Origin of the sequence: Streptococcus sp. 27098_8_12 (assembly GCF_041432115.1) — a bacterium.
Taxonomy (GTDB): domain Bacteria; phylum Bacillota; class Bacilli; order Lactobacillales; family Streptococcaceae; genus Streptococcus; species Streptococcus parasanguinis_V.
On the sequence record NZ_JAPVZA010000006.1, the window covers coordinates 1 to 107541 of the forward strand.

At 42.1% G+C, this 107541-nt stretch carries 97 protein-coding genes, 1 tRNA gene and 1 other RNA gene; 84 read left to right on the forward strand and 15 right to left on the reverse strand.

Annotated features, from left to right (window positions below):
- Positions 1 to 165 precede the first annotated feature (165 nt).
- Together O3629_RS03335 and queA are read right to left on the reverse strand one after the other, a co-directional pair.
- The gene (locus O3629_RS03335) at positions 166 to 636 is read right to left on the reverse strand and encodes an arginine repressor (RefSeq protein WP_003006364.1); all 471 of its coding nucleotides are present in this window, start codon (positions 634 to 636) and stop codon (positions 166 to 168) included.
- 11 nt (positions 637 to 647) lie between these two features.
- Entirely contained in the window at positions 648 to 1676 is a 1029-nt protein-coding gene (gene queA / locus O3629_RS03340) for a tRNA preQ1(34) S-adenosylmethionine ribosyltransferase-isomerase QueA (RefSeq protein ID WP_003006367.1), read from the reverse strand.
- A gap of 307 nt (positions 1677 to 1983) precedes the next feature.
- Between queA and O3629_RS03345 the strand changes: the two genes are divergently transcribed.
- The 10 genes from O3629_RS03345 to alaS all read left to right on the forward strand — a co-directional run bounded on the left by O3629_RS03345 (position 1984) and on the right by alaS (position 14236).
- A complete protein-coding gene (locus O3629_RS03345; RefSeq protein WP_049474301.1) occupies positions 1984 to 2691 on the forward strand; it encodes a glucosamine-6-phosphate deaminase in 708 nt (235 codons plus the stop codon).
- 188 nt (positions 2692 to 2879) lie between these two features.
- Positions 2880 to 4226, forward strand: coding sequence for a DUF1958 domain-containing protein (locus O3629_RS03350; protein WP_371608717.1), 1347 nt, complete (start codon positions 2880 to 2882; stop codon positions 4224 to 4226).
- Positions 4227 to 4296: 70 nt separating this feature from the next.
- A complete protein-coding gene (locus O3629_RS03355) occupies positions 4297 to 5469 on the forward strand; it encodes an MFS transporter (RefSeq protein WP_371608718.1) in 1173 nt (390 codons plus the stop codon).
- A 167-nt stretch (positions 5470 to 5636) separates the two neighbouring features.
- The gene (locus tag O3629_RS03360; RefSeq protein WP_371608719.1) at positions 5637 to 6218 is read left to right on the forward strand and encodes a hypothetical protein; all 582 of its coding nucleotides are present in this window, start codon (positions 5637 to 5639) and stop codon (positions 6216 to 6218) included.
- Positions 6219 to 6291: 73 nt separating this feature from the next.
- Positions 6292 to 7242 (forward strand): competence protein CoiA family protein, encoded by a 951-nt coding sequence (locus O3629_RS03365; RefSeq protein ID WP_070660164.1) that lies wholly within the window; start codon positions 6292 to 6294, stop codon positions 7240 to 7242.
- A 72-nt stretch (positions 7243 to 7314) separates the two neighbouring features.
- The gene (pepF, locus tag O3629_RS03370) at positions 7315 to 9117 is read left to right on the forward strand and encodes an oligoendopeptidase F (protein WP_195189701.1); all 1803 of its coding nucleotides are present in this window, start codon (positions 7315 to 7317) and stop codon (positions 9115 to 9117) included.
- 1 nt (position 9118) lies between these two features.
- A complete protein-coding gene (locus O3629_RS03375) occupies positions 9119 to 9838 on the forward strand; it encodes an O-methyltransferase (protein ID WP_003006390.1) in 720 nt (239 codons plus the stop codon).
- Positions 9839 to 9910: 72 nt separating this feature from the next.
- Complete coding sequence (prsA, locus tag O3629_RS03380) at positions 9911 to 10855, forward strand: peptidylprolyl isomerase PrsA (RefSeq protein ID WP_371608720.1); 945 nt, start codon at positions 9911 to 9913, stop codon at positions 10853 to 10855.
- 253 nt (positions 10856 to 11108) lie between these two features.
- The gene (locus tag O3629_RS03385; RefSeq protein WP_049489091.1) at positions 11109 to 11594 is read left to right on the forward strand and encodes an LURP-one-related/scramblase family protein; all 486 of its coding nucleotides are present in this window, start codon (positions 11109 to 11111) and stop codon (positions 11592 to 11594) included.
- 23 nt (positions 11595 to 11617) lie between these two features.
- On the forward strand, positions 11618 to 14236 hold the full coding sequence (alaS, locus tag O3629_RS03390) for an alanine--tRNA ligase (RefSeq protein ID WP_061604708.1): 2619 nt from the start codon (positions 11618 to 11620) through the stop codon (positions 14234 to 14236).
- A gap of 345 nt (positions 14237 to 14581) precedes the next feature.
- Here alaS and nrdF read toward each other — a convergent pair whose 3' ends face one another.
- From nrdF to nrdH, 3 genes are all read right to left on the reverse strand, one after another.
- Positions 14582 to 15541, reverse strand: a complete 960-nt coding sequence (gene nrdF / locus O3629_RS03395) for a class 1b ribonucleoside-diphosphate reductase subunit beta (protein WP_003011591.1) — start codon at positions 15539 to 15541, stop codon at positions 14582 to 14584.
- Between the two features lie 113 nt (positions 15542 to 15654).
- Positions 15655 to 17814: a class 1b ribonucleoside-diphosphate reductase subunit alpha gene (gene nrdE / locus O3629_RS03400; protein ID WP_371608721.1), complete on the reverse strand. Its 2160-nt coding sequence runs from the start codon at positions 17812 to 17814 to the stop codon at positions 15655 to 15657.
- A 114-nt stretch (positions 17815 to 17928) separates the two neighbouring features.
- Positions 17929 to 18147, reverse strand: a complete 219-nt coding sequence (nrdH, locus tag O3629_RS03405) for a glutaredoxin-like protein NrdH (RefSeq protein ID WP_003017768.1) — start codon at positions 18145 to 18147, stop codon at positions 17929 to 17931.
- Between the two features lie 474 nt (positions 18148 to 18621).
- Between nrdH and O3629_RS03410 the strand changes: the two genes are divergently transcribed.
- From O3629_RS03410 to O3629_RS03525, 24 genes are all read left to right on the forward strand, one after another.
- Positions 18622 to 18885, forward strand: a complete 264-nt coding sequence (locus tag O3629_RS03410; protein WP_003017802.1) for a phosphocarrier protein HPr — start codon at positions 18622 to 18624, stop codon at positions 18883 to 18885.
- Between the two features lie 3 nt (positions 18886 to 18888).
- Positions 18889 to 20622 (forward strand): phosphoenolpyruvate--protein phosphotransferase, encoded by a 1734-nt coding sequence (gene ptsP, locus O3629_RS03415; protein ID WP_049504017.1) that lies wholly within the window; start codon positions 18889 to 18891, stop codon positions 20620 to 20622.
- A gap of 345 nt (positions 20623 to 20967) precedes the next feature.
- Positions 20968 to 22875: a 1,4-alpha-glucan branching protein GlgB gene (glgB, locus tag O3629_RS03420; RefSeq protein WP_013903314.1), complete on the forward strand. Its 1908-nt coding sequence runs from the start codon at positions 20968 to 20970 to the stop codon at positions 22873 to 22875.
- A gap of 50 nt (positions 22876 to 22925) precedes the next feature.
- On the forward strand, positions 22926 to 24068 hold the full coding sequence (locus tag O3629_RS03425; protein WP_014713084.1) for a glucose-1-phosphate adenylyltransferase: 1143 nt from the start codon (positions 22926 to 22928) through the stop codon (positions 24066 to 24068).
- Entirely contained in the window at positions 24058 to 25194 is a 1137-nt protein-coding gene (glgD, locus tag O3629_RS03430) for a glucose-1-phosphate adenylyltransferase subunit GlgD (RefSeq protein WP_061604707.1), read from the forward strand. The genes O3629_RS03425 and glgD overlap by 11 nt, the downstream gene beginning before the upstream one ends.
- On the forward strand, positions 25194 to 26621 hold the full coding sequence (gene glgA / locus O3629_RS03435; RefSeq protein ID WP_013903317.1) for a glycogen synthase GlgA: 1428 nt from the start codon (positions 25194 to 25196) through the stop codon (positions 26619 to 26621). Before glgD ends, glgA begins: the two co-directional genes overlap by 1 nt.
- 233 nt (positions 26622 to 26854) lie before the next feature.
- The gene (locus O3629_RS03440) at positions 26855 to 32728 is read left to right on the forward strand and encodes a ZmpA/ZmpB/ZmpC family metallo-endopeptidase (protein ID WP_371608722.1); all 5874 of its coding nucleotides are present in this window, start codon (positions 26855 to 26857) and stop codon (positions 32726 to 32728) included.
- 229 nt (positions 32729 to 32957) lie between these two features.
- A complete protein-coding gene (locus O3629_RS03445) occupies positions 32958 to 33158 on the forward strand; it encodes a F0F1 ATP synthase subunit C (RefSeq protein WP_003006433.1) in 201 nt (66 codons plus the stop codon).
- 33 nt (positions 33159 to 33191) lie between these two features.
- A complete protein-coding gene (atpB, locus tag O3629_RS03450) occupies positions 33192 to 33905 on the forward strand; it encodes a F0F1 ATP synthase subunit A (RefSeq protein ID WP_023917700.1) in 714 nt (237 codons plus the stop codon).
- Positions 33906 to 33924: 19 nt separating this feature from the next.
- Positions 33925 to 34419: a F0F1 ATP synthase subunit B gene (gene atpF, locus O3629_RS03455; protein ID WP_004219970.1), complete on the forward strand. Its 495-nt coding sequence runs from the start codon at positions 33925 to 33927 to the stop codon at positions 34417 to 34419.
- Positions 34419 to 34955: a F0F1 ATP synthase subunit delta gene (locus tag O3629_RS03460; RefSeq protein WP_013903319.1), complete on the forward strand. Its 537-nt coding sequence runs from the start codon at positions 34419 to 34421 to the stop codon at positions 34953 to 34955. Before atpF ends, O3629_RS03460 begins: the two co-directional genes overlap by 1 nt.
- Positions 34956 to 34970: 15 nt before the next feature.
- The gene (gene atpA / locus O3629_RS03465; protein WP_371608723.1) at positions 34971 to 36476 is read left to right on the forward strand and encodes a F0F1 ATP synthase subunit alpha; all 1506 of its coding nucleotides are present in this window, start codon (positions 34971 to 34973) and stop codon (positions 36474 to 36476) included.
- Between the two features lie 15 nt (positions 36477 to 36491).
- Positions 36492 to 37373 (forward strand): F0F1 ATP synthase subunit gamma, encoded by an 882-nt coding sequence (locus O3629_RS03470; RefSeq protein WP_009732556.1) that lies wholly within the window; start codon positions 36492 to 36494, stop codon positions 37371 to 37373.
- An 85-nt stretch (positions 37374 to 37458) separates the two neighbouring features.
- Positions 37459 to 38865 (forward strand): F0F1 ATP synthase subunit beta, encoded by a 1407-nt coding sequence (atpD, locus tag O3629_RS03475; RefSeq protein ID WP_013903321.1) that lies wholly within the window; start codon positions 37459 to 37461, stop codon positions 38863 to 38865.
- A 13-nt stretch (positions 38866 to 38878) separates the two neighbouring features.
- A complete protein-coding gene (locus tag O3629_RS03480) occupies positions 38879 to 39298 on the forward strand; it encodes a F0F1 ATP synthase subunit epsilon (protein ID WP_003002471.1) in 420 nt (139 codons plus the stop codon).
- 97 nt (positions 39299 to 39395) lie between these two features.
- Positions 39396 to 39626: a DUF1146 family protein gene (locus tag O3629_RS03485; protein ID WP_009732557.1), complete on the forward strand. Its 231-nt coding sequence runs from the start codon at positions 39396 to 39398 to the stop codon at positions 39624 to 39626.
- Between the two features lie 66 nt (positions 39627 to 39692).
- Positions 39693 to 40976, forward strand: coding sequence for a UDP-N-acetylglucosamine 1-carboxyvinyltransferase (murA, locus tag O3629_RS03490; protein ID WP_049474821.1), 1284 nt, complete (start codon positions 39693 to 39695; stop codon positions 40974 to 40976).
- On the forward strand, positions 40966 to 41154 hold the full coding sequence (locus O3629_RS03495; RefSeq protein ID WP_003006464.1) for a DNA-directed RNA polymerase subunit beta: 189 nt from the start codon (positions 40966 to 40968) through the stop codon (positions 41152 to 41154). The genes murA and O3629_RS03495 overlap by 11 nt, the downstream gene beginning before the upstream one ends.
- Before the next feature lie 83 nt (positions 41155 to 41237).
- Positions 41238 to 42077, forward strand: coding sequence for a DNA/RNA non-specific endonuclease (locus tag O3629_RS03500; protein ID WP_371608724.1), 840 nt, complete (start codon positions 41238 to 41240; stop codon positions 42075 to 42077).
- 81 nt (positions 42078 to 42158) lie between these two features.
- On the forward strand, positions 42159 to 42881 hold the full coding sequence (locus tag O3629_RS03505) for a M57 family metalloprotease (RefSeq protein ID WP_118397059.1): 723 nt from the start codon (positions 42159 to 42161) through the stop codon (positions 42879 to 42881).
- 103 nt (positions 42882 to 42984) lie between these two features.
- A complete protein-coding gene (locus O3629_RS03510) occupies positions 42985 to 44892 on the forward strand; it encodes an ABC-F family ATP-binding cassette domain-containing protein (RefSeq protein WP_014713094.1) in 1908 nt (635 codons plus the stop codon).
- Positions 44893 to 45765, forward strand: coding sequence for an XRE/MutR family transcriptional regulator (locus O3629_RS03515; protein ID WP_003017819.1), 873 nt, complete (start codon positions 44893 to 44895; stop codon positions 45763 to 45765). It begins immediately after the preceding gene.
- Positions 45766 to 45790: 25 nt separating this feature from the next.
- Positions 45791 to 46969, forward strand: a complete 1179-nt coding sequence (locus O3629_RS03520) for an MFS transporter (protein WP_003017677.1) — start codon at positions 45791 to 45793, stop codon at positions 46967 to 46969.
- Between the two features lie 108 nt (positions 46970 to 47077).
- Positions 47078 to 48265 carry an MFS transporter gene (locus O3629_RS03525; protein ID WP_003017733.1) on the forward strand — a complete coding sequence of 396 codons (1188 nt, stop codon included), beginning with the start codon at positions 47078 to 47080 and terminating at the stop codon, positions 48263 to 48265.
- Positions 48266 to 48288: 23 nt separating this feature from the next.
- Here O3629_RS03525 and O3629_RS03530 read toward each other — a convergent pair whose 3' ends face one another.
- From O3629_RS03530 to murT, 3 genes are read right to left on the reverse strand one after another with little or no spacing between them, the layout of a single operon-like run.
- Positions 48289 to 48573 (reverse strand): LapA family protein, encoded by a 285-nt coding sequence (locus O3629_RS03530; protein WP_003017726.1) that lies wholly within the window; start codon positions 48571 to 48573, stop codon positions 48289 to 48291.
- Positions 48574 to 48583: 10 nt separating this feature from the next.
- Entirely contained in the window at positions 48584 to 49372 is a 789-nt protein-coding gene (gene gatD, locus O3629_RS03535) for a lipid II isoglutaminyl synthase subunit GatD (protein ID WP_003017742.1), read from the reverse strand.
- Positions 49372 to 50715, reverse strand: a complete 1344-nt coding sequence (murT, locus tag O3629_RS03540; RefSeq protein WP_371608725.1) for a lipid II isoglutaminyl synthase subunit MurT — start codon at positions 50713 to 50715, stop codon at positions 49372 to 49374. The genes gatD and murT overlap by 1 nt, the downstream gene beginning before the upstream one ends.
- A 103-nt stretch (positions 50716 to 50818) precedes the next feature.
- Here murT and cdaA point away from each other — a divergent pair, with 103 nt between their 5' ends.
- The 11 genes from cdaA to whiA all read left to right on the forward strand — a co-directional run bounded on the left by cdaA (position 50819) and on the right by whiA (position 60263).
- Complete coding sequence (cdaA, locus tag O3629_RS03545) at positions 50819 to 51667, forward strand: diadenylate cyclase CdaA (protein ID WP_371608726.1); 849 nt, start codon at positions 50819 to 50821, stop codon at positions 51665 to 51667.
- Positions 51664 to 52413 (forward strand): YbbR-like domain-containing protein, encoded by a 750-nt coding sequence (locus O3629_RS03550; protein WP_371608727.1) that lies wholly within the window; start codon positions 51664 to 51666, stop codon positions 52411 to 52413. Before cdaA ends, O3629_RS03550 begins: the two co-directional genes overlap by 4 nt.
- 21 nt (positions 52414 to 52434) lie before the next feature.
- Entirely contained in the window at positions 52435 to 53784 is a 1350-nt protein-coding gene (gene glmM, locus O3629_RS03555; RefSeq protein ID WP_023917722.1) for a phosphoglucosamine mutase, read from the forward strand.
- A 47-nt stretch (positions 53785 to 53831) separates the two neighbouring features.
- On the forward strand, positions 53832 to 55193 hold the full coding sequence (locus O3629_RS03560; RefSeq protein ID WP_371608728.1) for an Ig-like domain-containing protein: 1362 nt from the start codon (positions 53832 to 53834) through the stop codon (positions 55191 to 55193).
- Between the two features lie 117 nt (positions 55194 to 55310).
- Positions 55311 to 55442, forward strand: a complete 132-nt coding sequence (locus O3629_RS03565) for a DUF4044 domain-containing protein (protein ID WP_003011566.1) — start codon at positions 55311 to 55313, stop codon at positions 55440 to 55442.
- A gap of 33 nt (positions 55443 to 55475) precedes the next feature.
- Positions 55476 to 56789 (forward strand): GTPase ObgE, encoded by a 1314-nt coding sequence (gene obgE / locus O3629_RS03570; protein WP_049474810.1) that lies wholly within the window; start codon positions 55476 to 55478, stop codon positions 56787 to 56789.
- 51 nt (positions 56790 to 56840) lie between these two features.
- Positions 56841 to 57005, forward strand: a complete 165-nt coding sequence (locus O3629_RS03575; protein WP_003006512.1) for a hypothetical protein — start codon at positions 56841 to 56843, stop codon at positions 57003 to 57005.
- Between the two features lie 18 nt (positions 57006 to 57023).
- On the forward strand, positions 57024 to 57407 hold the full coding sequence (locus O3629_RS03580) for a RidA family protein (protein ID WP_003006514.1): 384 nt from the start codon (positions 57024 to 57026) through the stop codon (positions 57405 to 57407).
- Between the two features lie 77 nt (positions 57408 to 57484).
- The gene (rapZ, locus tag O3629_RS03585; RefSeq protein WP_049483889.1) at positions 57485 to 58375 is read left to right on the forward strand and encodes an RNase adapter RapZ; all 891 of its coding nucleotides are present in this window, start codon (positions 57485 to 57487) and stop codon (positions 58373 to 58375) included.
- Positions 58372 to 59349: a YvcK family protein gene (locus O3629_RS03590; RefSeq protein ID WP_003017791.1), complete on the forward strand. Its 978-nt coding sequence runs from the start codon at positions 58372 to 58374 to the stop codon at positions 59347 to 59349. The genes rapZ and O3629_RS03590 overlap by 4 nt, the downstream gene beginning before the upstream one ends.
- Positions 59346 to 60263, forward strand: coding sequence for a DNA-binding protein WhiA (whiA, locus tag O3629_RS03595; protein ID WP_003006525.1), 918 nt, complete (start codon positions 59346 to 59348; stop codon positions 60261 to 60263). The genes O3629_RS03590 and whiA overlap by 4 nt, the downstream gene beginning before the upstream one ends.
- A 453-nt stretch (positions 60264 to 60716) precedes the next feature.
- On the opposite strand, the gene O3629_RS03600 is transcribed toward whiA, so the two are convergent.
- Positions 60717 to 61685 (reverse strand): NAD(P)/FAD-dependent oxidoreductase, encoded by a 969-nt coding sequence (locus O3629_RS03600; protein ID WP_024055510.1) that lies wholly within the window; start codon positions 61683 to 61685, stop codon positions 60717 to 60719.
- A gap of 178 nt (positions 61686 to 61863) precedes the next feature.
- Between O3629_RS03600 and rpsU the strand changes: the two genes are divergently transcribed.
- A complete protein-coding gene (gene rpsU, locus O3629_RS03605) occupies positions 61864 to 62040 on the forward strand; it encodes a 30S ribosomal protein S21 (protein ID WP_000048054.1) in 177 nt (58 codons plus the stop codon).
- A 101-nt stretch (positions 62041 to 62141) separates the two neighbouring features.
- On the opposite strand, the gene mscL is transcribed toward rpsU, so the two are convergent.
- A complete protein-coding gene (gene mscL, locus O3629_RS03610) occupies positions 62142 to 62522 on the reverse strand; it encodes a large conductance mechanosensitive channel protein MscL (RefSeq protein WP_201089782.1) in 381 nt (126 codons plus the stop codon).
- Positions 62523 to 62737: 215 nt separating this feature from the next.
- Here mscL and dnaG point away from each other — a divergent pair, with 215 nt between their 5' ends.
- From dnaG to O3629_RS03680, 14 genes are all read left to right on the forward strand, one after another.
- Entirely contained in the window at positions 62738 to 64516 is a 1779-nt protein-coding gene (gene dnaG, locus O3629_RS03615) for a DNA primase (protein WP_201089780.1), read from the forward strand.
- A gap of 2 nt (positions 64517 to 64518) precedes the next feature.
- A complete protein-coding gene (gene rpoD, locus O3629_RS03620; protein ID WP_003003251.1) occupies positions 64519 to 65628 on the forward strand; it encodes an RNA polymerase sigma factor RpoD in 1110 nt (369 codons plus the stop codon).
- A 174-nt stretch (positions 65629 to 65802) separates the two neighbouring features.
- Positions 65803 to 66132, forward strand: a complete 330-nt coding sequence (locus O3629_RS03625; RefSeq protein ID WP_004220168.1) for a metal-sulfur cluster assembly factor — start codon at positions 65803 to 65805, stop codon at positions 66130 to 66132.
- Positions 66133 to 66303: 171 nt separating this feature from the next.
- Positions 66304 to 67011: an ABC transporter ATP-binding protein gene (locus O3629_RS03630; protein ID WP_024054676.1), complete on the forward strand. Its 708-nt coding sequence runs from the start codon at positions 66304 to 66306 to the stop codon at positions 67009 to 67011.
- A gap of 9 nt (positions 67012 to 67020) precedes the next feature.
- A complete protein-coding gene (locus O3629_RS03635; RefSeq protein ID WP_024054675.1) occupies positions 67021 to 67815 on the forward strand; it encodes a hypothetical protein in 795 nt (264 codons plus the stop codon).
- Between the two features lie 103 nt (positions 67816 to 67918).
- Positions 67919 to 68267, forward strand: a transfer-messenger RNA (tmRNA) gene (gene ssrA / locus O3629_RS03640).
- A 10-nt stretch (positions 68268 to 68277) separates the two neighbouring features.
- Positions 68278 to 68365, forward strand: a tRNA-Ser gene (locus tag O3629_RS03645).
- A gap of 83 nt (positions 68366 to 68448) precedes the next feature.
- The gene (locus O3629_RS03650; RefSeq protein ID WP_371608729.1) at positions 68449 to 71550 is read left to right on the forward strand and encodes a DNA polymerase III subunit alpha; all 3102 of its coding nucleotides are present in this window, start codon (positions 68449 to 68451) and stop codon (positions 71548 to 71550) included.
- 84 nt (positions 71551 to 71634) lie between these two features.
- The gene (gene pfkA / locus O3629_RS03655) at positions 71635 to 72648 is read left to right on the forward strand and encodes a 6-phosphofructokinase (protein ID WP_021152956.1); all 1014 of its coding nucleotides are present in this window, start codon (positions 71635 to 71637) and stop codon (positions 72646 to 72648) included.
- A gap of 69 nt (positions 72649 to 72717) precedes the next feature.
- A complete protein-coding gene (gene pyk / locus O3629_RS03660; RefSeq protein ID WP_013903352.1) occupies positions 72718 to 74223 on the forward strand; it encodes a pyruvate kinase in 1506 nt (501 codons plus the stop codon).
- 165 nt (positions 74224 to 74388) lie between these two features.
- Entirely contained in the window at positions 74389 to 74949 is a 561-nt protein-coding gene (gene lepB, locus O3629_RS03665) for a signal peptidase I (protein WP_214255159.1), read from the forward strand.
- Positions 74950 to 75047: 98 nt separating this feature from the next.
- Positions 75048 to 75689: an amino acid ABC transporter permease gene (locus tag O3629_RS03670; RefSeq protein ID WP_023917742.1), complete on the forward strand. Its 642-nt coding sequence runs from the start codon at positions 75048 to 75050 to the stop codon at positions 75687 to 75689.
- Positions 75690 to 75701: 12 nt separating this feature from the next.
- Positions 75702 to 76331, forward strand: coding sequence for an amino acid ABC transporter ATP-binding protein (locus O3629_RS03675; RefSeq protein ID WP_371608730.1), 630 nt, complete (start codon positions 75702 to 75704; stop codon positions 76329 to 76331).
- 17 nt (positions 76332 to 76348) lie between these two features.
- Positions 76349 to 77176, forward strand: a complete 828-nt coding sequence (locus O3629_RS03680; RefSeq protein WP_371608731.1) for a transporter substrate-binding domain-containing protein — start codon at positions 76349 to 76351, stop codon at positions 77174 to 77176.
- Between the two features lie 27 nt (positions 77177 to 77203).
- Here O3629_RS03680 and O3629_RS03685 read toward each other — a convergent pair whose 3' ends face one another.
- Entirely contained in the window at positions 77204 to 78394 is a 1191-nt protein-coding gene (locus O3629_RS03685) for a cation diffusion facilitator family transporter (protein WP_371608732.1), read from the reverse strand.
- 151 nt (positions 78395 to 78545) lie between these two features.
- Here O3629_RS03685 and pcrA point away from each other — a divergent pair, with 151 nt between their 5' ends.
- The 4 genes from pcrA to O3629_RS03705 all read left to right on the forward strand — a co-directional run bounded on the left by pcrA (position 78546) and on the right by O3629_RS03705 (position 83728).
- Positions 78546 to 80831, forward strand: coding sequence for a DNA helicase PcrA (gene pcrA, locus O3629_RS03690; protein WP_371608733.1), 2286 nt, complete (start codon positions 78546 to 78548; stop codon positions 80829 to 80831).
- A gap of 337 nt (positions 80832 to 81168) precedes the next feature.
- Positions 81169 to 82443 carry a DUF2130 domain-containing protein gene (locus O3629_RS03695; RefSeq protein ID WP_049514989.1) on the forward strand — a complete coding sequence of 425 codons (1275 nt, stop codon included), beginning with the start codon at positions 81169 to 81171 and terminating at the stop codon, positions 82441 to 82443.
- Between the two features lie 9 nt (positions 82444 to 82452).
- Positions 82453 to 82896, forward strand: a complete 444-nt coding sequence (locus O3629_RS03700) for a GNAT family N-acetyltransferase (RefSeq protein ID WP_049514988.1) — start codon at positions 82453 to 82455, stop codon at positions 82894 to 82896.
- A 31-nt stretch (positions 82897 to 82927) separates the two neighbouring features.
- On the forward strand, positions 82928 to 83728 hold the full coding sequence (locus O3629_RS03705) for an alpha/beta fold hydrolase (protein WP_049514987.1): 801 nt from the start codon (positions 82928 to 82930) through the stop codon (positions 83726 to 83728).
- A 33-nt stretch (positions 83729 to 83761) separates the two neighbouring features.
- On the opposite strand, the gene O3629_RS03710 is transcribed toward O3629_RS03705, so the two are convergent.
- On the reverse strand, positions 83762 to 85078 hold the full coding sequence (locus O3629_RS03710) for an FAD-containing oxidoreductase (RefSeq protein WP_371608734.1): 1317 nt from the start codon (positions 85076 to 85078) through the stop codon (positions 83762 to 83764).
- A gap of 181 nt (positions 85079 to 85259) precedes the next feature.
- Here O3629_RS03710 and truB point away from each other — a divergent pair, with 181 nt between their 5' ends.
- The 13 genes from truB (at position 85260) to O3629_RS03775 (ending at position 97728) form a co-directional block, all read left to right on the forward strand.
- The gene (gene truB, locus O3629_RS03715) at positions 85260 to 86156 is read left to right on the forward strand and encodes a tRNA pseudouridine(55) synthase TruB (protein ID WP_371608735.1); all 897 of its coding nucleotides are present in this window, start codon (positions 85260 to 85262) and stop codon (positions 86154 to 86156) included.
- Positions 86157 to 86160: 4 nt separating this feature from the next.
- Positions 86161 to 87081, forward strand: coding sequence for a bifunctional riboflavin kinase/FAD synthetase (locus O3629_RS03720; RefSeq protein WP_371608736.1), 921 nt, complete (start codon positions 86161 to 86163; stop codon positions 87079 to 87081).
- Between the two features lie 172 nt (positions 87082 to 87253).
- Positions 87254 to 87655: a Spx/MgsR family RNA polymerase-binding regulatory protein gene (locus tag O3629_RS03725; protein ID WP_009732658.1), complete on the forward strand. Its 402-nt coding sequence runs from the start codon at positions 87254 to 87256 to the stop codon at positions 87653 to 87655.
- 12 nt (positions 87656 to 87667) lie between these two features.
- On the forward strand, positions 87668 to 87946 hold the full coding sequence (locus tag O3629_RS03730; RefSeq protein ID WP_031577056.1) for a UPF0223 family protein: 279 nt from the start codon (positions 87668 to 87670) through the stop codon (positions 87944 to 87946).
- A complete protein-coding gene (locus O3629_RS03735; protein ID WP_371605346.1) occupies positions 87936 to 88706 on the forward strand; it encodes an inositol monophosphatase family protein in 771 nt (256 codons plus the stop codon). Before O3629_RS03730 ends, O3629_RS03735 begins: the two co-directional genes overlap by 11 nt.
- The gene (locus O3629_RS03740) at positions 88707 to 90011 is read left to right on the forward strand and encodes an RsmF rRNA methyltransferase first C-terminal domain-containing protein (protein ID WP_371608737.1); all 1305 of its coding nucleotides are present in this window, start codon (positions 88707 to 88709) and stop codon (positions 90009 to 90011) included.
- A gap of 106 nt (positions 90012 to 90117) precedes the next feature.
- Positions 90118 to 90984, forward strand: a complete 867-nt coding sequence (locus tag O3629_RS03745) for a phosphate ABC transporter substrate-binding protein PstS family protein (protein WP_003017442.1) — start codon at positions 90118 to 90120, stop codon at positions 90982 to 90984.
- Between the two features lie 16 nt (positions 90985 to 91000).
- Entirely contained in the window at positions 91001 to 91912 is a 912-nt protein-coding gene (gene pstC / locus O3629_RS03750) for a phosphate ABC transporter permease subunit PstC (RefSeq protein WP_014713132.1), read from the forward strand.
- Positions 91902 to 92786, forward strand: coding sequence for a phosphate ABC transporter permease PstA (gene pstA / locus O3629_RS03755; RefSeq protein ID WP_003006597.1), 885 nt, complete (start codon positions 91902 to 91904; stop codon positions 92784 to 92786). The genes pstC and pstA overlap by 11 nt, the downstream gene beginning before the upstream one ends.
- Positions 92787 to 92796: 10 nt before the next feature.
- Positions 92797 to 93600: a phosphate ABC transporter ATP-binding protein PstB gene (gene pstB, locus O3629_RS03760; protein ID WP_070845448.1), complete on the forward strand. Its 804-nt coding sequence runs from the start codon at positions 92797 to 92799 to the stop codon at positions 93598 to 93600.
- Positions 93601 to 93629: 29 nt separating this feature from the next.
- Positions 93630 to 94388: a phosphate ABC transporter ATP-binding protein PstB gene (gene pstB / locus O3629_RS03765; RefSeq protein WP_070595193.1), complete on the forward strand. Its 759-nt coding sequence runs from the start codon at positions 93630 to 93632 to the stop codon at positions 94386 to 94388.
- Between the two features lie 12 nt (positions 94389 to 94400).
- Positions 94401 to 95054, forward strand: coding sequence for a phosphate signaling complex protein PhoU (phoU, locus tag O3629_RS03770; protein WP_003006603.1), 654 nt, complete (start codon positions 94401 to 94403; stop codon positions 95052 to 95054).
- A gap of 130 nt (positions 95055 to 95184) precedes the next feature.
- A complete protein-coding gene (locus O3629_RS03775; protein ID WP_371608738.1) occupies positions 95185 to 97728 on the forward strand; it encodes a M1 family metallopeptidase in 2544 nt (847 codons plus the stop codon).
- 532 nt (positions 97729 to 98260) lie between these two features.
- On the opposite strand, the gene O3629_RS03780 is transcribed toward O3629_RS03775, so the two are convergent.
- A complete protein-coding gene (locus O3629_RS03780) occupies positions 98261 to 99538 on the reverse strand; it encodes a sensor histidine kinase (RefSeq protein ID WP_254741061.1) in 1278 nt (425 codons plus the stop codon).
- The gene (locus tag O3629_RS03785) at positions 99538 to 100248 is read right to left on the reverse strand and encodes a LytTR family DNA-binding domain-containing protein (protein ID WP_254741058.1); all 711 of its coding nucleotides are present in this window, start codon (positions 100246 to 100248) and stop codon (positions 99538 to 99540) included. The genes O3629_RS03780 and O3629_RS03785 overlap by 1 nt, the downstream gene beginning before the upstream one ends.
- Before the next feature lie 106 nt (positions 100249 to 100354).
- Here O3629_RS03785 and O3629_RS03790 point away from each other — a divergent pair, with 106 nt between their 5' ends.
- Together O3629_RS03790 and O3629_RS03795 are read left to right on the forward strand one after the other, a co-directional pair.
- Positions 100355 to 101311, forward strand: a complete 957-nt coding sequence (locus O3629_RS03790) for an ABC transporter ATP-binding protein (RefSeq protein ID WP_254741305.1) — start codon at positions 100355 to 100357, stop codon at positions 101309 to 101311.
- A gap of 1 nt (position 101312) precedes the next feature.
- Entirely contained in the window at positions 101313 to 102035 is a 723-nt protein-coding gene (locus tag O3629_RS03795; protein ID WP_254741055.1) for an ABC transporter permease, read from the forward strand.
- A 141-nt stretch (positions 102036 to 102176) separates the two neighbouring features.
- Here O3629_RS03795 and O3629_RS03800 read toward each other — a convergent pair whose 3' ends face one another.
- Complete coding sequence (locus O3629_RS03800) at positions 102177 to 102710, reverse strand: biotin transporter BioY (protein ID WP_371608739.1); 534 nt, start codon at positions 102708 to 102710, stop codon at positions 102177 to 102179.
- Positions 102711 to 102916: 206 nt separating this feature from the next.
- Here O3629_RS03800 and O3629_RS03805 point away from each other — a divergent pair, with 206 nt between their 5' ends.
- From O3629_RS03805 to O3629_RS03825, 5 genes are all read left to right on the forward strand, one after another.
- Positions 102917 to 103456 carry a hypothetical protein gene (locus tag O3629_RS03805; RefSeq protein ID WP_371608740.1) on the forward strand — a complete coding sequence of 180 codons (540 nt, stop codon included), beginning with the start codon at positions 102917 to 102919 and terminating at the stop codon, positions 103454 to 103456.
- Positions 103457 to 103591: 135 nt separating this feature from the next.
- Positions 103592 to 104272: a response regulator transcription factor gene (locus O3629_RS03810; protein ID WP_037607818.1), complete on the forward strand. Its 681-nt coding sequence runs from the start codon at positions 103592 to 103594 to the stop codon at positions 104270 to 104272.
- Positions 104256 to 105629 carry a sensor histidine kinase gene (locus tag O3629_RS03815; RefSeq protein ID WP_371608741.1) on the forward strand — a complete coding sequence of 458 codons (1374 nt, stop codon included), beginning with the start codon at positions 104256 to 104258 and terminating at the stop codon, positions 105627 to 105629. The genes O3629_RS03810 and O3629_RS03815 overlap by 17 nt, the downstream gene beginning before the upstream one ends.
- Positions 105630 to 105644: 15 nt before the next feature.
- Complete coding sequence (locus O3629_RS03820) at positions 105645 to 106025, forward strand: VOC family protein (protein ID WP_049488213.1); 381 nt, start codon at positions 105645 to 105647, stop codon at positions 106023 to 106025.
- Between the two features lie 109 nt (positions 106026 to 106134).
- Positions 106135 to 107517: a polysaccharide deacetylase family protein gene (locus O3629_RS03825; protein ID WP_371467499.1), complete on the forward strand. Its 1383-nt coding sequence runs from the start codon at positions 106135 to 106137 to the stop codon at positions 107515 to 107517.
- Positions 107518 to 107541 lie beyond the last annotated feature (24 nt).

The window sequence follows — 107541 nt, forward strand, 5'->3', positions numbered from 1 at the left end:
AAGTCCTAGCCTCTCAATTATTTTTGGATTGTCGAGCAAGACGCAGTGGTTGAGTGGGCTCTACTACGCTGATTTCATCAGCTTTTACAGCCCTACTCAACTGTGCGGAGGTGGGACGACGAAATCGAATTCTAACGAATTACCGATTTCTGTCCCACTCTCTTTTTATTTACTAAAGAAGAAGGGTGGGGTGAATTCTTTTAATTTTTCAAAGCAATCCAAAGCTCCTTGGTTGTCTTCGCAGATGACTAAACAGACATCGTCTCCACAGATGGTAGCTACAATTTCTTGGAGTTCCAGTGCATCTAAGATTGCTCCAAAGGATTGGGCCAGACCTGGAAGAGTTTTTACAACGACCTGGTTTTGAACCGGCCGCAACATGACTAAGGCATCTTCCATATACATCCGCAGGCGTTTTTCCCAACGGGAAGGAGCGATGGTGTTCATGGCATAGTAGGAACTATCCCCCTCGTTAATTTTTACCAGATTCAAGGATTTGACATCCCGTGAAAGGGTGGACTGGGTAACGAGAACACCATTGGCTTCTAAGGCTTCCTGGAGTTCTTGTTGGGTATGAATCCTACGCTCAGAAATGATCGAGCGGATCAAGCGATGGCGGCTTTCAATTTTATTCATGAGAGACTCCTTTACTTGATGAACATAGCATCCCCGAAACTGAAGAACCGGTAGCGTTCTTGAATCGCATGGTGGTAGGCTTCGAGGGTTAATTCACGGCCAGCAAAGGCAGAAACCAACATGACTAGAGTTGATTTTGGAAGGTGGAAGTTGGTTGAAAAGGCATCGACGACTTTCCATTCATAACCTGGTTTGATAAAGATATTGGTCCAGCCGGAATCGGCTTGGATGTCTCCATCAAATTTATTGCCAATCGTTTCAAGGGTTCGAATAGAAGTCGTTCCGACGGCCACGATGCGTTTTCCTGCAGCTTTTACCTGACGAAGGGTCGCAGCAGCTTCTTCAGAAAGTTGGTAGAATTCAGAGTGCATCTCATGGTCTTCAAGATTGTCCACGGATACTGGACGGAAGGTTCCTAGGCCTACATGAAGGGTCAAATAGACCAGGTGAACCCCTTTTGCTTCAATCTTTTGGAGCAATTCTTGGGTGAAATGAAGACCTGCCGTTGGAGCTGCAGCAGAACCATTTTCTTTGGCGTAAACAGTTTGGTAGCGCTCGCGGTCAGCAAGCTTTTCGTGAATATAGGGAGGAAGTGGCATTTCACCAAGGCTTTCCAAAACTTCTAAAAAGATCCCTTGGTAGTGGAAGCGAACGATGCGGCCTCCGTGCTCTAATTCTTCCTCAACGGTTGCGGTCAAACGACCATCTCCAAAGCTGACTGTAGCCCCTACCTTTAAGCGTTTTGCGGGTTTTGCCAAGACTTCCCAACAGTCATCTTGAGTATTTTTAAGGAGAAGGAATTCGACGTGACCACCTGTTTCTGGTTTGACTCCATGAAGACGGGCAGGTAGAACGCGCGTATTGTTCATGACAAGAGCATCTCCTGGCTCTAATTCATCCAAAATTGCATCAAAATGACGGTCTTGGAATTGCCCTGTTTTTCGATCAAGGATCAAGAGTTTAGAGGCATCGCGCTTTTCAAGAGGGGTTTGGGCAATCAGTTCTTCAGGCAAATCAAAGTCAAAGTCGTTGGTATTCATTTGCGCTCCTTTTATAATAAATTTGTGAGTAGATAGATGGTAGTCCCGACAGCTAAGAGCATCAGGCAGATTCCCATCAAAAAGATCAGGACCTTGAGAATCTTTCTTTGATGAATCAAGAAAGATAAGAGAAAGACAAGGAGTCCGATCAAAAAAATGATGAATAATAGTGATACAATCATACCTTTCATTATATCATGAATCGACTTGAAAATGAAAAAAATGCCAGAAAAAGATAACGGTTTCACTTGACAAAAATTGGTCTATACCATATAATAAAAGCATAGAGAAATAGGAGGTCTATCCAATGAACATTATTGAAGTAAAGGACCAAATTGAGGGTGGAAAAGTTGCCTTTGATATATTAAAAGAAACCTTAAAGGAAGGTGCGCAAACCTTAGGTCTTGCGACTGGAAGCAGTCCCCTTGAGTTTTATAAACAAATTCGTGAAAGTGATTTGGATTTGTCTAATCTAATCAGTGTGAACTTAGATGAATACGTAGGGTTGACGGGAGATGATCCTCAATCTTATCGGTATTTTATGGAGAAAAACCTCTTTGATGCCAAACCATTCAAAGAAAGTTATCTCCCATCAGGTGTAGAAGAATCTGCCGATCAGGAAGTGATCCGTTATAACAAAATACTCGAAGACCATCCAGTGGACCTACAAATCTTGGGAATCGGACGCAATGGGCATATCGGTTTTAATGAGCCAGGGACATCCTTTGATAGTCAGACCCACTTAGTTCAGTTGGATGACTCTACCATTGAGGCTAATTCTCGTTTCTTTGATAAGATCGAAGATGTACCAACCCAAGCCATTTCGATGGGAATTGCTAATATCTTAGCAGCGAAATCGATTGTCTTGTTTGCCTATGGGGAATCAAAAGCCCAAGCAATCAAAGGTACAGTAGAGGGTGAAAGGACAGAAAAAGTGCCAGCTAGTGCCCTTCAAGGACATCCAAATGTGACCATTATTGCGGATAAGGAAGCCTTGAGCTTGTTAAGTCGATAAAAAACAGGACCTATCGCCGATTTATTCGGGCCAGATAGGTTTTTTTCTGCTTCAAAATATGGTACAATACAAGTAATTATCTGCTGGGATTAGCTCTTTTCATCTACTGGGAGACAAGAGGAAAGGGCATGAGGGCTAGAAGCTTATTTTAGCCTCCAGCTGATTAGTCTGTTATAAAGGAAAAGTTTATGATAAAAAAATATTTGATCCATATTTGCCTCCTTCTGAGTCTCTTATGCCAGCCAATTCTAGCGAGTGCGGATGAATTGGTGGATATGGCGCAAAAGATGTATCCAAATGACAATGTCCAAGCCATTAACCGTCCACATTCTTCGCTTATTATTGACGGAAATACGGGCAATGTTCTTTGGAAAGACAATATCGATGAAGTCAGAGATCCTGCCAGCATGAGTAAGCTCATGACGCTCTATCTCTTGTTTGAAGATATGGCAAATGGCAAGATCAGTAAGGATACAGTGATCAAGGCGACCGCTTCAGACCAAGCGATCGGAAAGATCTATGAGATCTCCAACAATAATATTGTTGCTGGGGTAGACTACACAATTCCTGAGTTGATTACCATGACAGTGGTTCCATCCTCAAATGTATCGACCCTCATGTTGGCCAATCTTATGTCCAACAATGATCCAGATGCCTTTATCGAGCGCATGAATGCCAAGGCTAAGAAATTAGGGATGACCAACACGGTCTGGAATAACCCGAGTGGGGCGGCCATCTCCACCTTGCAAGGCTACTATCAGGTAAACAATTATCCAAATGATGCGGCCAACCAGACAACTGCGCGTGATTTAGGAATTCTGGTTTATCATTTTATTAATCAATACCCAGATATTTTAAACTATACCAATCAAGCACAAGTCACGGTCAAAAAAGGGACTCCATATGAGGAAACCTTTGATACCTACAATTATTCATTGCCAGGAGCCAAGTATGCCTTGAAAGGTGTGGATGGTTTGAAAACTGGTTCAAGCCCTCGTGGAGCTTTCAACTATATCGCGACCATCAAACGGGGCAATCAGCGCTTAATTGCTGTGATTATGGGGGTTGGAGATTGGGCAGACCAAGATGGGGAATATTACCGCCATCCGTTTGGCAATGCCTTGATCGAAAAAGCCTATAAAGATTTTGGCTATAAAAAATTGTTAGATGCAGGTGTCCAGAAGATTGACGGCAAGACCTATACACTTGAAAAACCCTTCTATGCAACGGTTAAAAAAGGGGCTAAAGAACCGACCCTTGCGGTAAAAGATGGCTATCTGACAGTAGATAATGATCTCTACACGTTGTCTGAAGGTATCCGAGATGATATGAAGGTGGAAGAAGGAGCCAAGCCAGAGCTTGTCAAAGAAACAGCAAGTGGGAAAAAGACAACGGCTAAGCACAGTAAATGGCTTTCGCTGGATCACTTCCTGATTTTGATTCCGATTCTCATTCTTGTCATCATTCTCTCGATTGAAAAACAAAGTCGTGAGAGACGCAAAAAAGAGGCTCAAAAGCGCTATAATAAAGAATAAAATAAAACCTAACTGATTGTCAGTTGGGTTTTGTCATTGTCTCATTCCGATATTTTTAGAAAGGATTCATATGAAAAAATTCCGAAATTCTTATGCAGCGTATATGCTGCTCTATAGTTTTTATTTTATGTCCACATCTCTCTTTACGACCCTTATTTCCGTCTATTTGATGGGAAAGCACTATAGTGCAACTCAAGTGTCGACCTTGGTATCGGTTGCCTTTTTCTTATCCATGGTAGCCCAACCCTTTTTTGGGTATATCAATGAGCGATTTGGAATCGTAAAAATGACGACTCTCAGTCTGAGTGTGATCATTGGTGGTGTCCTAGGTTTTCTTTTGGCCCCCAATCTCTTTTGGCTGACCGTTTTTTATGGGATTGTTCTAGTCTGTTTGAATGGGACAGCTCCCATGATGGAAGTATTTGCAACGCAAAGTCCATACGCTTTTGGGAAGATTCGCGTTTGGGGAACCATTGGCTACTCGGTCGGTGTTCAAATAGCCGGCTGGGTCTATCATCAGTTTAGCCCCCAAGCTGTCTATTATACGGTTTTGATCACCATTGTATTGAGTCTCTTCTGCCTAAGTGCGGTTCGAATGAAGAAAAAAGAGACAGTCGTAGAAAAGGAAAAACACCCTGTCTCTATTCGTCCTCTTCTTCACAATGGACCTTATCTCTTCTTTATCATTTTGATTGGCTTGGCTTCAGGTGTTGGAAATATTGGTCATACCTATATTCCTGAGCTACTCATGGATAGTGGTCTACCAGTCCATATTGCCTCTACGGTTGTAGCTATCTCCGTCGTAGTGGAAGCCCCCTTGATCTTTTTCTCTGATCGATTCATGGACCACTGGCCTTTACGGGTTTTGATCGCTCTTCCAATCGGAATTATTTTTGCTCAATATGCCGTCTATGCTCTTCCAAGTCCTGTCTTCTTAAAAGTGATAATGACTCTCTTAGCCAAGCATACAACAGGGATGGTTTTGATTATGGTCTCCTTACGGTTTATTGCCCAACAGGTGAATGGTAAAGACTTGGTTCTTGCCATGGCCATTGTCCAAGGAGCTCGTTATTTAGGAACCATTCTTTTACAACCTCTCGCAGCCCTCTGTATTGAAAGAGGTGGTTACCAAGTCATGAGTTTCTTTTTAGCAGGGGTTGTAGGGATCGTCTTTTTGCTGAGCTTTGCCTTAAAAATGCCCCAAGGGAAAGCTCACGGACTTTTTGGTGGCAAAGTAGACTAACGAAATTGTTACAATTGTATGACGAATCATCGAGGAGTTGGACAGAAACACTGATTTCACAGTGTTTTGTCCAACATTTTTGCTATTATTAAGAACTAGTGATTAATTTGACAGTCAAAGTATTCGATGGTAGAATGAGGTAAAATAAATATAAAGGAGACCATTTTATGAAAAAAATGATCTTATCGACAGCTGCTCTTTTGACGATTGTTTCCCTAGCTGCTTGTTCAAACAAACAAGACACAAAGAAGGAAACTTCAAATAGTCAATCAACTACTAAAGTGACGAGCAAATCTGACAACACTTCAAAAAGTAAGGATACTTCAACAGATTCAGAAGAGACTTCATCTTCTAAACTCTTAACAGATGCTGAAATCAGTAAAGCAAAAACTGTTGGGGACTTCAAAAAGTTGTTTGCAAAATTAATGGATCAATCTGTTTCACTTACCGAAGAAGCAGGTAAGTCTGTGACAGGTTCTGCAAAAGAGCAATACGATGCAACTGTTAGCGCCTTGAAGCAAGAATTGGAAAACCAAAAAGATATCTTTAATGAAGGCTTGGAAAGCATCGGTTCAGATAGCACAGTCGTTCCTAAAGAAGACCGTGAAGCTTTGATCGAAAGCTTGAAAGATGCTCGAGAAGAGTTGGAAAGTACTCGTAAAGAAATGAAAGATATGCAGAAAGAATTGAGTAAATCTCCTGTTGCAGATGACGACAGTGATGATTCAGATTCAGATTCTGAAGAATAAAAGGAAGAAAAGGTTGGAATTTCCAGCCTTTTTCTTATTTTTTTTCGAATGATATAGATGAGGAGGTGGGCCTATGTTTATTGCCATGGATAACAATCAAAAGCGGTGGAACTGTATGGAAGAGATCCCAGCTGTGACAGAAGGTCCCTTCTATTGCTTGGCTTGTCATAGTCCAGTGCGTCTAAAAAATGGCTCGGTTCTACGGGCTCATTTTGCTCATATAAAATTACAGCATTGTCCCTATCATCACGAAGCTGAGAGTTTTGAACATCTGGAATTAAAAGCTTGTCTTTATGATTGGGCCTCTAAGGAATCTCATACAGAGGTAGAAAGTTATTTAGCAGACTTTCAACAAATTGCCGATCTTTTGGTAGTAGACAAGAACTTAGCTTTGGAAGTGCAGTGCAGCTCCTTATCTTTAGAACGCTTGAAGGAGAGGAGCGATGCTTATCGATCCAACGGTTACCATGTCTATTGGTTACTTGGTAAAAAGTTGTGGCTCAAGGAAAGACTAACAAAGCTGCAGGCTGGCTTTCTTTATTTTAGTCAGAATCGAGGGTTCCATCTTTGGGAATTGGATCTGACAAAGAAAGAGCTACGTCTACAATACCTCATCCATGAGGATTTACGAGGGCGATTGCATTATCAAACAGAAATTTTCCCTTTTGGCCAAAGGTCTTTACTGGAAGTCTTACGGACCCCTTATCTTTCGCAACCCATGCAGCAAATGGCAGTCGAGCTCGATCGTACATTTTTAACGTATATACAGCAGCAACTCTTTTATCGTCATCCAAAGTGGCTGAAGCTTCAGGAAGAACTCTATATGCAGGGACACCATCTGATGGAACTGGGGCTGGATTTCTTTTATCCTCTTTGTCGTCCGATCCTTTCACAGAACTTGCTCCAAATTAAAGAGGATGTAGAAGGTTACTACCAGCAATTTATGACCTATTATCAGTCGCAAGGGATCCAACCCGTTCAGATCCTTTATCCCCCACGTTTTTATGCTCAACAGAAAAGCTAACTTTCTAAGATAGAAATCCTCCCGAAATGTTCATTTTTATGCTAAAATAGTACCATTGGAGGATTAATCGAAATGGTAAAACAACGTAATGAAATTGATGAAAAATACCAATGGGATTTGTCGACAATTTTTGCGACAGATCAAGCTTGGGAAGAAGAAGCAGCAAGCTTAGCTGCAGATATTAAAGCAGCAAGCCACTATGCTGGTCATTTGTTGGATTCAGCGCAAACACTGTTGGATACAACCAATGCATATTTGGAATTGAGCCGTCGTTTAGAAAAGGTCTACGTCTATGCTCATATGAAAAATGACCAAGACACACGAGTGGCTAAATACCAAGAGTACCAATCAAAAGGGATGTCTCTTTATAGCTTGTTAGGTGAAACCTTTGCCTTCTATGAGCCTGAATTCATGGCCATTACGGATGAGCAATACAAGGCCTTTGTGAGTGAAGTTCCAGCCTTGGAACAATATGGTCATTATTTTGATCGTTTGCTAGAGAAAAAAGAACATGTCTTGTCTCAAAAAGAAGAGGAATTACTTGCAGGAGCTGGTGAGATCTTTGCGGCAGGTGGTGAAACTTTTGAAATCTTGGACAATGCAGATATTGTTTTCCCAACTGTACATGATGACAAGGGCGAAGAAGTTCAATTAACCCATGGAAACTATATTTCTTTGGTAGAATCAAAAGATCGTGCCGTTCGTAAAGAAGCTTACGAAGGCCTCTACAAGGTTTATGAACAGTACCAACATACCTATGCTAAAACCTTGCAAACCAATGTGAAAGTTCACAACTTCAATGCCAAAGTTCGCAAATTCTCATCTGCCCGTGAAGCGGCCCTTTCTGAAAACTTTGTACCAGAAAGTGTTTATGATAGCTTGGTAGCAGCTGTGAACAAACATTTGCCACTCTTGCAACGCTATGTACAATTGCGTTCAAAAATTCTTGGAATTTCAGACTTGAAGATGTACGATATGTATACGCCATTATCCGATACAGACTACAAGTTTACCTATGAAGAATCATTGGCCAAAGCAGAAGAAGTCTTGGCTGTTTTGGGTGAGGACTACCTTTCTCGTGTAAAACGAGCCTTCAGCGAACGGTGGATTGATGTGCATGTCAACCAAGGAAAACGCTCAGGTGCTTATTCAGGTGGTTCTTATGATACCAATGCCTTCATGTTGTTGAACTGGCAAGATACATTGGATAATCTCTTCACCCTGGTGCATGAAACTGGTCACAGTATGCATTCTAGCTATACCCGTGAAACCCAGCCTTATGTCTATGGGGACTATTCCATCTTCCTTGCTGAAATCGCCTCTACAACCAATGAGAATATCCTGACCGAACGTCTGTTAGGAGAAGTAGAAGACGATGCAACTCGCTTTGCTATTTTGAATCACTTCTTGGATGGCTTCCGTGGAACCGTCTTCCGTCAAACGCAGTTTGCTGAATTTGAGCATGCCATCCATAAAGCAGACCAAGAAGGTACCGTTTTGACTAGTGAGTTCTTAAACAACCTCTATGCAGAGCTCAATGAAAAATACTATGGTCTTTCAAAAGAAGACAACCCTGAGATCCAATATGAATGGGCTCGGATTCCTCACTTCTACTATAACTACTATGTCTTCCAATATTCAACAGGTTTTGCAGCAGCTTCAGCCTTAGCTGAAAAGATTGTTCATGGAACACAAGAAGATCGTGATAAATATATCGACTACTTGAAAGCTGGAAATTCTGATTATCCACTCAATGTCATCCGCAAAGCAGGTGTGGATATGGAAAAAGAAGACTACTTGGACGCAGCCTTTGCGGTCTTTGAACGTCGGTTGAATGAATTTGAAGCCCTAGTAGAAAAATTAGGACTCGCATAAGATGGTAGAGTCTTATAGTAAAAATGCCAACCACAATATGCGCCGGCCAGTGGTTAAAGACGAGATCGTTGACTTTATGCGCACGCGTCAAAAACCGGTAGCAGGTGCCTTGGAGGAGTTAGAAGCATTCGCCCGCAAGGAAAATATTCCGATTATTCCGCATGAAACGGTAGCTTACTTTAGACTACTCCTGCAAGCCCTACAACCAAAGAAAATTCTGGAAATTGGGACAGCAATTGGATTTTCAGCGCTCTTAATGGCCGAAAATGCTCCCGATGCACAAATTACCACTATTGATCGGAATGAAGAGATGATTGGCTTTGCCAAGGAAAATCTGGCTAAATACGATCAGAGAAAACAAATCACCTTGCTTGAAGGAGATGCAGTAGATGTCTTGCAGGATTTAACAGAGACCTATGACTTTGTCTTTATGGACTCTGCTAAGTCTAAGTACATCGTCTTTTTGCCACGAATTCTCGAACTCTTAGAGGTTGGGGGAGTCGTGGTATTGGATGATATTTTCCAAGGAGGAGATGTTGCTAAGGACATCATGGAAGTGCGTCGTGGGCAACGAACCATTTACCGGGGGCTTCAGAACCTCTTTCATGCGACTCTCAATCATCCAGATTTGACCGCTAGTTTGGTGCCACTTGGAGATGGTATTTTGATGATTCGGAAAAATGCAGAGACGGTAACCTTGCCAGATCCTAGCTCTTTTTAGGTAAATTTAAGGTATTCTCTCTAATTTGTGGTAAAATAGAAGAAGTTTAAAAAGGAACGGAGAATAATTTTCATGAAGAAAAAACTTGTAGCAGGTGCTGTGACCTTGCTATCAGTCGTAACACTAGCAGCGTGTGCCAATGGCACAAACAAAGATATCGTGACCATGAAAGGGGACACGATTACAGTTTCTGATTTCTATAATGAAATCAAAAACAACCAAGGTGCTCAACAAGTTCTTTTCCAAATGACCATCAATAAAGTCTTTGAAAAAGAATATGGATCAAAAGTTTCTGATAAAGAAGTCGATAAAGAATTGGCTAAACAAAAGAAACAATTAGGCAAGCAATTCGATGCTTACTTGGCGCAACAAGGCTTGACGGAAGAAACAGCGAAGAAACAAATCCGTAGCAATATGTTGTTGGAATATGCAGTCAACCAAGCTGCTAAGAAAGATATCAAAGAGTCTGACTACAAGGCGGCTTTTGAATCTTACACACCAGAAGTAACAGCACAAATTATCAAGTTGGATTCAGAAGATAAAGCAAAAGAAGTGTTGGAAGCAGCTAAAGCAGAAGGTGCAGACTTTGCCCAAATCGCCAAAGACAATTCAACAGATACTGCTACAAAAGACAAAGGTGGTGAAGTCAAGTTCGATTCAGGAACAGCAGATATCCCATCTCAAGTCAAAGAAGCTGCCTTTAAGTTGGATGAAAATGGGATTTCAGATGTGATCACAGTTTCAGCCGGTCAAAACTATTCTGCGAGCTACTATATTGTCAAATTGAATAAGAAGACAGAAAAAGGTTCTGACTGGAAGAAATACGAAAAACGTTTGAAAGAGATCATTGTTGACGGTCGTAAGCAAGATACCAATTTCATCCGTAGCGTTATTGCAAAAGCGATGACCAATGCCAATATCAAGGTCAAAGATGATGCTTTCAAATCAACATTTAACCAATATTTGCAAAATATCGGTGTTGAAACAAGTGATAGTAGCTCATCATCTAAAAAATAGTTGACGGTTCCTTTTGGAACTTGTATAATGAAATAGTTGAGAATGAATCATTGTTACTCGGAATCAGAGAAGTGGCGGGGGTGCGAGCCATGGAAGAGAAATGATTTTGCTACTCAGCTGAGACAATTGCATATGAAAATAAGAATGACAAGTTCATTGAATGAAGGTGGTACCGCGGTTTTTCGCCCTTCGTTTAGTGGCTTGTCTTTTGTTTATGGGCAGTTGTCTGGAGCTTTTTAAAGGAGATCAAAAGATGCGGACCTATCAAGTGAAACAAAAATTTCGATTGGGTGGCGAGCGGTTCGATATCAAAGATGAGTTGGGTAATGTTGAATACCAGGTTGAAGGATCCTTTCTTAAGATTCCCAAGACTTTTACCATCTATGATAAGAATGGACAAGAAGTGAGCCACATTACTAAAAAACCAATCAGCCTTCTTCCTAAGTTTGTGGTTGAGTTGAAGGATGGGGACCGCTTTTTTATCCATAAAAAGCTGACGCTCTTCAGGGATAAATACGATATCGAAGATTTGGGACTGCGGGTACAAGGAAATATCTGGGACCTAGAATTCAAATTATTCGATGATCGGGATCAAATCGTCGCTGAGATTAGCAAGGAACTCTTTCATCTAACCTCTACCTACCAAGTATCGGTGTATGAGGATGAATACGCTGATTTAGTCATCTCACTTTGTGTCGCTATCGATTATGTCGAAATGTTAGAAGCTGGCGCAAATTAAGCTTAAAAAATTAGGAGACAAATATGAAACAATTATCTAGTGCACAAGTCCGTCAAATGTGGCTTGATTTCTGGGCAAGCAAAGGCCACTCTGTAGAACCATCTGTTAGCTTGGTTCCTGTAAACGACCCAACGCTTTTATGGATCAACTCAGGGGTTGCCACTCTTAAGAAATACTTCGATGGAACCATCAAACCTGAAAATCCACGGATTACCAATGCTCAAAAAGCTATCCGTACCAACGATATCGAAAACGTAGGGAAGACTGCTCGTCACCATACCATGTTTGAAATGTTGGGGAACTTCTCTATCGGAGATTACTTCCGTGATGAAGCCATTACGTGGGCTTATGAGCTTTTGACAAGTCCGGAATGGTTTGACTTCCCCAAAGACAAACTTTACATGACCTATTACCCTGACGACAAGGATTCATACAACCGTTGGATTGCTGTTGGTGTGGATCCAAGTCACTTGATTCCAATCGAAGACAACTTCTGGGAAATCGGTGCGGGACCTTCTGGACCAGATACAGAAATCTTCTTTGACCGTGGAGAAGCCTTTGACCCTGAAAATATCGGTCTTCGTCTGCTTGCAGAAGATATCGAAAACGACCGTTACATCGAAATTTGGAACATTGTCTTGTCACAATTTAACGCTGACCCTGCTGTTCCTCGTAGCGAATACAAGGAATTGCCACACAAGAACATTGATACGGGCGCAGGTTTGGAACGTTTGGTAGCTGTCATTCAAGGAGCGAAGACCAACTTTGAAACAGACCTCTTCATGCCAATCATCCGTGAAGTAGAAAAGATGTCTGGTAAAACCTATGATCCAGATGGCGATAACATGAGCTTCAAGGTGATTGCTGACCACATTCGTTCGCTTTCATTTGCGATTGGAGATGGAGCTCTTCCTGGTAATGAAGGACGCGGCTACGTTCTTCGTCGTCTCCTCCGTCGTGCTTCCATGCATGGTCAAAAATTGGGGATTGAAGGAACCTTCTTGTATAAATTGGTTCCAACTGTTGGGAAGATCATGGAAAGCTACTACCCAGAAGTACTTGAAAAACAAGACTTTATCGAAAAAATCATCAAGAGTGAAGAAGAGTCATTTGCTCGTACTTTGAATTCTGGTCAACACTTTGCCCAAACCATCGTTGAAGACTTGAAATCCAAAGGTCAAACAGTGATTGCTGGTCAAGATGTCTTTAAACTTTATGATACATACGGATTCCCAGTAGAATTGACAGAAGAAATCGCTGAAGAAGCTGGAATGACAGTCGATCGTGACGGTTTTGAAGTAGCTATGAAGGAACAACAAGAACGGGCGCGTGCATCTGCTGTCAAAGGTGGATCCATGGGGATGCAAAATGAAACCCTTCAAAACATTACAGTTGAAAGTAGCTTCAACTACAATGCCAGCCAATTGCCTTCTAAGTTGGTGGCTATCGTAGCGGACAATGCAGAAGTAGAAGCTGTATCTGAAGGGACTGCATCACTGATCTTTGCAGAAACTCCATTCTACGCTGAAATGGGTGGACAAGTTGCGGACCATGGTCAAATCTTGGATGCTGCAGGAAATGTCGTTGCTACAGTAAAAGATGTTCAAAAAGCACCAAATGGACAACCACTTCATACTGTTGAAGTTCTTGCCCCTCTTGCCTTGAACCAAGAATACACCTTGGCTATTGATACCAATCGTCGTCATCGTGTCATGAAGAACCACACAGCCACTCACTTGCTCCATGCGGCTCTTCACAATATCCTTGGTAACCACGCAACCCAAGCAGGATCTCTCAACGAGGTAGAATTCCTTCGCTTTGACTTCACTCACTTCCAAGCCGTAACTCCTGAAGAATTGCGCGCTATTGAACAACAAGTCAATGAAAAGATTTGGGAAGCGATCGCAGTCGAAACGATTGAAACAGATATTGATACTGCTAAAGAAATGGGAGCCATGGCCCTCTTTGGTGAAAAATACGGTAAAGAAGTCCGTGTTGTCACTATCGGTGATTACTCTGTTGAGCTTTGTGGTGGTACTCACGTAGGCAACACTTCTGAAATTGGTCTCTTCAAGATTGTCAAAGAAGAAGGGATCGGATCAGGAACTCGTCGTATCTTGGCAGTGACTGGTAAGGAAGCCTTCGAAGCTTACCGTGAACAAGAAGATGCTCTGAAAGCAGTCGCAGCAACCTTGAAAGCACCTCAACTTAAGAAAGTCCCTCACAAGGTGGAAGGCCTTCAAGAACAACTCCGTCAATTGCAAAAAGAAAATGCAGAATTGAAGGAAAAAGCAGCAGCAGCGGCAGCAGGTGATGTCTTCAAGAATGTTCAAGAAGCAAACGGACACCGTTACATTGCCAGCCAAGTTTCTGTATCAGATGCAGGTGCCCTTCGTACATTTGCCGATAACTGGAAACAAAAAGACTACTCTGATGTGCTTGTTCTTGTTGCAGCCATCGGTGACAAGGTGAACGTCCTTGTAGCCAGCAAGACAAAAGAAGTGCATGCAGGTAATGTGATCAAAGAATTGGCTCCAATCGTCGATGGACGTGGTGGTGGTAAACCAGACATGGCCATGGCAGGAGGAAGCAACCAAGCGAAAATCCAAGAATTGTTGGATGCCGTAGCAGGTAAATTGTAAGAAAGAATAGAAATACCTTAGGGTAAGTATCAGATTGAATTTAAAAGACTACTGATAAAATTTCCTTAGGTGAGTACGGACGTCAGCGAACTTCTACGAAGTTCCATGACTAATTCTTGAGACTAAGGTCTCAAGAATTCCGAGTGCCTGAGACTATTAAGTCTCAGGCACTTTTCTCACGGCGGAAATTTCCAGTATCTATTTGAATGTTTCTGAAAATTAGATGTCAATTATATTTTTTCAGGAATACTTTAATTCTTATTTTTACGGTCTTTACAAGTCCTAAGCGATCATTCTCAAAAAATATCTACAAAAAAACCTTTCCGTCTGGAAAGGTTTTTCTTCTTATAGTCCGTAATTGTAATCGTCATCCTGCATGGCTTCTACTTCACCGAGAAGATAACCATTTCCGACTTGAGAGAAGAAGTCGTGGTTGGATGTACCGGTTGAGATTCCGTTCATGACGATTGGGTTGACATCATCTGCTGAGTCTGGGAAAAGTGGATCTTGTCCCAAGTTCATGAGGGCTTTATTAGCATTGTAGCGAAGGAAGGTCTTGACTTCCTCTGTCCAGCCCACACCGTCATAGAGGCTCTCTGTGTAGCCTTCTTCGTTTTCATAGAGGGTGTAGAGCAGATCATACATCCACTCTTTGAGTTTCTCTTGTTCTTCTTCTGGTAATTCATTAAAACCAAGTTGGAACTTGTAGCCGATATAGGTTCCGTGAACAGATTCGTCCCGAATGATCAACTTGATGATTTCAGCTACGTTGGCCAATTTGTTGTTTCCCAGATAGTAGAGAGGTGTGAAGAAACCAGAGTAGAAGAGGAAGGTTTCAAGGAAGACGCTGGCAACTTTCTTTTCAAGGGGAGTCCCATTGAGGTAGATTTCGTTGATGATTTCTGCCTTCTTTTGAAGGAAAGGATTGGTGTTTGTCCATTCGAAAATCTCTTCGATTTCTGACTTGGTATTCAAAGTAGAAAAGATAGAAGAGTAAGACTTAGCATGGACTGATTCCATGAATTGGATGTTGTTAAAGACAGCTTCTTCATGGGGAGTACGAATATCCGCACGAAGGGCTTGAACACCTGTTTCAGATTGCATGGTATCTAGAAGAGTTAATCCCCCAAAGACTTTACCAACTAGGTCTTTTTCTTTATTAGATAACTTTCTCCAGTCATCCAAGTCGTTTGACAAAGGGATACGTGTATCCAACCAGAATTGCTCTGTCAGTTTTTCCCAGGTCGATTTATCGATGACATCTTCGATCGCATTCCAGTTAATGGCTTTGTAGTATGTTTCCATTTGCATCACTTTCTTTTTCTATTCATTCAATCGTTACTATTCTACCATAAATTGATAGAATACCGCACAAAAAGTCGGCGAACCGACTTTTGATAGCTATCTAGGATAGCGGATTAGATGACACAGCTTTCACATTGGTTGGCGCCAACTTCTCCACCATCATCTGTAAAGGTACGAACGTAGTAGATAGACTTGATACCCTTGTTAAAGGCGTAGTTCCGAAGGATAGACAAGTCACGAGTGGTTTGTTTGTTTTCTGTTTTCCATTCGTAGAGCCCTTTTGGAATGTCGCTACGCATAAAGAGGGTCAGTGAAAGACCTTGATCTACATGCTCAGTTGCAGCAGCATAGACATCGATGACTTTTCGCATATCCATGTCGTAGGCAGAAGTGTAGTAAGGGATGGTTGCAGTTGATAAACCAGCTGCAGGGTAGTAGATCTTCCCGATTTTCTTTTCTTGGCGTTCTTCAATCCGTTGTGTAATTGGGTGGATAGAAGCAGAGACGTCATTGATGTAGCTGATAGATCCATTTGGTGCGACAGCCAAGCGGTTTTGGTGGTAAAGACCATCTGCTTGAACTTTAGCACGCAGTTCTGCCCAATCCTCTGCACTTGGGATGAAGATATCTTTAAAGAGTTCTTTGACGCGATCAGATTTTGGTACAAATTCTCCAGTCGTGTACTTATCAAAGTAAGTACCGTTGGCATAGTCAGATTTTTCAAAATTGTGGAAGGTAACGCCACGTTCACGCGCGATGTTGTTTGATTCTACGAGAGTCCAGTAGTTCATGAGCATGAAGTAGATACTTGTGAACTCAACAGACTCAGGTGATCCGTATTCAATCAATTGTTGCGCAAGGTAGCTGTGAAGTCCCATAGCTCCAAGTCCGAACGAATGCGCCAGTTTATTCCCGTGGTCAATTGTTGGAACGGCCACGATATGAGAACTATCGGTAACGAAGGTCAAGGCACGGACCATGGCACGAATCGAACGTCCAAAATCAGGTGAAGTCATCATGTTAACCACGTTGGTTGAACCAAGGTTACATGAGACGTCTGTCCCCATTTTAATGAATTCTTGAGCATCGTTGATCAAGCTTGGCTCTTGAACCTGGAGGATCTCTGAACACAAGTTACTCATGATGATTTTGCCATCAACAGGGTTTGCCCGGTTAGCAGTATCGATGTTAACTACATATGGGTAACCAGATTCTTGTTGCAATTTAGAAATTTCAGTTTCCAAATCACGTGCCTTAATTTTTGTCTTGCGGATATTTGGATTAGCAACCAACTCATCGTATTTTTCAGTGATGTCGATGTAGTTAAATGGTACTCCGTATTCACGCTCTACAGAGTAAGGGCTGAAGAGGTACATTTCTTCATTCTTACGCGCTAACTCATAGAACTTGTCTGGTACGACTACCCCAAGTGAGAGAGTCTTAACCCGAACTTTTTCATCAGCATTTTCTTTCTTAGTAGACAGGAAGGCGATGATGTCTGGGTGGAAGACGTTGAGGTAAACAACCCCAGCCCCTTGCCGTTGACCCAATTGGTTAGAGTAAGAGAAGCTATCTTCAAAGAGTTTCATAACAGGAACGACCCCAGAAGCGGCTCCTTCATACCCTTTGATCGGTGCTCCGGCTTCACGAAGGTTGCTGAGAGAAATCCCAACCCCACCACCGATACGTGAAAGTTGAAGGGCAGAGTTGATGGAACGTCCGATCGCATTCATATCATCGGTTACCTGGATCAAGAAACATGAAACCAATTCTCCACGGCGGGCACGACCAGCGTTTAAGAAAGAAGGAGTAGCTGGTTGGTAGCGTTGGTGGATAATTTCGTTTGCGATGTCTCGCGCGATAGCTTCATTTCCATCTGCAAAATAGAGAGCATTGAAGAAGACACGGTCTTCCATGCTTTCAAGATAGTATTCTCCATCATTTGTTTTCAGAGCATATTGGTTATAGAATTTATAGGCCGCCATGAAGGACTTGAATTGGAAGTTTTGGTCTTTGATAAATTGGGCCAATTCCTCTAAAAATTCAGGACGGTATTTCTCGATAAATGCTCTCTCAATGTAATTGTGCTCGAGAAGGTACTGAATCTTGTCTGTAATCGAGTCAAAGGTTTTAGTATTTGGTACAACATTTTCTTTAAAGAAAGCATCCAAAGCTTCTTTATCCTTATGAAGCATGATTTGGCCGTTTACTGGACGGTTGATTTCATTATTAAGACGAAAATACGTCACATCTTCAAGAGATTTTAATCCCATAATAATCCTTTTCTAGTTCAAAAAAATGAAGAGGAGAAGTCCTCTCTTTACAAGTAAAAAGTCTAGTGTTAGGTTGCTAACGCTAGACCTTATTCAAGAAAAATACTGTGTTTATTAAGAAAGTTTTTTCAACTTAGCTGGTTGAAAACCAGAAAATACTTCATCTGGTGTTTGAATAACTGGAGCAGCGTTGAAACCGAGACTCTTAACATGCTCTACAAATTGTGGCTGTTCGTCTAAGTTAATTTCGCGGTATTCTACGTGATTGCTATCAAGGAATCGCTTCGTCATTTTGCACTGAACACAATTATTTTTTGAATAAATGGTTACCATTTCTTTTCCGTTCTCCTATCGAAATATAAATCTGTAATCAGTATAAACAAATTCCAGTTACTTGTCAACAAAATTTAACTAAATATTGTGCAAAGATATGGAATGGTGTTTTTAGACCACAATATATTGTGGTTTGTAAAGGATGCGTATTTCCAAAAAAGAGGATAGGAATAGGTTTCTAAGCATCTTTAACTAGGAATAATATTCTTATAAATCAATATCCTGTGGTTTGAAAAATAAAATCATTGAAAATAGAGGGAAAATTTGACCATTTAAATAGTAGAAAATTGAAAGGTTGTTTCATATATTCCTAGAAATAGCGTTAAAATGTATTAAAATTGCGATTTTTCGCAGTCTTTTTCTGTAAGTCAGTGATAAAAATCTTGAAAAATATTTCAAAAGATGATATAATACCAAATTGTAAGGGTTATCAAAAGGTAGCTCAAAACTATTTTTTAAAAGGAGAGTCCAATTATGGCTTCTAAAGATTTCCACATTGTGGCAGAAACAGGTATCCACGCACGTCCAGCAACTTTGTTGGTTCAAACTGCAAGTAAATTTGCATCAGACATCACTCTTGAATACAAAGGTAAATCAGTTAACTTGAAATCAATCATGGGTGTTATGAGCCTTGGTGTTGGTCAAGGTGCTGACGTTGTGATCTCTGCCGAAGGTGCTGACGCTGATGATGCTATCGTAGCTATCTCAGAAACAATGACTAAAGAAGGATTGGCTTAAAATATGACAAAAATGCTAAAAGGAATTGCAGCATCTGACGGTGTTGCCGTTGCTAAGGCATATTTGCTCATTCAACCAGACTTATCATTTGAGACTGTTTCAGTCGAAGATACAAGTGCAGAAGAAGCTCGTTTGGATGCAGCTCTTGAAGCTTCACAAAACGAGCTTTCTCTTATTCGGGAGAATGCAGTAGCAAGCCTTGGTGAAGAAGCAGCGCAAGTTTTTGATGCGCATATGATGGTTCTCGCTGACCCTGAAATGGTTGGTCAGATCAAAGAAACGATTCGTACGAAAAAAATCAATGCAGAAGCAGGTTTAAAAGAAGTCACTGACATGTTCATTGCGATCTTTGAAGGTATGGAAGACAACCCATACATGCAAGAACGTGCAGCAGATATTCGTGACGTTACCAAACGTGTCCTTGCCAACTTGCTTGGTAAGAAATTGCCAAACCCTGCTTCTATCAATGAAGAAGCGATCGTTGTAGCGCATGACTTGACTCCATCTGATACAGCACAGTTGAACAAAAAGTATGTAAAAGCTTTTGTTACGAATATCGGTGGACGTACAAGTCACTCAGCTATCATGGCTCGTACACTTGAAATCGCAGCTGTTCTTGGTACAAATAACATCACAGAACTTGTCAAAGATGGCGATGTTTTAGCTGTTTCAGGGATCACTGGTGAAGTGGTGATCAACCCTACTGAAGAACAAATTGCAGAGTTCAAAGCAGCTGGTGAAGCTTATGCCAAACAAAAAGCTGAATGGGCTCTCCTTAAAGATGCGAAAACAGTGACTGCTGATGGAAAACATTTCGAATTGGCTGCTAACATTGGTACACCTAAAGACGTTGAAGGTGTAAACGATAATGGTGCAGAAGCTGTTGGACTCTATCGTACAGAATTCTTATACATGGATTCTCAAGACTTCCCAACTGAAGATGATCAATACGAAGCATACAAAGCTGTTCTTGAAGGTATGAACGGTAAACCTGTTGTCGTTCGTACAATGGATATCGGTGGGGATAAAGAACTCCCTTACTTCGATCTTCCTAAAGAAATGAACCCATTCTTAGGTTTCCGTGCTTTGCGTATCTCTATTTCTGAGACGGGTAACCAAATGTTCCGTACACAATTACGTGCTTTGCTTCGTGCATCTGTTCACGGTAAATTGCGGATCATGTTCCCAATGGTTGCTTTGTTGACTGAGTTCCGTACGGCTAAAGGAATTCTCGAAGAAGAAAAAGCTAAATTGGTTGCTGAAGGGGTTGCTGTTGCAGATGATATCCAAGTAGGTATCATGATTGAAATCCCTGCTGCAGCTATGCTTGCTGACCAATTTGCTAAAGAAGTTGATTTCTTCTCAATTGGTACAAACGACCTGATCCAATACACAATGGCTGCTGACCGTATGAACGAACAAGTTTCATACCTTTACCAACCATATAACCCATCTATCCTTCGTTTGATCAACAATGTGATCAAAGCGGCTCACGCTGAAGGTAAATGGGCTGGTATGTGTGGTGAAATGGCTGGTGACCAAACTGCTGTTCCACTTCTTGTCGGAATGGGCTTGGATGAGTTCTCTATGTCAGCTACATCTGTCCTTCGTACACGTAGCTTGATGAAGAAATTGGACACTGCTAAAATGCAAGAATACGCTAACCGTGCTCTGACTGAATGTTCAACAATGGAAGAAGTTCTTGAACTTTCAAAAGAATATGTGAATGTAGACTAAGAGTCGAACAAGACTAAGACAATTCTGTCTTAGTCTTTTCTTATATGATTTTTTCTAATGAAACAAGAGAAATGTTTGTTTTTATTCGTAATCAACTAGCTAGTAATAAAAATATTAGAAGGGTTGTTCGGTTTTTTGTTTGAAATCCCTAAGATATATAGTATAATCATAAGTAAGATTAGGAGGAAAACGAAGAGAACAAAGAAAAAGTTCGGGATAGAAAATGACAAAAATTTTCCTGATAATTTTACATGATTTTACAGGAATAAGCTTGAAAATTAAGTGATTTTATAGTAAAATAAAAACATGTAGAAAACGCTTTCAAAAATATAAAGAGGTGAGTTTATGGATAGAAGCACAGACTTATGGACGTTTGGAAGAGGGGATAATTTCCGTCTTCAAGAGTACTTAGGAGCTCACAAAGAGTTCGAAGGAGATCAAGAAGGTTACACCTTCCGTGTATGGGCTCCAAATGCACAGGCTGTTGATCTGATTGGTGATTTCACTGATTGGGAAGCCCGTAGAATTCCAATGGTTCGTAATGAAGGAGGCGTCTGGGAAGTCTTCTGTCCCGATGCAAAAGAGGGAGATATATACAAGTACTTGGTGACGCGACAAAATGGTCATCAGGTACAAAAAATTGATCCTCTAGCGTTATGGATGGAAAAGAGACCCAATACAGGATCTATTATTAAGACCATCCCAGAGAAAAACTGGAAAGATGGTCTTTGGAGGGCACGCCGTAAAAAGCTTGGTTTTAAGGAACGACCTGTTAATATCTATGAGGTGCACGCAGGATCGTGGAAACGAAATGAAGATCACAGTTCCTATACCTTTAAACAACTAAAAGAAGAACTGATTCCTTATCTGGTTGAGATGAACTACACTCACGTGGAATTTATGCCAGTTATGGCCCACCCATTGGGACTGAGCTGGGGATATCAGCTCATGGGTTATTTTGCACTCGAACAGACTTATGGTAGTCCAGAAGAGTTTCAAGACTTCGTGGAAGAATGTCATCTCAATAATATCGGTGTTATCGTGGATTGGGTACCTGGTCATTTCATTATCAATGATGATGCCTTGGCTTATTATGATGGAACACCAACTTTTGAGTATCAGGATGAACATCGGGCCCATAACTATGGTTGGGGAGCTTTGAACTTCGATTTAGGAAAAAATCAAGTACAATCATTCTTGATTTCTAGTTTGAAGTTTTGGATTGACACCTATCATTTAGATGGAATTCGGGTTGATGCCGTGAGCAATATGCTCTATCTTGATTACGATAGCGGTCCATGGACACCAAATATTGATGGGGGAAACCTCAACTATGAAGGGGTTCATTTCCTCAGACGTTTGAATGCGATTATCAAGAACGAACACCCAGATGTTATGATGATTGCAGAAGAAAGTTCTGCTGGTCAAAAGGTCACAGGCCCTGAAGAAGAAGGTGGTCTTGGTTTTGACTATAAATGGAATATGGGTTGGATGAATGATATTCTCCGATTCTATGAGGAAGACCCGGTCTACAGGAAATTTGACTTTAATCTGGTAACCTTTAGTTATATGTATGCATTTTCTGAAAATTTCCTTCTTCCGTTTTCACATGATGAAGTAGTGCATGGCAAGAAGAGTTTGATGCACAAGATGTGGGGAGATCGGTACAATCAATTTGCTGGACTCCGTAACCTTTTGACCTATCAGATTTGCCATCCAGGTAAGAAATTACTCTTTATGGGTTCGGAATTTGGTCAATTTTTGGAATGGAAGTCAGAAGAGCAATTGGAATGGGGCAATCTAGAGGATGAAATGAATGCGAAGATGCGTCGTTTCACTTCTCAGCTCAATCATTTCTACAAAGAACACAAGGAATTGTGGGAGATTGATGATAGCTTTGATGGCTTAGAGATTATTGATGCAGATAACCGGGATCAGAGCGTCTTGTCTATGGTCCGGAAAAATCGTAAGGGCGATCTTTTGGTGTGCGTTTTCAATATGGCACCAGTAGAACGCAAGGACTTTACGATTGGTGTGCCTGTATCAGCGGTCTATGAAGAAATTTGGAATACAGAATTAGAAGAATGGGGAGGTGTCTGGAAAGAGCACAATCCGACAGTTCAGTCTCAAGAGGGACTGTGGAAGGATTATGAACAAACCTTGACCTTTACTTTGCCGGCTTTAGGAGCTAGTATTTGGAAGGTAAAACGCAAGGTGCGTAAGACAAAATCTAAAACATCAGATAAGAAATGACGATCGGTTGACTCTATGGGAGTCCAGGCTTTAAAAAGAGGAAGTAGTCAATGAAGAATGAAATGCTCGCTTTAATTCTTGCCGGTGGGCAAGGAACACGTCTTGGAAAATTAACCAAAAACATCGCAAAACCTGCGGTTCAATTTGGTGGGCGCTATCGGATTATCGATTTTGCGCTATCAAACTGTGCCAACTCAGGAATTCACAATGTTGGTGTGATTACACAGTACCAGCCACTTGCCCTTAACAGCCATATTGGGAATGGTTCCAGCTGGGGCTTGGATGGAATCAATACGGGTGTGTCTATTCTCCAACCTTATTCAGCTAGTGAAGGAAATCGTTGGTTTGAAGGAACTAGCCATGCCATCCTCCAAAACATCGACTATATCGACAGCATCAATCCGGAATATGTCTTGATATTATCTGGGGACCACATCTATAAGATGGATTACGATGATATGCTTCAAGCGCACAAGGATAATAATGCAAGCTTAACTGTTGCCGTCCTAGATGTACCTTTGAAGGAAGCAAGCCGTTTTGGAATCATGAATACAGATGCCAATAATCGGATTGTCGAATTTGAAGAAAAACCAGCTGAACCAAAATCCACCAAGGCTTCCATGGGGATTTACATCTTTGACTGGGCTCGTCTGCGCAATATGTTGGTTGCTGCTGAAAAGAGTGATATCGATATGTCAGACTTCGGTAAAAATGTCATTCCAACTTATCTAGAATCAGGCGAAAGTGTTTATGCTTATGAATTCAATGGTTATTGGAAAGACGTTGGTACGATTGAGTCTCTTTGGGAAGCCAATATGGAATATATCGATCCAAATAATGCCTTGGATAGTCGCGATCGTCACTGGAAAATCTATTCACGCAACCTCATTTCTCCACCGAACTTCTTTGGGGAACATGGCCACGTCGAAGATTCTCTTGTCGTCGACGGTTGTTCGGTAGACGGTACAGTCAAACACTCCATCTTATCAACAGAAGCTCAAGTTCGTGAAGGAGCAGTTGTCGAAGATGCTGTCGTGATGAGCAATGCCATTATCGGTAAAGGAGCTGTCGTGAAACGCGCGATTATCGGGGAAGGTGCAGTCATTGCAGAAGGTGTCGTGATTGATGGAACAGAGGAAGTACAAGTTGTCGGTTACAATGAAAAAGTGGGGGTAGCAACAGATGAAGATTGATAAATATTCAGCCATTTTAGGAAATACAGTTGGGTATCATGATATGTCCACTTTGACTAGCCATCGTCCGGTAGCATCCCTACCGTTTGATGGGAAATACCGCTTAATCGACTTCCCATTGTCTAGTCTTGCAAATGCTGGTATTCGTAGTGTTTTTGGGATTTTCCAACAAGAAAATATTAGTTCGGTCTTTGACCATATTCGTTCAGGTCGTGAGTGGGGCTTGTCTACTTTATTGAGCCACTATTACCTCGGAATCTATAATACTCCAGTTGAAAATACAACGGTAGGGCCAGAATACTACCAACAATTATTGACCTACTTGAAACGGTCTGGTTCTAACCAAACAGTTGCTTTGAACTGTGATGTATTAATGAATATTGACCTCAATCAGATTTTCCACCTTCATAATACCATTGATCGTCCGATTACAGTGGTTTATAAAAAGTTGCATCTTCAAAATATCTCTGAAGTGAATGCTGTCTTGGAAATTGATGAAACAGACCATGTTACAGAGCAAAAACTTTTTGATGGCAAGGATCCTGATGAAGTATACAACATGTCAACAGATGTCTTTATTGTGGATACTCCTTGGTTGATTGAAAAAATAGAAGAAGAAGCTAAGAAAGAATACCCACAAAAATTGCGCTATATCTTGCGTGATTTGGCGGTGGAATACAATGCTTTTGCTTTTGAATATACAGGCTACCTAGCAAATATTCACTCAGTTGAATCCTATTATCAAGCAAACTTGGATATGTTGGAAAACCAAAAATTCATGAAGCTCTTTTCACCAAATCAAAAGGTGTATACAAAAGTGAAGAATGAAGAGCCGACTTATTATTCCAAGACTTCAAATATCAAATTGTCCCAATTTGCTTCTGGTAGTATTGTAGAAGGAACCGTTGAACGCTCTGTTGTTTCACGCCGGGTACACCTTCATCAAGGTTCAGAAGTCCGTAGTAGTCTTCTTTTCCCTGGTGTTGTAATTCATGAAAATGCAATCGTCGAACATGCCATCCTGGATAAGGGGGCCGAAGTGGCTGCTGGTGTGACGATTCGTGGGACAGAAGAAGCACCTGTCGTGGTTAAAAAAGGAACGATTGTTACAGAGGATATTGTCTAATGAAACTATTATTTGTTGCAGCTGAAGGAGCACCGTTTTCTAAAACAGGGGGGTTGGGAGACGTCATTGGCGCTCTTCCTAAATCCTTAGCTAAAAGTGGTCATGATGTGCGCGTGATCCTCCCATACTATGATATGGTAGAGGCCAAGTTTGGAGATCAAATCGAAGATGTCTTGCATTTTGAGACCAAAGTTGGCTGGAGAAGTCAATATGTTGGTGTGAAACGCATTGTGCGCGATGGAGTCACCTTTTACTTTATTGATAACCAACACTATTTCTTTAGAGGCCATGTGTATGGTGACTTTGATGATGGCGAACGCTTTGCCTTCTTCCAGCTTGCGGCCTTAGAAACGATGGAACGGGTTGACTTCATTCCAGATGTTCTTCATGCACATGATTACCATACAGCGATGATTCCTTTCTTGCTTAAGGAGAAATACCGTTGGATTCAAGCTTATCATGGGATTAAGACAGTATTGACCATCCATAATTTGGAATTCCAAGGTCAGTTTGACCCAGGAATGTTATGGGATCTATTCGGAGTGGGATTTGAACGCTATGCAGACGGAACGCTTCGGTGGAATGATTGCCTGAATTGGATGAAAGCCGGCATTCTATATGCTGACCGTGTGACAACCGTATCTCCTAGTTATGCACATGAGATTATGACTTCTGAATATGGTTGTGGCTTGGATCAGATCCTTCGGATGGAGTCTGGCAAGGTGACCGGTATTGTTAACGGGATTGATGCGGATCTATATAATCCTGAAACTGATCCGCTTCTGACGTATCACTTCAGTCTCTCAGATCTTTCAGGTAAAGCAGCTAGTAAACGAGCTCTTCAAGAACGTGTCGGTCTACCCGTTCGCGATGATGTACCTTTGTTTGGGATCGTCTCTCGTTTGACACGCCAAAAAGGTTTTGATGTTGTGGTAGAAGAGTTGCATCAACTCTTGCAAAAGGATATTCAGATTGTCTTGCTCGGTACAGGGGATCCTGGATTTGAAAATGCCTTTGCTTGGTTCGGTCAAGCCTACTCAGATAAACTTTCAGCTAATATCACATTTGATGTCCAATTGGCCCAAGAAATCTATGCAGCGTCAGATGTCTTCTTGATGCCAAGCCGCTTTGAACCGTGTGGTCTTTCTCAAATGATGGCCATGCGTTATGGAACCCTTCCTTTGGTGCATGAAGTCGGCGGACTTCGAGATACGGTTCAACCGTATAATGTTGTTGATGGAAGTGGAACAGGCTTTAGCTTCAATAATTTGTCTGGCTATTGGTTTAACTGGGCAGTTGATGAAGCTTTGGCTGTCTACTACAAAGACAAACAGGCTTGGTATGGTCTCCAAGAACAAGCTATGACACGTGACTTCTCATGGGATACGGCTAGTCAACGATACAATGATTTGTACCAATCCTTATAAATAGAACTATGATACAAACGCCTTTCGAGGCGTTTTTTTGTGTTGCTTTCTTCCTATAAAGAAAATGGTTTATTTTTTTGAGTTTTAGTGCTTGCTAAAATGGAAGAAAAAAGATAATATAGGTGAAGGTAAAAAATCTCGGGAAGTTCCTTGTTTTCGGAAACTATTTTCCTTCTCCATATAAAATAAGGCTTTGACCTGAGGTTTGAATATTACTATATAGGAATTTTAGGATGAAAAAAGCAAAACAATTTTTTGAAAAGAAGACCAAATATTCGATTCGGAAATTATCCGTTGGGGTTGGTCCAGTGGCCATTGGAGCCTTTTTATTTGGAGGAAGTCTGTTAGGAGCTCGTCCTGTCAAAGCTGATCAGGTGACCCTACCTGCAAACGTTCACTTAGGATATGTGACAGAAGAAGAGCTAACTGCTGAAGAAAAAAAACAGGTAATTCATGCAATTCCTGAAGAATACCAAAATGAAGATACCTTCTATTTAGTCTATAAGAAGAAGGAGGCAACTCAGCCAGTTCTTCCCCAAACAGGAAGTCAGGAAATCGCTCTCTTTGGCTTAAGTCTAGCCACAGCTTCATTTGCGGTCCTCTTACTTTCTAAAAAGCACCGGAAGAAGGTCATGGGCGTCCTTTTGATTGGAGCCATGGGACAAAGTCTTTTACTTCCAGTTGAAGTTGCAGCCCTACAAAATCAAGTCTTGCGCGCCTATAATCAGGATCTTGCGATCACATCGAGCAAAGATCTTGAAAATGGCGTGATTCATATTGACGGCTATGATTATGTTGGCTATCTGCGCTACCCGTCAGTCCAAAAGACGAGCTTACAAGAGCCAAAGACTATGCAGGAAACGAAAACTTCTGTAGAAGGAACGATCAAAACAAGTACAGGGATTCTACCAGTGGAACCACAAGCGCGTGTGACCCCAGAAGTCGCTCCAGCCTTTCCTCAAGTTGAAAAACCAAGCCTTGAGGTCTCTACTGAGCCTGTGCCATTTGAAACGGTCCACCAAGCTGATCCTACATTAGCTAAAGGGCAAACCAAGGTACTTACTGCTGGCCAAAATGGGGAGCGGACCCTATTGACAGAAGTGAGTGTGGTAGATGGACAAGAAGTTCGCAGAGTCGTTGAAAGCAAGGTCACTAAAGAACCAGTTTCACAAATTCTTGCTGTTGGGACAAAAGAAGATGCCCAACCAACCCCTCAACCCAATCCTTCTCCAGTTGTAACGGCCAAAGGTACACAAGAAGAAGGTCATGTCGGTGAAGCTCCTGTTCAACCAGAGAATCCAGTCTATACAGGCGTAGTGGAAGCTAAGGGAACACAAGAAGAAGGCCATGTTGGCGAAGCTCCTGTTCAACCTGAGAACCCAGCCTATACAGGTGTGGTGGAAGCGAAAGGAACACAGGAAGAAGGCCATTTCGGCGAAGCTCCTGTTCAACCTGAGAACCCAGCCTATACAGGTGTGGTGGAAGCCAAAGGGACACAAGAAGAAGGCCATGTCGGCGAAGCTCCTATTCAACCAGAGAACCCAACCTATCAAGTAACGGAAGGGACAGTAACAGAGACAGAAACGGTAATCCTTCCATATGAAACAGAGTATGTAACGGATGCCAATCGTTACACCGATGAAGAAAGCCTTCTTCAGAAAGGTGAGGCCGGTAGCCAGGAAATTCGCCGTGTTTATAAGACGGTCAATGGTGAGAAAAATGGTGAGCCCCTCAGCACGACAACTGAAACGGTAAAAGCTCCTGTGACAGAAAGAATCAGTCGTGGGACCAAGGCGATTGAAGGCCAAACAGAGGAAGTTGCTTTTGAGGAGATTCCATTTAAGACGGTAACCGAACAAGATGCCACCTTGCTAAAAGGAACCGAAAGGGTTTCTCAAGCCGGTAAGAATGGGAAGAAGAAAATCACCAAGGTCTACAAGACCATTAAGGGAGTTAAGACAACGGATGCTCCTACGATTTCTGAGGAAGTGGTAGAACAAGCGCAAGATCAAATCATTAAAAAAGGGACAAAGGAATTAGATAAGCCAACCTTGACCTTGACCAATCTTGATCAGGAAGTGTTGAAGCGCAGTGCTAAAGCTACTTATCATTTGGATAAACCAGCGGGTGTGACCATCAAGTCTATCCAGGCGGTATTGAAAAAGGGCGATCAAGTGGTTAAAACCCTGACCCTTTCAGAGACTGATTTAGCAGCTGCCTTAGCAGACTTAGACTACTACAAGGATTATACGCTCGCAACGACCATGGTGTATGATCGTGGAAATGGGGATGAAGAAGAAGTTCTCACGGAAGAACCGTTGAGAATTGATCTTAAAAAAGTTGAAATCAAAAACATCAAGGAAACCAGTCTGATTAGCGTGGATGACCAAGGACTTGAGACGGATAGCAGTCTCTTGACTGAAACACCGTCTGATGTGAAGCCATACTACTTAAAGGTTACCACCCATGATAATAAGGTCACAAAACTAGCCGTTGATAAAATTGAAGAAGTGACGGTAGATGGCACGACCCTCTACAAAGTAACAGCCAAAGCTCCTGATCTCATCCAACGGACTGCGGACAACCAATTTAGTGAGGAATATGTCCACTATATTGCGAAACCCAAAGCACATGAAGGTGATGTCTACTACAATTTCAACGAACTTGTAAAAGCCATGCAAGCCAATCCGACTGGTACCTTTAAACTGGGTAGCAATATGAATGTGGCTAATGTCCAGCCAGCAGGGAAATCCTATGTGACCAATGCCTTCAAGGGAATTTTGGAAAGTACGGATGGAAATACATTTGCCATCCATAACATTACAAGACCATTATTTGGGAACATCGAAGGTGGCTCGGTTAAGAATCTCTTGCTTGAAAATGTCAATATTGACCTACCTGGGACAGATCGAGTAGCCCCAATTGCAGGTGTCATCAAAAACAATGCAACTGTCGAGAACGTTAAAGTAACAGGAAGTGTTGTCGGGAACAATGACGTAGCAGGAATTGTCAATAAAATTGATGGCAGTGGGAAAGTCAGTAATGTTGCCTTTATCGGGAAACTGCACGCTGCAGGTAATAGAGGAGGCTATCTAGCGGGTGTCCTTGGTGAGAACTGGAAAGGTGTCGTTGAAAAAGCTTACGTTGACGCTGAAATCACTGGTAACAAAGCCAAAGCGGCAGGTCTCGTTTATTCCTCTCAAAATGGTGCTAATAACTACACGGTCGGTAAAGAAGGGGTCCTCAGAAATTCAGTTGCTAAAGGTTCAATTGTACTCAAAGAAGCGGTTCAATCTGGTGGATTACTCGGGACCAACTGGGCCTTGGGGACTATTGAAGACAACATCACCATGATGAAAGTCAAAACTGGTGAGATGGTCTTCGGACACTCGGATATCGATGCAGATGATTACTTCACCTATTCAAGAACTAAGCGCAATTACAGTGTGGAAGGTGTGAGTGAAGGGAAAAAATCCTTTAACAATTCCCGTAAAATCCCAAGTATATCGCTGGCAGAAGCTGAGCAGAAAATCGAAGCAATGGGAATCACTGCTCATACATTCACCAGCAGCAAACCGATTGAAGTTACGCTCAATCACCTTGTTAGCAAAGACGATCAATACAAGGCCATCACTGGTTACGATGCGAGTCGTGAGCTAGCTTACCGCAATATTGCTAAATTGCAACCATTCTACAACAAAGAATGGATTGTCGACCAAGGGAATAAACTGGCTGCAACTAGTCCTTTCTTGACCAAGGAAGTCTTGTCTGTGACCGCTATGAAGGGCAATGATTTTGTCACGGAACTAGCGGATGCGGATCACATCCTGATCCATTATGCCGATAAGACCAAAGATGTCTTTAGCATGACACCGAAAGATTCTAAAGTCAAACAAGTCAAAGAGTACAGTGTGGCGGAGCTCGGTGAAGTAGTCTACACGCCAAATATGGTGGACAAGGACCGTAGCGATCTCATCAGTGCCATCGTAGAGAAATTAAGTCCTGTAGAATTGCAATCAGATCCAATCTACACTCACTTAGGTCGAACAGGACCTAACAAAGTCAATGCCATTAAGAACCTTTACCTCGAAGAAAGTTTCCAAGAAGTCAAGGATAATCTGACTCACTTTGTCAAACAACTGGTTGAAAACCAAGACCATCAATTAAACACAGATGAGGCTGCTAAACGTGCCCTTATCAAGAAAGTTGATGACAACGAGGCGGCCGTTCTTTTAGGGCTTTCTTACCTCAATCGCTATTACGGAGTGAAGTTCGATGATGTCAATCTTAAGCAGCTCATGTTGTTCAAGCCAGACTTCTATGGGAAGAATGTTGATGTCTTAGACCGTTTGATTGAAATTGGTTCAAAAGAAGACTACATCAAAGGAACTCGTACCCATGATGCCTTCCGAGAAGTCGTTGCGAAGTCTACTCTTTCTAGCAACCTAAATGACTTCCTGAAGTACAATATGGACCTCTTTACAACTGATACAGACTTGAATGATTGGTTCATCAAAGCAACCAAAGACAATGTCTATATTGTGGAGCCTGAGACGACCAATCCAGCTTTCGCATCTGCTAAGCATAGAGCCTATGAGGGCTTAAACAATGATATTCACGGTAAAATGATCTTGCCACTCTTGAACTTAAAAGATGCTCATATGTTCTTGATTTCAACCTACAATACCATGGCCTATAGTTCCTTCGAGAAATATGGCAAGAACACGGAAGCAGAACGCAATGCCTTCAAGGCGGAAATTGATAAAGTAGCAAAAGCCCAACAGGACTACTTGGATTTCTGGTCGCGATTAGCAGCTGATAATGTTCGCAACCAGCTCCTAAAGAGCAATAATATGGTGCCGACCCCTGTCCTTGATAATCAAAACTATAAAGGCATTAGTACAGACCGTTACGGCCATACCAACAGTGGAAAAGATGTCGCTCCAATTCGTGAATTATATGGACCAACTGATCGTTACCATGCGACAGATTGGCGCATGGGAGCAACCGCTCGTGTCTATGGAAATCCTTATAAAGATGATTCGGTCTTCTTTATGGTGACGGATATGATCAGTGACTTTGGGATTTCTGCTTTTACCCATGAAACGACGCACGTCAATGACCGTATGGTATACTTGGGTGGCTGGAGACACCGTGAAGGAACGGATCTAGAAGCCTATGCTCAAGGCATGCTCCAAACGCCATCCGTATCCAATCCAAATGGGGAATACAAAGCTCTAGGTCTCAACATGGCCTATGAACGTCCAAACGACGGCAACCAATGGTACAACACTAATCCAAATTACCTTCAATCACGCGATGAAATTGATCGTTACATGAAGGGGTATAACGATACGCTCATGCTTCTGGATTACCTAGAAGGAGAAGCCGTGCTCAATAAAGGCAGTCAAGCATTAAACAATGCTTGGTTCAAGAAGGTTGACAAGCAATACCGAGGGGCTAACACCAAGAATCAATTTGATAAGGTGCGTCCTTTGAGTGATGAGGAAAAAGCGATTGCTTTACATACAGTCGATGACCTCATCACCAACAACTTCATGACTAATCGTGGTCCTGGAAATGGGGTCTATAATCCATCTGACTTTGGCTCAGCCTATGTGACTGTACCTATGATGACAGGGATCTATGGTGGGAACACCAGTGAAGGGGCTCCTGGAGCCATGTCCTTCAAACACAATACCTTCAGACTCTGGGGATACTATGGCTACGAAAAAGGCTTCTTAGGTTATGCTTCAAACAAGTATAAACAAGAATCCAAACAAGCAGGTCATGCGACTCTAGGAGATGATTACATCATTCAAAAGATTTCTGATGGAACATTCAGTACCCTTGAAGACTGGAAGAAAGCTTACTTCAATGAAGTGGTGACAAGTGCCAAAAATGGAATTCAATCTATTGAAATTGATGGTACAACATACAAGAGCTATGAAGACTTGAAACGTGCATTTGCTGAAGCAGTTGATAAAGATAAGGCTACTCTAAGTAACGGCTCTGTCAAATTTGACAATACTGTTGCTTTGAAAGAAAAACTCTTTAAGAAACTACTTCAACAAACAGATAGTTTTAAAACTTCTATCTTTAAATAATCAATTGACTCTCATCTGCTGATCAGGTGGGAGTTTTTTTGAAGAAAGAAATGAGTAGAGGTGGACAAAGTGTCTAAAAATTTAAATGAAAAAATAGTAGATCTGAAAATTTATCATATTAAAAAATAACGTAATTTAACAAAAACGCTTTCTTTTCTAGGAAATATTTGACTATTATATCTTTTAGGAGTAAACTAAGGAGGTAAAATTAATAAAAGGAGAATTCATCATGAATTTAACATTTTTAGGTCTTTGTTTAGCCTGTTTTGGTGTATCACTGGCAGAAGGTTTGATGATGAGCAGCTTATTGAAATCTGCGTCTCGTCAACCAGAAATTATCGGTCAATTGCGTAGTCTCTTGATTCTTGGTGTTGCCTTTGTCGAAGGTACTTTCTTCGTAACCTTGGTTATGGCCTTTATTATCAAATAGACGCTTCTATTTTAGAAAAGGAGGTGTCAAACCTTGGAAGAAAGTATCAATCCAACGATTACTCTTGGACCTGTATCTTTTAATTTGACCCTACTTGCTATGACCCTGATTTCTGTTTTCGCCGTTTTTGGCTTCATTTATTGGGCCAGTCGAAAAATGTCGATCCGACCAAAAGGCAAACAAAATGTGCTGGAATACGCATATGACTTTGTCGTAGGCTTTACAAAAGGAAATATTGGGGAACATTACATAAAGGACTATTCCTTGTTCTTGTTTGTTCTTTTCCTCTTTCTTTTAGTAGCCAATAACATTGGATTGATGGCTAAAATCGAAACGACCAATGGTTACAATTTGTGGACATCACCAACCGCTAACCTGGGTTATGACTTTGCCTTTTCATTTTTGATCACCTTAATCGCCCATGTAGAAGGAATTCGCAGACGTGGTGTGAAGGAATATTTAAAGGCTTTTGTGACACCCGGATTTATGACCCCCATGAATATTTTGGAAGAATTCACGAATTTTGCCTCCTTGGCCCTTCGGATCTTCGGAAATATCTTTGCGGGTGAGGTACTAGCAAGCTTGCTTGTGACTTTGTCGCATCAAGCTGTTTATTGGTATCCATTTGCCTTTATTGGAAGCATGGCGTGGACAGCGTTTTCGATTTTCATTTCATGTATCCAAGCCTATGTGTTTACCATGTTGTCATCAATCTATATTGGTAAGAAAATTAATGGTGAAGAGTAAGTAGAGGAGGAGTAGAAGAATGCATGTATCAATGAGTGAAATTATTGGTAACTTTATTCTCATTGCTGGTTCCTTCCTATTATTAATCTTTTTAATAAAGAAATTTGCATGGAACAATATCAATGGAATTTTAGAAGCGCGTGCCAAAAAGATTACAGATGATATTGATGGAGCAGAATCAGCTCGTCAAAAAGCTGAGGAACTAGCAAGTAAACGTGAAGAAGAGTTGGCAGGTAGCCGCAAAGAAGCTGCGTCTATTGTCGAAAATGCAAAGGAAACTGCAGAAAAGAACAAATCTCAGATCCTTTCAGAAGCCACTCAAGAAGCAGTACGTTTGAAAGAAAAAGCGCAACAAGAAATTGCGCATAACAAAGAAGAAGCATTGAACAGTATCAAAGGCGATGTGGCAGATCTCACTGTCAATCTTGCCAGCAAATTGTTGAGTCAACAGCTGGATGCTGAAGGTCAACGCCAACTGATCGATCGCTATCTTGATGAATTAGGAGAAGCCTAATGGACAAAAAGCAACTGATGGTGATTGAGAAATATACCCAGCCTTTTGTTCAATTGGTCTTTGAAAAAGGAGAACAAGATCTTGTCTTTGAAAAATTGACCCAAATCAAGGGCATTTTTGAGGAGACTGGACTTGCTAACTTCTTAGCTCATATCGGTGTAGAGGATGAAGAGAAAGCAAAAAGTCTAAGACTTTTTCAACCCTCTGATTCACAATTACTCGACCATTTGATTGAAGTGGTTATTCTCAATCATCGTGAAGCCTTATTTTATGACATTGTAACGATTTGTTTGGATCAGATTCAACTGTTGAGCAACGCATTTGTCGTCACTGTTACGACAGTTGCTGGTTTGGATCCTGTTCAAGAGCAAAAGCTAGTACCCATTATCGAAAGAAAATTTGGGATTCAAGTTCGCTCGATCCAACAAAAGATCGATCCAGATTTAATTGGTGGCTTTGTCGTGACAGCCAATCATAAAACGTTGGATACCAGTCTCAAACACCAATTGCAAGTTATAAAATCTAAATTGAAATAGAAAGTGGTGTGAATTTTGGCGATTAACGCACAAGAAATCAGCGCTTTAATTAAGCAACAAATTGAAAATTTCAAGCCAAACTTTGACGTCACTGAGACAGGTGTTGTAACCTACATTGGTGACGGGATTGCCCGCGCTCATGGGCTTGAAAATGCCATGAGTGGTGAGTTGTTAATCTTTGAAAATGGCTCATACGGGATGGCCCAAAACTTAGAAACAACGGATGTCGGGATCATCATCTTGGGTGATTTCACGGATATTCGTGAAGGAGACTCTGTCCGTCGTACAGGTAAAATCATGGAAGTCCCTGCAGGGGATGCCTTGATTGGTCGTGTTGTTAACCCACTTGGCCAACCAGTAGATGGTTTGGGTGAGATTGTGACAGATAAATTCCGTCCAGTTGAAACACCAGCTCCTGGTGTTATGCAACGGAAATCTGTCTCAGAACCCCTACAAACTGGTTTGAAAGCCATTGATGCCCTTGTTCCAATTGGACGCGGTCAACGGGAATTGATCATCGGAGACCGTCAAACAGGGAAAACTTCGATTGCCATTGATACCATCTTGAACCAAAAGGGTCAAGACATGATCTGTATCTATGTGGCGATTGGTCAAAAAGAATCAACAGTTCGTACGCAAGTAGAAACTCTCCGTAAATACGGAGCTATGGATTATACGATTGTGGTAACCGCTTCGGCTTCTCAACCGTCTCCATTGCTTTATTTGGCACCTTATGCTGGGGTTGCCATGGCAGAAGAGTTCATGTATAACGGTAAACATGTTTTGATCGTCTATGATGATTTGTCAAAACAAGCCGTAGCTTACCGTGAATTGTCCCTTCTTCTTCGTCGTCCACCAGGACGTGAAGCCTTCCCAGGGGATGTCTTCTATCTCCACAGCCGTTTGTTGGAACGTTCTGCGAAAGTTTCGGATGAATTGGGTGGGGGTTCTATTACAGCTCTTCCAATCATTGAAACCCAAGCAGGGGACATCTCCGCTTATATCGCAACCAATGTGATTTCGATCACAGACGGACAAATCTTCTTGCAAGATAATTTGTTTAATGCCGGTATTCGTCCAGCCATTGATGCCGGATCTTCTGTTTCCCGGGTTGGTGGATCTGCTCAAATCAAGGCTATGAAGAAGGTTGCTGGTACCCTTCGTATCGACCTCGCTTCCTACCGTGAGTTGGAAGCCTTCACGAAATTTGGTAGTGATTTGGATGCGGCCACTCAAGCGAAATTGAACCGTGGTCGTCGGACAGTGGAAGTCTTGAAACAACCTGTTCATGAACCATTGACAGTTGAAAAACAAGTCGTGATCTTGTATGCCTTGACTCATGGTTTCTTAGATAGTGTTCCAGTAGACGACATTCTTCGTTTCCAAGAAGAGTTGTTTGATTACTTTGAAGCACATTATCATCAAATCTTTGAGACGATTCGTTCGACACATGATCTTCCAGCAGAAGAAGAACTGGATGCAGCCCTTACTGAATTTGTCAACCAGTCAAATTTCAAATAGAAATAGGAGTGGAAGATGGCAGTTTCATTAAATGATATTAAAAATAAAATTGCATCCACAAAAAACACCAGTCAAATCACCAATGCCATGCAGATGGTGTCTGCTGCCAAACTTGGTAAATCTGAGCAGGCAGCCAAGGATTTTCAGGTTTATGCTGCTAAGGTTCGTAAGCTCTTAACAGACTTGCTCCATGGACATGAAACAGAAAATACCAAGTCCCATCCGATGTTGGTGAGTCGCCCGGTAAAAAAGACAGCTTATATCGTGATTACATCCGATCGTGGTTTGGTTGGAGGTTACAATGCCTCCATCCTTAAAACCATGATGGAAATGAAGGCAGAATACCATCCAACTGGAGATGACTTTGAAGTGATCTGTATTGGAAGCGTCGGTGCGGATTTCTTCCGTGCCCGTGGGATTCAGCCGGTTTATGAATTGCGTGGTTTGCCTGATCATCCTAGCTTTAAGGAAGTTCGCAAGATCATTTCGAAAACAGTCCAAATGTATCAGGAAGGCTTGTTTGATGAGTTGTACGTCTGTTACAACCACCACGTCAACAGTTTGACGAGTCAAATGCGGGTGGAACAAATGCTTCCAATTATTGATTTGGACCCAAATGAAGCGGATGAGGACTATGTATTGAATCTAGAATTGGAATCTAGTCGAGATGCCATTTTGGATCAATTGCTTCCTCAATTTGCTGAAAGCATGATCTATGGTGCCATTATTGATGCTAAAACAGCTGAAAATGCTGCTGGGATGATGGCCATGCAAACTGCAACAGACAATGCCAAGAAAGTCATTGATGAATTAACGATTCAATACAACCGTGCTCGTCAAGCAGCGATTACACAAGAAATTACTGAAATCGTTGCTGGTGCTAGCGCCCTTGAATAGTTGTCGGATACAATTTTATATACAAAAACAGATGCTCGAAAGAGAACTTTTGAGCAGTAGAAATTACTTAGAATAGGAGAATGACATGAGTTTAGGCAAAATTTCTCAGGTCGTAGGTCCCGTCGTAGACGTTGCCTTTTCCGTTGGAGATAAACTTCCTGAGATCAATAATGCGCTTGTAGTCTATAAAAATGACCAACAAAAATCAAAAGTCGTTCTTGAAGTAGCTTTGGAACTTGGTGATGGGGTCGTACGGACCATCGCCATGGAATCAACCGATGGTTTAACCCGTGGAATGGAAGTCTTGGACACAGGTCGTCCAATCTCTGTTCCTGTCGGAAAAGAAACCTTGGGACGTGTCTTCAATGTTCTTGGAGATACCATTGACTTGGATCAACCTTTTGCTGAGGATGCTCCTCGTGACTCCATCCACAAAAAAGCTCCATCCTTTGACGAGCTCTCTACTTCAGAAGAAATTCTTGAAACAGGGATCAAGGTCATTGACCTCTTAGCCCCTTATTTGAAAGGTGGGAAGGTCGGACTCTTCGGTGGTGCCGGAGTTGGGAAGACTGTCTTGATTCAAGAATTAATCCATAATATTGCCCAAGAACACGGTGGTATTTCTGTATTTACCGGTGTTGGGGAACGGACACGTGAAGGGAATGACCTTTACTGGGAAATGAAAGAATCTGGCGTTATTGAAAAAACAGCCATGGTCTTTGGACAAATGAATGAGCCACCTGGAGCACGGATGCGTGTTGCTTTGACTGGTTTGACCATTGCGGAATACTTCCGTGATGTCGAAGGTCAGGACGTTCTCTTGTTTATCGACAATATCTTCCGTTTCACCCAAGCCGGATCTGAAGTATCAGCCCTTTTGGGACGGATGCCTTCAGCCGTTGGTTACCAACCTACTTTGGCAACTGAAATGGGGCAATTGCAAGAACGGATTACGTCAACCAAGAAAGGTTCTGTTACATCCATCCAAGCCATCTATGTGCCAGCCGATGACTATACAGACCCAGCGCCAGCAACCGCCTTTGCCCACTTGGATTCAACAACCAACTTGGAACGTAAATTGGTACAATTGGGGATCTACCCTGCGGTGGACCCATTGGCATCAAGCTCACGTGCCCTTTCTCCAGAAATCGTAGGAGAAGAACACTATGCAGTAGCATCTGAGGTCAAACGTGTCCTTCAGCGTTACCATGAATTGCAAGATATCATTGCTATCTTGGGGATGGATGAATTGTCTGACGAAGAAAAGACCTTGGTTGCTCGTGCTCGCCGGATCCAATTCTTCTTGTCACAAAACTTCAACGTTGCGGAACAATTTACCGGTCAACCTGGTTCATACGTACCTGTTGCAGAAACTGTTCGTGGTTTTAAAGAAATCTTGGACGGAAAATATGACCATCTTCCTGAAGATGCCTTCCGTGGTGTTGGATCGATCGAAGATGTGATTGCCAAAGCTGAAAAAATGGGATTCTAAGAAGAGGTGAAAGATGAGTCAAATGAACGTCCAAATCGTTACACCGGATGGACTGGTTTATGATCATCATGCCGCATTTGTATCTGTCAAGACAATTGATGGTGAATTAGGGATTTTACCTCATCATATCAATACCATTGCGGTTTTGGCTGTAGACCAAGTAAAGGTTCGTCGTGTCGACGATGACAAACATATTGATTGGATTGCAGTCAATGGTGGGATTATCGAAGTAGCTGATAATGTCATTACCATTGTTGCCGATTCTGCCGAACGTGCTCGAGATATCGACATTAGTCGTGCAGAACGTGCCAAACTGCGAGCTGAAAAAGCGATTGAAGAAGCCAAAGATCAGCATTCGGTTGATATGGAACGTCGTGCTAAAATTGCTCTTCAACGCGCCATTAACCGGATTAATGTCGGAAATCGTTTATAAGATATTCAAAATAAGGTGGAGGTTTTGTCCTCACCTTATTTTTGTTGGGAGAGAATCAAAAGAAGAAAGTAAGGACCAAATATGGTATAATAGCTATATGATTCAAATGATTTTTAATCTTTCAAGCCATCTATTGTTTATCTTTTTTGCCTATTACCTATTGTTGAACCTGGTTCAATGGGAAAAGTTTTTAAAAGTAAGTGCTGAAAATGCGGTTAAAATCCGTTTTTTGATCTTGATGATCAGCGTCGGAATAGGCTATCTAGCCAGCTCATTTTTTATCAGTGTCTATGAGATGAGTCGGCAGATTTTTATTGGCCAATTCTAGCCACATTTTATAAAAAATATGGTATGATAGAAAGCGTGACTTTAAGAAATTGGAGAACAATCCCGTATGGAAAAAATAATCGTTAATGGTGGTCATAATCGACTGGTTGGAACCGTCAAAATCGAAGGAGCAAAAAATGCTGTCCTTCCTCTTCTTGCTGCAACAGTTCTAGCAAGCGAGGGCGTGACAACCTTGAAAAATGTACCTGTTTTATCAGATGTCTTTACAATGAACAATGTTGTTCGTGGGTTGAATGCACAAGTAACCTTCAATGAAGAAGACAATACGGTTGTCGTAGATGCGCAAGCAAAATTATCAGAGGAAGCACCTTATAAGTATGTGAGCAAGATGCGTGCTTCTATCGTTGTCCTAGGTCCTGTCTTGGCACGCAATGGCCATGCCAAAGTTTCCATGCCTGGAGGCTGTACGATCGGTAGTCGTCCGATTGACCTCCACCTGAAAGGTCTGGAAGCTATGGGAGCTGAAATTACCCAAACAGCCGGCTATATTGAAGCAAAAGCAGATCGTCTCAAGGGAGCACACATCTATATGGACTTCCCATCAGTAGGGGCGACACAAAATATTATGATGGCGGCAACCTTGGCAGATGGAGTTACTGTGATTGAAAATGCAGCTCGGGAACCTGAAATTGTTGACCTAGCACTCTTGCTGAATAAAATGGGGGCTAATGTTAAGGGGGCAGGAACTGAGACCTTGACCATTGTTGGTGTGGAGAGCTTGCATGGGGCAAACCACAATGTTGTGCAAGACCGCATCGAGGCCGGAACCTTTATGATTGGGGCAGCCATGACTGGTGGAGATGTCTTGATCGAAGATGCCATTTGGGAACACAACCGTCCGCTTTTATCTAAGATGCAGGAGATGGGTGTAACGGTAACCGAAGAAGAAAATGGCATTCGGATTCAGTCGGATATCAGTAAGCTCCGTCCAGTGACGGTTAAAACTCTTCCCTACCCAGGATTCCCAACCGATATGCAGGCTCAATTCACAGCCTTGATGGCCATGGCTAAAGGTGAGTCTACCATGATTGAAACGGTCTTTGAGAATCGCTTCCAGCATTTGGAAGAAATGCGTCGGATGGGCGTTCACTCGGATATTATGCGGGATACAGCTCGTATCGTTGGAGGGGAAAGCTTCCAAGGTGCAGAGGTCATGTCGACAGATTTACGAGCAAGTGCAACCTTGGTCTTGATGGGCTTGGTAGCAGAAGGAGAAACGAAAGTCAGCAAATTAAGTCACTTAGATCGTGGTTATTATCAATTCCATGAGAAATTAGTGGCACTAGGTGCAGACGTGAAACGTGTAGAGGAAGAAGACGATGAAAACTAATCTTCGCTATGTTGGAAAACAGCTAGGAATTGTCCTCCTGTTGGCTGTGATTGGAATCATCATTTTTGCAGTTGGTTTGGTCATTGGCTATGGAGTGATTGGAGATGGAAAAAATCCATGGTCCATTCTCTCTCCGGACACTTGGTCAGAGATCATTGGAAAGCTAACAGGCAAATAAGCTTTTAACTAAAATTGAGTAAAAAGGAGAGCAGCGAATCGAGTCAATGACCCATCTAGCGCTGCTCTTTTTTGGAGAGAGGCATGACAAAACAAATATTCACAAAACGAACCAAACAAACCCTAGCAGGTTTTGTGGTGGCAACGGCCCTAGCTATTGGGGGCTATTATTTTAATCAACCGACGGTAAAAGAAGCGACAGATCAGGTTGTTTCGGTGGTGACTAGTAGCCAACAAGAAACACCTAGTAAAGAGTTAGCTAGCTCTGTACTAACGAAATCTGCTCGTTCACAATTAGGAAATGACTTGGAATGGAATGGTGCTGGAGCCTTTGTAGTTAAGGGAAATCGAACAGATCTGGATGCCAGTGTGGCTAGTCAACCCTATGCGGATAACAAGACAAAAGAAGTCAATGGAAAGACTGTGCCTACGGTTGCCAATGCCATCATGACCAAAGCGACTCGCCAGTACAGAGATCGAGATGCAACAGGTAGTGGCCTAACCGATTGGAAACCAGCAGGTTGGCATCAGGTCCATAATTTGTCAGGCGAGTATGACCATGCTGTGGATCGGGGCCATCTATTGGGCTATGCCTTGATCGGTAATCTCAAAGGTTTCGATGCTTCGACTAGCAATCCCAAAAATATTGCTGTACAAACGGCTTGGTCCAATCAAGCCAATGATCCTCATTCCACTGGTCAAAACTATTATGAGACCCTGGTCCGAAAAGCACTGGATAAGAACAAGCGGATCCGCTTTCGGGTGACCTTGATCTACAACCATCCAGAAGATCTGATTCCATTAGGATCACAGATCGAAGCCAAATCAAGTGATGGGACCCTTGAGTTCAATGTTTTTGTTCCCAATGTTCAAAGTGGGATTAGTCTGGATTACCAGACAGGCAAAGTAACCGTTCATCAATAAGCTGGAAAACGTAGTTATTTAAGTTATTTTTAAGAATGGGGTGTTACAATTGCATACCTTCTTTAAGAGAAAGGAGAATGTATGAGAACCATTTTTCGATTTTTCAGAGGAATCCTTCGCATGGCTTGGAGTCTTTTTTGGGGATTTTTCTGGACCATTGCGATCAGTTTTCTCGTCCTAGTGGGGATCATCTATTTCACAGATTCTCCTAGTTCTGGTATGGATGGATTTGGACGAGCTGCCCAAAAGGTTGTCTATCAGGTTGGCAATTTATTTGGTGATCAGGGCTTTTCATCGCGCTTTGGGATGGCACCTAGCTCACAGACCACGCAGACGGACAATCATGAGCATAGTGGCGCTCGCTGGGAAAAAGCGGAAGCTACGGTCTACCTGGATCCCAATATCAGTCAAACTTTTGTAAAAGCTTATCGGGATGCTATTGAGGCTTGGAACCAAACAGGCGCCTTTACCTTCAAGCTGGTTACAAATGAAAAAGAGGCTAATGTGGTCTTGACGGAAATGGATAACGCATCGGTTTCTGCTGCTGGAGAGACTGCCTCTCAGACCAACCTCTTAACCAACCGCTTCACCCACATCACAGTGCGTCTCAATCGCCATTATCTTTTAAATTATGTCTATAACTATAGTTATGATCGAATTGTCAATACAGCTGAGCATGAGCTAGGCCATGCGATTGGGCTGGACCACACTGATGGAGAATCGGTCATGCAACCGGCTGGCTCCTTCTACAGTATCCAGGATACAGATGTGGAAGCAGTCCGACAATTGTACAAGGAAGAATAAAATACAATTTATCATTGAAAAGTTCTGGGCCCCAAGGGCTCAGGATTTTTTTGATGGCTCGTCTTTCCTTGTTTAATATGAAAAAAGATAGTAAAATAAGGACATGATTATTTTACAAGCCAACAAAATTGAACGCTCTTTTGCAGGGGAGGTTCTTTTTGATAATATCAGCCTGCAAGTGGATGAACGAGACCGGATTGCCCTGGTCGGAAAGAACGGAGCAGGTAAGTCTACGCTCTTGAAAATCTTGGTGGGGGAAGAAGAACCAACTTCTGGGGAAATCAATAAAAAGCGCGACCTTTCCCTCTCCTATCTAGCCCAGGATAGCCGCTTTGAGTCGTCCAATACCATCTACGATGAGATGCTCCATGTCTTTGACGACCTCCGTAAAACGGAGAAAACTTTGCGGCAGATGGAGCTTGAGATGGGGGAAAAAACTGGGGCTGACTTAGAAAAACTCATGCAGGACTATGACCGTCTCTCGGAAGAATTTCGTCAGGCAGGTGGCTTCACCTATGAAGCAGATATCCGCGCGATTCTCAATGGCTTTAAGTTCGATGAGTCCATGTGGCAGATGAAGATTGAAGAGCTATCAGGAGGGCAAAATACCCGTCTAGCTCTGGCCAAGATGCTTCTAGAAAAACCAAATCTCTTGGTACTGGACGAGCCGACCAACCACTTGGATATTGAGACCATCGCCTGGTTGGAAAACTATCTGGTCAATTATAGCGGAGCCCTTCTCATTGTCAGCCACGACCGGTATTTCCTAGATAAGGTCGCAACCATTACCTTGGATTTGACCAAGCATTCCTTGGACCGCTATGTCGGCAATTACTCGAGTTTTGTGGAACAAAAGGAGCAAAAACTGCTGACCGAAGCCAAAAACTATGAGAAGCAACAAAAAGAAATCGCTGCGCTAGAAGACTTTGTTAATCGCAATTTGGTGAGGGCGTCGACTACCAAGCGAGCCCAGTCTCGACGCAAGCAATTGGAAAAAATGGAGCGCTTAGATAAGCCTGAAGCTGGGACCAAGTCTGCCCATATGACCTTCCATTCCGATAAGACCTCGGGAAATGTCGTCCTGACAGTAGAAGAGGCAGCCGTCGGCTATGACGATCAAATCCTCTCAGAGCCTATTAATTTGGATATCCGCAAGATGAATGCAGTCGCTATTGTGGGACCAAATGGGATCGGGAAATCTACTCTTATCAAGTCCATCGTCGGGCAGATTCCTTTTATCAAGGGTGAAGCTCGTTTTGGGGCCAATGTCGAGGTGGGCTACTATGATCAGACCCAAAGTAAACTGACGCCTCACAACAGTGTCTTGGATGAGCTCTGGAATGACTTTAAACTGACGCCAGAAGTGGAAATTCGCAATCGCTTGGGAGCCTTTCTTTTCTCTGGGGATGATGTCAAGAAAACCGTCGGCATGCTGTCGGGTGGAGAGCGGGCCCGCTTGCTTCTAGCCAAGCTGTCTATGGAAAATAACAATTTCTTGATTCTCGATGAGCCAACCAACCACTTGGACATCGATAGCAAGGAAGTGCTGGAGAATGCCTTAATTGATTTTGACGGCACCTTGCTCTTTGTCAGCCACGACCGTTACTTTATCAATCGGGTGGCTACACAAGTTTTGGAACTCTCAGAAGAGGGCTCAACTCTTTATCTAGGAGACTACGATTATTATCTGGAGAAAAAAGCTGAGTTAGAGGCTCTTGCTGCAGCGAAAGCAGAAGCCGTGTCTGTCTCTTCGACCGAAGAAGTCACCAGCAATGACTATCACCTGCAAAAGCAAAACCAGAAGGAACTCCGGAAAATCACTCGTCGTATTGAGCAATTGGAAGCAGAGATGGAAGAGCTGGATCAGAAAATCCAAGACATCACCGAAACCATGCATAGCACCAACGATGCAGCTGATTTGGTCCAACTCCAGAGCGAGCTGGATCAACTGACTGTCCAGCAGGAAGCAGTCATGGAAGAGTGGGCAGAACTGTCAGAGCAGGTGGAATAGATGGAAGATCTTGGAAAAGTTTTTCGTGAATTTCGAATTAGTAAGAATTATTCGTTGAAAGAAGCTGCAGGAGAAGCTTGCTCGACCTCCCAATTATCCCGTTTTGAATTGGGGGAGTCGGATCTAGCTGCTTCGCGCTTCTTTGACATTTTGGACAATATCCATGTGACGATTGAGAATTTTATGGATAAGGCCAGAAATTTTCAACACCATGAGCATGTCGCTTTGATGGCTCAGATTATTCCGCTTTACTACTCAAATGATATTGCAGGTTTTCAGAAGCTTCAAGAAGAGGAACTTGAAAAGGCTAAAGGTTCGACCAATCCTCTCTATTTTGAGCTGAACTGGATCCTGCTACAAGGGCTAATTTGCCAGAGAGATGCCAGCTACACGATGAAGCAGTGTGATCTGGATAAGGTGGCAGATTATCTCTTTCAAACGGAAGAGTGGACCATGTATGAATTGATCCTCTTTGGCAATCTCTACAGCTTTTATGATGTGGACTATGTCACACGGCTTGGGAGAGAAGTGATGGAGCGAGAAGATTTCTACAAAGAAATTGGTCGCCATCGAAAACTGGTCTTGATTCTAGCTCTGAATTGCTACCAGCATTGTTTAGAACACCGTTCTTTTGAAAACGCCAGCTATTTTGAAGCCTATGTAGAAAAGATTATCGGGAAGAGCATCAAACTCTACGAACGCAATATCTTTCATTATCTCAAGGGATTTGCTCTCTATCAGAAGGGGCAAATAGAAAAAGGGCGGCAGCAAATGCAGGAAGCCATGCATATTTTTGATGTGCTGGGACTGCCAGAGCAGGTGGCCTATTATCAAGAACACTTTCATAAATTTGTAATAGATGAATGTTCCTAAATAGGACAGAGATAAAGGAGATTTTATGAACCGACATGCGGTCCAATTAATTAGTCGTGGAGCTATTAACAAAATTGGAAATATGCTCTATGACTATGGGAATAGTGTCTGGCTAGCCTCGATGGGGACTATAGGAAAGACGGTATTAGGGATCTATCAGATTTCTGAGTTAGTGACAGGGATTCTCGTGAATCCTTTTGGAGGAGTGATTTCAGACCGTTTTTCTCGTCGCAAGATTTTGATGACGACCGACTTGGTTTGTGGACTCCTTTGTTTGGCGATTTCTTTTATCACAAATGATAGCTTGATGATTGCGGCTCTTATTTTTGCCAATATTGTTCAGGCCATTGCCTTTGGTTTTTCTCGACCTGCCAATAAAGCCATTATTACCGAGGTAGTAGAGAAAGAAGAGATTGTGACCTATAACGCTCACTTGGAGTTGGTCTTACAGGTTGTTAGTGTCTGTTCACCTGTTTTTTCTTTCCTAGTTCTACAATTTACCAGTCTTCATATGACCCTCTTATTAGATGCGCTGACCTTTTTCATTGCCTTTGTCCTAGTGGCTTTCCTTCCGAAAGAAGAAGCTAAGGTTCAAGAGAGGAAACAGTTTACCGGGAAAGATATTTTTTCTGATATCAAGGATGGGTTAAACTATATCTGGCATCAGAAAGAGATTTTCTTTCTCTTGTTGGTGGCTTCCAGCGTCAATTTCTTTTTTGCAGCTTTTGAGTTTTTACTTCCCTTCTCGAATCGTCTATACGGGGTTAAAGGAGCTTATGCGACTATTTTAACGCTGGGAGCTATTGGATCTATTCTAGGAGCGCTTGTTGCTAATAAAATGAAATCAAGTATGAGAATTCTCCTGTTTTTACTGCTTATGGCAGGGATAGGAGTGTTCATAATGGGCTTGCCCCTTCCACCTTATCTTTCCTTTTCAGGAAATCTGGTCTGTGAATTTTTTGTGACCATTTTCGACATCCACGTTTTTTCCCAAGTACAAACCAAGGTGGAAGATGATTATCTAGGTAGAGTCTTGAGCACAATTTATACCTTGGCTGTTCTCTTTATGCCCATCGCCAAAGGGTTGATGACTTGGTTGCCAAGTGTCCGAGTAGAATCCTTTCTCTTGATTGGAGCTGGGATTATTCTCTTTTCACTCTTGGCTCAGCTAGTAGCTAAGCAGCTTCAATCAAAAGAACAGTAGGGATCCTTTGATAAATTTGTAAAATATTAATTTTCCCAAATAGGGGACAAAATGAAAACCTCTTTCATGAACTGATACAATAGTTTCAGAAAATGAAGGAGGTTTTTTATGAATCGACATGCTATCCAGCTGATTGCTCGTGGGGCAATCAATCGAATGGGGAATATGCTCTATGACTATGGGAACAGTGTTTGGCTGGCCTCGATAGGGACGGTAGGAAAGACAGTGTTGGGGATCTATCAGATTTCTGAACTCGTCACCTCCATTCTAGTCAATCCATTTGGTGGCGTGATCTCAGACCGTTTTTCCCGTCGCAAGATTTTGATGACAACCGACTTGGTTTGTGGTCTCCTTTGTTTGGGCATTTCTTTTATCCGGAACGATCGTTGGATGATTGCAGCCCTGATTTTTGCCAATATTGTCCAGGCCATTGCCTTTGCTTTTTCTCGTACGGCCAATAAAGCCATTATCACAGAAGTTGTAGACAAGGACGAGATTGTGACCTATAATGCCCGCTTGGAGTTGATCTTACAAGTGGTCGGTGTTAGTTCTCCTGTGTTCTCTTTCCTTGTTTTACAATTTGCCAGTCTCCATGCAACCCTCTTACTGGATGCACTGACCTTTTTCATCGCCTTTGTTCTGGTCGCTTTCCTTCCGAAAGAAGAAGCCAAAGTTCAAGAGAAGAAAAAATTTACAGGAAAAGATATTTTTTCTGATATTAAGGATGGGTTACACTACATCTGGCATCAAAAAGAAATTTTCTTTCTCTTATTAGTAGCTTCCAGCGTCAATTTCTTTTTTGCAGCTTTTGAATTTTTACTTCCCTTTTCCAATCGCCTTTACGGGGTCAAAGGAGCCTATGCGACCATCTTAACCTTGGGCGCTATCGGCTCTATCATCGGAGCCTTGATCGCCAATAAATTTAAATCAAGCATGGAGATGCTTCTCTTCTTATTGATTTTAACAGGAGTAGGAGTCTTCATGATGGGCTTGCCCCTTCCGCATCTTCTTTCCTTTTCTGGAAATTTAGTTTGTGAACTCTTTATGACGATTTTTAATATCCACTTTTTTACCCAAGTGCAAACCAAGGTGGAAGGAGACTATCTGGGCAGGGTCTTAAGCACGATTTTTACCCTAGCCATTCTCTTTATGCCGGTAGCTAAAGGTTTGATGACCTGGTTACCAAGTGTTCGAGTAGAATCCTTTCTCCTGATAGGAGCTGGCGTCATTCTCTTTTCACTCCTAGCTCAAGTAGTCGCCAAGAAATTACAAGCAAAAGAAGGTACATCAGCATGAAAAAAGCACCGATCGGTGCTTTTTTAGTTGTTTTCTTTTTCTTCTGTCTTGATTTCTTTCTTTTCTTCTTCCAGTTGCTTTTGAGTGCTCTTGAGTTCTTTTTTTAGGGAGAAGCCCTTTGAAAAATTAACCAAGGTCATGACGAATGCACCCAAGAGGACACAGAGCAAGATCAGAATGATCAAGGGCAATTTAAATTGGACCAAGAGGAAATTTACGGTAACCGATTGCATGTTTGCAAGGGAAATACCAGCAATCAATAAAATTAAAAGTAATAAAGCAATGTAGTGTAGATTATTTTTGTTCATCATTATCTCCTTATTGTTCAGCAGGGGCCTTACTTTTCACATCAGCGTATTCTTCCGCTTTTTCTAGACTTAAAATATCATCATAAGTCGCTAAGACGATATCTTGTCCATATTTATTCTTTAGAGCTGTTGTCACCAAGCGATAGGCCAAATTGGCATTTCGGGACAAGATAGGACCGTGGAAGTAGCTGCCAAAGACGTTCTTGTAATGAACTCCTTCGCATCCATCTTCTTTGTTGTTCCCATTTCCATAGACGACCTTACCCAGCGGTTTTTCATCCTCAGCCAAGAAGGTCCGACCTTGGTGGTTCTCAAAACCATAGTAGGTCTCGTTGAACTCTTCATTATGGATTTTGATGTCGCCAATGTAGCGATTATTTTCTTGGTTGAGGGTATAGTGTCCCATAATACCAAGTCCCTCAATGCGCTTGCCAGAAGCTTCAATGTAGTATTGGCCTAGAAGTTGAAAGCCACCACAGATAGCCAGGACCACACCATCTTCATCAATGAAGCGTTCGATGTCTTCTTTTTTATCTGGTAGATCCTCGGATACAATAGTCTGTTCGTAGTCTTGGCCTCCACCGAAAAAGGCGATATCGTAGGCGTCTGGATCAAAGCGGTCTTTAAGAGAAACGATGTCCACCGTTACGCGAGCACCAAGCTTCTCCGCAACGTACTTGAGCATGAGGATATTCCCATTGTCCCCATAGGTATTCATTAAGTTGCCATAGAGATGGGCAATGCGCAGGCTGTAGGGATACTGTGCCTGATCAGAAGATTCTAGGGAAGTATAAGTCATTAGTGCATCTCCTTTTCAATCAGGTGTTCTTGGGCCAAGAGTTCACGGAATTCTAGCATGGCTGTATAGGTAGCTAAAATGTAAGCATGAGGGGTTTCCTGTTGCTGGATCCGTTGGAAGACCTCTTTTAATTCAGCCATTTCTGTGATCTTTTCTGCGGGATAGCCAGTGACCCGAAGTCGCCGAGCAATCTCAGAGTGGCGCACCCCGCCAGCATTGATCTCTGGAATGTCCATCTGGGTGATTTGCTCAAAGTCGGCATCCCAGATCCAGCTTGTATCGATTCCGTCTGCATAATTCGCATTGAGAAGAACGGACAGGCTGAAGGGATAAGGGGCTAGTTTGATCATTTCAATGGCTTGGGTCGCACCAACCGGATTCTTAATCAGGACCAAGGTACATTTCTTATCCCCAATCTTAAAGGTTTCCTGACGACCAAAGACAGCGCGGCTGCGATCAAATCCTTGCTTAATGACTTCAGGTTGCACTCCAAAGAATCCAGCAACTGAGACAGCTGCTAAGGCATTGTAGATGTTGTAAAGACCACCGATATTGATGTGGTAATCTTGCCCTTGGATCCGGAAGTTGGAAGAGCGCTGGGTTAAAGAGAGGAGATCCGATACGGCATAGGTCAGAGGGGGCCGGTGAAAACCACAGTGCTCACAGATATAATCTCCCAGGTTGGCATAGGTATTGAGCTTGTACTTGAGGATGTTGTGGCAATGCGGGCACAGGATTCCTTCCGTATTGTAATGGGCTAGTTGTGGCTCTGATTTTTCTGTATCAAATCCATAATATTGGATCGGATTGGATAAGGTCTGACTATTAAAGAGCGGACTATCTCCATTTAACAGAACCGTCGCAGTTGGGACCTTGTGAATGGCATCCAAAATCATTTGGTAGGTCGTATAGATCTCACCGTAGCGGTCCATCTGGTCTCGGAAAATATTGGTGACCACAAAAAGGCTGGGCTTAATATAATCACAAATCCGAGAGAGGCTGGCCTCGTCAATTTCAAGTACCGCGATCGGTCGATTTGATTTCGAATACTTAGCTCGTAAGAAGGTCGTTGTAATCCCAGAGATCATATTGGCCCCACTTGGATTGGTTAAAATCGGTCCAAAAGCTTCTTGGAGAATACCTACGGTTAGTGCAGTGGTCAGGGTTTTTCCGTTTGTCCCTGTAATCACAACAATCTCATAGTTTTTGGCCAGTTGACTGAGAATATCTTTATCAAATTTGAGGGCTACTTTACCTGGTAGGGTTGATCCCCGCCCCATCTTTTCTAAAATAGAGCCGGAAAGCTTTCCTGCCAGAAGGCCCAAGGTTGTATTTATCTTCATAAATCATATTTTATCATAAAAAGCATCAGAAGGTTACAGAAAAATCTGTTGAAACGTGTTATAATAGGATGATGTCTTTTAGAGAAGTGGTAGGTATGAGAATATGAATATTCAACAGTTTTCAAATCCACAATTTTGGACCAGTTTGTTCCCGAATTGGTGGAGTGTTATTATCAATATCATCGATATTGCCCTTGTGGCTTGGTTGTTGTATTTTTTGATCAAGGCTATTGCGGGTACAAAGATCATGATTTTGGTTCGTGGGGTCATTATCTTTTTCTTGGTTCAGTTTTTGGCCAATTTCTTGGGACTCACGACTATTTCTTGGCTGATCAATCAAGTGATTACCTATGGGGTTATCGCCCTGGTTGTGATTTTCTCCCCTGAAATTCGGATTGGCTTAGAGCGTCTAGGTCGGGCGACAGAATTTTTTATGACGAGTGAAGTCAGTCAGGAAGAGAAGATGGTACAGGCCTATGTTAAGGCAGTGGCTTATATGAGCCCACGTAAGATTGGTGCTTTGGTAGCTATTCAAGGGGCCAGAACCCTTCAGGAATACATTTCCACAGGGATTCCACTAGATGCGGATATTTCAGGAGAATTGCTGATTAATATCTTCATTCCTAATACTCCTTTGCACGATGGAGCGGTCATTGTCCGCAATGATAAAATTGCCGTTTCTTGTGCTTACCTGCCCTTGACGGAAAATACCGGAATTTCAAAAGAGTTTGGAACGCGTCACCGCGCAGCCATTGGTTTATCTGAAGTTTCTGATGCCTTTACCTTCGTGGTATCAGAAGAAACGGGCGGGATCTCTGTGACCTATAATGGAACTTTCCGACACGATTTAACTTTAGAAGAGTTCGAGGCAGAATTGAGATCCTTCTTGGTTCCTGAAGAGACTAAAACGAGTAGTTGGAAAGAGCGTCTATTTGGGAGGGTAACAAAATGAGATCGAAAAAAGAATTTCTTTATGTTTTAGCCTCCGTCTTATTGTCCTTTATCTTATTTATCAATGCGTCTTCCTTTAATTTTCAAAATAATAGTAGCGCTAGACAAGTGAGCTCAGAGACCTACACCAATACCTTGACCAATATTCCAATTGATGCCAAGTATAATGACAAGAAATATTTTGTCAGTGGATTGACATCCGAGGTAACAGTCTTTCTAAAGGGTTCAAACCGGGTCGCACTTGCAAGTGAGATGCAACCGGGAACTAGGAAGTTTCGCGTGGTAGCGGATCTACGTAAGGTCAAAGAAGGCACCGTCGAAGTTCCGTTGATTGTAGAAGATCTTCCAGCTGGTTTAACAGCAACCGTAGAACCTCAGAAAGTTTCTGTAAAAATCGGGAAGAAAGCGAAAAAATCGTATGCAGTTAGAGCCACGATCCCGGATAATCAAATTGTGGATGGAATTACGGTAACGGATATTTCTCTTGAAAAAACTAAGGTGGAAGTCACGAGTGATCAAGAAACCTTAAGTCGTATTGATCATGTCCAAGCAGTCTTCCCATCCAGTGAGATCATCAGTGGAAATTATAGCGGAACCATTTCCTTAAATGCAGTGGATGCTCAAGGAAATATTCTACCAGGCTTGGTCAATCCGAGTGAAACACGGATTCAAGTGACCACAAAGACTAGCTCGTCTACGTCAAGCTCTAGCAGTTCGTCGTCGACCTCTTCCAGTTCAAGTAATTAGAAAGTAAAAAGGTAATCAAAAATGGGTAAATATTTTGGAACGGACGGTGTCCGTGGAGAAGCAAATGTAGAATTAACGCCAGAATTAGCCTTTAAGTTGGGTCGTTTCGGTGGTTATGTGTTGAGCCAACATGAAGAAGAAACACCTTTGGTGTTTGTTGGACGTGATACGCGTATTTCTGGTGAAATGCTGGAGCATGCTTTGATCGCTGGCCTCTTATCAGTTGGGATTCGCGTTTATAAGTTGGGTGTGATTGCAACGCCAGGTGTTGCCTATCTGGTTCGTACGGAAAAAGCCAGCGCCGGCGTTATGATTTCTGCTAGCCACAATCCAGCCTTGGACAATGGAATCAAATTCTTTGGTGGTGATGGTTTCAAATTGGATGATGATCGCGAACTTGAAATTGAAGCCTTGCTTGATGCCGCTGAAGATACCCTTCCACGTCCAAGTGCGCAAGGTTTAGGAACGGTCATGGAATATCCGGAAGGCTTGCGTAAGTATCAAGAATTCCTTGTATCGACAGGTGTTCAACTCGAGGGCATGCACGTGGTCTTAGATACAGCAAATGGTGCAGCCTCTACCAGTGCTCGTCAAATCTTTGCAGATTTAGGAGCTCAATTGACTGTCATCGGTGAAAACCCAGATGGTTTGAACATCAATGATGGGGTTGGTTCTACTCACCCAGAGCATTTGCAAGAGAAAGTCAAAGAAGTAGGTGCAGCGATTGGTCTTGCCTTTGACGGAGACAGCGATCGCTTGATTGCTGTGGATGAAAATGGAGAGATCGTGGACGGCGATAAGATCATGTACATCATCGGTTCTTATCTTTCAAGCAAGGGCTTGCTCGAAAAAAATACGATCGTCACAACCGTCATGTCCAATCTCGGCTTCCACAAAGCATTAGATGCGAAGGGGATTCAAAAAGAAATCACAGCTGTCGGAGACCGTTATGTGGTCGAAGAAATGCGCAAATCAGGATACAATCTTGGTGGTGAACAATCTGGTCATGTCGTCATCATGGATTACAATACAACTGGTGATGGTCAATTAACAGGAGTTCAATTGACGAAAATCATGCAAGAAACCGGCAAGAAATTATCTGAATTGGCTGCTGAAGTAACCATTTATCCACAAAAACTGGTCAATATCCGGGTTGAAAATAGCATGAAAGACAAGGCGATGGAAGTCCCTGCTATTCGTGAAATCATTGAAAAAATGGAAGCGGAAATGGCAGGAAATGGACGCATCCTCGTGCGTCCAAGTGGAACTGAACCCCTCCTTCGTGTGATGGCAGAAGCACCTACCCATGAAGAAGTGGACTACTATGTAGATACTATTGCTGCAGTTGTTCAAGCAGAAATCGGACTTTAACCTTGTAAAAAACATGGCTCGCAAATAGGCGAGCAGAGGAGGTATATATGAAACAGGTTCGTCAAATTGTATGGGCACTTACCTTAGTGCTAACGATTCTATTCACAGTTGGTTTGACTAAAACAATTCATGCTGCAGAAGTCTCATCATATACACAGACAGCACGTCTAACGAAAGATGGTAACACGCTAACAAATGGGAGCAAGGTGTTGACAAATGAAAAATTGTCAGCAAGTATTTATTTAGCCTTTCCAGATTCGCAAACTATTCAAGCTGGGGATACCTTAACTCTTAGTTTGCCAAAAGAATTAGCCCTCTACACAGCACTGGAATTCAATGTTCTTGAGGAAGGTCAATCAAATGGTCAGACGGTGGGGAAAGCTGTCGTTGATACAGCTAAGAAAACAGTGACCGTTACCTTTAATGATTATTTCGCATCTCATCCACTCAACAAACGAGTTGCTCTTCATTTTGATGTAAAAGTAGACTCAGAAGTAGTTACAAAAACTTCTCCAATCCAGTTTAAACTAGGAAATACAGATTTTTCATTGAATTATGAAAAAACTGCTGGAGAAGCTGGAGACTATGAGATGAAATACGGTTACCAAGATAAGTCTGATCCAACCATTATCAAATGGCGGATTCTCTTAAATGCTCGCCAAGATATGCTTCGTGGAATGGTCATTAAAGACCAATTCAGAGATGGCTTAACATTGGTTGAAGGTAGCTTACGCGCTGTTCGTTATGCTCCTGTAGAAGGTGGGATTAAGAACGAAGCTCAGATATTAAGTCTCCCAGTTCTGGATAACTTTACTAAAAAAGCTGTTTTCAATAAGAATGCAGATGGAAAGATCACTGGTTTTACAATTGAATTTGGTGATAATTACAATTGGCCAATGTATATTGAATATTCTACAAAAGTGGCACCTGGAACGAAAGTCGGTGATGTTGTCCATAATACATTAACATGGACAGCAACCAATTTCCCAGCACCGCGTAGTTTAACCCGTGAATTGAGATTGGAATCAGGAACCGGAGAGGGATTAGGTGAGAAAGAACAAACACCACCGACACCTAGCTCAACCTCCTCATCAAGTTCTAGTTCTTCATCAAGCTCTAGTTCTTCATCAAGCTCTAGTTCTTCATCAAGCTCTAGTTCTTCATCAAGCTCTAGTTCTTCATCAAGCTCATCATCTTCAACGAGTTCCAGTTCTAAATCGAACTCAACATCCACATCAAGTTCTTCATTGAAATCATCTTCATCTTCTGTTAAAGAAGAAGCCCCAAAACCTGGTAAGAAAAAAGTTCTTCCAAGTACAGGTGAAAAGATGACACCGGTAGTTCTTGTCATGGGTGTCTTCCTAGCAATTCTATCGGTTGGTATTTTACGTGTAAGAAAAGATTCTTAATATGATCAATGAAAGATCAGACTTCTGTCTGGTCTTTTTGTGTAGGCTCGATTTGAAAAATCCCCTATTTCGTGGTAAAATAGGGCTAATGAATTTATAGTAATCGAGGTATTAGAAGTGGCTTTTGGAGATAACGGAAAACGTAAAAAAACACCATTTGAAATGATCACGATGGTGGTCATTGTGATTATGTTGATTGTAACGGTTGGTGCAATATTTGCAACCGCAATTGGTGCTCTTTCTTACTAAGACGCACACAGAAATAAAGGAAATCATCTATTTATGAGTATGTTTTTAGATACAGCCAAGATAAAGGTCAAGGCTGGAAATGGCGGCGATGGCATGGTGGCTTTTCGTCGCGAAAAATATGTCCCTAATGGCGGACCTTGGGGTGGTGATGGAGGTCGTGGTGGCAATGTCATCTTCGTAGTAGACGAAGGCTTGCGTACCTTGATGGACTTCCGTTATAACAGGCATTTCAAAGCCCAAAATGGGGAAAAAGGAATGACCAAAGGGATGCACGGACGGGGAGCAGAAGATCTCTATGTACGAGTCCCTCAAGGAACGACAGTCCGAGATGCTGAGACTGGCAAGGTCATTACGGACCTAGTCGAGAATGGACAAGAGTACATTGTTGCCCACGGTGGCCGTGGCGGACGTGGAAACATTCGTTTTGCCACTCCTAAAAATCCAGCCCCAGAGATTTCTGAGAATGGGGAGCCTGGTCAGGAACGCGAACTCGAATTAGAACTCAAGGTCTTGGCAGACGTTGGTTTGGTTGGCTTTCCTTCTGTTGGGAAATCAACCCTTCTTAGTGTCATTACTTCAGCCAAACCAAAAATTGGTGCCTATCATTTTACAACCATCGTTCCAAATTTGGGCATGGTTCGGACACCGTCAGGTGAATCCTTTGCAGTCGCGGACCTTCCTGGATTGATCGAAGGGGCTAGCCAAGGTGTCGGACTCGGAACCCAGTTCCTTCGTCACATCGAGCGCACCCGGGTTATCTTGCATGTTATTGATATGTCAGCCAGTGAAGGACGCGACCCTTACGAAGATTATATTCAAATCAATAAAGAGCTTGAAACCTATAATCTTCGTTTGATGGAACGTCCTCAGATTATCGTGGCAAATAAGATGGATATGCCAGAGAGCCAAGAAAACTTGAAAAAATTCAAGAAGAAATTGGCGGCCAATTATGATGAGTTTGATGAACTGCCACAGATCTTTCCGATCTCTAGTTTGGCACATCAAGGTTTGGACAATTTGTTAGAAGCAACGGCAGAATTGTTAGACAAAACACCAGAATTCCTCTTGTATTCAGAAGACGAAATGGCCCAAGAAGAAGTCTACTATGGCTTTGATGAAGACCAGCCAGCCTTTGACATCAGTCGGGATGACGATGCCGCTTGGGTCTTGTCTGGTGAAAAACTTGAAAAACTCTTTAATATGACGAATTTCGATCGTGATGAAGCGGTCATGAAATTTGCTCGTCAATTGCGTGGCATGGGGGTTGATGAAGCTCTCCGTGCGCGTGGGGCAAAAGATGGCGATATCGTCCGGATCGGTAAATTTGAATTTGAGTTTGTAGATTAAGATAGATCCCCAGCGGATCAAGGATTCCAAATAAGAAGTGAGGCTTTTTCAGTGGGAGATAAACCAATATCTTTTCGAGATGAAAATGGAAATTTTGTTTCAGCAGCCGATGTTTGGAATGCTGAAAAACTAGAAGAACTCTTTAATACGCTAAATCCTAAGCGCAAATTGCGCTTACAAAGGGAAAAATTAGCAAAAGAAAACCAGCAGAAGTAAATAGACTTGGAGAATACTATGGCAAAAACAATTCATACAGATAAAGCACCTGCAGCAATTGGACCTTATGTTCAAGGGAAAATCGTAGGGAATCTTCTCTTTGCAAGTGGACAAGTTCCCTTGTCACCTGAAACAGGTGAAATCATTGGAGAAACCATCCAAGAACAAACAGAGCAAGTCTTAAAGAACATTGGGGCTATTTTGGAAGAGGCTGGAACAGACTTTGACCACGTGGTGAAAACCACTTGTTTCTTAAGTGATATGAATGACTTTGTACCTTTTAATGAGGTCTATAAAACAGTCTTTACTACAGAGTTTCCAGCTCGATCTGCTGTTGAAGTAGCACGCCTGCCACGTGATGTGAAGGTTGAAATTGAAGTTATTGCGGAAATCAAAGCCTAATAACCATTCAAAGACAAAAAGACAGAGTGGAGAGCAGGAAACTGTAGGCCACTCTGTTTTATTTATGGGAGGAGAAAATGACAGAAAGTAAGATTCAACTGGTCATGGTAACCGGGATGAGCGGTGCTGGAAAGACCGTCGCCATCCAATCGTTTGAGGACTTGGGTTACTTTACCATCGATAATATGCCACCGGCGCTCTTGCTGAAATTTATTGAGCTCATGCGCCACAGTCCCGATAACAATAAATTAGCCGTTGTTGTGGATATGCGGAGCCGTTCTTTTTTCAATGAAATTCGCACCATTTTGGATGAATTGGACAACCAAGAAGACCTCGATTTCAAGGTCTTGTTCTTGGATGCCACTGATAGTGAGTTGGTAGCACGATACAAGGAAACCCGTCGTAGCCATCCATTAGCGGCAGATGGCCGTGTCTTAGATGGGATTACCCTAGAGCGCGAACTCTTGTCCCCTTTAAAAAATATCAGTCAAAATGTGGTGGATACGACTGAGTTGACACCTCGTAATTTGAGAAAAACGATCGCAGAACAATTTGCCAGTCAAGATAATCAGCCAGATTTTCGGGTTGAGGTCATGTCATTTGGTTTTAAATATGGCCTTCCGATCGATGCTGACCTTGTCTTTGACGTGCGTTTCCTTCCAAACCCCTACTACAAATTGGAACTTCGGAATTTAACCGGTCAGGATCCAGCAGTCTATGATTATGTCATGGATCACCCTGAATCAGAGGAGTTTTACAGTCATCTTCATGACTTGATCGTTCCTATTTTACCGTCCTATAAACGTGAGGGTAAATCCGTTCTCACCATTGCTATGGGATGTACCGGTGGGCAACACCGTTCAGTAGCCTTTGCAGAGCGCTTAGCGCATGATTTAGAAAAAAATTGGCAGGTCAATTGTAGTCATAGAGACAAGGACAGACGGAAAGAAACGGTGAATCGCTCATGAGAAAACCTAAAGTAACCGTTATTGGAGGAGGAACAGGGATTTCTGTTATTCTCGATAGTCTGAGAAAGAAACCGGTCGATATTACTGCTATTGTAACCGTTGCAGATGATGGCGGGAGTTCAGGTGAATTGCGGAAGAACATCCAAAAATTGACACCACCTGGAGATCTTCGAAATGTGCTGGTTGCCATGTCAGATATGCCTCGTTTTTATGAGAAAGTCTTTCAATACCGCTTTGCAGACGATGATGGCCCTTTAGCCGGACACCCTTTGGGAAACTTGATCATTGCAGGGATTTCAGAGATGCAAGGCTCGACCTATAATGCCATGCAGTTGTTAACCAAGTTCTTTCATACAACCGGCAAGATCTATCCTTCCAGTGATAGTCCCTTGACCCTTCATGCCGTTTTTCAAGATGGAAAAGAAGTGGTAGGAGAAAGCCACATTGCCAACTACACCGGCATGATTGATCATGTTTATGTGACCAATACCTTTGATCAAGAGCGCCCAAAAGCTAGTAAGAAAGTGGTGGAAGCTATTCTTGAAAGTGATATGGTCGTCTTAGGTCCTGGTTCGCTCTTTACCTCGATTCTTCCTAATTTGATGATCGATGAGATTGGGAAAGCCATCCTTGAAACCAAGGCCCAAGTAGCCTATGTGTGTAATATCATGACCCAAAGAGGAGAAACCGAGCATTTCACAGATAGTGACCACGTTGCCGTTCTTCATAAACATTTGGGAGAGAAGTTCATCGATACCGTCCTTGTCAATATCAATCAGGTTCCGGCAGCTTACATGAACAGCAATAAATTTGATGAATACTTGGTGCAGGTAGAGCACGATTTTAAGGGGTTGCACTCGCAAGTTCCCCAAGTGATTTCTTCTGATTTCTTAAAGTTGGTCAATGGAGGAGCCTTTCATGATGGTGAAAAAGTAGTCGAAGAGTTGATGCAGATCGTGCAGGTGAGAAAATGAGTTTTACGGTTCGTGTAAAAGAAGAATTATTGTCTCTCAAGCGATTTGAAAAGAGTGAATTGGCTGCCATTATCAAGATGTCTGGAAGTCTTGGGATTTCAATGGGGGGCTTGACGCTCTCGGTAACAACAGAAAATGCCAAGATCGCTCGCCATATCTATGAATTGTTGCATCATTTCTATGAGGCCAAATCGGATATTCGCCACCACCAAAAAACCAATTTGAAAAAAAATCGTGTCTACACAGTATTCTTGGATGAAAAGGTGGAAGAGATTCTTGCTGACTTACATTTGGCAGATGCCTTTTTTGGGATTGAGACAGGCATTGATGCCAGTGTTTTAGAAGATGAAGTAGCCAGTCGTGCTTATCTTCGAGGGGCTTTTCTGTCGAGTGGTTCCATCAAGGATCCTGAAAAAGGGAAGTACCAGCTGGAAATTCATTCTGTTTATACAGACCACGCGGAAGGAATTGCCCTTCTCATGCAAGGATTTTTACTAGATGCGAAAACCATCGAGCGGAAAAAAGGAGTGGTGACCTATCTGCAACGAGCGGAAGATATTATTGATTTTCTAATTGTGGTAGAGGCCATGCAAGCCATGCAGGAATTTGAGTCTATCAAGGTCATGAGAGAGACGCGCAATGACCTCAACCGGGCCAATAATGCTGAGATGGCCAATATCCAGCGCACAGTCACAGCTAGCATGAAAACCATTAATAATATTAGTAAAATTGTGGATACGGTCGGCCTAGGTAGTTTACCAAGTGACTTGCAAGAAGTTGCCTATATCCGGATGAACCATCCAGATTATTCCATCCAGCAGATTGCGGATAGTTTGCAACAACCTATTTCAAAAAGCGGTGTCAATCACCGCTTGCGTAAGATCAATAAGATCGCAGACGATTTAGACAAATAAAAAAGGCCAAGGGCCTTTCATAATGAGGATAAAGTCTTTTTAAAAACTTTCCTTAGGTGAGTACGGACGTCAGCGAACTTCATAGAAGTTCCATGACTAAATCAAGATACTAAGGGCGTCTGCGGATCAAGTCAAAATAGGAAGTTTGACGCAGAAACCTTAGGTTCTAGGAAAACTTATCTTTTTGACACAAGCCGCAGCCCGTGTTCAATTCGTATTGAGCCCCTTCGCTCTTTATTTTCTGGGCTCAGGCTAAAACAGTTTCCCAAACTGTTTTACTCTCAAAACTCCCGAGTGCCTGAAACGTATTGTTTCAGGCACTTTTCTCACAGCGGAAAGTTTTTGTTTTTTCTTGATTTATACTAAAAATAGGAGCTCATTTTTACTTCTTTGCAGAATCGATTAACTTAAAATAGTTTAACTTCAATTTAAAAAGGCCAAAGGCCTTTTTTATTATAAACTGGTTGAGTGCGTCGGTTGGACTTTCTTATCTGGATAGATGTAGTTGATGGCATTGTTTACAGCTGTTGGAGCTTCCCCCAGACCTGTAGCGATGAGATCAATCTTTCCTTCGTAGAAGCAGCAGTCTCCACAGGCATAAATTCCAGGAAGGCTGGTTTCTTGTTTTTGGTTCACCTTGATTTTATGGCGTTGCAATTCTACACCCCATTCTTTCAAGTTTCCGATAGAAGATTTAAAACCATAGTTGACAAATAAGTGATCAATCGGGATAAGTTCGGTTTCATCGGATTTGACTTTTGTGATTTCAAGATGAGTGGCATGACCATTTTCGCCAATCAAGCGGCTAGGAACAAATGGTGTTTTGATGCTGACAGAAGATTGTTTGAGCTCTTCTACGCTATGTTCCAAGGCACGGAAGTTGTCCCGACGGTGAACGATTGTAGTTGGAGCAATCTTGTCAAAAGCAAGAGCCCAGTCCACAGCAGAGTCCCCCCCGCCAAGGACGGTCACCTGCTGTCCTTCATATTGTTGGATATTTGATACGTGGTAGTGGACGTTATCAAAGTCTTCAGCCCCCTCGATATCAAGAGCACGTGGTTTAAAGGCACCGCCACCCATGGCAATGATGACGGCTTTAGACTGATGCACTTGGCGAGAAGTAGTGATAGTGAAGAGGTCGCCCTCTTTTTGAATATCCTCTACAGTTTCATTGAGGAAGATCGGTGTATCGAATCGTTTGACTTGCTCGATCAAGCGGTTGCTCAATTCTTCACCTGTTAAATTGGTAAATCCGGGTACATCGAGGATACTTTTTTCTGGATAGAGAATGGCTGGTTGTCCTCCAAGTTGAGGTAAGGAATCAATCAGTTTGACTTTAACTTGGCGCATATTGCCATAAAAAGCAGCAAACAGACCAACTGGTCCGCCCCCAACAATCGTAATATCATAAATTTCTGACATGGTATCTCCTTCAGGGTTTTCTTTGTTTCCATTGTATCATAAAATAGGAAGAATGAAAAAGTCGGAAAAAGAAATAGCATGAAGGCTAGGAAGGCTAGAAAAGTTTCAAAAGATCTTGACAGCACCTTTAAAGTATGATAAAATAATTAAGATTTTAGGCTTGAAGGGAGTGAAAAATATGTCAAAAACAGTAGTACGTAAGAATGAATCTCTTGACGATGCTCTTCGTCGTTTCAAACGTGCGGTTACTAAAGCTGGTACTCTTCAAGAAACACGCAAACGTGAATTCTATGAAAAACCTTCTGTAAAACGTAAACGTAAATCAGAAGCAGCTCGTAAACGTAAAAAATTCTAATTGAATACAGAAACAGACTTCGGTCTGTTTTTTGTTTTTTCTCATCCATCAAAGACAAAAAAACCGACCTTCCAGCTAGAAGATCGGATCTTTTTATCTGATTATTTGTTTGCAAGCAAGTCGCGGATTTCAGCAAGCAACTCTTCTTGAGTAGGAGCTGGAGCTTCTTCTTCGACAGCTTCTTCTTTTTTACCAAGGTTCTGTGCTTTTTCAGCAGCTTTAACGATAAAGAAGAGAACAGTTCCGATGACGATGAAGTTGATTACTGCGCTCAAGAAGCTACCGTAAGCAACACCGTTCCATGACAATTCGGCGATTTTATCAACACCAGCAGATTTCAAAGCTGGGTTCAAAATAAGTGGTGTGATGATATCGTTAACAAGTGATGTCACGATGGCACCAAATGCAGCCCCGATAATCACTGCAACAGCAAGGTCAACAACGTTTCCACGAAGGAGGAAAGCTTTCAATTCTTTTAACATATCCTATATATGTCCTTTCATAATAATTTTTTACTATGATAGTATAACGGAAAAATATGCGACTGACAAGAAATATGCCTAATTTTCTTAAAATTAGTGATAAAGGTTGAAAATCTTTTCTTTTCTGTTTGAAATCGGTAGGAAAAAATTTACTTTTACTAACTTTTAGTATAAAATATAAAGTGATAATCTATGGTAAAATGGAGGCACTGTTTATGGTTGATAAAGAGCTGATTGCAGAAATTAAAAACAGTGTAAACATTGTTGAAGTCATTGGAGAAGTTGTTTCTTTGACCAAGGCTGGCCGTAACTTTTTAGGCCTTTGTCCTTTTCATGGTGAAAAGACTCCTTCCTTTAATGTCGTTGAAGACAAGCAGTTTTACCATTGCTTCGGATGTGGTCGCTCTGGAGATGTCTTTAAGTTTATTGAGGACTACCGTGGAGTCGCCTTTATGGATGCGGTCCAGATCGTAGCAGACAAGGCTGGCATTGCGCTTCAGTACCAGGCAAGACCTGCCCAATCAGCGTCTGTCAATCCAAACCAAGAACTTTATGAGATTCATCAGGAAGCTAGTAAGTTTTATCAGGCGATTTTGATGACGACTAAGATGGGGGAAGAAGCGCGACACTATCTGCATGAACGTGGTCTGACGGATGAAGTGATCCGACATTTTCAATTGGGTTTAGCACCTGCAGAAGGAAATTACCTCTATCGCAATCTCTCTGAGAAATTCTCTGAGAAAGTCATTACCGATTCAGGTTTGTTTACAATCTCAGATGCAGGAACGGTTTTTGATGCCTTTCAGGATCGGATCATGTTTCCCTTGACGGATGATAGTGGACGGGTCATTGCCTTTTCTGGTAGGCTGTGGAAAATGACGGATGATGGCAGTCATCAAGCCAAGTACAAGAATAGTCGTAGTACCCGTCTATTTAATAAAAGTTATGAACTCTATCATTTGGATCAAGCCAAGACGAGCGCCAAAAAGCAACATGAAATGTATATCATGGAAGGCTTTATGGATGTCATTGCGGCTTATCGAGCTGGGATAGAAAATGCAGTCGCCTCTATGGGGACAGCCTTGACACCAGAGCATGTCCAGCACCTGTCTCATTTTACCAAAAAGGTCATCTTGACCTATGATGGGGATAAGGCAGGACTTGAAGCAACAGCTAAGGCCTTGGATGTCTTGCAGGATCTGGAGTTGGAGATCGTCCGTATCCCTGATCAGATGGACCCTGATGAGTACCTCAAAAAGACGTCCCCAGAAGATCTAGCTACCCTCTTGAAGAATTCTCGGATTAGTAAGGTTGAATTCTTGATGCACTACTGGAAACCCCAGTATATTGAGAACTTGCAAGCCCAAATTGAGTTTGTCGAAAAGCTGGCACCGATGATTGCCCAGACGCGCTCCATTACAGCGCAAAACACCTATATTTATAAGTTGGCCGATTTATTGCCGGACTTTGATTACTTGCAGATTGAGCAGATTGTCAATAATAGTCGTTTGCAACAACGGCAGGAGGCTCAAAGTGGTGGACGATCTAAAACATCGCATTTTTCAGTAGAGCTCTTGCCGAATCGTGGGATGACGCGCTTGATCAAGGCAGAAAATCATTTGTTAAGTAGGATGAAGGATTTTCCAATGGTGCTCAATGATTACCGTTTGCGACCTGATTTTGCCTTTGACACGCCGGAGTTACAGATCTTGTATCAATTGCTCTGTCAAAATGGAGAAGTCACCTCTCAGGATTTATCTGAGCAGCCTGAAGGGGTCCAGCACGCCTGGTACCGCATGTTAGAAGAAGATTTACCAGATGAGATAGCAGATGGTGAGTTAGAAGAAGTAGAAGCGACACGGAATCGTGAGCTTCTTCGCAAAGAAAGTCAACAAATTGGAAATAAAGTGAAGGAAGCTTCCTCAATAGGGGATGCGGAAAAAGCTTTATTGGAACTCGAGCGTTTAATCGCTCAAAAAAGAAGAATGGAGTAAGAATGGCTAAAGAACAAAAAGATATTACAACATTGGACGTTCAAATTGCAGAATTTATTCGCAGCCACAAGAAAAGCGGAACTGCAACAGACGATGAAATTAATGACCAATTGGTTATTCCATTCACACTCGATGCAGATGGGATTGAAGATCTTTTGCAACGTATTCAAGATGCAGGGATTTCGATCACTGATAAAGACGGCAACCCAAGTGCGCGTGTGTTGAACAATGAGGAAGAGCCAGAATTGTCAGATGAAGAATTGCTTGGAAGCAACTCTGCTAAGGTCAATGACCCAGTACGGATGTACTTGAAAGAAATTGGGGTTGTTCCACTTTTGACCAATGAAGAAGAACAAGAATTGGCTATCTTGGTGGAACAAGGTGACTTGGAAGCTAAGCAACGTCTAGCAGAAGCCAACCTTCGTTTGGTTGTATCCATTGCGAAACGTTACGTTGGTCGTGGAATGCAATTTTTGGATTTGATCCAAGAAGGAAACATGGGCTTGATGAAGGCGGTTGATAAGTTTGACTACACCAAAGGGTTCAAGTTCTCTACCTATGCTACTTGGTGGATTCGTCAGGCTATCACTCGTGCCATTGCAGACCAAGCACGGACCATTCGGATCCCTGTTCACATGGTGGAAACCATTAACAAGTTGGTTCGTGAACAACGCAATCTCTTGCAAGAATTGGGACAAGACCCAACGCCTGAACAAATCGCTGAACGCATGGATATGACGCCTGATAAGGTACGCGAAATCTTGAAGATTGCCCAAGAGCCTGTTTCTTTGGAAACGCCAATCGGGGAAGAAGACGATAGCCATTTGGGAGATTTCATCGAAGATGAAGTGATTGAAAATCCAGTAGACTACACCACTCGTGTGGTTCTACGTGAACAATTAGATGAAGTCCTCGATACCCTGACAGACCGTGAAGAAAACGTACTTCGTTTACGTTTCGGTTTGGATGATGGAAAAATGCGGACCTTGGAAGATGTGGGTAAAGTCTTCAACGTGACCCGTGAACGGATCCGTCAGATCGAAGCCAAAGCCCTCCGTAAACTCCGCCACCCAAGCAGAAGCAAACCATTGCGTGATTTTATTGAGGATTAAAAATGTCCGGGGGACATTTTTAACGGTCGCCTAGAAATAAAAAAGCGACCTAGGTCCGGGGGACATTTTTAACGGTCGCCAAGAAATGAAAAAGCGACCTATGTCCGTGGGACCTTTTTAACCCGAGCTAAGCAATTCTATCGAGAGTAACATAACAAAAAAAGGAAGTGTCATATGGCATATACAACTGAGCAAATTGAAGAAATTAAAAATAAAATTTTAAATGCTTTGGAAGAGGTAATCGATCCTGAGCTTGGGATTGACATTGTCAATTTAGGTCTTGTCTACGAGATCCATTTTGACGGTGAAACTGGAGCAACCATCATTGATATGACTCTAACGACCATGGGATGTCCATTAGCGGACCTTCTGACAGATCAGATTCATGATGTTTTAGCAGAAGTAGAAGAAGTGACATCTGTGGATGTGAAGTTGGTCTGGTACCCTGCTTGGACGGTTGAAAAGATGAGCCGTTATGCACGGATCGCACTTGGAATTAGTTAAACATTCTATGCATCAAAATAAATCAGAGGTTGGGGTTTCCCTAACCTCTGATTTATTTATCCCTATTTTTTTGAACAAGTATTTACAAATTCTTAGCAAATTTTCAGATAAAGTTGCAATCATCAAGGGGACAGGGTATAATAGCATAAATAGAAAATAAAGGAGATTTACATGAATCAGTATCCTTTGGTCTACTTGGACCATGTGACAAAGAATTATGGGCATGAAGTTGCTCTCATGGATGTTAGTTTGAACATCCAACCTGGCCGTATTATTGGCCTTTTGGGTCCCAATGGTAGTGGGAAAACAACCATCATTAAATTGATTAATGGTTTGTTGCAACCAAGCCTTGGAAATATCTATATTCATGGGCAATTACCATCCCCAGCTTCTAAAAAAGTGGTTTCCTATTTGCCAGATACAACTTATCTGAATGAAAATATGAAAATTATTGATGCTATTAACTATTTCCAAGATTTTTATGCAGATTTTAATGTCCAACGAGCTTACCAATTGCTCAACGATTTGCATTTGCAGCCAAATCAAAAATTGAACAGCCTTTCAAAAGGGAACAAGGAAAAAGTGCAATTGATTTTGGTGATGAGCCGTGAAGCTGACTTGTATGTTCTTGATGAACCAATCGGTGGGGTTGACCCAGCAGCGCGTGATTATATTTTGCGGACCATTATTCAAAACAGACGTCCAAACTCTTCTGTCTTGATTTCTACTCACTTGATTGCGGATATTGAGCAAGTTTTGGATGAGGCCATTTTCATCAACCAAGGAAGAATCCTCTTGCATGAAAATACGACTGTTATGCGCAATCAACACGGAAAATCAATCGATGAGATCTTCCGTGATCAATTCCGTGTTTATTAGGAGGAACCCATGTTTGGTAAATTATTAAAATATGAATTTAAATCGACAGCTAAGTGGTATTTATTGATCACCCTGATCGCACTAGGTTTGTCAGTGATTACAGGTGTTATTGGTGGAAGTGCTACAAACGGTTTTGTGAATATGGAAACCAATAGTATGCAAATCATAACGGGGACTCTTGGGATTCTCATTTTTGGAGGAGTCATTGGTCTTTATCTTAGTAACTACTATATTATTATCCGTCGTTTCTATTCCAACTTATACGGACGCGAAGGTTACTTGACCTGGACCCTTCCAGCTAGCCCGCATGCGATCATTTTATCTAAATTTGTGGGAGCTTTAGTAGCGAGTCTTTACTGCCTATTCCTTCTATTTTTGAGTGGTTTTATCACAATACTTGTGATGGGCGCTGTCATTGGACAAGACCTCTCTCCTGTATTTAGTATTATCGCTGAGGCTTTTAGTCATTCAATTGCTTATTGGATTATCGTTTGGTGGATTTTTACCACAGCTTCAGGGATCTTCCTATTTTATGTATCGATCGCACTTGGCCAACTCTTCCAAAATCGTCGTGGATTGAAGGCTATTCTGTTTTTCTTTCTCTTGTGCATTGTTTTAAGTATCATCGGTACAGCAGTCAATCCATTAAAAGATTCATATGCTGTTGGGTCTGCATTGGTTTATGGAAATATTGATGAATTTGGACCTAACTTCATCCCAGGTCTTATCTATGAAGTCATCAAGATTGTTTCTATGTACTTCACGATTCACTATATCAGCAAGTACAAGTTGAATCTTCAATAAGAACAGTTAATTGAACAAGGAGCTTCCCGGTGGAAGCCTTCTTGTTCAATTTTTTTCTTTTGCATTTTTGGCTACATTTTGATATACTAATTGTATTCGTTTTGGGGTCGTTACGGATTCGACAGGCATTATGAGGCATATTTTGCAACTCATCTAGCGGATGTAAAACGCCAGTTAAATATAACTGCAAAAAATAATAATTCTTACGCTTTAGCTGCCTAAACACCAGCATGCGTGACCCGATTCGAATCGCTCGTGTTTGATGACAGGTCTTAATTATAGCGAGATACGATCTAGCTTGGTCTAGGAGTTAGATAAGAGATTGATAGACTCGCAGGTACAGGGCTTGAGTTATGTGTCATGTAGCTGTTAAAAGAAGACATAACCTATGGTTGTAGACAAATATGCTGGCAGGTGTTTGGACGTGGGTTCGACTCCCACCGGCTCCATATTTTTATTCATGGAAGATTACTCAAGAGGCTTAAGAGGCCGTGTTGGAAACGCGGTAGGCGTGTAAAAGCGTGCGTGGGTTCGAATCCCATGTCTTCCGTTGTTGAGACATCATTGTGTAGCAGTGGTGTTTTTTTGTACAATAAAGAGTCCCAAAAATAGACAAGTGAGGGAGGAGAAAAAGTGATTGCACAGCTAGATACCAAATCAGTCTATACCTTTATGGAAAGCCTTGTGACTATAAAAGACTATGTTCAAGTGGCTAAAAGCATGGGGTATGGCGCATTGGGAATCATGGATATAGATAATTTATATGGTGCTTATGAATTTATCGAAGCCTGTCAGGCCCACAAGCTCAGCCCCTTGGTCGGTTTAGAAATTGGACTAGAGGTAGACAATGAAACAATTCCGTTTCGGATGATCGCTCTGTCAACGAAGGGCTACCAGAATCTGATGAAGATGTCGACCGTCAAAATGATGGGGAAGAGCAATTGGGAGGATGTGAAGCACCTAACAGAAGGAGTAGCAGTTATTGTCCCAGCGCCTTTTGCTAGTGGAGACTTGCCGCTTGGTCTAGATTACTTCATCGGAGTTTTTGCGGATACGCCGGTCCAAGAGTTTAGCCACCCTGTGATTCCTCTTCATACCGTTCGATTTTTTGAGGCGGAAGATGTGGAAGCCATGCAGATGCTGGCAGCCATCAAGGACAATCAAAGCTTAACGGAAACAGGACCAATTGATCCGACAACAGTCCTAAAAACTCCTCAGGATTTAAAGAGTAATTTTGCAGAGCGATTTCCTCAAGCCATCACAAATCTGGAAAAACTAGTCCAAGGGATTCAATATGATATTGACACCCAGTTGAAATTGCCTCGCTTCAATCCCCAGAAACCAGCTGTTGAGGAACTGAGAGAATTAGCTCAAGCGGGTCTCCTTCGAAAGAACTTGACCAGACCGGTCTATCAAGAACGTCTGGAGCATGAATTAGACATTATTCACCAAATGGGCTTTGATGATTATTTCTTGATTGTCTGGGACCTTCTTCGTTTCGGACGGAGTCAAGGTTATTATATGGGGATGGGACGTGGGTCAGCTGTAGGCTCACTGGTAGCCTATGCATTAGGAATTACAGGGATTGATCCTGTGGCGAAGAACCTCCTCTTTGAGCGCTTTTTAAATGTGGAGCGCTACACCATGCCGGATATTGATATTGATATTCCTGATATCTATCGTCCAGAATTTATCCGCTATGTGCGAGACCGTTACGGGAGTTACCATGCAGCTCAGATCGTGACCTTTTCAACCTTTGGGGCCAAACAAGCCATTCGCGATGTCTTTAAACGTTTTGGGGTACCAGAGTACGAATTGACTTCCATTACCAAGCGGATTGGTTTTAGGGATACACTGACGACTGCTTATGAACAGAATCTAGCTTTTCGACAAGTGATTCATAGCCGAGCAGAATTTGAGCGTGGCTTTGAAATTGCTAAAAGAATTGAAGGCCAACCAAGGCAGACCTCTATCCATGCGGCTGGGGTTGTGATGAGTGACCAGGATTTGACGGATCACATTCCTCTCAAGTATGGAGAAGACATGTTTGTCACCCAGTATGATGCTCATGCGGTTGAAGCCAATGGTCTGTTGAAGATGGACTTTTTGGGTCTGCGAAATTTAACCTTTGTTCAGAAAATGAAGGAAGCGGTCTATGAAAAGTACCAAGAAGAGATCGTGATTGAAGCCATTGATTTAGAAGATCCAGAAACCTTGGCCTTGTTTGCTGCTGGGGATACCAAGGGGATTTTCCAATTTGAACAGGCTGGAGCCATTCGCCTCTTGAGACGTGTGAGACCCAATCATTTCGAAGAAGTGGTAGCGACCACCTCTCTCAATCGTCCAGGGGCTAGTGATTACATTGATAATTTCGTCAAAAGAAAGCACGGCCAAGAAAAAGTTGAGATTTTAGATCCAGCTATTGAAGAAATCTTAAGGCCCACTTATGGGATCATGCTCTACCAAGAACAGGTCATGCAGGTTGCCCAGCGTTTTGCAGGCTTTAGTCTAGGGAAAGCCGATATTTTACGTAGGGCTATGGGCAAAAAAAATGCGGCTGAAATGCATCAGATGGAAGACGATTTTGTCTCAGGTGCTCTTAAACTTGGGCATACGGAAGAAAAAGCCAAAGAGGTCTTTGCGATCATGGAAAAATTCGCAGGCTATGGGTTTAACCGTTCCCATGCCTACGCCTATTCTGCCTTGGCCTTTCAGATGGCCTATTTCAAGGTCCATTATCCAGATGTTTTCTTTGATGTCATGCTCAATTATTCGAGTAGCGATTATCTGACAGATGCTCTCCAGTTTGATTTTAAAGTCGCGCCATTATCCATCAACACCATCCCTTACAGAGATAAGTTCCAGGATCGAAAAATTTACTTGGGAATGAAAAATATCAAGGGACTCCCAAGAGATTTCGCGTATTGGATCATTGATAATCGTCCCTTTGAAAGTGTCGAAGATTTTATTTTACGCCTCCCCAATCAGTATCATAAATTACCTCTGTTAACACCTTTAGTGGAGCTTGGATTGTTTGATATTTTTGAAAAAAATAGACGCAAGGTGCTTCACAATTTGCCGAATTTGTTTGTCTTTGCTGATGAGCTAGGCAGTTTGTTTGCGGATTCTAACTATTCCTGGACAGAAGCGGAGGACTTTAGCCAAGCTGAAAAATATGAGAAGGAAGAGGCCATTATTGGCATCGGGCTCAGTACCCACCCATTGGTTGCGATTGGACAAACGAGTCCCTACGAGATCCAACCAATTTCTCAACTCATATACGGAGAGCAGGCACGCATTCTCATTGAGGTACAAAGCATTCGAACCATTCGAACCAAGTCGGGTGATCTCATGGCTTTCTTACAAGTCAGTGATACCAAGAAAAAATTGGATGTGACCCTTTTCCCTGAAACCTACAATCGATTTTCCTCCTTGATAAAAGAAGGCGGCTTTTATTACTTGACAGGGAAGATACAAGAGCGTGATGGGCGCTTGCAGATGATTCTAGCAGAGGCGCAACTGGCAACCAATGAAAAGTTCTGGATCCAGTTGCTCGATCATCGTCAGGATCAAACGATTCTTTCTATCTTGAAAAAATATCCGGGCCCATATCCTGTAATATTACGCTATGAAGACGAGAAAAAAACTCTTCAATTGAAGGGCTATACCGTCCAGAAAAACAAAGAATTGGAAGATGAATTAAAGAATCTCGTTATGAAAACGATTTATCGGTAAAAACTGCGAAAAATACGAGAATTTTAGTCTTCTTTGTGTTATAATTACGTAGAATGTAAAAGAAAAAAAGGAGCAAACAACGAAATGAAACGTATTGCTGTTTTAACTAGTGGTGGAGATGCCCCTGGTATGAATGCTGCCATCCGTGCAGTTGTTCGTCAAGCAATTTCAGAAGGAATGGAAGTTTTCGGTATCTATGATGGATATGCGGGAATGGTTGCTGGTAAAATTCAGCCCCTTGACGCCTCATCTGTTGGAGATATTATTTCCCGTGGTGGTACCTTCCTTCATTCAGCTCGTTACCCTGAATTCGCACAACGCGAAGGTCAATTAAAAGGGATCGAGCAATTGAAGAAACACGGGATCGAAGGTGTTGTCGTTATTGGTGGAGATGGTTCTTACCATGGTGCGATGCGCTTGACTGAGCTTGGATTCCCAGCTGTGGGTCTTCCTGGTACGATCGACAACGATATCGTCGGAACTGACTTTACAATTGGTTTTGATACGGCAGTCACAACTGCAATGGACGCGATCGATAAGATCCGTGATACTTCATCTAGTCACCACCGTACTTTCGTTATCGAAGTGATGGGACGTAACGCTGGAGATATCGCTCTTTGGGCAGGGATTGCATCTGGTGCAGATGAAATCATCATCCCTGAAGAAGGATTCAAGATCGAAGATGTTGTTGAGAGCATCAAAGAAGGTTACGCAAAAGGTCGTACCCACAACATCATCATCTTGGCTGAAGGCGTGATGTCTGCAGATGAATTTGGTAAAGCGTTGAAAGAAGCTGGTGATGAAAGTGACCTTCGTGTGACTGAACTTGGCCACATCCAACGTGGTGGTTCACCTACTGCGCGTGACCGTGTTCTTGCTTCACGTATGGGAGCACACGCTGTTAAATTGTTGAAACAAGGAATCGGTGGTGTAGCCGTTGGTATCCGTAATGAAAAAATGGTTGAAAACCCAATCCTTGGTAAAGCAGAAGAAGGAGCCCTCTTTAGCTTGACAGAAGATGGTAAGATTGTGGTAAACAATCCACATAAAGCTGATCTTGGTCTTGCCGAGTTGAACCGTAGCTTGTCTTCAATCTAATTTTATTTCATTAATTCGTTAACCTTGTCTTAAAAAGACAGATATATTAAAAAAGGAGTCATATATATCATGAACAAACGTGTAAAAATCGTTGCAACTTTAGGTCCTGCGGTAGAAATCCGTGGCGGTAAAAAATTCGGTGAAGATGGATACTGGGCTGAAAAACTTGACGTTGAAGCTTCAGCACAAAACATTGCTAAATTGATCGAAGCTGGCGCTAATACTTTCCGTTTCAACTTCTCACACGGTGACCACCAAGAACAAGGTGAACGTATGGCGACTGTTAAACGTGCAGAAGAAATCGCTGGTAAAAAAGTTGGTTACCTTCTTGATACAAAAGGTCCTGAAATCCGTACTGAATTGTTCGAAGGCGAAGCTAAAGAATATTCATACAAGACTGGTGAACGTATCCGCGTTGCTACAAAACAAGGTATCAAATCAACTCGTGAAGTGATTGCTTTGAACGTTGCTGGTGCGCTTGATATCTTTGATGATGTTGAAGTTGGACACCAAGTATTGGTTGATGATGGTAAATTGGGTCTTCGCGTTGTAGAAAAAGACGCTGCAAAACGTGAATTCGTTGTTGAAGTTGAAAACGATGGTATCATCGCTAAACAAAAAGGTGTAAACATCCCTAACACTAAGATTCCTTTCCCAGCACTTGCTGAACGTGATAACGACGATATCCGCTTCGGTTTGGAACAAGGTATCAACTTCATTGCGATCTCATTTGTACGTACTGCAAAAGATGTTCAAGAAGTTCGTGCTATCTGTGAAGAAACTGGTAACAGCCACGTTCAATTGTTTGCGAAAATCGAAAACCAACAAGGTATCGAAAACTTGGATGAAATCATCGAAGTTACTGACGGTATCATGATCGCTCGTGGTGACATGGGTATCGAAGTACCATTCGAAATGGTTCCAGTTTACCAAAAAATGATTACTTCTAAAGTAAATGCTGCTGGTAAAGTTGTTATCACTGCAACAAACATGCTTGAAACAATGACTGAAAAACCACGTGCAACTCGTTCAGAAGTATCTGACGTCTTCAACGCTGTTATCGATGGTACTGATGCTACTATGCTTTCAGGTGAATCTGCAAACGGTAAATACCCACTTGAATCTGTAGCTACAATGGCGAAAATCGACATGAACGCTCAAACACTTTTGAAAGAATATGGTCGTTTGAACCCAGCTTCATTCGAACGTAACTCTAAGACAGAAGTTATGGCTTCAGCTGTTAAAGATGCTACAAACTCAATGGATATCAAATTGGTTGTAACATTGACTAAGACAGGTCACACTGCACGTTTGATCTCTAAATACCGTCCAGATGCTGATATCTTGGCATTGACATTTGACGAATTGACAGAACGTGGATTGATGTTGAACTGGGGTGTTATCCCAATGTTGACAGATGCTCCTTCATCAACTGATGATATGTTCGAAATTGCTGAACGTAAAGCAGTTGAAGCTGGTCTTGTTAAATCTGGTGATGATATCGTTATCGTTGCTGGTGTACCAGTTGGAGAAGCTGTTCGTACAAACACAATGCGTATCCGTACAGTACGTTAATAGACAATTTGATCTTAAAGCCTTGCTGGTTGGTCCGAAAGGATTGACCGCGAGGTTTTTCTTTTTCTTCTGGTGTGTGTTGACAAGAATTCTCACTAATGCTTACTTTCTCTTTTTTAAAGATCAAAAACATGGTATAATAAATAAAAAGGAAGGGAGACATACATGCCAAGGAGAGATTTAATTAGAAATGTCATCATTGTCGCTGTACTGGTTTTGGCACTGATTTTGCTTCGAATCTTTGTATTTCATCCATTTAGTATCAATGATAAAATGGCCAATGCTTCTGTGAAAACTGGAGATCTTGTGGTAGCGACTAGAAATGCTCAGGTAGATCGCAGTGATTTGGTCTTATACAAGGTCGGTGGAAAAGAATACCTTGGACGTGTCATTGCCAAAGAAAACGACGAAGTCAGCTACGTAGATGATGTCCTCTATTTGAATGGACAGGCAACACCAGAACCTTACCTGAATAAAATGCTCAACAAACACTTAGCTGCTCCAACGAGTAATGGGTATTATACGGATGATTTCTTTTTATCAGAATTAAAAGGGACCAAGGCTGGTCGTGTACCATCCGATACTTACCTAGTCTTAAATGATAACCGTGGAGATACAGAAGATAGCCGTGAGTTTGGTTATATCCATAAAAATCAGATCGAAGGAGTCGTGAATCTGCGTCTCTATCCTCTCAATAAATTTGGATTTATAAAAGTAGAAGAATAGCCGAAAGGCTATTTTTTTTATAAATATCAAAATGAACTAGTTTTTTTCCATTTTTGTGGTAAGATGTTCATTAAATAATTTTTTAGGAGGAGAATGCTATGCAGTATGCTTTGGAAATTTTACCAAGTTTGTTAAAGGGAGCAAGCCTCACCTTGCAAGTGTTTGCTTTCGTATTGATTTTATCGATTCCACTAGGAATCGTTGTTGCCTTTTTGCTTCAATTGCGCTCAAAGATCCTGCATGGACTCCTAACGATTTATATCTGGATCATGCGAGGAACTCCTCTTTTGCTTCAGTTGATCTTTATTTATTACGTCCTTCCAAGTATCGGGATTCGAATTGATCGGTTGCCTGCGGCTATTACAGCCTTCACTCTCAATTATGCAGCCTATTTTGCGGAAATCTTCCGTGGAGGAATTGTCGCCATTCCGACAGGTCAGTATGAGGCGGCCAAGGTCTTAAAATTGAGTTCATGGCAAACAATTCGCTATATCATTTTGCCTCAGGTGGTGAAGATCGTTCTTCCAAGTGTCTTCAATGAAGTCATGTCCTTGATTAAAGATACCTCCTTGGTCTATGCTTTGGGAATTAGTGATTTGATCCTGGCTAGTCGGACGGCGGCCAATCGTGATGCCAGTCTTGCACCCATGTTTTTAGCGGGAGCTATTTATTTAATCCTCATTGGGATTGTGACCATCATTGCTAAGCGAGTTGAAAAGAACTTTTCATATTATAAATAGGAGGAGAAGTATATGTTAGAATTAAAACAAATTTCGAAACGGTTTGGGGATAAGCAGATCTTATCAGATTTCAATCTTCTCGTTCCTGAAAAACAAATCGTCGCCATTGTTGGTCCTTCTGGTGGAGGAAAGACCACCTTGCTTCGCATGCTAGCTGGTCTTGAAACCATTGATTCTGGTCAGATCATCTACAATGGTGAAAACTTGCCTCTAGATGCCTTAGAAAAACGAAATCTTCTCGGATTTGTCTTCCAGGACTTTCAATTATTTCCACACTTATCGGTCATGGAAAACCTTATCTTGTCTCCTGTTAAGACCATGAATGTGACTAAGGAAGAAGCGAGTAAAAAAGCCATGAGTTTACTGAAGCGCTTGGGGCTCGAACATCATGCGGATGCTTATCCCTTCTCCCTATCGGGTGGTCAGAAGCAACGGGTGGCATTGGCGCGTGCCATGATGATCGATCCGGAAATTATTGGCTATGATGAGCCGACTTCGGCCTTGGATCCAGAATTGCGATTAGAAGTTGAGAAGTTAATCTTGCAAAACCGTGAACTGGGGATGACCCAGATCGTTGTTACCCATGATATTCCATTTGCAGAAGCGATTGCGGATGTTCTTCTCAAGGTTGAGCCTAAATAGGAGGAGAGGATGAAACGATGAAACGAGTAATACCATGGTTGCTAGGTGTCCTTAGTCTCGTCTTTCTGACAGCCTGTGGGCAGACTGTGAGTGATCCTAAAGTGGACAACTGGCAAAAATACCAAAAAGAGCAGTCCATTACGATTGGTTTTGATAATACTTTCGTTCCTATGGGCTTTGAACAAAAAGATGGAACCTATGCGGGTTTTGATATTGATTTGGCCTATCAAGTCTTTGAATCTTATGGGATTCATGTGAACTGGCAACCCATTGATTGGGACATGAAAGAAACGGAACTAAAAAATGGGACCATTGATGCCATCTGGAATGGCTATTCGGCTACAGATGAACGTCGGGAAAGTGTTGCTTTTACAAAGCCTTATATGAAAAACGAGCAAGTCTTGGTCACAAAGAAAGCATCTGGGATCCAATCAGTCGGTGGGATGAAAGAGAAACGATTAGGTGCCCAGACAGGATCGTCTGGCTATATGGATTTTGAAGCCAATCCTAAAATCTTGAAAAATAAGGTCAAAAATCAAAAGGCTACCCAATACCAGAGTTTTAACGAGGCACTGATCGACCTCCAGAACGATCGGATCGATGGCCTCTTAATCGACCGTGTCTATGCCAACTATTATCTACAAACAGAAGGAATTTTAAAAGACTACAATGTCTTTCCTGTCGGTTTTGAGACAGAATCCTTTGCAGTAGGGGTACGCAAGGCAGATAAAACTTTGAAGAAAAAAATTGATGAAGCTTTCGTAAAACTCTATCAAAAGGGTCAGTTCCAAAAGATCTCTAAGAAGTGGTTTGGAAAGGATGTAGCGACAGATGACATCAAGTAAAAAAGCTAGGAAATCATTCCTAGCTTTTTAGTCTGTTTTATTAGTAATTTGATGGAAAATCTTTTGCCAAGTTTCGTGGCGACGCCAGAGACTGGTATGGATTTGACCGTCTAGTTCATAGCGTATGAGTTTGGTTTTTTGGCTGATGGACTCCAGTTCAAAGTTTTGGAATTGAACTTGGTCGCTTGCGAGTGCCTCCATTAATTCCGCCTTGTGGTGTTCGTGACCGGTATCGTCAATCAAAGTATAATTATCCGCTAGCAGTGTATCAAATTCTTGCTTAGCATAGAGGATTTTTTCGTAGGTCAAGAGTTTCTTTTCAACGTTTTCGATCAGCTCATCTTCAGGAATTGAGCTAGGTTCTACATGGACGTCAATGTCAAAGACTCCAAATTCTTCTTTTAGGAGATCCTCGACTTCTTCAGTGATGGCATGACTTTCATAAACTGAAAGATCGGGATTCATTTCCAAGACAACGTCCAGATAGATATTGCTTCCATAGGTCCGTCCGCGTTGAGATTTCACACGCGCAATCTTAGGGAGTTTTAAAATAGCTTTTTCGTAATCTTCGAGGAGACTATCGTCAAAGCCGTCTGAAAGACTAAAGGAAGATTCCATAAAAATATCGTAGGCAGTTTTGAGGATAAAGAAGGTGATGATGATGGCTGCGATTTTATCGACAATTGGATAGTTAAAAGCACTAGCGGCAATCGCAATCGACGTCCCAAGAGATGTGATGACGTCTGAAAGATTGTCTTTTGCCGCCGCTTTTAAGGCTTTTGATTTGGCCCGTTTTGCTAAGCGAAGATTGTAGAAATAAACGCCTAGCATGACAAGGGCTGAAACCACTCCGACACCAACACCGAGTGGATCAATGCTAACGGTTTCATTGCTGAAGATCTTTTGGAGGGTATCGCGTAAGACATCAAAACCGACATAAAACATAATGATGGAGGTGACTAGACTAGCTAGATCCTCGATTTTCCAGTGACCAAACTTGTGATCACGGTCAGCAGGTTGGCGAGCGAGACGAATCCCGATGAGCAGGGCAGCATTGCTGATAATATCTGATAAGTTGTTAAATCCATCGGCTACCAAACTAGAGGAGTGAAGCAGATGGCCAGTAGCTAATTTTGCTGAAGAAAGTAGTAAATAGGCTAAAATACTGATGATGGCACCACGTTCGGCCAGTTTTAAGTTACTGTATGGTTTTTCCAAAATTTCCTCCTACAACCTCGGATATGAACCTGTTTTCTTTAAACTACTATTATATCGTTTTTGGAAGGGAAATTCAAATGAGTCTTTTTTAAAAGAAGCTAGGTCGGTTTTTGTGGTATAATAGAACGATTGAATGAATGAGGAGTATGAGATGAATCCTTTATTGAATGGTATGAATGATCGCCAAGCAGAGGCGGTCCAAACGACAGAAGGCCCCCTCTTGATCATGGCGGGGGCTGGTTCGGGTAAGACACGTGTCTTGACCCACCGCATCGCTTACTTGATCGATGAAAAAATGGTCAATCCTTGGAATATTTTGGCCATTACCTTTACCAATAAAGCCGCTCGGGAGATGAAGGAGCGGGCTTATAAGTTAAATCCAGCGACTCAAGATTGCTTAATTGCAACCTTCCACTCCATGTGTGTGCGTATCCTCCGTCGAGATGCGGATCACATTGGCTACAATCGGAATTTTACCATTGTCGATCCAGGTGAGCAACGGACCTTGATGAAGCGGATTTTGAAGTCCTTGAATTTGGATCCTAAGAAATGGAATGAACGGACCATTTTGGGGACCATTTCCAATGCCAAGAATGACTTGATCGATGAAGTGGCCTATGCTGCCCAGGCTGGAGATATGTATACCCAGATCGTCGCCAAGTGTTATGAGGCTTACCAAAAGGAACTGCGTCAGTCAGAAGCGGTAGACTTTGATGATTTGATCATGCTAACCTTGCGTCTTTTTGACCAGCATCCAGATGTACTGACCTATTACCAGCAGAAGTTCCAATACATCCACGTAGACGAGTACCAAGATACCAACCATGCCCAATACCAATTGGTCAAACTCTTAGCTTCTCGCTTTAAAAATATCTGTGTTGTTGGGGATGCTGACCAGTCTATTTATGGCTGGCGGGGAGCAGACATGCAAAATATTCTCGACTTTGAAAAGGATTATAAGGAAGCTAAGGTCGTACTCCTAGAAGAGAATTATCGCTCGACTAAGACGATTTTGCAAGCAGCCAACGATGTTATCAAAAATAATCGGAACCGCCGTCCGAAGAATCTCTGGACCCAAAATGCTGACGGGGAAGAGATTGTCTATTACCGGGCTAATGACGAGCAGGATGAAGCAGTCTTTGTTGCTAAAACGATTGAAGAGCTTAGTCGCGAAGCTGGGTACAAACACCGTGATTTTGCTGTTCTCTACCGGACAAATGCCCAGTCACGGACCATTGAAGAAGCCTTACTCAAGTCCAACATTCCCTACACTATGGTAGGGGGCACCAAGTTCTACAGCCGGAAGGAAATTCGAGATGTCATTGCTTATCTGAACTTGATTGCTAACCTCAGTGACAATATCAGTTTTGAGCGCATTATCAATGAACCTAAGCGGGGAATCGGGCCAGGTACAGTAGATAAGATTCGCGATTTTGCCCAAACGCAAGAGACTTCGCTCCTGGATGCTTCGGCTAATATCATGCTCTCAGGCATCAAAGGAAAGGCAGCCCAGGCTATCTGGGACTTTGCCAATCTCATTCTTGATTTGAGAGAAAGATTGGACCAGCTGACCATTACAGAACTGGTCGAAGAAGTCCTTGACAAGACGGGTTATATGACAGCCTTAACCAATCAGGGGAATTTGGAAAGTCAGGCCCGCATCGAGAATATCCAAGAGTTCCTGTCTGTTACCAAGAATTTTGATGAAAACGGGGAAACCGTCGAAGACGAAACAGGTGTGGAAACCTTGAGTCGTTTCTTGAATGATTTGGCTTTGATTGCCGATACAGACGATGGAGCGCAAGAGACCTCAGAAGTGACCTTGATGACCCTTCACGCGGCCAAAGGTTTGGAATTCCCAGTGGTCTTCTTGATTGGGATGGAAGAAAACGTTTTTCCTCTTAGTCGTGCAGCAGAGGATCCAGATGAGTTGGAAGAAGAGCGTCGTTTGGCTTACGTGGGGATCACGCGGGCAGAGAAGGTTCTCTTTTTGACCAATGCCAATTCTCGTTTGCTCTTTGGGCGGACCAGCTACAACCGTCCGACGCGCTTTATCAATGAAATTAGCTCAGATTTGTTAAGCTACCAAGGATTAGCGCGTCCAGTCAACACTAGTTTTAAGGCTTCTTATAGTAATGGTGGCGGAACAACCTTTGGAAAAGGCATGAGTCTGTCACAAGCCCTTCAAGAGCGCAAGAGACAAGCAGCTCCAAGTGCTCTCACGTCATCAAGCCTACCCTTTGGCAATGGTAACCGAGCGGGTGCCAAAGAAACTGTCGCTTGGTCTATTGGCGACATTGCCATTCACAAGAAGTGGGGCGAAGGAACTGTCCTAGAAGTCTCTGGTAGTGGTAGTACCCAAGAACTCAAGATTAACTTCCCAGAAGTGGGTCTCAAAAAACTCTTGGCCAGTGTCGCGCCAATTGAGAAGAAATAAACTGAAACCAGTAAGCTTAGCTTGCTGGTTTTGTCGTTTTATAAAATTTCCCTTAGGTGAGGGCGGACGGTAGCGACTCCCTTTGGGATTCCATATCTTAGATTTGAGCCTTCCGTCTCAAATCTACCGAGCAGGAGAAACAAATCTGTTTCTCCTGCTTTTCTCACAGCGGGAAGTTTTAATGGTCATCGTTCTGTTTTTCAAATCCTCTCAGTTACTCTATTCACTGTCATAAACTAAATTGTGAAGGGAAATAGTCGGAACAAGCTTCGTTTGCTGGTTTTGATTTTACTGGTGGCATGATATAATATACTAAGAATAGAGAAAGAGGCATGCTATGAACGAAATCAAGTGCCCCAACTGTGGGGAAGTCTTTACAGTCAACGAAAGTCAATACAGCGAGCTCTTGTCACAGGTACGGACAGCTGAGTTTGACAAGGAAATTCATGAGCGGATTCGGCAAGAGTTGGCTTTGGCTGAGCAAAAGGCCCTTAATGAGCAGCAAGAGAAGTTAGCAAAGAAGGATCAAGAAATTGCTCAGTTACAAAACCAGATTCAACAGTTTGATACCGAAAAAGAATTGGCGAAAAAGGAAGTAGAGCAAACCGCTAGCCAAAGTCTGCTAGAGAAAGAAAAAGAAGTTCAACAACTTGAGAATCAGCTGGCGACCTTGCGCTTGGAGCACGAAAATCAGCTTCAAAAGACGCTTTCTGACCTAGAGAAAGAAAGAGATCAGGTCAAAAATCAGCTTCTTTTACAAGAAAAAGAAAACGAGCTTTCTCTTGCTTCGGTGAAACAAAACTATGAAGCACAGCTCAAGGCAGCTAGTGAGCAGGTTGAGTTTTACAAGAATTTCAAGGCCCAACAATCTACAAAAGCTATTGGTGAAAGTCTAGAACAGTATGCGGAGAGCGAGTTTAATAAGGTTCGTAGTTTCGCCTTCCCAAATGCCTATTTCGAAAAGGACAACAAAGTCTCTGCGCGTGGTTCTAAAGGAGACTTCATCTTCCGTGATTTTGATGAAAATGGGCTGGAATTCATTTCCATTATGTTTGAGATGAAAAATGAAGCGGATGGAACTGAGAAAAAGCATAAGAATGCAGACTTCTACAAAGAGTTGGACAAGGACCGTCGAGAAAAAAACTGTGAGTATGCTGTATTAGTATCGATGTTAGAAGCCGATAATGACTACTTCAACACAGGGATTGTGGATGTCAGTCATGAGTATGAGAAGATGTATGTCGTTCGTCCTCAGTTCTTTATCCAGATTATTGGGCTCTTGCGCAATGCGGCCCTTAATTCCCTTAAATACAAGCAGGAATTGGCGCTTGTCCGTGAGCAAAATATTGATATTACCCACTTTGAAGAAGACCTAGACGCCTTCAAGGTAGCCTTTGCTAAAAACTACAATTCAGCTTCGGTCAACTTTGGCAAGGCCATCGATGAAATCGACAAAGCCATTAAGCGGATGGAAGAAGTCAAGAAATTCCTCACCACATCAGAAAATCAACTCCGCCTCGCCAACAACAAGCTGGATGATGTATCAGTCAAAAAATTGACTCGGAAGAATCCAACCATGAAGGCTAAGTTTGATGCCTTGAAAGAAGACTAGGAGGCTCCTATGCAGATACGAAAAGCAACTATAAAAGATGCTGAAGCCCTACTGTCTTTATACGAAGACTTGGGCTATCCAACGAGCGCTTCTAAGCTGTCTCGACGTTTAGAAATGATTCTTTCTCAACCACATTATGGCTGTCTTCTAGCTGAAAGAAACGGAGAAATTTTAGGTTTCTTAGGTTATGCAAAGCTCTTCTTTTTTGAAGCAGATGGATCTTACTATCGTATTTTGGCTTTGTCAGTTGCAAAAGAAGCAAGACGACAAGGAATTGCTAGTAGGCTAATTGATGAATTGAAAAAACAAGCGCTAAAAGAAGGAGTTAAGGCACTGGCTCTAAATAGTGGATTAACCGCTGAACGAAATGCTGCACATCAGTTTTATCAGGCGGTTGGATTTGAAAAAGTGACTGCCGGCTTTGCCTTGCATTTAAAAACTCAACATAAATAAATCATGAAAAAATAGTAGAGGGAACGAAGTAATGTCTTCAACAAAAGGGAAAACCTTATATTTTAACAATAAGAGCATGGACTATGTGACATTTGGAAAAGGAAAGAAGCCTCTCGTTATCATACCAGGCTTGGGGGATGGGGTGCAGACGGTTAAAGGAAAGGCCCAGCTCTTTTCCCTCTCTTATCGTCTACTTGCTAAGCACTATAAAATCTATGTTTTTTCTCGAATTAATGAGTTGAGGCAGGGTTATACGACACGGGATATGGCAGCAGATGTAGCAGAAGCAATGGAGACACTAAACCTATATGCCGCCTATGTTATGGGGATTTCACAAGGTGGAATGATTGCTCAATGGTTAGCTGTAGATTTTCCAGGAAGGGTTCAAAGGCTCATCCTAGCTGTGACAACAGCGGAGCCTAGTCAACTTGCTAGAGAACGAATTGAGCATTGGCAAAAACTCAGTCAATCTGGAAATTTTAAGCATCTCATGTTGGATATTGCACAGCACTCCTACACGCAAAAGAGCTATCAAAAGTGGCGGTTCCTTTATAATATTATGGGTCGCCTGGGTCGAATTAAAGATGAAAAACGAATTGTCATTCAGTCTCAGTCTTGCCTGGAACATAATAGCCTTGAGGTCTTAAAAGAAATTCATTGTCCGACCTTGGTCCTTGGTGCCCTCGAAGATGATGTGATTGGTGTGAAGGGATCCAAGGAATTGGCAAAAGCGATTTCGGGTTGTCAGCTCCTTATTCTTAAGCATTCAGGTCATGCTCTGTATGAAGAAAATAAAGCATTTCAAGAGGCTGTCTGTGAATTCTTAAACTAAAAAAGCTGGAATTTTCCAGCTTTTTTATGTTAGTTAAATCGCAAAGAGATCGTTTAGGTTTTCTGCCATGGTTGGGTGGGTAAAGATTTGTTTTGCGATGTAAGTATAAGGAATCTTGTTGTCCATAGCCATGGTGATCAGGTTAATGAGTTCACCTGCGGCTTCTCCAAAGAGAGTTGCTCCAAGGATTTCTTTGGTTTCTGGGTTGACCACGGCTTTGAAAGCACCTCGAAGGTCTGCATTGACATGGCCGCGAGGCATGGCAGCAACTGGTAATTCTTTGACAGCCACTGGAAGTCCTTTGTCGCGTGCTTCTTGCTCAGTCAAGCCGACTTGGGCCAATGGAGGAGCAATAAAGAGTGTTGTCGCATAATTTCTACGAGTTTCAAGATTGTAGCTACCATCGCTTGTAAGATAGTTGAAGACAATGCGGAAGTCATCGAGTGACATGTAGGTGAATTGAGGGCCACCATTGACATCGCCAACTGCAAAGACACCAGGGACGCTGGTTTCTAAATGACGGTTGACTTGGATCGCTCCACGATCAGTGACTTGGATGTCTGTGTTTTCAAGACCAAGTCCAGTTGTGTTTGGCTTCCGTCCTGTTGCGTAGAGAAGGATATCAAACTCGAAGTCTCCCTTATCTGTGACAACCGTTAAGCTGTTTTGGCCATCTTTGATTTCTTGGGTATGAACGCCTTGCAAGAATTGAATACCGTCTTCTTCAAGGTAGCTTTTTGCAAGAGCTGCAATACTTGGCTCGATCCGTGGCAAAAATGTTTCAGAAGCATCCAGCACCGTTACTTGGCTGCCCAAGGTATTATAGAGATGAGCAAATTCCAATCCGATTGGTCCACCACCAAGGACGCCCAGGCGTTTAGGTAGTTTTTCCAAACGTTGAATACCGGTTGAATCCACTGCAAATTTACTTTCAGCCAAACCTGGAATCGGAAGGACATTTGGCACAGCACCAGTATTAATAATAATGGTTTCAGCTGTCAATTCTTCCTTTTCATCTCCAGCTTGAATTTCGATGACCTTGTTAGAAACGAAACGAGCCGTCGCATCGATAATGTCTACGCCGGTTCCAGCAATGGTTGCGTAGTTCTTGCCGTTGAGACGAGTAGTGACCGCATTTTTCTCATTCATGGCTTGGTCAAAATCCAAGCCTTTTTCTGCGGCAACAATCAAGGTCTTGGTTGGAATACAAGCGATATTGATACAAGTACCACCGTACATAGACTTGCTCTTTTCAATCAGAGCAACTTTTTTTCCTTGGCTTGATAATTTCGCTGCGAGTGTTTTACCAGCTTTACCAAATCCAATCACAATAACATCATACATTAACATATGTTACACCTTCTTTCGCTTTCTATTGTATCAAACCCGTTTTAAAAAGTCTGAAATCTGCTACGGGATTTTTTAGGAGGTCATGGGAAGGGGGAAAGAGGGACAAAAAGTTTTGTTTCATGGTATAATGAAGGGTCGGTAGCCCGGATGGTCACACAAACAGTTAGAAAGAGCAAATCAGATGGACGGAATTATCAATGTAAAAAAAGAAGCAGGCATGACCTCACATGATGTGGTTTTTAAACTGCGAAAAATCCTGGGAACTAAGAAGATCGGCCATGGGGGAACGCTGGATCCGGATGTGGTGGGAGTGCTTCCGATTGCAGTTGGCAAGGCGACCCGGATGGTCGAATTCATGCAAGATGAAGGCAAGGTCTATGAGGGAGAAATCACTTTAGGATTTTCTACCACGACGGAGGATGCCAGTGGGGAAGTCATAGAGCGGACCCCAGTGGAAGCCCCTTTAGATGCAGAAGAGGTGGACCGCATGATTGCCCAAATGGTGGGAGAAATCGAGCAAGTACCACCTATGTATTCAGCAGTCAAGGTCAATGGACGTAAGCTCTATGAATATGCGCGGGCAGGAGAAGAAGTGGAACGCCCTGTCCGACAAGTAACCATTTATGAATTCACGCGCACCAGTAAGATTAGCTATGAAGAAAGTCTAGCCCGTTTTCGTTTCCGGGTCAAATGCAGCAAGGGCACCTATATCCGGACCTTGTCGGTGGACCTTGGTCAAAAACTGGGCTACGCCGCCCATATGTCTCATCTGACACGGACCAGTGCTGCCGGTTTGTCACTGGATGATGCCCTGACCTTAGAAGAAGTGGCTGAAAAAGTAGCCCAAGGAGATTTGAGCTTCCTTCATCCACTTGAAATTGGAACAGGGGATCTGGAAAAAGTAGAGCTGACAGTAGAAGAGGTCGGTGAAGTCCAAGTGGGACGCTTTATTCCGGTTGAGAGCGAAGCCAGAGAGTTAGCTGCTTTTTACCAAGGGAAATTGGTAGCCATTTTAGAAAAAAGAGAAGAACTTTACAAACCTTGCAAAGTCTTTCTAACAGAAAGTGTGTTACAATAAATTCATGAATATTCGTACGATTACTACTGCTAACCAGATCCATTTGGAGAATGAGACAGTTTTGGTTCTGGGCTACTTTGATGGCCTGCATCTGGGGCATCAAGAACTCTTTAAAAAGGCGCGTCAGATCGCGGATGAAAAAGGCTTGAAGGTCGCATTGTTAACCTTCCCTGAATCTCCTAAGTTAGCCTTTGTTCGCTACCAACCAGAATTACTGCTCCATTTGCAGAGTCCTGAGGATCGGTTCCAAAAATTAAACGAACTAGGAGTGGATGAGCTCTTCCTCATTGATTTTACGACCGATTTTGCTTCTAAAACTGCCAAAGAATTTGTCGATCAATTTGTCAAAGCCTTGAGAGCCCGAGTTTTAATTGCTGGATTTGATTATAGTTTTGGCTCTGATAAGAAAACGGCCTCTGACTTATCTGCTTATTTTGATGGTCAAGTGGAAGTCATTTCTCCTGTATTGGATCAGGGGGAAAAGGTTAGTTCGACCCGAATTCGTCAGGCTGTCCTAGAAGGACGCGTCCACGAAGCTGCCTGTCTACTTGGTCACCCTTTATCCAGTCGGGGAATCGTCGTGCATGGGGATGCACGTGGCCGCACCATTGGCTATCCTACCGCCAATCTAGCACCGATTGATCGGACCTATCTCCCATCAGATGGGGTTTATGTAGTGGATGTCGATTTTAAAGGGCAGACCTACCGTGGGATGGCTTCTGTCGGGAAAAATGTCACCTTTGATGGGAAAGAGCTTCGTTTCGAAGTCAATCTCTTTGATTTTTCTGGAGATATCTACGGTCATACCCTGACCATTCATTGGTTGGATAAGATACGAGAAATGGTCAAATTCGATGGGATTGATCAATTAGTGGCTCAACTAGAAGAAGATGAAGCAGTTTCACGAAACTGGAACGAGGATTAGGAACTTTCCTAATCCTTTTTTGTGTGCCTCTTCTTGAGAATAATGAAAGGGATTTCTTTTTTCCACTGAAATCCAGAAAAATCGTCGAGAAATCAAAAAAGCGCTTTTCAAGCACCTATTTTTTTTGTATAATAGAGTCAGATAGTTATATATAAAAAAAGAAGTGAACCACATGATTACATTATTTTTATCACCGAGTTGTACATCATGTCGAAAAGCTCGGGCTTGGTTAAAAAAGCACGATGTTCCATTTAAAGAACACAATATTATGACAAGTCCTTTGAGCAAACAGGAGTTGACAAGTATATTGGCCTTGACCGAAAACGGAACAGACGACATTATTTCAACTCGTTCAAAAATTTTTCAAAAATTGGATGTTGATGTTGAAGATTTATCCATCTCAGCCTTGATCCATCTGATTGAGGAAAATCCTAGTCTCTTGCGGAGACCGATTATTTTAGATAACAAACGTATGCAGATTGGCTTTAACGAAGATGAAATTCGGGCCTTCTTGCCACGGAGTTATCGCAAACAAGAGTTACGCTCTGCCACTCTAAGAGCAGAAATAAACTAAGAAGTATGTCGAATGCAAAAAAATTATAGTTACCCACTGGACTTATCGTGGAGCACTGAAGAGCTTGCTTCAGTGCTTTCTTTTTTCAATAAAGTTGAAGAAGCTTATGAAAGTAAGGTAGAGGCCAAAGAATACATGGAAGCCTACCGCGCTTTTAAGAAGGTCGTACCTAGTATCGGAGAAGAAAAGCGTCTTGGACGGGAGTTCGAAGAAGTGAGCGGTTATTCTCTCTATCGTGCGACCCAGACTGCAAAGCAAAAAGAGGAAGGATGGTTTTCTCTTGAAGAATAAATTAGAGTTTGCCAAACAAATCGTTTTAGAGGCTGGAGACTACTTGCGTCTTCATCTCCATGATGACTTGATGATCTCAAAAAAGACTGGGCCGACAGATTTAGTCACCCAGATGGACCAACAGGTTCAAAAGGATTTGGTTGAAAAAATCACACATCGCTACCCAGAAGATCGGATTTTTGCGGAGGAAAATGGCCTTCGTTCACCGATTTCAGAAGGATCCGTTTGGGTGATTGATCCTATTGATGGGACCAATAATTTTGTGACCCAAAAGGAAGATTTTGCGGTGATGGTGGCCTATTTTGAAGACGGAATTGGTCAGTTTGGCCTGATCTACGATGTGATGCGGGATCACCTTTTTTACGGGGGTGGAGAATTCCCTGTTTATCGCAATGAGGTTGAACTGACGCCCTTTGTGGACCAACCTCTGGAAAACCTTTTGATTGCTTCAAATGTCGGTATGCTTGAGAAAAATGACTGGGGCATGGCCGATCTTGGTATAGATTCCCTGGGCATTCGGGTCTACGGAAGTGCCGGTATTAGTTTTTCAAAAATTCTCTCAGGTGGCATTCTAGCCTATTTTAGCTATATCTGGCCCTGGGATTATGCCGCAGCTGCGATCATGGGGGAACAGTTGGGCTATACCGTTTTAAATCTAAATGGAGATAAACCTAATTACCAGTCAGTGGAACCCATTATGATGGTTCCAAAAGTGAAGTTAACAGAAATTCAAACCTATCTTAAGAAAGGGAGAAGTTAAATGAATTTTCCCAATGGTTTTAAAGAAAAATACCAGCATCTTCTAGGTGAGGATGCTGCTGCTTTTTTTGCGACCTTTAATCAAGAAGCAGTAGCAGCCTTTCGCACCAATCCTTTGAAAGAAGCACAAAAAGTATTTGATGATCCGATTCCCAATACTCCTTGGGGCCATTATGGAAAGGTCTCAGGGAAATCCATCGAACACGCAACGGGCTTGGTCTATTCACAAGAACCAGCAGCTCAGATAGTGGCCCAAGTCGCCCAGCCAAAGCCTGGGATGAAGGTCCTAGACTTAGCCGCAGCACCTGGTGGTAAGACGACGCAACTCTTGTCTTATTTGGATAATCAGGGACTCTTGGTCTCCAATGAAATCCACAAGGGACGCTCGAAAATTCTCGTAGAGAATGTCGAACGTTTCGGTGCCCGAAATGTATTGGTAACCAATGAGTCAGCCGATCGTCTGGCAAAAGTTTTCTCAGGATTTTTTGATCTGATTGTATTAGATGCTCCTTGTTCGGGTGAGGGGATGTTTCGTAAGCAACCAGATGCCAGGGACTCTTGGTCTGTCGAATATCCTCGAGAGTGTAGTTTTCTTCAAAGAGAAATTCTGGAGGATGCCCTCAAGATGTTGGTTCCAGGTGGTTCTTTGGTTTATTCAACCTGTACCTGGGCTCCTGAGGAAAATGAAGAGATCGTATCCTGGCTTTTGGAAAACTATGATCTGGAGCTGGAAACGATCGAGAAGATCAATGGTATGGCAGAAGGCATCGACCATCCAGAAACGGCGCGCATGTATCCTCATCTCTTTAAAGGAGAGGGCCAATTTGTTGCTAAGTTCCGTTATCTAGGAGAGAATCGACCTGCCAAAATCCCTTCCAAGAAGGACCAATTATCTGCAGAACAAAAGAAATTATGGCAGGAATTTGCCAAGGAACACTTGAAGATTACTCTAGAAGGAATCCTTGAAACCTTTGGTGACGAGCTGTATTTGGTTCCACTTGGTTTACCTGATTTGCGCAAAGTAAAAATTGCCCGAAATGGCTTGCACCTAGGAACCTTCAAGAAAAATCGATTTGAACCTAGTTTTGCCCTTGGTCTAGCTCTGAAACCGAGTGAAGTCAAAGAGACTGTTTCGATCACGCCTGAGGACTTTGTTCATTATGTTGCGGGAGAGACGGTTCAATTGAGGGAAACGCATCCAAATGGATGGTACCAGGTCCTGGTTGAAGGCAATGGTTTGGGCTTTGCAAAAGTGACCGGACAGACCCTGAAAAATTTCTATCCAAAGGGACTTCGTTTTAGGTAAAATGCTGGGCAAAGAACCCGTTCTATGATATAGTGGAAGTACAGGTTTTTTTGAAAAAAACTTGTCAAAATCATAAGTGAAATAGTGAATATCAAGGAGACATGATTTGAAAAAGTCTAAAAAGCTGATCCTAGGACTAGCGACGATCGCATTAGCAGGAAGTTTATCTGCTTGTGCTTCTTGGATCAATCGCGGAGAATCCATCACTGCTGTTGGATCGACTGCCTTACAACCCTTGGTTGAAGGAGTGGTAGATCGCTACATTGAAGAACATCCTGGTAAGATTGTGAATGTACAAGGAGGAGGTTCTGGTACAGGACTTTCACAAGTTCAATCAGGTGCTGTGGACATCGGAAATAGTGACCTCTTTGCAGAGGAAAAGTCTGGGATCGATGCCTCTAGTCTGGTCGATCATCAGGTAGCCGTAGCAGGGACAGCCATCATTGCCAATAAAAATATCTCGATCGACAATCTGACAACGGAGCAATTGCGAAAGATCTTTACAGGTGAGTATACCAACTGGAAGCAGTTGGGTGGTCCAGATCTTGAGATCACGATTGTGAACCGTGCCGTAGGTTCTGGTAGCCGTGCTGTCTTTGATGCCATTATCATGGATGGCAAACAACCCAAGCAGGCCCAAGAGCAAGACTCTAATGGAATGGTGAAAAACATCGTTTCTCAAACTCCAGGTGCCATCTCTTATCTAGCCTTTACCTACTTGGATAGCAGTGTCAAAACTATGAAGCTCAATGGTTATCAACCAACCAAAGCCAATGTCGTCAACAATAACTGGCCCATCTGGTCTTACGAACATATGTATACCAAGGGAAAACCCAATGAGTTGTCTAAAAAATTCATTGACTACATGATGACGGATGAGGTTCAGCAAAAAGTTGTTGGCAAGATGGGCTATATTCCAATCAATGATATGAAAGTCACCCGTGATTTAAAAGGGAATGTGACAAAAAAATAAAAGAATTAGGTAAAAAATGAACGAAGTAGCAAAAAAAATGCTGACGAAATCAAAAAACTCCCGCCTAGAAAAATTTGGGAAGACCATTACCTTTCTATGTATGAGTTTGATTGTTGTCGTCGTTGCCATGATTTTGATTTTCGTGGCCCAAAAAGGTTTATCGACTTTCTTTGTTAATAAAGTCAATATCTTTAGTTTTCTATTTGGGAGCTCTTGGAATCCTGCTGCAAAGGAATTTGGAGCCCTACCAATGATTCTAGGTTCCTTTATTGTAACCTTGCTTTCTGCCCTCTTGGCAACGCCGTTTGCCATTGGTGCAGCAGTTTTCATGACAGAAGTCTCTCCTAAAGGAGCTCGTTTCTTGCAACCAGCCATTGAGCTCCTAGTGGGGATTCCTTCAGTTGTTTATGGATTCATTGGTCTTCAAGTCGTTGTCCCTTTCACCCGTAGTCTCTTTGGAGGGACTGGTTTTGGGATCCTCTCAGGGGTTTTTGTCCTCTTTGTTATGATCCTGCCAACTGTCACCTTTATGACGACCGATAGCCTCCGAGCTGTACCCCGTCATTATCGGGAAGCCAGTATGGCAATGGGAGCGACCCGCTGGCAAACCATTTGGCATGTCACGCTCAAGGCAGCCCGCTCTGGAATCTTTACAGCGGTCGTCTTTGGAATGGCGCGTGCCTTTGGGGAAGCCTTGGCTATCCAGATGGTGGTCGGAAACTCTGCAGTGGTGCCAACCTCGCTCACAACACCAGCTTCCACCCTCACCTCTATTTTGACCATGGGAATTGGAAATACCGTCATGGGTACGGTCAATAACAATGTTCTTTGGTCACTCGCCTTGGTATTGCTCCTCATGAGTCTTGCCTTTAACAGTGTGATTAAACTGATTACGAAAGAAAGAGGTAAGAAGAACTATGCACGCTAAACGAATGGATAAAATTGCAACAGGAGTACTGTATGCTATTTCAGGGATCATCGTTGCGATTCTTGCCTCATTGATCCTTTATATCTTGGTCCGTGGCTTGCCCCATGTATCCTGGCACTTCTTGACTGGTAAATCCTCTTCTTATCAAGCAGGAGGAGGGATCGGAATTCAATTGTATAATTCCTTTTTCCTCTTAGTCATTACCTTGGTGATTTCCTTCCCACTTTCTCTTGGGGCTGGGATTTACCTTTCTGAGTACGCAAAAAAAGGGCGCTTGACCAATTTGGTTCGTACCTGTATTGAGATCTTGTCTTCCTTGCCATCTGTCGTTGTAGGTCTCTTTGGTTACTTGGTCTTTGTTGTCCAGTTCAAATATGGATTTTCGATCATTTCAGGGGCCTTGGCCTTGACCGTCTTTAACTTGCCCCAGATGACCCGCAATATCGAAGATAGCTTGCAGCATGTTCATCATACGCAGCGCGAAGCAGGTTTAGCACTGGGCTTGTCTCGCTGGGAAACCGTGATTCATGTCGTGGTACCGGAGGCTCTTCCAAGCATTATCACTGGGGTTGTATTGGCATCAGGACGGATCTTTGGGGAAGCCGCTGCCTTGATCTATACAGCAGGTCAATCGGCTCCAGCTCTTGATTGGTCAAACTGGAACATCTTTAGTGTGACCAGTCCGATTTCTATCTTCCGTCAGGCTGAAACCTTGGCCGTCCATATCTGGAAGGTCAACAGTGAAGGAACCATTCCAGACTCGATCGAAGTCTCAGCTGGTTCTGCCGCCGTTCTTTTGATCTTTATCTTGATCTTTAACTTTGGAGCCCGCAAACTCGGAAGTTACCTCCATAAAAAACTAACATCTGCTTAAAGGAGAAGAAATGTCAAAATACAATTGGGATGAGAGACACATCATTACTTTTCCTGAAGAAAAGGTGGTCCTATCGACCAAAGATTTGCATGTCTATTATGGAACTAACGAGTCCATTAAAGGCGTCGACATGCAGTTTGAAAAGAATAAGATTACAGCCTTGATCGGTCCTTCAGGATCTGGGAAATCAACCTATCTTCGTAGTTTGAACCGGATGAATGATACCATCGATATTGCGCGTGTTACGGGTGAAATTTGGTATGAAGGAATCGATGTTAACCGTCCAGATATCAATGTTTATGAAATGCGCAAGCATATTGGGATGGTTTTCCAACGGCCCAATCCTTTTGCCAAATCGATTTACAAAAACATCACCTTCCCGCATGAACGTGCGGGGGTGAAAGACAAGAAGGTCTTGGATGAATTGGTCGAAACTTCTTTGAAACAGGCAGCTCTGTGGGATCAGGTCAAGGATGACCTTCATAAATCAGCTCTGACACTTTCAGGTGGCCAACAGCAACGACTTTGTATCGCGCGGGCCATCTCTGTGAAGCCTGATATCTTACTTATGGATGAGCCAGCATCAGCGCTTGATCCGATCGCGACAGCGCAATTAGAAGAAACCATGCTTGAGTTGAAGAAGAATTATACCATTGTCATCGTGACCCATAGCATGCAACAAGCAGCGCGTGCTAGTGATTATACCGGTTTCTTCTACCTTGGAAACCTTATCGAGTACGATAAGACTTCGAATATTTTCCAAAATGCGAAATTGCAATCGACCAACGATTATGTATCTGGTCACTTTGGATAAAGTAAAATGACAACAAAAAGGAAAATAGAATGACAGAACCAATTTTGCAAGTCAAGGACTTGTCGGTTTATTACAATAAAAAGAAGGCTTTAAATAGCGTCTCCTTGGATTTTGCTCCAAAGGAGATCACAGCCTTGATTGGTCCTTCAGGATCAGGGAAATCTACCCTTTTAAAAGCCATTAACCGTATGGGCGACCTCAACCATGAGGTCACCACCACAGGAACCATCCTCTACAATGGACATAATATCTACGGACCCCGGACCGATACGGTTGAATTGCGTAAGGAAATCGGAATGGTCTTCCAACAGCCCAATCCTTTCCCAATGTCCATTTATGATAATGTGACCTATGGCTTGATGATTAATGGTGTCAAGGACAAGGCTGTCTTGGATGAAGCAGTTGAAACCTCTTTGAAACGCGCGTCCATCTGGGATGAAGTCAAGGATCGCCTGCATGATTCGGCTATTGGACTTTCCGGTGGTCAGCAGCAGCGGGTCTGTGTGGCGCGGGTTCTTGCGACCAGTCCAAAGATTATTCTTTTGGATGAGCCAACTTCAGCGCTAGACCCGATTTCAGCTGGCAAGATTGAAGAAACCTTGTATGGACTAAAAGACCGCTACACCATGCTCTTGGTGACACGCTCCATGCAACAAGCGAGTCGGATTTCCGATAAAACTGCCTTTTTCTTGGATGGCGATTTGATTGAGTACAATGATACCAATGAAATGTTCTTGAACCCAACTAAGAAAGAAACAGAAGACTATGTCTCTGGTAAATTTGGATAGGAAGAAAATAAAATGTTACGAGTTCAATTTGAAGAAGATTTAGAGAAGTTGCATAACCAGTTTTATGCAATGGGAAATGAAGTGTTGAGTCAGATCAACCGTACAGTTCGTGCTTTCGTGACCCATGACCGTGAATTGGCCCGTCAGGTCATTGAAGATGATGCGGAAATCAACGAATACGAAGTGAAGCTTGAGCGTAAATCTTTTGAGATTATTGCCCTTCAACAGCCGGTTTCACAAGACCTTCGTGTCGTGATGACCGTCTTAAAAGCAGTTTCTGACTTGGAGCGGATGGGGGACCACGCTGTATCGATTGCCAAGGCAACGATTCGCATGAAAGGGGAAGTCCGTATCCAATCTGTTGAAGAAGAAATCAGCAAGATGGGCCGTGAAGTCAAAGATTTTGTCGAAGCAACACTTGATGTTTACCTCAAAGGCGATGTGGATTTGGCCTATGAAGTTGCTTCACGAGATGAAGTCATCAACCATTATTTCGATAGCATCCAAGAATTAGCAACAGAAGAAATTCGGAAAAATCCAGAGTCCATCGTGACGGGACGTGATTATTTCCAAGTGATCAACTTCTTGGAACGCATCGGAGATTATGCAAAAAATATCTGTGAATGGGTAGTCTACTTTGAAACAGGTAAAATTATCGAAATGTAAGATCTTGGAGTCTTTTCGATCTCAGACAGGCATTGTCATGCTTGTCTTTTCTTTTATCCCAACTTTGTGATAAAATAGTTTTATTAGGGCTTTTGATTGGAAAAGCGTGAAACATTTAAAGGAGGAAATTATGCAAGCAGTTGCACATTTTGTAGAAACATTCGTTCCAGAACATTATGAAGTGTTTTTGGATTTAAGTCGTAAAACTAAGACCTTTAGCGGTCGTGTGGTGATCACAGGTCAAGCCAAGGCGGACAAGATCTCGCTTCACCAAAAGGATTTGACCATTGAAACAGTAGAAGTAGCAGGTCAAGCTCGTCCATTTACGGTTGATGATGCCAATGAAGCAGTTTATGTTGAATTGGAAGGCACAGGTCAAGTGACAGTTACTCTGACCTATTCTGGTAAGATCACAGACAATATGACAGGGATTTACCCATCTTACTACAGTATTGATGGTGTGAAGAAGGAAGTCCTCTCAACTCAGTTTGAGAGCCATTTTGCGCGTGAAGCCTTTCCAAGTGTGGACGAGCCTGAAGCCAAAGCAACTTTCGATCTTTCTTTGAAATTTGACCAAGAAGAAGGTGAAATTGCCCTTTCAAATATGCCTGAAATCGACGTGGAAAACCGCAAAGAAACAGGAATTTGGAAATTTGCTACGACTCCACGGATGTCTTCTTACCTCTTGGCTTTTGCGGCTGGAGACCTTCAAGGAGTGACAGCTAAGACCAAGAATGGAACCCTAGTCGGTGTCTACTCTACCAAAGCTCACCCATTAGAAAACTTGGACTTCTCATTGGATATTGCCGTTCGTGCTATTGAATTTTATGAAGACTACTATGGCGTGAAGTATCCAATCCCTCAATCTCTTCATATCGCTCTTCCAGACTTCTCTTCCGGAGCGATGGAAAACTGGGGCTTGGTAACCTACCGTGAAGTCTACCTTCTAGTAGATGAAAACTCTACGGCCCAAAGCCGACAAACAGTAGCCTTGGTCGTAGCTCACGAATTAGCTCACCAATGGTTCGGAAACCTGGTGACCATGAAATGGTGGGATGATCTTTGGTTGAATGAAAGCTTTGCCAATATGATGGAATATGTCAGCTTGGATGCCATTGAACCAAGCTGGAATATCTTTGAAGACTTCCAAACAACTGGAGTGCCTGCTGCCTTGAAACGCGATGCTACAGATGGCGTTCAATCCGTCCATGTGGAAGTCAAACACCCAGACGAGATCAACACTCTCTTTGACCCAGCAATCGTTTACGCTAAGGGTAGCCGTCTTATGCACATGCTTCGTCGATGGTTAGGCGATGACGCCTTCCGTAAAGGGTTGAAGATCTACTTTGAAAAACACCAATACGGCAATACTATCGGTCGTGACCTTTGGGATGCTCTTGGGCAAGCTTCAGGTCGTGATGTCGCAGCCTTTATGGATTCTTGGTTGGAGCAACCAGGATACCCTGTTGTCTCAGCTTCTGTAGAGAACGACACCTTGATCATCCGTCAAGAGCAGTTCTTTATCGGAGAAAAAGAAGAAAAAGGTCGCAAGTGGGTTGTTCCTTTAAATAGCAACTGGACAGGTATTCCAGATACTTTGGAAACTGAAGTCTTAGAAATTCCAAACTACAGTGCCTTGAAAGCAGCTAACAGCGGAGCTCTTCGCTTCAATACAGAAAATACAGCTCATTATATCAGTGACTACCGTGGGGAATTGTTGGAAGACATCCTTGCTGAACTTGCTAGCTTGGATAGCACTTCGAAACTACAAGTGGTTCAAGAACGCCGTCTCTTAGCGGAAAGTGGTCAAATTTCTTATGCAAGCCTTTTGCCAGTGATTGAACACTTGACAGAAGAAAGTTCCTACTTGGTTGTTTCAGCTGTTTCGAGCGTCTTAGCTGGAATCAGTCTCTTTGTGGATGAAGGAACTGAAACAGAAGCGGCCTTCCATGAGTTGTTGAAACGCCTGAACCGTTACAACTTTGAACGCTTGGGTCTAGAAGCTAAGCCTGGTGAAACAGAAGAAGACGAAAAAGTTCGTCAACTAATGATTGCTAATATGATCAAGGCCAATGATGAAGCTGCAAAAGCTCAAGCGAGCGCTATCTTTGAAGCGCATGCAGATGATTTGGAAAAACTTCCAGCGGCCATCCGCTTGCAAATCTTGGTCAACCAAATCAAGCACCAGGAAACCAAGGAGCTTAGCCGACAATACCTGGATACTTATGTTAAGACAGTTGATGGAAACTTTAAACGCCAGTTGGCGGCTGCACTTTCTTATACCAAGGATAAGGAAGCTTTGGAAGCTCTATTGAAGGAGTGGAAGAACAAGGATGTGGTGAAACCTCAGGACTTGGCTATGAGCTGGTATTACAACTTCTTGCATGATGACTTTACCCAAGGTAGAACCTGGACTTGGGCGCGTGAAAACTGGGATTGGATCAAGAAAGCACTTGGTGGTGATATGAGCTTTGATAAGTTTGTCATCTACCCAGCTAACTGTTTCAAGACCCATGAACGGTTGAATGAATACAAGGCCTTCTTTGAGCCTCAATTGGATGATATGGCGATCAGTCGTAATATCAAGATGGGAATCAAAGAAATTGCTGCTCGTGTGGATTTAATCCAACGGGAAAAAGCAGCAGTAGAAGCTGCTATCCTTGCGACAAAATAGATTGAAAAAAGATGCTACAGAATTCATTCTGTAGCATCTTAGAATGTAGACAACGTCATCTTTGAAACTTTCCTTAGGTGAGCACGGACGTCAGCGAACTTCTTTGAAGTTCCATGACTTAGTTTTGAGCCTAAGGTCTCAAAACTCCCGAGTGCCTGAAACAATTGTGTTTCAGGCACTTTTCTCACGGCGGAAAGTTTCAGTGTATATTTGATTGAGACTTAAAAAATATATTATTTTAATTTTTGGGGCATCATTTAGGTTGGTTAATGATAGTTTAACTACATCCTAATGGAGTGGGAAAGAAGTCCTCTCTTTTCAATTTTTCCACCCCCGCATAGATACAACAGTCTGGAAGAGTGTTGGAGGTTGCAGATAAAGGAAATACTGTTTGCGTCACCTCAAAGCAGTGCTATGAGCAATCAACCAATGTGTCAAACTGTTATTTCTATCTAACTTCAAAGGCTGGACAGATTTTGCCCAGCCTCTTTTTTATAAATGACCTGAATAAGACCTCAAAGGAGAAGAATCATTAGTTTACTGGACTTGGTAAGAGGATCTCCGTTCGATAATGGCCATTTTCTTTGAATCGTTTGATAGTTCCTTGGTATTCTTGTACTAGGGCATCAACGTTTCGCAAGCCCCAACCATCTCTTTGACGTGTTTTACGAGTCTCTTGTTCCTGTTCATTAAAGGTATTGTTGATCGAAATAAATAGATTTTGTTGAAAATAACGTATATTCAGAGACAATGTTCTCTCTGATTTATCAGTCAATCGAAGACAGGCTGAAATACTATTATCCAAACAATTTCCTAAAATAACAGCTAGAACATCTGGCTGAATAGATAGTTCTTGTGGGATAAAGCAGTTAATATCCAATTCAATTTCATCTTCCACATCGTGCAGTTTTTGATTCAGTAAATAATTAACCGTTGGATTTTTGGAGTAAAAGGTTTGTTTTCCTGAAATACTATCGGTTAACGATTGAAGGTACTCTCTAGCCTCATCAGGATTTTCTTCTAGAAGTGCCAAGAGGGTTAAATGTTTATTTTTTAAGTCATGCCGAAGACTTTGCAATCGTTGGTATTCCTCTTGAGACTGTTGTGTTTCTCTTAATTGGAATTGAAGCTGTTCTTTATCTAATTTATTTTGGTAATAAGCGTGCTGTTGTTGAGAAAGATGTAGGGTAAAATAAAGCGAGGAAAACGACAATACAATAAGAGACAAGAGTGAAATGACAGAAAGATAATCTGGTCCAAATACTTGCCCTTGAATAGCTGATACAGTAAAGGCAAAAATAATCGATAAAATCGGCACGATAAATAGATACAGCCAATTTCTTTTAGATGTTGCCATGCCTAACTTTTGATGTGTTCGGAATAACTGTCGAAGAACAAGTGTTATGACGGTTGAAAAAAGAAAACTAATGGCAAGGTAACCACTAATCAGTCCTAAATTTTTCGATACTTTTGACAGTGGAAGAAAAAGTTGGATAACTTGATTGAGGACAGCTCCTGCTAATAATGTCAGGCTTGTCTGTAAGAATATCCAAAAGGAAGAATCACGAAAGGAGTAGCCAAAATAGAGTCCTACAAGAGAGGATTCTACAATACTAAGGAGGAGATTGCTCACTAAAAAAACGCGACTTTCTAAAAATAGAAACACAAGAGCCACATGAAGAAGAAAGCAACAACAAAGGACTAAAAGTGTCTCTTTTGATTGTTTACTTTTGGATATTGGCCTAAAAAATAAAACACTTGCCAGAAATAAGTCGAACAAGATACTAATGATCCGCAATCCTATTAGCATTAGAAATTCCTTTCACTGAGGTAGTTATAGTATTTTTCTTTAAAAGAAGACTGGAACTTACGACTAATTGGAAGTGAATGCTCCTCGGTACCATTTAGCAAAATAGTCACTGTTTTCGCATCAAAATCTTTGATATATTTGGGATTTACAATATAAGAAGCATGAATTTGAATAAAATAATCAGGTAGTTTATCTAAAATGTCTTGAGTTTTCAGTAAGGACTTATAGGTATCTGCTAGTGTGTAAATAAAAACGGAACGCTTATCTTTCTCAAAATAGGTAATGTCACTTAAAGGAATAGAGTAACTTTGTTTTCCAAATGAGAAGTTAAAGATGGTTTGTCCTAAATCTAAATAACGTAAAACTCTGTCTACTACCTTATTTAGCCTTTGGGGTTCAATTGGTTTTACTAAGTAATCAAAAGTCTGTACTTCAAATACTTGTTCCATGTAATCACGATAGCTAGTCACAAAAATAATGGGGATAAAAGGATTGAACTGCCGAATTTCACGAGCAAGGTCAATTCCAGTAATTTGTGGCATATCAATATCCAAAAAGACACAATGAGTATCCTTTGTTAACTGCTCTAACATCTTTTGAGGATGGGTATATAGTTTTGTTTCTACAGGAACCTTGTCGTAAGAAAGTAAATACTGTTCTAACTGACTAGCATCTCTAGTTGAGTCATCACAAATAACGACGTTTAACATAAGTCCCCCTTATCAAATTGAGTTGGCTAATTATGACACTAAAATGGTAAATCATGACGTAAACCTTGGAAAGTCATATGTTTATTATACAATAATCTTATCAAAAATGAAGGAAGCTGGGAAAATCTTCTCAGTCTTGAGTGATGAGATGAAGACATTTGCGACACTGACTATTAGAGATTTGACAAAATCATTCGATAAGCAACATTTTGCTAATAATCATATTTCCTTAGAAATAGAAGCTGCTAAAATTACAGCTTTTTTAGGACACAATGGCGCTGGTAAGTCCACCCTCTTAAATCAAATGATTGGTTTTACCAAACCTGATCAAGGAGACGTTTGCTATGGAGATATTTCTTTTGTTCAAAATCGTAAACGAGCTCGCTCAATGATGAGCTATATGTCTCAACAGTATGCGCCACTTGAGAAATTGACGGTGGAACAAAACATAGAAATGCTTGGAAGAATGAGAGGGTTAAACACCTTGGATTTGCAAAAAGAAATGGATCAGCTCTTAACCGATTTGGAAATTAAGGAGTACCGGGCAAAACAAGGAAAGGACCTTTCAGGTGGTTTAAAGCGTCTGACCTCTTTTGCAATGGCTTTAATCGGATCTCCGACCATCATTCTTCTTGATGAGCCGACGAACGATGTTGATCCAATACGTCGTGAAAAACAATGGCAATTATTACAGATGCTGGCGTATAAAGGTCATACCATTATTATCGTGACGCATAATCTCTTAGAAGTTGAAAAATATGCTGACAACTATGCCTTATTTAACCATGGGAAGTTAATCAAGTCAGGACCAGTTCAGCAAATAACCTATCAAAAACAGTATCAAATATCTTTTGAGTTTAGGAATAAAGATAGCTTAGCTCTATTTCAAGATTACACCATTATCAATGGTTCGATCTGCCAGATTGAAATAGAAGAGAAGGAGTTAACGAGACTGCTACCAAAAATCACACAGGAATTGGATAGAAAGAATATTTTAAATCTGTCACTTACTCAGAAAAACATATCCATTTCAGATCTTTATAGAGAGGAGTTGACAAACTGATATGACTCAATTTTTTTACTTACTTCGTTGGAACTATCTTCGTCAAAAAGATTTATTTTTACTCTTTACGCTAGCTCAGGTTCTGTTATCCATTTCACTTCTTTTTGGTTATCCACTAGTGATAGGTGAGATTGATACGACAGCTGCCTACTATCTCTCTTCTGGTTCAGTTCTGATAGGAATTATTTCTATTGGCTGTACTATCTCCTCACCTGTTATAGCAAATGCGAAGTCAGAAGGACATGTAGACTATGTACGAGCCCTTCCAATACCTCGAATTCTTATTTCCTTAGCAGATCTTTGGATGTGGATGATTGCTATTTTACCTGGAGTATTCATTTCTGTTATACTGGGCTATTTTCGTTTTTCTGTCCGCTTAAATGTATCTATTCTGGCTGTTTTCATTCTATTTCTTATCTGTCTTACAATGATCAGTCTTGGATTTGCCATTGCGTATACTTTTTCTCCCAATATTGTCACGCTGATGTCTCAGTTGATTCTTATGATTGGTTTGATGTTTTCACCAATCATGTACCCTGCAAGTCGTCTTCCAGATTGGATAAACCATCTCTACCATGTTCTTCCATTTGTCCCTTCTGTCAACCTCTTACGAGCTTGCGTCTATGGCCATGACCGCATCTCATTGTTTGACTTGGCTATTCTGATTATTTGGATTTTGCTAACACAGTTACTGATCTTGAGAGTTCTTTATAAGGAAAAATAAAGGAAGGAGGGTAGATAGAAGGTTCTTCTACGAAACAGTCATCCATTTAAAAGGATTTCAATTGAAGAGATATTCCTACAACAAAAAGCAACAACTGTGTTCAGATGTTGCTTATTTTAGTATGTTCGTACCCTTTGTATCTTATTTGAAATACCAGTGGTGTTTGAGGCTGGCAAAAATAGCTTTGCTGGTGATCGTGATGATGATCAGTTTGATGAGGTCGGCAAGGATAAAGGGAGCAACGACCAAAGTAAATGCTTTTTGGAGATCAGTATGCGTGACCAGCATAAAGCCGATAGCTCCTGATACAAAGAGGAGAGCACTACTGAGGAGATTGGCAAAAAAGATAGTGACAAGACTGGATTTGGCATTGGTAAATAAAGACGTGATCCATGCTCGGAATGGGAAGAAGAGGAGGAAACCAGCAGTAGGACCAAGGAAATGCGAAGCGCCACCAGCACCGCCAGCAAATACTGGAAAACCTAAGAAGCCTAAAAGCAGGTAGAGGCAGACTGTGACAAAGGCATGGCTGGGTTTATAGATGGTCCCGATGATCCCGATCATGAGTGTCTGTAGGGTCAAAGGAATTGGTCCAAATGGAAGGGTGAATTGAGATAGGACGGAGATCATGGCCACTCCAATGGAGATGAGAACTAAGGGAAAGATTTTCTTCATATCAGTTAACCTCTTGTTTATTTTATGGTAACTATTCTACAATAAGAGGCTAAACCTGTCAATGGCCCACGCTTATTTTAGGATTTTTTAAGTAAAAATTTAGGCAGGCTTAAGACTCTTGAAGTATAATCGCCATACTTAAAGGATCGAGCTCCCTTTAAAATTTAAAAGACAAGTACTTGTAAAAAAAGATAAAAGGTAAAAAGATGAATCAAAAAGAAACAAAACAAGTAGTCGAAACGCAAGAATCAAAAGAAAAAATGGTTGTCCTCAAACGAAGTCCTAAGTGGTGGATTGGCATGGCAGCAGTTGGTGGATTGTTGGTTGGTGCTGGAAGTGGCTTTGGTGTCGGAGTCATCGCCTCTCAATCTTCCAATAACCAACAATTTTCTCAACCAGTCCAAACGGGTCAAAACCAAGGATCCAATCAGCAACAAAATAGTCAAAATGGCCATGCTTCACAAGGAAACCAGCAAAATGGTGGCCCACAGGATGGCGGACCTCAAGGCGGTGGTCCACAAGGTGGTGGCCAAGGCCAAGGTGGCCCGCAAGGAGGTGGTCCTGGTCAGATGCCGCAAGAAGGCAATGGTGGCCCACAAGGGAATGGTCCAGAAAATGGCATGAACCAATCTGGCGGACAAGAAGGGAACCAGGGTTCCTCTAAAAAGTCCAATAAGAAGAATTCAAAAAATAAAAACAAGACGAGTGATAGTCAAAGTAACAAAGAAAACACGACAAACTCATAGAATTAGCCTTCCTAAGGCAGGCTGAATTTGATCATAAAACCAAGTTCTAAACTATAGGAAATGAAGGCAAGTCGTGTTATAATGGTTAAGAATAGATTAGAAAGACTCACTCACGAAAGAGAAGAGGATACGACAATGATTAAAATTCTATTGGTCGAAGATGACCTTGGTTTGTCAAATTCAGTATTTGATTTTTTAGATGATTTTGCGGACGTCATGCAGGTCTTTGACGGAGAAGAAGGTCTTTACGAAGCAGAAAGCGGGATCTATGATTTGATTTTGCTGGACCTCATGCTTCCTGAAAAAGACGGCTTCCATGTCTTGAAAGAATTGCGTGAAAAAGGCGTGACAACCCCTGTTTTGATCATGACAGCTAAAGAAAGTCTGGATGACAAAGGACACGGATTTGAGCTGGGGGCAGACGATTACCTCACCAAACCTTTCTACCTAGAAGAACTCAAGATGCGGATTCAAGCTCTCTTGAAGCGCTCAGGAAAAGTGAATGAAAACACCCTTAATTATGGCAATTTGAAGGTCAACTTATCTACCAATTCGACTTATGTGGATGGGAAAGAAGTGGAACTTCTTGGGAAGGAATTTGATCTTCTGGTCTATTTCCTTCAAAACCAAAATGTCATCCTTCCAAAAACACAGATTTTCGATCGCCTTTGGGGCTTTGACAGTGATACGACTATCTCTGTTGTTGAGGTCTATGTTTCAAAAATCCGTAAGAAATTAAAAGGTACCGATTTCGTTGAGAGCTTGCAAACATTGCGCAGTGTGGGGTATATCTTAAAAGATGCTAACCAGAATTAAGAAAACTGTCGGAGAAGATGATTTTTCCTACTTCATCCGATATTTTGGGCTCTTTACCTTGATATTTTCAGCAATGACCTTGATTATCATTCAGGTTATGCGCTCGAGTCTTTATACAACTGTTGATGAGAACCTCAAGACTCTCAGTCAGGATCCCTACTCGCTTGTAGCGATTGCTTATCGGGACCAGCGACAATCGAAAGATAAGGATAATGATGAAGATCCTGAGGTGATGATCCCAGATCATGATAAATCAGAACCCAAAGGAGATGTCACATCCAATACCACTGTTGTTTTGCTCAATAAAAAATATGAAAACTTAACAACCGGTAATGGGTTTTTAAACTTCAAAACGGTGACGTTTGGTCGAAAGCTCCTCAACAAGGTTTCCCAGCTTCAAATTACAAATAGCTATGGGAAAAAAGAAAGTTACCGGGCCTATATGGCAGAGTTGAGTTTATCTGATGATGAAAGTGATAGTGACATCAAGTATGCGGTTGTCATGACCAATATCAGTCAGTTGGAGCAGACGAGTGAAGAGCACGAAAGTCAAATCGCTCTTGTCATGATCTGCTTCTGGGGAATTTCTTTGTTTGCTAGTCTTTTCCTAGCACGTCTCAGTGTTAAGCCTCTACTTGAGAGTATGCAAAAGCAAAAGGCTTTCGTAGAAAATGCCTCCCATGAATTGCGGACGCCTTTAGCAGTCCTCCAAAATCGCCTCGAAACGCTTTTTAGAAAGCCTGAGGCGACCATTATGGAATCGAGTGAGAGTATTGCATCCAGCTTGGATGAAGTTCGAAATATGAAGCTCTTGACCACCAACCTTCTTAATATTGCACGAAGGGATGACGGCTTGAAACCAGAGATGGAAGATATTGAACCAAGCTTTTTCGATCAGACCTTCTCGAATTTTGAGATCATTGCGGAAGAAAATGGCAAATTCTTCCAGGGGGACAATCAGGTGGACAAAGTCATTTGTTCTGATAAAACGCTCCTCAAGCAGTTGATGACCATTCTCTATGACAATGCCTTGAAGTACACCGACGAAGATGGTGAGATTCAGTTTGAAGTCCAGTTGAAGGACAAAAATCTTCTTTTGAGAGCACTGGATAATGGACCTGGTGTTCGAGACGAGGACAAGAAACGGATCTTTGATCGTTTTTACCGGGTGGATAAAGCCAGAACCCGTCAAAAAGGTGGATTTGGTTTGGGGCTATCTTTAGCCAAACAAATTGTAGAGGCTTTTAAGGGAACCATTCAAGTTAAAGATAATAAACCAAAAGGTTCCATCTTTGAAGTAAAATTATCCATCAAGACGGAAAGTCGTAAAAAAATCGTTCATAATTTAAAAAAATAGAAAAGAGGAAAACCTATGAGTTCAAAAATGTTGCACACTTGCCTTCGTGTGGAAAACTTAGAAAAATCAATCGCTTTTTACCAAGATGCTTTTGGTTTTGAAGAAAAACGTCGGAAAGATTTTCCAGACTACAAGTTCACGATTGTCTATTTGGCCTTACCTGGAGATGACTATGAGTTGGAATTGACTTACAATTATGATCATGGTCCATATGTGATTGGAGACGGCTACGCACACGTTGCCTTGAGTACTCCTGATCTAGAAGCTTTAAATGCCGAACACAAGGCTAAAGGCTATGAAGTGACGGAACCAAAAGGTCTTCCAGGAACGCAACCGAATTACTATTTCGTTGTAGATCCAGATGGATATAAAGTAGAAGTCATTCGCGAAAAATAAGAGTGATTAAAATAGGGGCCACTGCCGGTGACGACAGTCGCCCTCTTTTTTATGAAACCATTTACAAAAAAGGAATGTTTTTTCGATAGAAATTTGCTATAATAAAGTTATGAGATTCAAACACACGAAAACTATATTATTAATCATTACAAATCTCCTTTTACTGAGTCTTTTGTATATCGGCTATCAAAAGATTCAAAGGGTTCGTGAACAAAAAGCCTATCAGGAACAGTTTGCCAAGGTCACCCAACTAGAGAAAAGCTCTGAAAAAGGGAAAGATGTTCAAGTTCAGGAAGGGATTATTGGGACATCTTATGTGACCACTTATTATCCTACTAAGGATGGACAAGCTGTTGAGATTATTAAAGAGAAGATTCAAGAAGATCTTCAGCGTCTAGGATCCGATGAGAAAACCAAAGAGCCTAAGCATTTGACCTTCTACCATAGTGAAGAAGCAAAAGCGCCTTTTGTTGGCTATCATCCTATCCAAATCAAACGGGCTGAATACCAGTACAAAAAAGGAAAATTCATCAAAGATGAGACCGTGAAACTACCTCTCTTCTACGTGGATGATGAGAACAACCCTCTGACCCTCAGTCAGGTTTTTGCGGATCCAGATGGAGCCAAACAGATCTTTTTGGAGGAATTGCGAGGGAATCTAGACTTTCGTCAGTTGGATGAGGAAAGCATTGATCAAATGGTCGCCCACTTTTCAGAGTTGGATTTGAGCCAATGGGAATTCCAATATGAAAAAGGGAATTTCACCATTCCATTTCCAACCAAGGTTAAGGGAGATGATACCTTCACTGTTCCCTTGTCTAAATTCTATGATGTGATTGATACAGAGCGCTTGCTTCCTGACGATCTAGCTTCTTACCAATCCTATATTGAAGAACGCCACCGTAAGATGATTGCCCTGACCTTTGATGATGGACCAGATCCGACGACGACCCCTCAGGCGCTGGCCATCTTAAAGAAATACAATGCCAAAGCTACCTTCTTTATGGTCGGAAAAAATGTCAGTGCGAATCCTGATATTGCCAAGCAAGTCCGCAAAGAAGGTCATCAAATTGGGAACCATACCTGGGATCACCCTCAATTACCAAAATTGAGCTTGGATAATGCTAAAAAAGAGATCTTGGATACCCAAGAAGCTATTCAAAAAGCGACAGGCGTCCAAACCAAGATTACCCGTCCTCCATATGGAGCCATCAATAACGCCATCCAATACGGTGTAGACCAATCCTTCATCATGTGGGATGTGGATAGCCTAGATTGGAAGACACATAATACGACGGCCATTCTAAATGAAGTGAAAAAAGAAGTCAAACCGGGTTCGATTATCCTCATGCATGATATCCATCAAACCACGATTGACGCTCTACCGACCGTCCTTGACTACCTCAAATCGCAAGGCTATACCTTTGTAACGGTGGATGAATTGTTGGATTATCAACTTGAAAGCCATCGTATCTATTACAATGGAAATTAACATAAAAATCCTCTGCAGTTCATT

Excerpts from the sequence above, each read along its gene's own strand:
- O3629_RS03335 (WP_003006364.1), bottom strand. The coding sequence starts at position 636 with ATGAATAAAATTGAAAGCCGCCATCGCTTGATCCGCTCGATCATTTCT.
- queA (WP_003006367.1), bottom strand. The coding sequence starts at position 1,676 with ATGAATACCAACGACTTTGACTTTGATTTGCCTGAAGAACTGATTGCC.
- O3629_RS03345 (WP_049474301.1), top strand. The coding sequence starts at position 1,984 with ATGAACATTATTGAAGTAAAGGACCAAATTGAGGGTGGAAAAGTTGCC.
- O3629_RS03350 (WP_371608717.1), top strand. The coding sequence starts at position 2,880 with ATGATAAAAAAATATTTGATCCATATTTGCCTCCTTCTGAGTCTCTTA.
- O3629_RS03355 (WP_371608718.1), top strand. The coding sequence starts at position 4,297 with ATGAAAAAATTCCGAAATTCTTATGCAGCGTATATGCTGCTCTATAGT.
- O3629_RS03360 (WP_371608719.1), top strand. The coding sequence starts at position 5,637 with ATGAAAAAAATGATCTTATCGACAGCTGCTCTTTTGACGATTGTTTCC.
- O3629_RS03365 (WP_070660164.1), top strand. The coding sequence starts at position 6,292 with ATGTTTATTGCCATGGATAACAATCAAAAGCGGTGGAACTGTATGGAA.
- pepF (WP_195189701.1), top strand. The coding sequence starts at position 7,315 with ATGGTAAAACAACGTAATGAAATTGATGAAAAATACCAATGGGATTTG.
- O3629_RS03375 (WP_003006390.1), top strand. The coding sequence starts at position 9,119 with ATGGTAGAGTCTTATAGTAAAAATGCCAACCACAATATGCGCCGGCCA.
- prsA (WP_371608720.1), top strand. The coding sequence starts at position 9,911 with ATGAAGAAAAAACTTGTAGCAGGTGCTGTGACCTTGCTATCAGTCGTA.
- O3629_RS03385 (WP_049489091.1), top strand. The coding sequence starts at position 11,109 with ATGCGGACCTATCAAGTGAAACAAAAATTTCGATTGGGTGGCGAGCGG.
- alaS (WP_061604708.1), top strand. The coding sequence starts at position 11,618 with ATGAAACAATTATCTAGTGCACAAGTCCGTCAAATGTGGCTTGATTTC.
- nrdF (WP_003011591.1), bottom strand. The coding sequence starts at position 15,541 with ATGGAAACATACTACAAAGCCATTAACTGGAATGCGATCGAAGATGTC.
- nrdE (WP_371608721.1), bottom strand. The coding sequence starts at position 17,814 with ATGGGATTAAAATCTCTTGAAGATGTGACGTATTTTCGTCTTAATAAT.
- nrdH (WP_003017768.1), bottom strand. The coding sequence starts at position 18,147 with ATGGTAACCATTTATTCAAAAAATAATTGTGTTCAGTGCAAAATGACG.
- O3629_RS03410 (WP_003017802.1), top strand. The coding sequence starts at position 18,622 with ATGGCTTCTAAAGATTTCCACATTGTGGCAGAAACAGGTATCCACGCA.
- ptsP (WP_049504017.1), top strand. The coding sequence starts at position 18,889 with ATGACAAAAATGCTAAAAGGAATTGCAGCATCTGACGGTGTTGCCGTT.
- glgB (WP_013903314.1), top strand. The coding sequence starts at position 20,968 with ATGGATAGAAGCACAGACTTATGGACGTTTGGAAGAGGGGATAATTTC.
- O3629_RS03425 (WP_014713084.1), top strand. The coding sequence starts at position 22,926 with ATGAAGAATGAAATGCTCGCTTTAATTCTTGCCGGTGGGCAAGGAACA.
- glgD (WP_061604707.1), top strand. The coding sequence starts at position 24,058 with ATGAAGATTGATAAATATTCAGCCATTTTAGGAAATACAGTTGGGTAT.
- glgA (WP_013903317.1), top strand. The coding sequence starts at position 25,194 with ATGAAACTATTATTTGTTGCAGCTGAAGGAGCACCGTTTTCTAAAACA.
- O3629_RS03440 (WP_371608722.1), top strand. The coding sequence starts at position 26,855 with ATGAAAAAAGCAAAACAATTTTTTGAAAAGAAGACCAAATATTCGATT.
- O3629_RS03445 (WP_003006433.1), top strand. The coding sequence starts at position 32,958 with ATGAATTTAACATTTTTAGGTCTTTGTTTAGCCTGTTTTGGTGTATCA.
- atpF (WP_004219970.1), top strand. The coding sequence starts at position 33,925 with ATGCATGTATCAATGAGTGAAATTATTGGTAACTTTATTCTCATTGCT.
- O3629_RS03460 (WP_013903319.1), top strand. The coding sequence starts at position 34,419 with ATGGACAAAAAGCAACTGATGGTGATTGAGAAATATACCCAGCCTTTT.
- O3629_RS03470 (WP_009732556.1), top strand. The coding sequence starts at position 36,492 with ATGGCAGTTTCATTAAATGATATTAAAAATAAAATTGCATCCACAAAA.
- atpD (WP_013903321.1), top strand. The coding sequence starts at position 37,459 with ATGAGTTTAGGCAAAATTTCTCAGGTCGTAGGTCCCGTCGTAGACGTT.
- O3629_RS03480 (WP_003002471.1), top strand. The coding sequence starts at position 38,879 with ATGAGTCAAATGAACGTCCAAATCGTTACACCGGATGGACTGGTTTAT.
- O3629_RS03485 (WP_009732557.1), top strand. The coding sequence starts at position 39,396 with ATGATTCAAATGATTTTTAATCTTTCAAGCCATCTATTGTTTATCTTT.
- murA (WP_049474821.1), top strand. The coding sequence starts at position 39,693 with ATGGAAAAAATAATCGTTAATGGTGGTCATAATCGACTGGTTGGAACC.
- O3629_RS03495 (WP_003006464.1), top strand. The coding sequence starts at position 40,966 with ATGAAAACTAATCTTCGCTATGTTGGAAAACAGCTAGGAATTGTCCTC.
- O3629_RS03500 (WP_371608724.1), top strand. The coding sequence starts at position 41,238 with ATGACAAAACAAATATTCACAAAACGAACCAAACAAACCCTAGCAGGT.
- O3629_RS03505 (WP_118397059.1), top strand. The coding sequence starts at position 42,159 with ATGAGAACCATTTTTCGATTTTTCAGAGGAATCCTTCGCATGGCTTGG.
- O3629_RS03510 (WP_014713094.1), top strand. The coding sequence starts at position 42,985 with ATGATTATTTTACAAGCCAACAAAATTGAACGCTCTTTTGCAGGGGAG.
- O3629_RS03515 (WP_003017819.1), top strand. The coding sequence starts at position 44,893 with ATGGAAGATCTTGGAAAAGTTTTTCGTGAATTTCGAATTAGTAAGAAT.
- O3629_RS03520 (WP_003017677.1), top strand. The coding sequence starts at position 45,791 with ATGAACCGACATGCGGTCCAATTAATTAGTCGTGGAGCTATTAACAAA.
- O3629_RS03525 (WP_003017733.1), top strand. The coding sequence starts at position 47,078 with ATGAATCGACATGCTATCCAGCTGATTGCTCGTGGGGCAATCAATCGA.
- O3629_RS03530 (WP_003017726.1), bottom strand. The coding sequence starts at position 48,573 with ATGAACAAAAATAATCTACACTACATTGCTTTATTACTTTTAATTTTA.
- gatD (WP_003017742.1), bottom strand. The coding sequence starts at position 49,372 with ATGACTTATACTTCCCTAGAATCTTCTGATCAGGCACAGTATCCCTAC.
- murT (WP_371608725.1), bottom strand. The coding sequence starts at position 50,715 with ATGAAGATAAATACAACCTTGGGCCTTCTGGCAGGAAAGCTTTCCGGC.
- cdaA (WP_371608726.1), top strand. The coding sequence starts at position 50,819 with ATGAATATTCAACAGTTTTCAAATCCACAATTTTGGACCAGTTTGTTC.
- O3629_RS03550 (WP_371608727.1), top strand. The coding sequence starts at position 51,664 with ATGAGATCGAAAAAAGAATTTCTTTATGTTTTAGCCTCCGTCTTATTG.
- glmM (WP_023917722.1), top strand. The coding sequence starts at position 52,435 with ATGGGTAAATATTTTGGAACGGACGGTGTCCGTGGAGAAGCAAATGTA.
- O3629_RS03560 (WP_371608728.1), top strand. The coding sequence starts at position 53,832 with ATGAAACAGGTTCGTCAAATTGTATGGGCACTTACCTTAGTGCTAACG.
- obgE (WP_049474810.1), top strand. The coding sequence starts at position 55,476 with ATGAGTATGTTTTTAGATACAGCCAAGATAAAGGTCAAGGCTGGAAAT.
- O3629_RS03580 (WP_003006514.1), top strand. The coding sequence starts at position 57,024 with ATGGCAAAAACAATTCATACAGATAAAGCACCTGCAGCAATTGGACCT.
- rapZ (WP_049483889.1), top strand. The coding sequence starts at position 57,485 with ATGACAGAAAGTAAGATTCAACTGGTCATGGTAACCGGGATGAGCGGT.
- O3629_RS03590 (WP_003017791.1), top strand. The coding sequence starts at position 58,372 with ATGAGAAAACCTAAAGTAACCGTTATTGGAGGAGGAACAGGGATTTCT.
- whiA (WP_003006525.1), top strand. The coding sequence starts at position 59,346 with ATGAGTTTTACGGTTCGTGTAAAAGAAGAATTATTGTCTCTCAAGCGA.
- O3629_RS03600 (WP_024055510.1), bottom strand. The coding sequence starts at position 61,685 with ATGTCAGAAATTTATGATATTACGATTGTTGGGGGCGGACCAGTTGGT.
- rpsU (WP_000048054.1), top strand. The coding sequence starts at position 61,864 with ATGTCAAAAACAGTAGTACGTAAGAATGAATCTCTTGACGATGCTCTT.
- mscL (WP_201089782.1), bottom strand. The coding sequence starts at position 62,522 with ATGTTAAAAGAATTGAAAGCTTTCCTCCTTCGTGGAAACGTTGTTGAC.
- dnaG (WP_201089780.1), top strand. The coding sequence starts at position 62,738 with ATGGTTGATAAAGAGCTGATTGCAGAAATTAAAAACAGTGTAAACATT.
- rpoD (WP_003003251.1), top strand. The coding sequence starts at position 64,519 with ATGGCTAAAGAACAAAAAGATATTACAACATTGGACGTTCAAATTGCA.
- O3629_RS03625 (WP_004220168.1), top strand. The coding sequence starts at position 65,803 with ATGGCATATACAACTGAGCAAATTGAAGAAATTAAAAATAAAATTTTA.
- O3629_RS03630 (WP_024054676.1), top strand. The coding sequence starts at position 66,304 with ATGAATCAGTATCCTTTGGTCTACTTGGACCATGTGACAAAGAATTAT.
- O3629_RS03635 (WP_024054675.1), top strand. The coding sequence starts at position 67,021 with ATGTTTGGTAAATTATTAAAATATGAATTTAAATCGACAGCTAAGTGG.
- pfkA (WP_021152956.1), top strand. The coding sequence starts at position 71,635 with ATGAAACGTATTGCTGTTTTAACTAGTGGTGGAGATGCCCCTGGTATG.
- pyk (WP_013903352.1), top strand. The coding sequence starts at position 72,718 with ATGAACAAACGTGTAAAAATCGTTGCAACTTTAGGTCCTGCGGTAGAA.
- lepB (WP_214255159.1), top strand. The coding sequence starts at position 74,389 with ATGCCAAGGAGAGATTTAATTAGAAATGTCATCATTGTCGCTGTACTG.
- O3629_RS03670 (WP_023917742.1), top strand. The coding sequence starts at position 75,048 with ATGCAGTATGCTTTGGAAATTTTACCAAGTTTGTTAAAGGGAGCAAGC.
- O3629_RS03675 (WP_371608730.1), top strand. The coding sequence starts at position 75,702 with ATGTTAGAATTAAAACAAATTTCGAAACGGTTTGGGGATAAGCAGATC.
- O3629_RS03680 (WP_371608731.1), top strand. The coding sequence starts at position 76,349 with ATGAAACGAGTAATACCATGGTTGCTAGGTGTCCTTAGTCTCGTCTTT.
- pcrA (WP_371608733.1), top strand. The coding sequence starts at position 78,546 with ATGAATCCTTTATTGAATGGTATGAATGATCGCCAAGCAGAGGCGGTC.
- O3629_RS03695 (WP_049514989.1), top strand. The coding sequence starts at position 81,169 with ATGAACGAAATCAAGTGCCCCAACTGTGGGGAAGTCTTTACAGTCAAC.
- O3629_RS03700 (WP_049514988.1), top strand. The coding sequence starts at position 82,453 with ATGCAGATACGAAAAGCAACTATAAAAGATGCTGAAGCCCTACTGTCT.
- O3629_RS03705 (WP_049514987.1), top strand. The coding sequence starts at position 82,928 with ATGTCTTCAACAAAAGGGAAAACCTTATATTTTAACAATAAGAGCATG.
- O3629_RS03710 (WP_371608734.1), bottom strand. The coding sequence starts at position 85,078 with ATGTTAATGTATGATGTTATTGTGATTGGATTTGGTAAAGCTGGTAAA.
- truB (WP_371608735.1), top strand. The coding sequence starts at position 85,260 with ATGGACGGAATTATCAATGTAAAAAAAGAAGCAGGCATGACCTCACAT.
- O3629_RS03720 (WP_371608736.1), top strand. The coding sequence starts at position 86,161 with ATGAATATTCGTACGATTACTACTGCTAACCAGATCCATTTGGAGAAT.
- O3629_RS03725 (WP_009732658.1), top strand. The coding sequence starts at position 87,254 with ATGATTACATTATTTTTATCACCGAGTTGTACATCATGTCGAAAAGCT.
- O3629_RS03730 (WP_031577056.1), top strand. The coding sequence starts at position 87,668 with ATGCAAAAAAATTATAGTTACCCACTGGACTTATCGTGGAGCACTGAA.
- O3629_RS03740 (WP_371608737.1), top strand. The coding sequence starts at position 88,707 with ATGAATTTTCCCAATGGTTTTAAAGAAAAATACCAGCATCTTCTAGGT.
- pstC (WP_014713132.1), top strand. The coding sequence starts at position 91,001 with ATGAACGAAGTAGCAAAAAAAATGCTGACGAAATCAAAAAACTCCCGC.
- pstA (WP_003006597.1), top strand. The coding sequence starts at position 91,902 with ATGCACGCTAAACGAATGGATAAAATTGCAACAGGAGTACTGTATGCT.
- pstB (WP_070845448.1), top strand. The coding sequence starts at position 92,797 with ATGTCAAAATACAATTGGGATGAGAGACACATCATTACTTTTCCTGAA.
- pstB (WP_070595193.1), top strand. The coding sequence starts at position 93,630 with ATGACAGAACCAATTTTGCAAGTCAAGGACTTGTCGGTTTATTACAAT.
- phoU (WP_003006603.1), top strand. The coding sequence starts at position 94,401 with ATGTTACGAGTTCAATTTGAAGAAGATTTAGAGAAGTTGCATAACCAG.
- O3629_RS03775 (WP_371608738.1), top strand. The coding sequence starts at position 95,185 with ATGCAAGCAGTTGCACATTTTGTAGAAACATTCGTTCCAGAACATTAT.
- O3629_RS03780 (WP_254741061.1), bottom strand. The coding sequence starts at position 99,538 with ATGCTAATAGGATTGCGGATCATTAGTATCTTGTTCGACTTATTTCTG.
- O3629_RS03785 (WP_254741058.1), bottom strand. The coding sequence starts at position 100,248 with ATGTTAAACGTCGTTATTTGTGATGACTCAACTAGAGATGCTAGTCAG.
- O3629_RS03790 (WP_254741305.1), top strand. The coding sequence starts at position 100,355 with ATGAAGGAAGCTGGGAAAATCTTCTCAGTCTTGAGTGATGAGATGAAG.
- O3629_RS03795 (WP_254741055.1), top strand. The coding sequence starts at position 101,313 with ATGACTCAATTTTTTTACTTACTTCGTTGGAACTATCTTCGTCAAAAA.
- O3629_RS03800 (WP_371608739.1), bottom strand. The coding sequence starts at position 102,710 with ATGAAGAAAATCTTTCCCTTAGTTCTCATCTCCATTGGAGTGGCCATG.
- O3629_RS03805 (WP_371608740.1), top strand. The coding sequence starts at position 102,917 with ATGAATCAAAAAGAAACAAAACAAGTAGTCGAAACGCAAGAATCAAAA.
- O3629_RS03810 (WP_037607818.1), top strand. The coding sequence starts at position 103,592 with ATGATTAAAATTCTATTGGTCGAAGATGACCTTGGTTTGTCAAATTCA.
- O3629_RS03815 (WP_371608741.1), top strand. The coding sequence starts at position 104,256 with ATGCTAACCAGAATTAAGAAAACTGTCGGAGAAGATGATTTTTCCTAC.
- O3629_RS03820 (WP_049488213.1), top strand. The coding sequence starts at position 105,645 with ATGAGTTCAAAAATGTTGCACACTTGCCTTCGTGTGGAAAACTTAGAA.
- O3629_RS03825 (WP_371467499.1), top strand. The coding sequence starts at position 106,135 with ATGAGATTCAAACACACGAAAACTATATTATTAATCATTACAAATCTC.